The 115,343-nt window shown below is 65.3% G+C and carries 94 protein-coding genes and 1 tRNA gene (1 of these 95 running past the window's edge); 33 read left to right on the top strand and 62 right to left on the bottom strand.

What is annotated here, in order from left to right:
• The 5 genes from IFT60_RS07795 to IFT60_RS07775 all read right to left on the bottom strand — a co-directional run.
• Nucleotides 1–2,089: the 5' portion of an ATP-binding protein gene (locus IFT60_RS07795; protein ID WP_192051354.1), read on the bottom strand. 734 nt of this gene lie to the left of the window's left edge; the window shows 2,089 of its 2,823 coding nt (coding positions 1–2,089); the start codon lies at nt 2,087–2,089; the stop codon falls past the left edge of the window.
• A gap of 6 nt (nt 2,090–2,095) precedes the next feature.
• Complete coding sequence (locus IFT60_RS07790) at nt 2,096–2,806, bottom strand: hypothetical protein (protein ID WP_192051352.1); 711 nt, start codon at nt 2,804–2,806, stop codon at nt 2,096–2,098.
• Nucleotides 2,799–4,172 (bottom strand): hypothetical protein, encoded by a 1,374-nt coding sequence (locus tag IFT60_RS07785; RefSeq protein ID WP_192051350.1) that lies wholly within the window; start codon nt 4,170–4,172, stop codon nt 2,799–2,801. Before IFT60_RS07785 ends, IFT60_RS07790 begins: the two co-directional genes overlap by 8 nt.
• 267 nt (nt 4,173–4,439) lie before the next feature.
• On the bottom strand, nt 4,440–5,180 hold the full coding sequence (locus IFT60_RS07780; RefSeq protein WP_229510728.1) for a DUF3108 domain-containing protein: 741 nt from the start codon (nt 5,178–5,180) through the stop codon (nt 4,440–4,442).
• Between the two features lie 2 nt (nt 5,181–5,182).
• The gene (locus IFT60_RS07775; protein WP_192051346.1) at nt 5,183–6,289 is read right to left on the bottom strand and encodes a DUF3108 domain-containing protein; all 1,107 of its coding nucleotides are present in this window, start codon (nt 6,287–6,289) and stop codon (nt 5,183–5,185) included.
• A 111-nt stretch (nt 6,290–6,400) separates the two neighbouring features.
• Here IFT60_RS07775 and IFT60_RS07770 point away from each other — a divergent pair, with 111 nt between their 5' ends.
• Both IFT60_RS07770 and IFT60_RS07765 read left to right on the top strand, forming a co-directional pair.
• Nucleotides 6,401–7,132 carry a PhaM family polyhydroxyalkanoate granule multifunctional regulatory protein gene (locus IFT60_RS07770; RefSeq protein ID WP_192051343.1) on the top strand — a complete coding sequence of 244 codons (732 nt, stop codon included), beginning with the start codon at nt 6,401–6,403 and terminating at the stop codon, nt 7,130–7,132.
• Nucleotides 7,133–7,263: 131 nt separating this feature from the next.
• Entirely contained in the window at nt 7,264–10,548 is a 3,285-nt protein-coding gene (locus tag IFT60_RS07765) for a patatin-like phospholipase family protein (protein ID WP_192051341.1), read from the top strand.
• Nucleotides 10,549–10,765: 217 nt separating this feature from the next.
• Here IFT60_RS07765 and IFT60_RS07760 read toward each other — a convergent pair whose 3' ends face one another.
• The 6 genes from IFT60_RS07760 to acpA all read right to left on the bottom strand — a co-directional run bounded on the left by IFT60_RS07760 (nt 10,766) and on the right by acpA (nt 18,554).
• Nucleotides 10,766–12,436, bottom strand: coding sequence for a tetratricopeptide repeat-containing response regulator (locus IFT60_RS07760; RefSeq protein ID WP_192051338.1), 1,671 nt, complete (start codon nt 12,434–12,436; stop codon nt 10,766–10,768).
• Nucleotides 12,433–13,140: a sensor histidine kinase gene (locus tag IFT60_RS07755; RefSeq protein ID WP_192051336.1), complete on the bottom strand. Its 708-nt coding sequence runs from the start codon at nt 13,138–13,140 to the stop codon at nt 12,433–12,435. The genes IFT60_RS07760 and IFT60_RS07755 overlap by 4 nt, the downstream gene beginning before the upstream one ends.
• Nucleotides 13,141–13,248: 108 nt before the next feature.
• Nucleotides 13,249–14,904, bottom strand: a complete 1,656-nt coding sequence (mnmC1, locus tag IFT60_RS07750) for an FAD-dependent 5-carboxymethylaminomethyl-2-thiouridine(34) oxidoreductase MnmC1 (RefSeq protein ID WP_192051334.1) — start codon at nt 14,902–14,904, stop codon at nt 13,249–13,251.
• Nucleotides 14,901–15,479: a DNA-3-methyladenine glycosylase I gene (locus IFT60_RS07745; RefSeq protein WP_192051331.1), complete on the bottom strand. Its 579-nt coding sequence runs from the start codon at nt 15,477–15,479 to the stop codon at nt 14,901–14,903. The genes mnmC1 and IFT60_RS07745 overlap by 4 nt, the downstream gene beginning before the upstream one ends.
• A 303-nt stretch (nt 15,480–15,782) precedes the next feature.
• Nucleotides 15,783–16,625: a DUF4142 domain-containing protein gene (locus tag IFT60_RS07740; protein ID WP_192051329.1), complete on the bottom strand. Its 843-nt coding sequence runs from the start codon at nt 16,623–16,625 to the stop codon at nt 15,783–15,785.
• Nucleotides 16,626–16,892: 267 nt separating this feature from the next.
• Nucleotides 16,893–18,554: an acid phosphatase gene (gene acpA, locus IFT60_RS07735; RefSeq protein WP_192051326.1), complete on the bottom strand. Its 1,662-nt coding sequence runs from the start codon at nt 18,552–18,554 to the stop codon at nt 16,893–16,895.
• A gap of 211 nt (nt 18,555–18,765) precedes the next feature.
• Between acpA and IFT60_RS07730 the strand changes: the two genes are divergently transcribed.
• Nucleotides 18,766–19,989 carry an EAL and HDOD domain-containing protein gene (locus IFT60_RS07730; protein ID WP_192051324.1) on the top strand — a complete coding sequence of 408 codons (1,224 nt, stop codon included), beginning with the start codon at nt 18,766–18,768 and terminating at the stop codon, nt 19,987–19,989.
• A 206-nt stretch (nt 19,990–20,195) separates the two neighbouring features.
• On the opposite strand, the gene IFT60_RS07725 is transcribed toward IFT60_RS07730, so the two are convergent.
• Complete coding sequence (locus IFT60_RS07725; protein WP_229510740.1) at nt 20,196–22,586, bottom strand: sensor domain-containing protein; 2,391 nt, start codon at nt 22,584–22,586, stop codon at nt 20,196–20,198.
• Between the two features lie 291 nt (nt 22,587–22,877).
• On the opposite strand from IFT60_RS07725, the gene IFT60_RS07720 reads away from it, so the two are divergent.
• Nucleotides 22,878–23,276, top strand: coding sequence for a hypothetical protein (locus IFT60_RS07720; RefSeq protein WP_192051320.1), 399 nt, complete (start codon nt 22,878–22,880; stop codon nt 23,274–23,276).
• Nucleotides 23,277–23,288: 12 nt separating this feature from the next.
• Here IFT60_RS07720 and IFT60_RS07715 read toward each other — a convergent pair whose 3' ends face one another.
• Complete coding sequence (locus IFT60_RS07715) at nt 23,289–24,062, bottom strand: AraC family transcriptional regulator (protein WP_192051318.1); 774 nt, start codon at nt 24,060–24,062, stop codon at nt 23,289–23,291.
• 105 nt (nt 24,063–24,167) lie between these two features.
• Between IFT60_RS07715 and IFT60_RS07710 the strand changes: the two genes are divergently transcribed.
• The 4 genes from IFT60_RS07710 (at nt 24,168) to IFT60_RS07695 (ending at nt 31,936) form a co-directional block, all read left to right on the top strand.
• Entirely contained in the window at nt 24,168–25,406 is a 1,239-nt protein-coding gene (locus IFT60_RS07710; RefSeq protein WP_192051316.1) for an MFS transporter, read from the top strand.
• Between the two features lie 155 nt (nt 25,407–25,561).
• Nucleotides 25,562–27,586, top strand: coding sequence for an MHYT domain-containing protein (locus IFT60_RS07705; RefSeq protein WP_192051314.1), 2,025 nt, complete (start codon nt 25,562–25,564; stop codon nt 27,584–27,586).
• 237 nt (nt 27,587–27,823) lie between these two features.
• Nucleotides 27,824–29,794, top strand: coding sequence for a PKD domain-containing protein (locus IFT60_RS07700; protein ID WP_192051312.1), 1,971 nt, complete (start codon nt 27,824–27,826; stop codon nt 29,792–29,794).
• 180 nt (nt 29,795–29,974) lie between these two features.
• Entirely contained in the window at nt 29,975–31,936 is a 1,962-nt protein-coding gene (locus IFT60_RS07695; RefSeq protein ID WP_192051310.1) for a PKD domain-containing protein, read from the top strand.
• An 87-nt stretch (nt 31,937–32,023) separates the two neighbouring features.
• Here the strand turns inward: IFT60_RS07695 and IFT60_RS07690 are convergent, their stop codons facing one another.
• Entirely contained in the window at nt 32,024–34,264 is a 2,241-nt protein-coding gene (locus IFT60_RS07690) for a TonB-dependent siderophore receptor (protein WP_192051308.1), read from the bottom strand.
• Nucleotides 34,265–34,402: 138 nt separating this feature from the next.
• Here IFT60_RS07690 and IFT60_RS07685 point away from each other — a divergent pair, with 138 nt between their 5' ends.
• The 5 genes from IFT60_RS07685 (at nt 34,403) to IFT60_RS07665 (ending at nt 38,080) form a co-directional block, all read left to right on the top strand.
• A complete protein-coding gene (locus IFT60_RS07685) occupies nt 34,403–35,113 on the top strand; it encodes a DUF4198 domain-containing protein (RefSeq protein WP_192051306.1) in 711 nt (236 codons plus the stop codon).
• A 35-nt stretch (nt 35,114–35,148) separates the two neighbouring features.
• Nucleotides 35,149–35,451 carry an iron transporter gene (locus tag IFT60_RS07680; RefSeq protein ID WP_192051304.1) on the top strand — a complete coding sequence of 101 codons (303 nt, stop codon included), beginning with the start codon at nt 35,149–35,151 and terminating at the stop codon, nt 35,449–35,451.
• Complete coding sequence (locus tag IFT60_RS07675) at nt 35,448–37,085, top strand: PepSY-associated TM helix domain-containing protein (protein WP_192051302.1); 1,638 nt, start codon at nt 35,448–35,450, stop codon at nt 37,083–37,085. The genes IFT60_RS07680 and IFT60_RS07675 overlap by 4 nt, the downstream gene beginning before the upstream one ends.
• Nucleotides 37,082–37,435, top strand: a complete 354-nt coding sequence (locus IFT60_RS07670; protein WP_192051299.1) for a DUF3325 domain-containing protein — start codon at nt 37,082–37,084, stop codon at nt 37,433–37,435. Before IFT60_RS07675 ends, IFT60_RS07670 begins: the two co-directional genes overlap by 4 nt.
• Before the next feature lie 180 nt (nt 37,436–37,615).
• On the top strand, nt 37,616–38,080 hold the full coding sequence (locus IFT60_RS07665) for a hypothetical protein (RefSeq protein ID WP_192051297.1): 465 nt from the start codon (nt 37,616–37,618) through the stop codon (nt 38,078–38,080).
• A 21-nt stretch (nt 38,081–38,101) separates the two neighbouring features.
• Here the strand turns inward: IFT60_RS07665 and IFT60_RS07660 are convergent, their stop codons facing one another.
• From IFT60_RS07660 to ssuE, 14 genes are all read right to left on the bottom strand, one after another.
• Nucleotides 38,102–38,875: an enoyl-CoA hydratase gene (locus IFT60_RS07660; RefSeq protein WP_192051295.1), complete on the bottom strand. Its 774-nt coding sequence runs from the start codon at nt 38,873–38,875 to the stop codon at nt 38,102–38,104.
• 173 nt (nt 38,876–39,048) lie between these two features.
• Nucleotides 39,049–40,245, bottom strand: coding sequence for an acetyl-CoA C-acyltransferase (locus tag IFT60_RS07655; protein ID WP_192051292.1), 1,197 nt, complete (start codon nt 40,243–40,245; stop codon nt 39,049–39,051).
• A gap of 31 nt (nt 40,246–40,276) precedes the next feature.
• A complete protein-coding gene (locus IFT60_RS07650) occupies nt 40,277–42,673 on the bottom strand; it encodes a 3-hydroxyacyl-CoA dehydrogenase/enoyl-CoA hydratase family protein (protein ID WP_192051290.1) in 2,397 nt (798 codons plus the stop codon).
• 22 nt (nt 42,674–42,695) lie between these two features.
• Nucleotides 42,696–44,486, bottom strand: a complete 1,791-nt coding sequence (locus IFT60_RS07645) for an acyl-CoA dehydrogenase C-terminal domain-containing protein (RefSeq protein ID WP_192051288.1) — start codon at nt 44,484–44,486, stop codon at nt 42,696–42,698.
• A gap of 74 nt (nt 44,487–44,560) precedes the next feature.
• Nucleotides 44,561–45,163 carry a TetR/AcrR family transcriptional regulator gene (locus tag IFT60_RS07640; protein ID WP_192051286.1) on the bottom strand — a complete coding sequence of 201 codons (603 nt, stop codon included), beginning with the start codon at nt 45,161–45,163 and terminating at the stop codon, nt 44,561–44,563.
• Between the two features lie 321 nt (nt 45,164–45,484).
• Entirely contained in the window at nt 45,485–45,859 is a 375-nt protein-coding gene (gene hslR / locus IFT60_RS07635) for an Hsp15 family ribosome-associated heat shock protein (protein ID WP_192051284.1), read from the bottom strand.
• 13 nt (nt 45,860–45,872) lie between these two features.
• Entirely contained in the window at nt 45,873–47,033 is a 1,161-nt protein-coding gene (gene clsB / locus IFT60_RS07630) for a cardiolipin synthase ClsB (protein ID WP_192051282.1), read from the bottom strand.
• Between the two features lie 4 nt (nt 47,034–47,037).
• Entirely contained in the window at nt 47,038–47,856 is an 819-nt protein-coding gene (locus tag IFT60_RS07625; protein WP_192051279.1) for an endonuclease/exonuclease/phosphatase family protein, read from the bottom strand.
• 109 nt (nt 47,857–47,965) lie between these two features.
• The gene (locus IFT60_RS07620; protein ID WP_192051277.1) at nt 47,966–48,169 is read right to left on the bottom strand and encodes a hypothetical protein; all 204 of its coding nucleotides are present in this window, start codon (nt 48,167–48,169) and stop codon (nt 47,966–47,968) included.
• A gap of 491 nt (nt 48,170–48,660) precedes the next feature.
• On the bottom strand, nt 48,661–49,434 hold the full coding sequence (locus tag IFT60_RS07615) for an ATP-binding cassette domain-containing protein (protein WP_192051274.1): 774 nt from the start codon (nt 49,432–49,434) through the stop codon (nt 48,661–48,663).
• A gap of 11 nt (nt 49,435–49,445) precedes the next feature.
• On the bottom strand, nt 49,446–50,237 hold the full coding sequence (gene ssuC, locus IFT60_RS07610; protein ID WP_192051272.1) for an aliphatic sulfonate ABC transporter permease SsuC: 792 nt from the start codon (nt 50,235–50,237) through the stop codon (nt 49,446–49,448).
• A gap of 1 nt (nt 50,238) precedes the next feature.
• Nucleotides 50,239–51,390, bottom strand: coding sequence for an FMNH2-dependent alkanesulfonate monooxygenase (gene ssuD, locus IFT60_RS07605; RefSeq protein WP_192051270.1), 1,152 nt, complete (start codon nt 51,388–51,390; stop codon nt 50,239–50,241).
• Between the two features lie 22 nt (nt 51,391–51,412).
• The gene (locus tag IFT60_RS07600) at nt 51,413–52,402 is read right to left on the bottom strand and encodes a sulfonate ABC transporter substrate-binding protein (RefSeq protein ID WP_192051268.1); all 990 of its coding nucleotides are present in this window, start codon (nt 52,400–52,402) and stop codon (nt 51,413–51,415) included.
• Nucleotides 52,403–52,431: 29 nt separating this feature from the next.
• Nucleotides 52,432–53,022 carry an NADPH-dependent FMN reductase gene (gene ssuE, locus IFT60_RS07595; RefSeq protein WP_192051265.1) on the bottom strand — a complete coding sequence of 197 codons (591 nt, stop codon included), beginning with the start codon at nt 53,020–53,022 and terminating at the stop codon, nt 52,432–52,434.
• A 191-nt stretch (nt 53,023–53,213) separates the two neighbouring features.
• Between ssuE and IFT60_RS07590 the strand changes: the two genes are divergently transcribed.
• Genes IFT60_RS07590 through IFT60_RS07570 form a run of 5 tightly spaced genes read left to right on the top strand, consistent with a single transcriptional unit; the run spans nt 53,214 to nt 58,177 of the window.
• Nucleotides 53,214–54,431 (top strand): acyl-CoA dehydrogenase family protein, encoded by a 1,218-nt coding sequence (locus tag IFT60_RS07590; RefSeq protein ID WP_192051263.1) that lies wholly within the window; start codon nt 53,214–53,216, stop codon nt 54,429–54,431.
• On the top strand, nt 54,431–55,243 hold the full coding sequence (locus IFT60_RS07585) for a methionine ABC transporter ATP-binding protein (protein ID WP_192051260.1): 813 nt from the start codon (nt 54,431–54,433) through the stop codon (nt 55,241–55,243). Before IFT60_RS07590 ends, IFT60_RS07585 begins: the two co-directional genes overlap by 1 nt.
• Entirely contained in the window at nt 55,236–55,898 is a 663-nt protein-coding gene (locus tag IFT60_RS07580; RefSeq protein ID WP_192051258.1) for a methionine ABC transporter permease, read from the top strand. The genes IFT60_RS07585 and IFT60_RS07580 overlap by 8 nt, the downstream gene beginning before the upstream one ends.
• A 30-nt stretch (nt 55,899–55,928) precedes the next feature.
• On the top strand, nt 55,929–56,765 hold the full coding sequence (locus IFT60_RS07575) for a MetQ/NlpA family ABC transporter substrate-binding protein (RefSeq protein WP_192051256.1): 837 nt from the start codon (nt 55,929–55,931) through the stop codon (nt 56,763–56,765).
• The gene (locus IFT60_RS07570; protein ID WP_192051253.1) at nt 56,762–58,177 is read left to right on the top strand and encodes an LLM class flavin-dependent oxidoreductase; all 1,416 of its coding nucleotides are present in this window, start codon (nt 56,762–56,764) and stop codon (nt 58,175–58,177) included. Before IFT60_RS07575 ends, IFT60_RS07570 begins: the two co-directional genes overlap by 4 nt.
• A 69-nt stretch (nt 58,178–58,246) precedes the next feature.
• On the opposite strand, the gene epsC is transcribed toward IFT60_RS07570, so the two are convergent.
• Nucleotides 58,247–59,164, bottom strand: coding sequence for a serine O-acetyltransferase EpsC (gene epsC / locus IFT60_RS07565; RefSeq protein ID WP_192051251.1), 918 nt, complete (start codon nt 59,162–59,164; stop codon nt 58,247–58,249).
• A 508-nt stretch (nt 59,165–59,672) separates the two neighbouring features.
• Between epsC and IFT60_RS07560 the strand changes: the two genes are divergently transcribed.
• The 3 genes from IFT60_RS07560 to IFT60_RS07550 all read left to right on the top strand — a co-directional run bounded on the left by IFT60_RS07560 (nt 59,673) and on the right by IFT60_RS07550 (nt 63,702).
• Nucleotides 59,673–61,664, top strand: a complete 1,992-nt coding sequence (locus tag IFT60_RS07560) for an LTA synthase family protein (RefSeq protein WP_374000625.1) — start codon at nt 59,673–59,675, stop codon at nt 61,662–61,664.
• A gap of 146 nt (nt 61,665–61,810) precedes the next feature.
• Nucleotides 61,811–62,992: a GGDEF domain-containing protein gene (locus tag IFT60_RS07555; RefSeq protein WP_192051246.1), complete on the top strand. Its 1,182-nt coding sequence runs from the start codon at nt 61,811–61,813 to the stop codon at nt 62,990–62,992.
• A gap of 299 nt (nt 62,993–63,291) precedes the next feature.
• The gene (locus IFT60_RS07550) at nt 63,292–63,702 is read left to right on the top strand and encodes a hypothetical protein (protein ID WP_192051244.1); all 411 of its coding nucleotides are present in this window, start codon (nt 63,292–63,294) and stop codon (nt 63,700–63,702) included.
• On the opposite strand, the gene nudB is transcribed toward IFT60_RS07550, so the two are convergent.
• The 9 genes from nudB to ubiE form a co-directional block, all read right to left on the bottom strand.
• Nucleotides 63,693–64,169, bottom strand: coding sequence for a dihydroneopterin triphosphate diphosphatase (gene nudB / locus IFT60_RS07545; protein ID WP_192051242.1), 477 nt, complete (start codon nt 64,167–64,169; stop codon nt 63,693–63,695). The two genes, IFT60_RS07550 and nudB, sit on opposite strands and share 10 nt — an antisense overlap.
• Nucleotides 64,170–64,256: 87 nt before the next feature.
• On the bottom strand, nt 64,257–66,062 hold the full coding sequence (aspS, locus tag IFT60_RS07540) for an aspartate--tRNA ligase (RefSeq protein ID WP_192051240.1): 1,806 nt from the start codon (nt 66,060–66,062) through the stop codon (nt 64,257–64,259).
• Nucleotides 66,063–66,141: 79 nt separating this feature from the next.
• A complete protein-coding gene (locus IFT60_RS07535; RefSeq protein ID WP_192051238.1) occupies nt 66,142–66,729 on the bottom strand; it encodes a DUF502 domain-containing protein in 588 nt (195 codons plus the stop codon).
• Nucleotides 66,730–66,780: 51 nt separating this feature from the next.
• Nucleotides 66,781–67,098 (bottom strand): FmdB family zinc ribbon protein, encoded by a 318-nt coding sequence (locus IFT60_RS07530; RefSeq protein ID WP_192051236.1) that lies wholly within the window; start codon nt 67,096–67,098, stop codon nt 66,781–66,783.
• Nucleotides 67,099–67,642: 544 nt separating this feature from the next.
• A complete protein-coding gene (locus tag IFT60_RS07525; protein WP_192051234.1) occupies nt 67,643–68,251 on the bottom strand; it encodes a methyltransferase domain-containing protein in 609 nt (202 codons plus the stop codon).
• 1 nt (nt 68,252) lies between these two features.
• Nucleotides 68,253–69,824 carry a ubiquinone biosynthesis regulatory protein kinase UbiB gene (gene ubiB, locus IFT60_RS07520; protein WP_192051232.1) on the bottom strand — a complete coding sequence of 524 codons (1,572 nt, stop codon included), beginning with the start codon at nt 69,822–69,824 and terminating at the stop codon, nt 68,253–68,255.
• Complete coding sequence (locus IFT60_RS07515) at nt 69,824–70,555, bottom strand: ubiquinone biosynthesis accessory factor UbiJ (RefSeq protein WP_307729670.1); 732 nt, start codon at nt 70,553–70,555, stop codon at nt 69,824–69,826. The genes ubiB and IFT60_RS07515 overlap by 1 nt, the downstream gene beginning before the upstream one ends.
• A 108-nt stretch (nt 70,556–70,663) precedes the next feature.
• A complete protein-coding gene (locus IFT60_RS07510; protein ID WP_192051229.1) occupies nt 70,664–71,644 on the bottom strand; it encodes a Tim44 domain-containing protein in 981 nt (326 codons plus the stop codon).
• A 67-nt stretch (nt 71,645–71,711) separates the two neighbouring features.
• The gene (ubiE, locus tag IFT60_RS07505) at nt 71,712–72,446 is read right to left on the bottom strand and encodes a bifunctional demethylmenaquinone methyltransferase/2-methoxy-6-polyprenyl-1,4-benzoquinol methylase UbiE (RefSeq protein WP_192051227.1); all 735 of its coding nucleotides are present in this window, start codon (nt 72,444–72,446) and stop codon (nt 71,712–71,714) included.
• A gap of 195 nt (nt 72,447–72,641) precedes the next feature.
• On the opposite strand from ubiE, the gene IFT60_RS07500 reads away from it, so the two are divergent.
• Both IFT60_RS07500 and IFT60_RS07495 read left to right on the top strand, forming a co-directional pair.
• Complete coding sequence (locus IFT60_RS07500) at nt 72,642–74,888, top strand: hybrid sensor histidine kinase/response regulator (protein WP_192051224.1); 2,247 nt, start codon at nt 72,642–72,644, stop codon at nt 74,886–74,888.
• A gap of 286 nt (nt 74,889–75,174) precedes the next feature.
• On the top strand, nt 75,175–75,378 hold the full coding sequence (locus IFT60_RS07495; protein WP_192051221.1) for a cold-shock protein: 204 nt from the start codon (nt 75,175–75,177) through the stop codon (nt 75,376–75,378).
• A 251-nt stretch (nt 75,379–75,629) separates the two neighbouring features.
• On the opposite strand, the gene IFT60_RS07490 is transcribed toward IFT60_RS07495, so the two are convergent.
• The 4 genes from IFT60_RS07490 to IFT60_RS07475 all read right to left on the bottom strand — a co-directional run bounded on the left by IFT60_RS07490 (nt 75,630) and on the right by IFT60_RS07475 (nt 81,374).
• Nucleotides 75,630–76,055: a gamma-butyrobetaine hydroxylase family protein gene (locus IFT60_RS07490; protein WP_192051219.1), complete on the bottom strand. Its 426-nt coding sequence runs from the start codon at nt 76,053–76,055 to the stop codon at nt 75,630–75,632.
• 16 nt (nt 76,056–76,071) lie between these two features.
• Nucleotides 76,072–76,509 carry an HIT family protein gene (locus IFT60_RS07485; RefSeq protein ID WP_192051217.1) on the bottom strand — a complete coding sequence of 146 codons (438 nt, stop codon included), beginning with the start codon at nt 76,507–76,509 and terminating at the stop codon, nt 76,072–76,074.
• Entirely contained in the window at nt 76,506–80,516 is a 4,011-nt protein-coding gene (locus IFT60_RS07480) for a DUF3683 domain-containing protein (protein ID WP_192051215.1), read from the bottom strand. Before IFT60_RS07480 ends, IFT60_RS07485 begins: the two co-directional genes overlap by 4 nt.
• Nucleotides 80,517–80,870: 354 nt before the next feature.
• Entirely contained in the window at nt 80,871–81,374 is a 504-nt protein-coding gene (locus tag IFT60_RS07475; protein ID WP_192051212.1) for a YqaA family protein, read from the bottom strand.
• Nucleotides 81,375–81,566: 192 nt separating this feature from the next.
• Between IFT60_RS07475 and ilvA the strand changes: the two genes are divergently transcribed.
• The 5 genes from ilvA (at nt 81,567) to rapZ (ending at nt 87,223) form a co-directional block, all read left to right on the top strand.
• Entirely contained in the window at nt 81,567–83,099 is a 1,533-nt protein-coding gene (gene ilvA / locus IFT60_RS07470) for a threonine ammonia-lyase, biosynthetic (protein ID WP_192051210.1), read from the top strand.
• A gap of 488 nt (nt 83,100–83,587) precedes the next feature.
• Nucleotides 83,588–84,418, top strand: coding sequence for an NADPH-dependent 7-cyano-7-deazaguanine reductase QueF (queF, locus tag IFT60_RS07465; RefSeq protein WP_192051208.1), 831 nt, complete (start codon nt 83,588–83,590; stop codon nt 84,416–84,418).
• Nucleotides 84,419–84,764: 346 nt separating this feature from the next.
• Nucleotides 84,765–85,247 (top strand): PTS sugar transporter subunit IIA, encoded by a 483-nt coding sequence (locus IFT60_RS07460; RefSeq protein WP_192051206.1) that lies wholly within the window; start codon nt 84,765–84,767, stop codon nt 85,245–85,247.
• A gap of 36 nt (nt 85,248–85,283) precedes the next feature.
• Nucleotides 85,284–86,219 carry an HPr(Ser) kinase/phosphatase gene (gene hprK, locus IFT60_RS07455; RefSeq protein ID WP_056345175.1) on the top strand — a complete coding sequence of 312 codons (936 nt, stop codon included), beginning with the start codon at nt 85,284–85,286 and terminating at the stop codon, nt 86,217–86,219.
• A 143-nt stretch (nt 86,220–86,362) separates the two neighbouring features.
• Nucleotides 86,363–87,223 (top strand): RNase adapter RapZ, encoded by an 861-nt coding sequence (rapZ, locus tag IFT60_RS07450; RefSeq protein ID WP_192051203.1) that lies wholly within the window; start codon nt 86,363–86,365, stop codon nt 87,221–87,223.
• 170 nt (nt 87,224–87,393) lie between these two features.
• Here rapZ and IFT60_RS07445 read toward each other — a convergent pair whose 3' ends face one another.
• The 8 genes from IFT60_RS07445 to IFT60_RS07410 all read right to left on the bottom strand — a co-directional run bounded on the left by IFT60_RS07445 (nt 87,394) and on the right by IFT60_RS07410 (nt 94,093).
• Complete coding sequence (locus IFT60_RS07445; RefSeq protein WP_192051512.1) at nt 87,394–88,479, bottom strand: enoyl-CoA hydratase/isomerase family protein; 1,086 nt, start codon at nt 88,477–88,479, stop codon at nt 87,394–87,396.
• Between the two features lie 129 nt (nt 88,480–88,608).
• Nucleotides 88,609–88,965 (bottom strand): ribosome hibernation-promoting factor, HPF/YfiA family, encoded by a 357-nt coding sequence (hpf, locus tag IFT60_RS07440; RefSeq protein ID WP_192051201.1) that lies wholly within the window; start codon nt 88,963–88,965, stop codon nt 88,609–88,611.
• A 62-nt stretch (nt 88,966–89,027) separates the two neighbouring features.
• The gene (locus tag IFT60_RS07435; RefSeq protein WP_192051199.1) at nt 89,028–90,497 is read right to left on the bottom strand and encodes an RNA polymerase factor sigma-54; all 1,470 of its coding nucleotides are present in this window, start codon (nt 90,495–90,497) and stop codon (nt 89,028–89,030) included.
• A gap of 18 nt (nt 90,498–90,515) precedes the next feature.
• Entirely contained in the window at nt 90,516–91,277 is a 762-nt protein-coding gene (gene lptB, locus IFT60_RS07430; RefSeq protein WP_192051196.1) for an LPS export ABC transporter ATP-binding protein, read from the bottom strand.
• The gene (gene lptA / locus IFT60_RS07425) at nt 91,277–91,873 is read right to left on the bottom strand and encodes a lipopolysaccharide transport periplasmic protein LptA (RefSeq protein WP_192051194.1); all 597 of its coding nucleotides are present in this window, start codon (nt 91,871–91,873) and stop codon (nt 91,277–91,279) included. Before lptA ends, lptB begins: the two co-directional genes overlap by 1 nt.
• Before the next feature lie 15 nt (nt 91,874–91,888).
• Nucleotides 91,889–92,503: an LPS export ABC transporter periplasmic protein LptC gene (gene lptC / locus IFT60_RS07420; RefSeq protein WP_374000634.1), complete on the bottom strand. Its 615-nt coding sequence runs from the start codon at nt 92,501–92,503 to the stop codon at nt 91,889–91,891.
• A gap of 25 nt (nt 92,504–92,528) precedes the next feature.
• On the bottom strand, nt 92,529–93,071 hold the full coding sequence (locus IFT60_RS07415) for a KdsC family phosphatase (protein WP_192051192.1): 543 nt from the start codon (nt 93,069–93,071) through the stop codon (nt 92,529–92,531).
• Complete coding sequence (locus IFT60_RS07410) at nt 93,071–94,093, bottom strand: KpsF/GutQ family sugar-phosphate isomerase (protein ID WP_374000636.1); 1,023 nt, start codon at nt 94,091–94,093, stop codon at nt 93,071–93,073. The genes IFT60_RS07415 and IFT60_RS07410 overlap by 1 nt, the downstream gene beginning before the upstream one ends.
• An 85-nt stretch (nt 94,094–94,178) precedes the next feature.
• Between IFT60_RS07410 and IFT60_RS07405 the strand changes: the two genes are divergently transcribed.
• Nucleotides 94,179–96,158 (top strand): monovalent cation:proton antiporter family protein, encoded by a 1,980-nt coding sequence (locus IFT60_RS07405; protein WP_192051187.1) that lies wholly within the window; start codon nt 94,179–94,181, stop codon nt 96,156–96,158.
• Nucleotides 96,159–96,484: 326 nt separating this feature from the next.
• On the opposite strand, the gene IFT60_RS07400 is transcribed toward IFT60_RS07405, so the two are convergent.
• From IFT60_RS07400 to IFT60_RS07380, 5 genes are all read right to left on the bottom strand, one after another.
• A complete protein-coding gene (locus IFT60_RS07400) occupies nt 96,485–97,615 on the bottom strand; it encodes a GGDEF domain-containing protein (protein ID WP_192051184.1) in 1,131 nt (376 codons plus the stop codon).
• Nucleotides 97,616–97,713: 98 nt separating this feature from the next.
• A complete protein-coding gene (locus tag IFT60_RS07395; protein ID WP_192051182.1) occupies nt 97,714–98,556 on the bottom strand; it encodes an MOSC domain-containing protein in 843 nt (280 codons plus the stop codon).
• A 180-nt stretch (nt 98,557–98,736) separates the two neighbouring features.
• The gene (locus tag IFT60_RS07390; protein ID WP_192051179.1) at nt 98,737–100,704 is read right to left on the bottom strand and encodes a PhoX family protein; all 1,968 of its coding nucleotides are present in this window, start codon (nt 100,702–100,704) and stop codon (nt 98,737–98,739) included.
• A gap of 189 nt (nt 100,705–100,893) precedes the next feature.
• On the bottom strand, nt 100,894–101,985 hold the full coding sequence (gene ychF / locus IFT60_RS07385; protein ID WP_192051177.1) for a redox-regulated ATPase YchF: 1,092 nt from the start codon (nt 101,983–101,985) through the stop codon (nt 100,894–100,896).
• A 129-nt stretch (nt 101,986–102,114) separates the two neighbouring features.
• Nucleotides 102,115–103,212: a patatin-like phospholipase family protein gene (locus IFT60_RS07380; RefSeq protein WP_192051175.1), complete on the bottom strand. Its 1,098-nt coding sequence runs from the start codon at nt 103,210–103,212 to the stop codon at nt 102,115–102,117.
• Nucleotides 103,213–103,473: 261 nt separating this feature from the next.
• On the opposite strand from IFT60_RS07380, the gene IFT60_RS07375 reads away from it, so the two are divergent.
• The gene (locus tag IFT60_RS07375; RefSeq protein ID WP_192051174.1) at nt 103,474–105,006 is read left to right on the top strand and encodes a vanadium-dependent haloperoxidase; all 1,533 of its coding nucleotides are present in this window, start codon (nt 103,474–103,476) and stop codon (nt 105,004–105,006) included.
• Nucleotides 105,007–105,018: 12 nt separating this feature from the next.
• Here IFT60_RS07375 and pth read toward each other — a convergent pair whose 3' ends face one another.
• From pth to IFT60_RS07340, 7 genes are all read right to left on the bottom strand, one after another.
• A complete protein-coding gene (gene pth, locus IFT60_RS07370) occupies nt 105,019–105,603 on the bottom strand; it encodes an aminoacyl-tRNA hydrolase (RefSeq protein ID WP_192051172.1) in 585 nt (194 codons plus the stop codon).
• 155 nt (nt 105,604–105,758) lie between these two features.
• Nucleotides 105,759–106,352 (bottom strand): 50S ribosomal protein L25/general stress protein Ctc, encoded by a 594-nt coding sequence (locus tag IFT60_RS07365; RefSeq protein ID WP_192051169.1) that lies wholly within the window; start codon nt 106,350–106,352, stop codon nt 105,759–105,761.
• Nucleotides 106,353–106,556: 204 nt separating this feature from the next.
• Nucleotides 106,557–107,507: a ribose-phosphate pyrophosphokinase gene (locus tag IFT60_RS07360; RefSeq protein WP_056345247.1), complete on the bottom strand. Its 951-nt coding sequence runs from the start codon at nt 107,505–107,507 to the stop codon at nt 106,557–106,559.
• 148 nt (nt 107,508–107,655) lie between these two features.
• Nucleotides 107,656–107,732: transfer RNA gene (locus IFT60_RS07355), tRNA-Gln, on the bottom strand.
• Nucleotides 107,733–107,798: 66 nt separating this feature from the next.
• The gene (gene ispE, locus IFT60_RS07350) at nt 107,799–108,686 is read right to left on the bottom strand and encodes a 4-(cytidine 5'-diphospho)-2-C-methyl-D-erythritol kinase (RefSeq protein WP_192051510.1); all 888 of its coding nucleotides are present in this window, start codon (nt 108,684–108,686) and stop codon (nt 107,799–107,801) included.
• Between the two features lie 5 nt (nt 108,687–108,691).
• Entirely contained in the window at nt 108,692–109,309 is a 618-nt protein-coding gene (locus IFT60_RS07345; RefSeq protein WP_192051167.1) for an outer membrane lipoprotein LolB, read from the bottom strand.
• 67 nt (nt 109,310–109,376) lie between these two features.
• The gene (locus IFT60_RS07340) at nt 109,377–111,173 is read right to left on the bottom strand and encodes a tetratricopeptide repeat protein (RefSeq protein ID WP_192051165.1); all 1,797 of its coding nucleotides are present in this window, start codon (nt 111,171–111,173) and stop codon (nt 109,377–109,379) included.
• 98 nt (nt 111,174–111,271) lie between these two features.
• Here IFT60_RS07340 and mutM point away from each other — a divergent pair, with 98 nt between their 5' ends.
• Genes mutM through mutY form a run of 3 tightly spaced genes read left to right on the top strand, consistent with a single transcriptional unit; the run spans nt 111,272 to nt 115,150 of the window.
• On the top strand, nt 111,272–112,105 hold the full coding sequence (gene mutM, locus IFT60_RS07335) for a bifunctional DNA-formamidopyrimidine glycosylase/DNA-(apurinic or apyrimidinic site) lyase (protein ID WP_192051163.1): 834 nt from the start codon (nt 111,272–111,274) through the stop codon (nt 112,103–112,105).
• Nucleotides 112,106–112,130: 25 nt separating this feature from the next.
• A complete protein-coding gene (locus tag IFT60_RS07330) occupies nt 112,131–114,050 on the top strand; it encodes a dynamin family protein (RefSeq protein WP_192051160.1) in 1,920 nt (639 codons plus the stop codon).
• Nucleotides 114,047–115,150 carry an A/G-specific adenine glycosylase gene (gene mutY, locus IFT60_RS07325; protein WP_192051158.1) on the top strand — a complete coding sequence of 368 codons (1,104 nt, stop codon included), beginning with the start codon at nt 114,047–114,049 and terminating at the stop codon, nt 115,148–115,150. The genes IFT60_RS07330 and mutY overlap by 4 nt, the downstream gene beginning before the upstream one ends.
• Nucleotides 115,151–115,343: the final 193 nt, after the last annotated feature.

The raw sequence follows: 115,343 nt of genomic DNA, 5'->3' as shown, positions 1-115,343 counted from the left end.
CCGCACGCTTCCACGCCGCCGGGATGTTCTTCCAGCCGCCGCGCAGCGCCAGCAGCGCTTTCGCATGCTCGCCGCGTTGCTCGATCTGGCGCCGGCTGTTCAGGCGCAGGCCCGCTTCCGCTTCCGACAGCGCCATGCGCGCGTTTTGCCAGACGGTGTCGGCGCGGGTGCGCGCGACCGTCGCGTTCTTGGTCAGCGCCTGCAGTTCGCCCAGGCGCGCGCCCACTTCCAGGCGCTCGGCCTTGATCGGGGCGATGCTGCGCGCCGCTTCCTCGAACTCGGCCTGGCGCGCCGCCAGTTCCTTGGCGGCGTCGACGCCGGCGATACGCGCCTTCAGCGCCCCGACTTCGGCGGCCAGCTTGCTGATGGCGAGCGTCAGCGCATCTTCCTTCGCTTCCAACGCCGGCAGGGACTTCTGGATCGCCTCGAGACGCTGGGTTTTGCCGGCGGCGCCGAAGCGGTAGCGCGACGGTTCGACGAACAGCGAGCGGCCGCCGCGGCGTTCGCGGTGGTAGGCGTCCGGCGTGATCCATTCGTCGCTACCGGATTTGAAGCCGGCATCGACCGAATCGACGCGGTCGATGCGCGCCAACTGGTCGATCAGCCAGCTTGGGGCCAGCGCCGAGAAATTCACCACCGACAGCAGGCTGTCGTCCTTCATCTTCGGTGCTTCGACGCAGTCGGGGACGATGAAGTGGCGATAGCGCTCCTTCTCGGCCAACCGGTACGCCGCCGGCGCATCCTTGGCGCGCTCGAGCAGCACCACCGAGGCGTAACCGCCCAGCACACCCTCGACCGCGCCCTGCCATTTCGGATCGGTCACTTCGACGATATCCGACAGCATCGCATGCGGAATACCCTCGTCGCGCAGCGCGCGGCGCATCAATCTCTGGGCTTCCGGCTCCGGCATCGCGCTCTTGCCCTGCAGCGCGGAGATGGTCGCCATCTCGGCGGCGATCTTCGTACCCAGCGCTTCGCGCGCGGCGCGCTGGCGCGCCAGCTCGGCTTCCTTTTCTTCCAGCTGCGAAGCCACTTCCGCCATGTCGGCGCCGGCTTCGGCCGCCAGCTTTTGCAGGCGTTCCTTTTGCTCGAGCAGGTTCTCGATCGGCTTGATGCGGCTGTTGATCTGCGTAAGCCGGCTGGCCAGCGCCGTGCCTTCCTGCTCCAGCAGGGTTTCCTGCTGCTGCGCTTCGGTCAGCGCGCGCTGCTGGGCCGCCAGCGACTGGCGCTTTTCGGCCAGCACGCTGTCGACCTGCGCCAGCGGCTTGCGTTGCTCGTGCAGCGCGCGGCTGATGTTGGCCGCCTTTTCGCGTGCCTCGTGGTATTCGAGGCTGGGCAGCACTTCTTCTTTCAGCTCGCGCCGTTCCTTGTGCAGACCTTCCCACTGATGGTAATTCGCCACGCGCAGGCGCAAGCCCTCGAGATTGACGCGCGAGGTTTCCAGTTCGGCTTCGAAGCGTTTCAACTCCGTCTCGGTGTCGCGCTGGTGGCGCTTGGCTTCGTCGTAGGCGTCCAGCACCTCCTTGTCGCCGAAAACCTGGAATACCAGATCCAGCAGCTGACGCGGCGCGTATTCGCACAGTTTATCGGTCTCGCCCTGCTCCAGCGCCAGCACCTTGGACATCGCCGGCGACAGCCCCGCCGACGCCAGCCGCTTGCGATAGTTCTCGACGCCGAGCCAGTCGGTCGCTTCGGTCACTTCTTCGATGTTGACGTTCCCGGGACGCATCAGGTACTGGCGCTTCCAGTCGCCGCCGTTTTTCTGCACCTGGCAGAACAGCGTGACTTCGTCGTCGGCGAAGAAGCCGGAATGGCGGAACGGCCGGTTCGACAGCTGCTTGCCGACCGCCTTGTTGTCGACCACGGCGCGAATCCAGGCGCTTTGCTGGCCCGAGTGGCGCGCATAGTGCTTATACGTGCGGCCCATCGAGCAGTCGAGGCCGAACAGGGTGCGCAAGGCGTCGAGCAGGGTCGTCTTGCCGGAACCGTTCTGGCCGGCGATGGTGATGATCTTGGCGTCGAGCGGGATGTTTTTAATCCGCTGCCAGTAATCCCAGTGGACCAGCTCGAGTGATTTGATGTGGAACATAGTGTCTCAGTTCGATGGTTCGAGAGGTTCTACGGCATCCGCGTCGTTCGCGGAGTCGTTGGCAGCTGCGACCTTGCGCGGCACCGCGGCCAGCGGTGCGCGCTTGAACACGTCGGACAGGGCGCCATTGATGATGCGCTCCTTGAGCACGTCGGTATCCATCATCAGGTCGAGCAGCGGGCCTTCCAGGATCACGTCGCCGCGCCGTTCGATGAAGCCGAGCTTCGACAGCTGGCCCAGGTTCATGTCCATGCGCGTTTTCTTGCCGAGCTTGTCGCCGAAGTCCGACAGCAGCGCCGTATAGGAGATGCCGATCGAGGTGTCTTCCGCGCGCGGGATCGGGTTGTCCTTGTCGAACAGGTCGTTCTGGTCGTCCGCCACCGTGACGTGGGTTTCCTGGCGCTCGCGCTTGGGCAGGATGATCTGCGCCCACAGCACCACCAACAAGGCCACGCCGTCGCGCGTCAGGCCGAAATTATTGTTTTGCCAGATGTCCTTGGCCCCGAAGATCTTCGGCTCGACATTGCGGTGCAGCGCGATCGTCACATGGTCGGCATACACGTTGTCGAGCAGTTTCAGGCCAGCGTCAAGCAGGCGCTTGTCGACTTCGATGCGGAACTGTTCGTCCGACAGCGCGCGCTTGACCATCTTGTCGTCGCGGCGCAGCGTCTGGTGCGTCAGCAGGCGCGCGATCAGGATTTGTGCGTCGTCATTCATCGGGGGTACCGTTTTCGAGGTCGAGTGAAAGGGTTGCAAAGGACATGGCGGCCACTTCCGGATCGTCCAGCTGGACCATCTCGTCGGTTGGCTCGAAGCGGATCGGCAGGCGCGCCAGTTCCGCCGTGGCGCCCTGCAGGCTCGCTTCGCTGGCGTCGCCCAGCAGCGGCAGCAGAGAAGCGCGGTACGACGCCAGCGCGAAGCCGGCCGGCAGCAGCGATTCGTGCAGCTGCACCTTCTTCGGCCCGGTCTCCGAGAATTCCGGGAAGTTGCCGAGGTTGGCGAAGTCGGCCAGTTTATTGATCCAGTCGTTCAGTTCGGCCTGCATCGCCGGATTGTCGTTGATCGTCAGCGGCGCATCTTCGCCGTTCGGCAAGCCTTTCGGACCGCTAACGATGGTGCGTTCGGCCAGCAGTTCGGTTTCGGCGACGTCGATCATCTCGGCCGGCGTGCCGAACAACGGCACCACCGGGCGGTCGATCGCATCTGCCGCCAGGCTGGCCAGGTCGTCGTGCGCCAGCAGCCAGCGTTTCACATCCGTCGTCGACAGCCCGGACTGGCCCAGGTGCACGCGCTGGCGTTCGATCTGGTTCAGCGCGCGCGAGAACATGCCCTGCATGTTGAGCAAGGCGCTTTGCGCGCGGCCGATCGCCTGCGCCGCCTTGTGGGTAGCCGAATCGGCGCGTTCGTCGGACGTGATCGCGCGCAGGATCACGGAACCCTTCTCGACCCAGTCGCAGGCCATGTGCCACTTCGCCTGCGAATTGCGCAGCTTGAATTCGGAACCCGAGGCGATGGCGTCGCGGAACTCCTCGGTGAGTTCGATCAGGCGCCCCAGCAAATGCCGCAGCTGCTCGACCGTGACGCCGCCCACGGCTTGCGCGCCGGCCACCTGCGACAGCAGGAAGCCCATCTCGGCGTCGTCTTCGTCCGGCTTGGCCAATGCGATGAGGGTGTCCAGCGCGGACAGGACATTCCTTGCCAGCGGCGTGATGCGGTAGACGGCGGCGGGCGCATCCCAGGCCAGCAAGCCGTGGGTGCGCAGGCGGTTCAGCACCGTTTCCAGGCTTTCCGGGATCAGGTAAGCGAGCTTCTGGTTGATGTCGGCGCGCGAAAACGCCGCACTGCCGGTGTCGGCCGCCAGTTCGCGCAGCACCAGGAGGCGCACCAGGACGCCGTCCTGGGTGCCGTGGAACAGCGCCGTGAACGCGGACAGCATCGGCTGCGCGCGTTTCAGGTGGAAGACCTGCTCGATTTCGTCGGGTGCGATGCCTTCCTGGAAGTGGGCGGCGAGCGGGTCGGGCTCGTCCTGCGCCAATCCATGGGGTTCCGCGGCGAGGGCCGCGCCTGCCTGTATGTCGATCATGTGGGATACCAGTTTTGCGAGCGCGGAACGTCGGACAGCCGGTCAGCAGCCAATTTTCCGCGGGGGGAACAGTATAACAGTTAAGGTCGGGCAACTAGGAGGGGAAAGCGGCGCGGATGTTGCCTGTTGGCAGGAATGACACACTCGATTGGCCGATGTCGCGTATCGACGCGTGGACGGCAGAGCCGCCTTTCGCGGCCCGGTTCACCCTACAGCCGACGCTACCGTAGGTGGACGGCTCTGCCGTCCACGCGGTGACCGTTACATTTACTTCTTCGTGATCTTGGTGACGGTCTGCTCGATCGTCTCGCGGTCGCTGTCACGGAAGCGCAATTTGACCGGATACCACTCCTGCCCCGGCGCCAGCCAGACGTCGACGCCCTCGCTCTTGCCGGCGCGCGGCTCGCGCGTCACCAGTACCGTATCGAGTTCGCCCATGGCGGTCTGGATCTTTTCGCGCTTGACCACCTTGAAAGTCCAGGGTTCGGTATCGCGCCGGGAGGCGACAACAAAACTCCACTCGCTGCCCGGCTTGAACTTCGCCTCGCCGGCGGCGCGTGCGACCGAGGCCAGTTGCCAGGTGACCGAGGCGCGGTCCTGCTCGCCGCCCTGCATCGCATAGGGTGTTTTCGCCTCGGTCAGGTTGATGGCCTTGGCGGCGCGATCGAATACCGTCGTGGTGGCATCCTTGCGGTAGCGCTTTTCATAAAACTCCGCGGGCGCCAGGCCGAAGCTGTCGACCGTGCCGTGGCTGCGGTATTCGGTCAGCTTGCCGAGCAACTGGACCCGCGCTTCGACGTTCACATCGTAGTTGCCGGCGCCGGCGCGCCAGGCGATGGTCGCATCGCCCTTCAGGGCGATACCGCGCTGCTGGGCGTGCAGTTCGTAGGCCAGGTCGGCCGATGGCGGCAGATCGACCGCGCGTTTCAGGGGCGCCGCAGCCTGCGCGGCGCCAGCCAGGGCCAGCGCCATGGCAAGAACAGTGCCCTTCAAAAGATTGCTTCGCATTATCATTTTCCTGTATCGGTAAGGGCTATATTATTCACGGTTTGCGTGGTCACTGCACCGTTGGCTTCCGTATTGCGAATCTGCACCGGATACCAGCCCCGGCCCGGGGCCAGCCAGACGTCCAGGCGCGAACGGTACGACCCTTCTTTTGGCGGACGCGACAGGTGAATCGCCTGCAGCTTGCCGAGCTTGGTGTCGATCTCTTCCTGCCCGACCACGACGAAGCGGAACACGACGGCGTCGCGGTCTTCGCCGACCTGCAGGTCGATGTCGCCACTCAGCTGATCCGGGTCGCCGCGCGCGATCGCCGCCAGTTGCAGCGGCACGCTGGCCTTGTCCTGGGCGCCGGCCATCAGCGGTACTGCTTTTTGCGAGGCAGAAAAGGTAATCCGGTCGTGCTGCCAGTCGAAATGGGTGGCGGTCAGCGCGCGCCCGCGCCGCTTTTCCGTCATTTTGACGGGGGCGAAACCGGTGGCCGCCCATGCCCCTTCGCTGGTCAGCACGGCCAGGTTCACGCGCGTCACCAGGATGCGGATGCCGGCCTCGAAGTCGATGCGGTAGCTGTCGTCGCGAAAGGACCAGGCCAGCTGCGCTTCGCCGCTCCAGCGCGTGCCGTCGGCATCGACCCGGGCCACGTCCATCATGATCGTTGCCGGCGGCGGCATGGCGACCTTGTAGCGGCGCGCTTCGGGCGCGGGCGGCGGAACGGGTTCGGCCGGCACAGGCGCGGGCGGTTCGACAGCGGCCAGCGCGGCCGGCACCGGCGCAGGCGGCGCCGGGTCCTCGCCGCTGCCGCCGCTGCCCGGCGTGACCGTGGGCCCGACCGCTTCCTCGTCCAGGAAGGGCGCACTCTCCTGCGCCAGTGTCGGCAGCGGTGGCAGCGGCAAGGACGCGAGTGTGGGCGGTGGCAGGGGAACGGGTTCGCTCACGGTTGGCGCTGGCGCGGGCAGCAACTGCGCCTGCATGACATCCACGCCGCCGGACGTCGGCAGGCGCGGCAGCGCCACCGAGCCGGAGATGAAGGAGAACAGCACGGCGTGCAGCAAAACGACCAGGGCGCCGAGCAACACGGCGCGGCGCTGCCGGTAGATAGCGGAGACGATAGCCATCGCGCTAGTGTACCTGTCGATGTCCGCCCCCGCTGTCCGGCTGGCCCGACTTCGATTGATCCGTGTGTTATTTATCTGCTACGCTAGGCCGACCACTTCACGGAGACGACCATGCATAAACCACCCTCGCAGAATATGCCCGGCATGACGGATACGCTCGAGTTCGTAAAGAACCTCTGGGGCGGCATGGGCGTGCCCGGCATGGGCGCGCTGAATACGCCCGGCCTGGGCACCCCGGCGCTCTCGACCGAGGACCTCGACAAGCGGATCACCGACCTGAAGGCCGTCGAAAGCTGGCTCAACCTGAACCTGTCGATGCTGCGCACCTCGATCCAGGCGCTGGAGGTGCAGCGCGGCACCATCGCCGCCCTGAAATCGATGAGCGATAGCATGGCCCAGGCCATGGGCCAGCAGGGCGAGCAAACGTCCTCGCTGCCGCCCTTCTCCGCCTTCTTCAATGCCGCGGGTACGCAGCAAGCCGGCACGCCGACGCCATCACCGCAGGCGACTGCCCAGGCCGCCCTAGGCGGCGCGACGGCGGATGCCGCGATGCAGCCTGCCGTCGCCTGGTGGAATTTGTTGCAGGATCAGTTCCGCCAGGCGGTCGCCAGCACCATGCCGGCCGATGGCGGGATGGCTGCCAAGCAGGCCGGCGACAAGGCGAACCCTGACCAGGGGTCCGCCGCCAAGGGGGCCGGTGACAACCGGTCCGGCAACACGGCCGACGCGAAACCGGGCGACGTGCCCGATCCTGCGCAACGCGCGACCACCGGCGGCGACGTCGGCGGCACGCCCGGCACTTCCTCGCAGAAACCTTCCCGGACAAAATCCGATAAAGCCTGATTCCCGCGCAAACAAGTTGCGCTGGCAAGCCCATGTATTGATTTGACGGGCATCACAGCCGCCCCTGTCGTGTTGAACTTGACAACACGGCCGGGGCCTCCGGCCGCCGTATTCCCCTGTTGGAGAACGGCATGCCCACTATCAATTTCTCGCGTTTGACTGCCGAACAGGTCGCCGACGTGCGGCGCAAGCTCGAGAGCGCCGGCTGCCCGGTGCCGCCGAGCGCCCACCGCCTCGAAGAACTGGCCGCGGCGATCGCTGCATTCCGCAAGCAGCACAACCTGCCCGGCGCCGGCGGCCCGCTCGACGAAGCCACCTGGCGCCGCCTGAACGCCAGCAGCGGCAGCGTCTTCAGCGAGGTGTTCCAGAACGAACTCGGTTTGCTGCGCCCCGGGCCGAACGCCCCCAGCGGCGGCCCGGAAGACGTGCAGCCGGCCGCCGCCTGCGCCCTGCTTACCCAGGCCCACGAGGCGCAGCTGGCCGGCCTGGCCCTGTCCGGCGGCGGCGTGCGCAGCGCCACCTTCAATCTCGGCGCCCTGCAGGCGATCGCCGAACTGCGCCTGCTGCGCGATGTCGATTACCTGTCGACCGTCTCGGGCGGCGGTTTCATTGGCGGCTGGCTGTCGAAATGCATCCGCGAACGGCGTGGCGACGTGGCCGCCGTCGAAGCCCTGCTCACGCCCGGCGCGGCCGGCCAGGCGGTCGCCAGCGAACCGGTCGAGATCCAGTTCCTGCGCCAGTACAGCAATTACCTGTCGCCGCGCAGCGGCACCTTCAGCGCCGATACCTGGACCCTGATCGGCACCTATGTGCGCAACACCTGCCTGAATTTGACCATGCTGGTGGCCTGGCTGTGCGCATTGCTGATCTTGCCGCGCTTCGCCGTCTGGGCCGTGCACCGCGTGATTGGCCCGGGCGCGCCCTGGGCGGCCTGGTCGGACGCGATCTGGCTGGCGGGCACGGTGCTGTTTTTATTCGCCGTCTTCTGCATAGCACTGAGTATCTCGAGCAAGCCGGAAAGTTCGACCGGCCTGCGCCGCTTTCCGCTGGAGCAAGGCGCGGTCCTGCGCTGCATCAATCTGCCGCTGCTGCTGGCGGGCTTCCTGGTCAGCATCGGCCTGTGGCGCCACGGCGGCGCCTTGCCGATCCTGTGGGAAGAAGGATTACCGGTACGCTTTCACGGCTGGGGTGCGGCCTGGCTGCTGGTGCCGGGGCTGGTGTATTTCATCGTCTGGGCCAGCGGCTGGTACCTGGCGCACGACCGCACCAGCCCCTACCGCGGCGCCGGCTATGTGCTGTGCGGCGCCGGCGCGGCGTTTGTTGCCAGCCTGACGCTGTCGGCGGCGCTCGAATTCGCACCGGGCGCGGTCGCCCACCTGGCCTCGATCGAACTCGCGCAATTGCTGGCCTGGCGCGTCTGCCCGGCCGTGACAGGCTTGCTGATCCTGTACGGCGCCGCGCTCGCGCTCGAACAGCGCCTGCGCCGCCACCGCCCGATCCCGGACATCTCGCGCAGCGAACTGAAAGAAGGCATGAGCCACTTCGTCTGTGCGATCGGCGCGCTGGCGGCCGGCACCCTGCTGCTGCTGACCGGCCTGGCGCTGCTGCCCAATCCAAAGGAACACCCGATCCTGAACAATGCGATCGCGCTGGGCATCTTCGGCATGCCGCTGATGATGACGCTGTTCTCGGTGACGATGACGCTGATGATCGGCCTGATCGGCCCCCTGTACAGCGACGCCAGCCGCGAATGGTGGAGCCGGCAAGGCGCCTGGTCGTCGATCTTTTCGCTGGCCTGGCTGATCATGTTCGGGGTCGCCTTCTTTTGTGCGCCACTGCTGCACTGGGCCTGGCTGACCTATGAGCCGATCGCCAACGCCGGCACCGCGCTCGGCTGGCTGGTGATGACCGTGATCGGGTTAAAAGCCGGCAGCGGCAGCGCCACCGGCTCGCGCGAAGGCAACTGCGCCAAGCGCGAAATCGCCGCGCGCCTGGCGCCGTATTTTTTCACGGTCGGCATCTTCGCGCTGCTGTCGAGCCTGGTGCAAGCGGTGGTCGCCATGCCAAACGTCGCCTGTCCGTCGCCGGTCTCGCTGCCCTGCGTGTATGCCGCCCACGCCAACGCCACCCTGGCCAGCGACGGCAGCACCCTGGTCATCGCCTTTTGCTGCTTCCTGGGCGCCGCCCTGCTGCTCGGCTGGCGCGTCGACATCAACAAGTTCTCGCTCTACATGCTGTACCGCAACCGCCTGGTGCGCGCCTACTTCGGCGCCAGCAGCACGCGCCGCAAGCCGCACCCGTTTACCGGCTTCGACCCCGGCGACGACCCGCAACTGGCCGACATGGAAAACCAGCGCCCCTACCACATCGTCAACACGGCACTGAACCTGGTCAGCGGCGAGGAACTGGCCTGGCAGACCAGGAAAGCCGCCTCGTTCGCCTTCACGCCGCGCTTTTGCGGCTTCGAGATGCCGCTGACGCCAACGCCCGGCGCCAACGGCGGCCTGCGCGACGCCCAGCGCGGCGTCTACCGGCCCACGCGCGAATACGCCTCGGGGCCCGGCAGCGGCGACGACGACGCCACCGTGCGCCTCGGCATGGCCGTCGCCCTGTCGGGCGCGGCGGCCAGCCCGAACATGGGCACCCACTCGTCGCCGCCGCTGAATTTCTTGATGACGATGTTTAACGTGCGCCTGGGACGCTGGTGCCCCAACCCGCTGAAGTCGAGCTGGACCCGCTCCTCGCCCGGCATCGGCCTGTTCAGCCTCATCGCCGAACTGTTCGGCATGACCAATGCCGACGCCAACTACGTCTACCTGTCCGATGGCGGCCACTTCGAAAACCTCGGCATCTACGAACTGGTGCGACGGCGCTGCCGCCTGGTCATCGCGGTGGACGTCGCCAGCGACAAGGCGATGTCTTTCGAGGACCTGGGCAACGCGATTCGCAAATGCGCCACCGACCTGCACATCGGCATCGACCTCGACGTCTCGAAAATGGCGGTCTCTCCCGACACCGGCCTGTGCGGCTGCAGCTGCGCCGTGGGCGCGATCCGCTACAGCCACGTCGACGCCGACGGCGTCGACGGCACGCTGCTGTACATCAAGCCGGCCATTGTCGGCTCGGAAAACGCGGACGTGCTCAACTACCGCAAGGCGAATCCCGCCTACCCGCATCAAAGCACGGCCGACCAGTGGTTCGACGAAGCCCAGTTCGAAAGCTACCGGGCGCTCGGCTACCACATCACCAAGGCGGCGCTGGCCAGGGCGGCGGCGCTGTCGGCCAGGGCGACCGGCGGGCACGACGTGGTCAAGCTGTGCGAAGCTTTACGGGGTGGGCACGAGACAGTACCGGCGCCGGCAACGCCGCCGGCGGCCGTGCGCGGCGCGCCCGAAGTACGCAACGAGTTTCGTTAGGGACGTAGGGTGGGCGCGGGAAAACAGTCCGGGGGACTGTTTTCCCGCCCACGCGTTCAACAAGCGCGAGATCACCCGTTCGACTTGCTGCATACACTGCGCGAGCTCTGGCGCTTGTTGAACGCGTGGGCAAGGAACTTGCCCACCCTACGTCGACTCGCGGAGCCGTACCTCAACCCGGAATAACGCACCGGCACCAACGCAAGATAGATACGATTCAAGCCGTTGTATCGACTGCAGGTGTCTCCGCCTTCAGAGCCAGCGCCGCCAGCTGCTCCATCAACTGCGCAAAGCGTTGCTGCCCCGGCTGCAGGCGGTCGACGTGGGCGAGTACGGCGTGCGCTTCCAGCGCCAGGGCTTCGTCGTGGCCGCGCTCGCGCATGTGCGACACCAGCACCTGGGCGGCGTTGAACAGGATGCGCTGGTTGTTCGGCAGGCGGGCGCGCGCTTCGCGCATCCAGTCGACGGCTTCCTGCAGCTTGCCGGTCTTCCAGAGCAGCACGCCCTGGTTCATCAGATCGGCCGCTTCCTTTTTCGAGGAGCGGATCAACGCTTCGCCCTCGTCGGTCAATCGCGCCTTGTCGAAGATCGCCTGCACCTCGTCCAGCAGCAGCGCGTTGTCGTGGTTGTTGCGGATGACGTAGCACAGCAGCTCGACGGGCGCTTCCTTGACGCCGACCGCGAACAGCAGGGTCGCCATCTCGAGGCAAGTGGCCGTATCGGGACGTTCCTCGCGGGCGCCCAGCAAGGCTTCCAGCTCGTCGCCGGCCTTGCGCGCACGGCGGTAGTCGCCGCTCTCGTGGTACACCAGGCCCTCGGTGATCTTGGCGCGCAGTTCGATGTCCGGGTGCGTTTCGCCGAACTCGCGTTGCGCCGCCAGCAGCAAGACCTGCGCTTCCTTCGGATCGTTTTTCAGGCCGCACACGCGCGCCAGCCCGAGGTAGGCGTCGGGGGTGCGCCGCACCGAATATTCGCCGATGGCGATGCACTTCCTGAACGCCTTTTCGGCCATGCCGACATTGCCCAGCTTGAGGCAGATCTGCCCCAGGTTGCGCTGGCGCGGCACCGAGTTCGGCGACAGCTTGGCGGCGCGTTCGAGGATCGAGCAGGCTTCTTCGAGCTTGCCCATGCCCTGGTAGGCCAGCGCCAGCTGGTCGTAGGCGTCGATGTAGTAGCGGTTCTCGGCGATCACGCCCTGGAACATCTGGCGCGCCTGCTCGAATTCGCCGTTGGCGAGGCGGATCTTGGCCAGGCCCGCGCGCGCCCACTGGTATTCGCGCCCGTTCAACACGCGCTCGTAGGCTTCCCGCGCCTTGTCCGGCTCGCCGCTCTTTTCCATCAGGCGCGCCTTCATGCGCAGCAGTTCGACTTCATGCACCGGACTGGCTTCGATCCGCTCGTCGCACAGGCGCGCCGCGCGCAGGTAATCCTTTTCGGCATAGGCCTGGTCGATCGGGCGGAACACCTGCTTGCGGTGCCAGGCGCGGTTCAGGCGCGTGAGCAGCACCCCCTCGGTGATCGGTTTGACCAGGTAGGCGTCGGGCTGGTGCTCGGCCGCGCCCATCACCGATTCGACGCTCTTTTCGGCCGAGACCATCATCCACACGCTCGACGGCAGCAGGAAGTTGCGCACGCGCGCTTCTTCCAGCACCTGCTGGCCGTTCTTGCCGTCGCCGAGATTGAAATCGCACAGCACCACGTCGTAGCGCAGCTTGGCCAGCAGGGCGATCGCTTCGCCGCCGCTGGCCGCCTGGTCAATGCTCTTCGCGCCCAGGCTGCGCAGGCTTTCGCGCAACAGCTGGCGCACGCCGATGAAATCGTCGACCACCAGGTAATTTTTACTGGCCCAGTCGATCGGCTCGGCTTTCGTTGGGATGACGGCGTTCATGGCAGGCTCAAAACGAAGCAGCCGCCACCCAGCAGCCCGCCATTCTCCAGGCGCACGCTCCCCTCACGCCCGCGGTGGCGGTGCATGCGCGCCACTTCGCGCGAAAAATACAGGCCCAGGCCGGCGCTGTTGCTGCGAAAGTCGATGCCGCTGGCGACCTGCGACAGGCCCGCCGCGCCGGCGGCGAGCAGCGCCTGCGGATAGCCGGCGCCGTTGTCCTCGACGCGGATCTCGAGCAGGCCGTCGACCGTACGCAACGACAGGCGGATGCGGTCGCGCGTGTAGTGGACGGCGTTGTTGACGGCGTGAGAAACGACGCCGACGATCAGGTCTTCGTCGAGGTGCCAGATCAGGCCAGGCTCGAGCGCGACGTCGAGCACGATCCTCCTGGCGTCGAGCAGCACGCGGCCAAGGGCGACCACCTGCTCGACCAGCTGGCCCGCCTCGATCGGCTGCACGTCCAACGGATAGTCGAGCGTGCCGACCCGTTTATATAAAGCCAGCAGCTGCATCAGGTTGTCGTTCAGGCGCCGTGTCTGGTACAGCATCTGCACCATCTGCGGATACGCTGCGTCGGTCTGCGGCGCACCATCGACCAGCAGCCGCTCCAGGGTTCCGGAGAGCACGCTGATCGAATTTTTCATGTCGTGGGCGGTCGAGGCCAGGAACAGGAGCAAGTCCTGGGAAGGGGATGTGTCGTCCATACGCGGGATCGCTGCGGGGCGCCATGGAAAATAGCGCAGGAAAGTTGCCGTACGTTAATTATACGCAGGTCCGGCGCGGCGGCTTGGCTTGCGCCAGCATGAAGGCGTTTAATCCGGCGCAAATGGCGCCGGGCCCCGTCCGGTGCGGCGTGCACGCAACACGAAGCGCGCCGGATCGAGGGCATCGACCAAGGCTGCTTCGAGCGGCAGCGGTGCGTTTTCCAGGCGCGAGACCAGGAGTTCGGCGCACAGCGGCGCCCAGATCAGCCCGCGCGAGGCATAACCGAGCAGGCCATATAGCCCCGGATGGCGCGGCACGTCGCGCAGGCGTTCGGTGGCGCCGGCGGTCTCGAAGTCGGGCAGCGCGCCGACCAGCGGCAGGCGGTCGGGCGCGACGCTGCGGAAACCGACGCGCCCGGCCAGCGGCGCACCCGCGCCCGCTTCCGGCCGGGCGACCAGCGCGCGCAGGCGTTCCAGGTTTTCCTGCTGGCTGGCCGCGCGCAGCTGCGGATCGGCGTCGAGGTCGTAGGTGGCGCCGGCGCAGGCGACGCCACCGGCGGCCGGCGTCAGGTAGGCTTCGCGGCACAGCACGAACGGCAGTTGCGGCAGCGTGGCGGCGTCGAGGTGGGTCACCTGGCCGCGCAGCTGCGACAGCGGCAGGCGCGCCGCCTGCGCGAACCGGGTCGAGCCGGCGCCGCCCGCCAGCACCACGGTGGCCGCGCGCGCGATCGTGCCGCCCGCTCCTCGCACTTCCCATTCGTCCCCGGCACGCACCAGGGTCACGCTGCCGGCGCCGAAACGCCGCGTCAGGCGCGCGCCGCACGCGGCCAGCATCGCCTCGCACACGCTTCCCGGGCGCGCCCAACCACCCTGGCGGAACAGCCAGGCGCCATCGTCTACCGGCAAGCCGAGCAGTTCGCTCGCCTTCTCCGCTTCCAGCCATTCGGCGAACGCGCGCGGCAGCGTGCCGCCGGAGGCGATCGCGCGCGACGCCGCCGCGTGGCCGGCGTCGCGCGCCAGCTGCATCACACCGCAGGCGGCGCCCTCGATGGTGTTGCCGATGCCGCCCAGCGTGTCCCAATAGCGCAGCGCATACAGGTAGGCGGCGCGCGTCAGGCGGGTCGGGATGTTGTCGTCCTTCGACAGCAGCGGCATGAAGATGCCGGCCAGGTTGCCCGACGCCTCGCCAGCCGGCCCCGCATGGCGTTCGACCAATGTCACCTCCCAGCCGCGTGCGCACAGGCGCTCGGCCGCCGCGCAGCCGGCCAGGCCGGCGCCGATGACGATCGCATGGCGTTGCGGCACCGCCGGCAAGGGCTGGCGCGGCTTGAGGCTGGCGAAGCGCGCCCCGCCCTTGTCGAACACGAAACCCTGCGCCATCAGCGCGGCCACCTGCTCCTGCTCGAGCCAGTCGAAGGCAAGACGGGCGTCGCCGGCGGCGAGGCGCGCCAGCGCGCGCGCAAAGCCGGTGTTCGGTCCGCGCAGGCCGTGCAGCTGCACGAAGTCGATGCGCGCGGCCAGCTGGGCCAGCGCCGCGTCCAACGGCGCGCTCACCAGGTCGAGCGTGACGGCGTCGTCGGCCTGCGGGATGCGGTGAAAGCCCGGCAGCATGCCATCAGCCAGGGCCACGATGTGCAGCCGCGCGGGTCGCTCCGGGTCATGGCGCCAGGACTCGATCAGGGCGGCGGCGCGCGCGCCATTGCCGTAAGCGGTGTCGAACACCGTATAGCGTTTGCGGCCCTGCCAGAAGCGCGCCGGGTTCACACCGCACCTGCGCCGCCGCAACCGTGGCGGAAGCAGTGCGGATCGTGGTCGTCGACCATGCCGATACCCTGCATGTAGGCATACACGATGGTCGAGCCGACGAACTTGAAGCCGCGCTTGGCCAGGTCTTTCGAGAGGCGGTCCGACAGTGCGGTCTTCGTCGGCCGGGCGCCGTCCGGCCACTGCGCCACCAGCGGCTGGCCGTCGACGTAGGCCCACAGATAAGCGTCGAGCGTCTGGCCTTCCGCACGCAGCGCCAGGTAGGCGCGCGCATTCGTGATCGCCGCCGCCACTTTCAGGCGGTTGCGCACGATACCGGGATTGGCCAGCAATTGCGCCACTTTGGCATCGTCGTAGCGCGCGATCTTTTCCGCGTCCCAGTCGTCGAAGGCGGCGCGATAGGATTCCCGCTTGTTGAGGATGGTTTCCCAGGACAGGCCGGCCTGGGCGCCCTCGAGGTTGAGCATTTCGAACAGGCGCCGCTCGTCATGGCAAGGAACGCCCCATTCGTGGTCGTGGTAGTCGAGGTAGCGGGGATTGGCCGGGTTGGCCCAGCTGCAGCGGTGGATCGTCATGGAGACAAGTATACGTCAGCGCGCCGGCTTGCGGCGTAGGGTGGTCGGCTTCACCCGGGCGAATGATTGAAACGCGGCTTGAACGCCGCCCACGCGTAACGCATGAACGGCCTGCAGCCCAGCAGCTGAGATGCATGCGTTACGCGTGGGCGGCGCAGAAGCCGCGTCCGTGCACAGTGCAGGGTGGAGCCGACCACCCTACGCGCGCCATGGCCAATAAACAAAAGCGCGCCCCGGGATCGCTCCCGGGACGCGCTTCACTGTCATCGGCGCCGTCTGTCAGCGCCCGCGATCAAGCGATCATTACTGGCCCGACTTGGTGCCCGACTTTGCGTTCGCCGGCATCTGCTGGGCCGCCTTCAGGTGCTGTTCCACCGTCGGCTTCATCTTCGTTGCCAGGCCCTTGACGTCGGCATCCTTGGCGTTCTTTTCATTCTTGTTCAGCATGGCCAGCGCTTCCTTGTGGCCGCCGGTACCGCCCGTCTTCATGTACTCGCGGTCGAACTTTTCGCCTTCCAGCTTGGCCAGCTTGGCCGCCATAGCCTTGTGCTTGGCGTCGAGTTCGGTCGGCAGGGTGACGCCCTTGGCTTGTGCCACGGCTTGCACTTCGGCCAGGCCCTTGGTGTGGTCGTCGATCATCTGCTGGGCGAAGGTTTTCACTTCCGCATTCTGGCTCTTGCTTTGCGCCATCTTGCCCATTTCGACTTCGGCCATGTTCACCATTGCCATGTCCATGATGGCCTTGTTGTCGGCCTTGCTCATCTTGGCGCCGCCGGCGGCGGTAGCGCCTGCAGTGCCCGACTGGCCGGAGGTGGCGTCCGACATGCCGGTGGCGCCGGTGCCGGTGCTGCCGCTCATGCCGGCGCCGCTCTGGCCGTGGCCGGTATGGCCTGCCATTGCGGAACCAGTGCCGGAACCGGTGGTGGTGGAGCCGGCGGTGCTGGCGCCGACCTGGCCGCTGCGGTCTTCCATGCCCTGGCTGTTGGTGTTGTTGACGGTGCCGTCATGCGCGGTCTTGCCGGTCATGTTCGGCTGGCCTTGCGCACTCTGGGTGGTGGCGGATTGTGCTTGCACGCCGAAGCTGGCGAACATGGCGGCTGCGGCCGAAACGGCGAGCAGTCCTTTCAAGGCTTTATTTTTTTGCATAATGCTCTCCTGGGGGTTGGATAAGGGCGCGCATGTCTCCCATGCGCCACGCCTGTTCAAGTGGTTTCGATCGTCCTGCGCCCCAGCCGCGCCGCGTTTTACGGCAGCAGCGAGCTGCGCATTCCTGATCCAATGCCCAGTGTATCGCCGCGTTCCGAAACCCCGCGCGCGGTAGCCTTTTAGCAACACTTCAGTATGAAGACGGGCTTTGCAGACGCAAAAAAGCCGGCATGCAAGCCGGCTTCGCAGGACGGATGGAGACTGAAATCAGCGGAAGCCGAGCGTCGCCGTCAGGTCGCCGGGACTGCGCGCGCCGCGTGCGGCAAAGGCGGCGTCGCGGGTGGCCAGGCCTTCCAGGCGCGGCAAGCCGTGCAGGCGCGTGATGAAGCGCAGGATCGAGGTCGTGTCGTAGAAATTGTGGTCGACCGCGCCCCGCTTCGCATGCGGCGAGACGACGAGCGCCGGAATGCGCGAACCCGGCCCCCAGCGGTCGCCCTCGGGCGGCGCCACGTGGTCCCACCAGCCGCCGTTTTCATCGAAGGTAATCACGACCACCATATCCTTCCACTGCGGCGACTTTTTCAGGTGCTCGATTACGTTGGCGATGTGGGCGTCGCCCGATTCGATGTCGGAATAGCCGGCATGCAGGTTCAGGTTGCCCTGCGGCTTGTAGAAGGCAACGGCCGGCAGCTTGCCGGCAACGACGTCGGCAATGAAGCGGTTCGAGATCGGGCTGTCGCCCAGGCCGCCGTCGCGCAGGTGCGCGGCGCGCGCCGCCGTGCCGGGCGCGAACTGGGTGAAATAGTTAAACGGCTGATGGTGATGCTGGAAGTTCGGGCGCTGGCCGGCGCCACGTCCATCCAGCGCCGCCTGCCAGGCGCCGCCATACCAGGCCCAGCTCACGTTGGCGCGCGACAGCAGGTCGCCGATGGTGTCGTAGCTTTGCGGCGGCAGCACCGAAGCGTCCTGCGGGTCGGCGGCGTTGGCGTCGCCGCCGGCCGCCGGACGCACCCAGCTTGGCTGGAACGGCGGCGCCATCGTGTTCACCGCATAACCATCGGGCGTGATGGCGCCGGCATTGACGAATTTCGGTTTGCCGTCCAGGGCCGACTGCGGCGAGTCCGGCGCCACCGCCAGGCGCCGCCCGAGCGGACCGTCTTCCAGCACGGCGATCTTTTTCTTCGCGGGGGTTTGCGGTGCATGGAAGTATTCGGGCGTGCGGCCGCTGATCAGGAACTGGTGGTTCAGGTAAGAACCGCCAAAAGCGCCCATGAAAAAATTGTCGCACAGGGTGAATTCGCGCGCGATCTGCCACAGGCCCAGGTTCTTGCCCGTCTCGCCGTAATGCCCCATCACCAGCGCGCCGGAATCGCCCCAGGCGACGAAGCCGTCGTTCTTGCCGCCGTTGATCTGCATCTGGTTGTGATAAAAATTGTGCACCAGGTCGCGCGTGACCAGCGCTTCCGGCAAGGGCTTGCCCTCGATATCCTTCAGTGCGAACGGGCCGTTCGGCAGGTTGGCGATCTTGTCTTCGCCGATCAGGTATTCCTTGCCGCCGACGTCCTGGCGCCCGGGCACCATGCCGCCCCAGATCTTCGGCAGCACGGGTAATACCGAGCCGTCGCGGTCCAGTTGCGGCGCGCTGGCCGGCAGCGGGCTCGCCAGGCCGGGGAAATTGGCGAACAGGTTATTGAAACTGCGGTTTTCGAGATAGATCACGACCACGTTTTTCACGTGCGCCTTGAGCTTGGCATCGAGCGAGGATGCCGGCTTGTTCGCCGGACGCGGCGCCGCCTGACGCGGCCCGGCCTGGCTAGCGGCGGGCAGGCTGGCGCCGAGGCCGACGGCTGCGGCAGCCTGGAAGATGCGGCGGCGTGACGGGCTTTCAGGCGCTGGCGCCAGGGGCGCATGGGGATCGTGGTCGTGCATGGTGGGTTCGTTGCCGGATGAGGAAACGATGATTATCGCTGGTTTCTTGCTCAGTGAAAATGCCAAGCCAGCGGCAATTTCCTGCCATGAAGAAACTTGCGTTACCATCCAGTCAAGCTACATCCGATCCACCATCTCGTTACGCTTCCTCATGGGCTTGTTTTCGTTCCTGACCCGGCGCTGGTCACGCGCGCAGGAGACACCGGCGCCAATGCCGCTGCCTCCGCCTCCGCTTCCGACAGCACCGCCCGCGCCCGCGCCGGCGCCGCTGCGCCGCGAAGAAGTGGTCGACCGCCATAACCGCCTGTACGGCTATCGTTTCAGCCTGGCGCGCGGGGGCGACGAGACGCTGTTGTTCGAAGCGCTGGCGGCGGAAGATGTCGCCGGGTTCGCCACGCGCCGCATGGCGGTCGTTCCCGTCACGCCGGCAGGGGCCGGCTCGCCATTGCTGCGTAAATGCGCAGGCGCGCACACGGTGTTCGTGCTGGATGCCGCCGCGCTGGCGGGACAGGATGGCGTGGCGCACCTGCGCGCGCTCAAGCGTGACGGCGCCCGTTGCGGCTTGCGCGGCTTGTCGGCCCAGGCTAACCGGGCCGCCCTGCTCGCCGCCTGCGACGTCCTGTTCCTCGACCTTGCCGGCATCGACCTGGCCGATGTTCATGACCTGGTAGAAAAATTACGGTCCAACCATCCGCACCTGGAACTGGCGGTCGAGTCCGTAACCGGCTGGGAAGAGCAGCGCATGTGCCTCACCTGGGGCGTCGACTATTGCCTCGGCAGTTTCCTGTTCAAGCCCGACCTGGCCGACGAAGACGGCAGCCTCGACCAGAGCCGGGTGACGGCGCTCAAGCTGCTCAACCTGCTGCGCTCGGATGCCGACCTGGCGCAGCTGGCGGAAGTGGCCAAGCAGGACCCCGCCATTACCCTGCAATTATTGAAATGGGCGAATGCCTCCGCCCACGCCCGGGCGACGGCGGTGACCGGCCTGGGCCAGGCTATTTTGGTCCTGGGCCGCAACGTGGTGTACCGCTGGCTGGCGGTCGCCATCTTCAAGCTCGGCCGCCAGCGCGAGCGCGACGCGGCCTTGCTCGAAGTGGCCTTGCGCCGCGCCCGCTTTATGGAACTGGTCGATCCGGCGCTGACGACGGTAGAACGCGACGAGCTGTTCCTGGCCGGGATCCTGTCCCTGTTCGACGTCATGCTGGGCATGCCGATGGCGCGCCTGCTCGATCACATGCACCTGTCGCAGGACATCCACGACGTGCTGCTGCGCAGCGCGGGCAAGTATGGCCCTTACCTGAGGCTGGCGCTGGTGGTCGAGGGCGGAGACAGCCTCCGTGCCGCGGCGCTGGCGGCCGCCATCGGCATCGATCCGGACGACATCGGCCCCGCGCAGGCGGCGGCGTTTGCGTGGATGCGGGAATCGTTGCGGTAATACGGCGCGGTGATACTGCTCCCGTAGCCGCTACTGTTGTGTACCGTAGGGTGGGCACTCGTGCCCACGCGGTCGAACCGTTGCGTTTCGCGCGGGCGAATGGAAACGAATACGCATGCGTTCCGGGGCTTTGCATGCGTCTCGACATGCTTGTGCCGTACCGCGTGGGCACAAGTGCCCACCCTACGTTGCCCCGCCATTGCAGGTTACTCGGACGCCAGCCGCGCGCGCAAGTCGGCCAGCGGCAAGGGACGCGCAAAGTGATAGCCTTGCGCCTCGTCGCACGCGGCCGAGCGCAGGAAGTCGACCACCTCGGCGGTCTCGACGCCTTCGGCCACCACCGCCAGTTTCAGGGCGTGCGCCATGTCGACGAAGGCCTTGACGAAATCGAAGGCGCTGATGCGCTCGTCTTCCTGCAGCACGAAGGAGCGGTCGAGTTTCAGGACGTCGATCGGAAACTTGCGCAGGTAGGCCAGGCCCGAATAACCGGTGCCGAAATCGTCGACCGCCAGTTTCACGCCGAGTTCGTGCAGTTCGCGCAGCATCTGCGCGGTGCGCTCGACGTCGGCGATCAGCGCGCTTTCCGTCAGTTCCAGTTCCAGGCAGTGCGGCGGGATGCCGGACTCGGCCAGGGCTTGCCGCACCTCGCCGACAAAGGTCTGGTGCGCCAGCTGGCGCGCCGAGACGTTCACCGATACGCAGATCTCGCGCCCGAATTCGCTCATCAGGCGGCGCGTCTGGCGGCAGGCCTCGAACAGCACCCAGCGCCCGATCGGCACGATCAGGCCGGTCTCTTCGGCGATTGGAATGAACTGGCAGGGCGAGACCATGCCGCGCTCGGGATGGTTCCAGCGGATCAGCGCTTCCATGCCGACCATGGCCATGCTGCGCAGGTCGATGCGCGGCTGGTAGTGCAGTTCGAACTCGGCGCGCGCCAGCGCCGGGCGCAGCGAGGTTTCCAGCGCCATGCGTTCGCGCGTGGCGACGGCCATCTCGGGCTCGAAGAAGCGGTAGCGATTGCGCCCGGCGGCCTTGGCGCGGTACATCGCCGTGTCGGCGGCCTGGAACAGCTGCTCCTTGGTCTGGCCGTCGCAGGGGAACAGGCTGATGCCGATCGAGGCGCCGATGATCACGTCCTGCCCGGCGATCGTGATCGGCGCGGTCAGCACGTCGAGCAGTTTCTCGCCGATGCGTTCGGCCGCACCCTTGCCGCTCGTGCAATGAGCGGCGATCACGAATTCGTCGCCGCCGAGACGGGCGATGACGTCGCTTGGGCGCAGCACGCGGCGCAGGCGCGCCGCCACGTCGCACAGCAGCACGTCGCCGAATTCGTGCCCGAAGGAGTCGTTGATTTCCTTGAAGCGGTCGAGGTCGAGGAACATGGTCGCCACCGTCCCCTCGTGCGGGCAGGTATCGAGTAGGCGCTGCACCCGGTCGTTCAGCAGCGCGCGGTTCGGCAAACCGGTGAGCGTGTCGTGGGTGGCCAGCTCGCGCAGGCGGTTCTGCGTCTCTTCGCGCTCTGTAACGTCGCGGATGATGGCCTGGTAGTACTCGCCGCCGTTGTCTTCGAAGCGCGAGATGTGCACGTCGGCCGGGAAGGTGCTGCCGTCCTTGCGCCGCTTCTGGATGCGCAGCAGCCGCGTGTGCCCATCTTGCAGCGCCAGCGCCAGCTCCGCCGTGTAGGCGTAGCCGCTGTCGATGTCGGGCACGCGCAGGCGCAAGAATTCTTCTTCGGTGTAGCGGAAGTTACTGCAGGCGCGGCCGTTGGCGGCGACGATGAACAGCTCGCGGTCGGCGATGACGATGCTGTCGGCCGCCTGCTGGAACAGGCTGCGGTAGCGCTGCTCGCTCTTCTTCAGCGCCTGCTCGGCCTGGCGTTTAAAACTGATGTCGTGGAAATACACGGACAGGCCATCCTCGCTCGGATAGGCGCGCACTTCCAGCCAGACGCCCGAGGGTTCCCAGTAAGTCTCGAAGGTGCAGGCTTCGCCGCTTGCCATGGCGCGCTGGTAGCAGGCGAGCGTCGGAGAACCGTGCAGGTCGGGCGCGACCTCGAGCAGGTTGCGGCCGATGGCCAAGGTGGCGTCGATATTGACAAAGGCGCCGGCCTTGCGATTCGCATAGGTCACGCACCAGTTGCGATCGACGGCAAAAAAGGCGTCGCCGATACTTTCCAGCATCAGCTGCTGCTGTTGCTGCAGCTTGGCCAGCGCTTCGCGCGCGGTATGCTGCTCGGTCACGTCGCGCGCGGTGGCATAGGTCACCCGGCTGAGCGCGCACCAGCGCACCGAGATCGACACGATCACCTCCCTGCCGTCCTTGCGCAACCAGCGGTGGCGCAGGTCGCGCCGCACCGACACGCCATTGCGCAGTTCGGCGCGCAGGGAGCGGAAGCGCGCGATCTCTTCTGCGCCTACCAGTTCCCAGTAATGCCGCCCCACCAGCTCGTCGGGCCGGTAGCCGAGGAGATCGAAGGTCGCCGCGTTCAGGCGCAGGAAGCGGCCGTCGTCATCGATCAGGGCGATCAGGTCGAGCGAATTTTCGATGAGGGCGGTATTTTGCTCGGCCAGCCGCGCCAGGTCCGCCGTATTTGTCATGTCGTTCAAATCAGTTTCCATGTGCCGCTGCGCGCGCAGGCAATGCCTGTGTTTCGCCTGCCAACCGGTGCGCTCAATGCGATGCGCTGCTCAGGTTATCGTACCTGGCGGCGCAAACTAAATGGCGTTCTAACAATCATATGGAAATATATTTTGCCTTGTAGAAATTTTGAGACGCTTCCCGAGGCGCTTGTTGTCAGTTTGATTCCGCCACCGGAGCCAAGTGTGTTGGCAAACGGCCGCACAGGGGCGTAGACTGCCTGTCAGATGCAATGCCAAGAGAGACCGCAAGTGCAAGCCGACAGACGAAGCGTTGAACGACCCAGGATCGCGCTGGCCGCCATCACGCGCGAGAGCGTGCGCGAACTGGTCGAGACCGAAGCCGAGCACCTGCGCAAGGCGGTGGCCGCCGGACGCAACCGTTACCAGGTGCGGCTCGACCAGCACGACCAGATCGTCGCCTACATGGCCACGCTCAATCCGCTCGACCTCGAACGCTTCTCCACCTTCTACGAACAGGAAGCGGCCGCCGCGCGCGCCGCGGCCGCCAGGCGCGACGAATGGCGCCCGATTTCCGGGCCGCTTGCCGTGCAGGCCGGACACTCCGGAGAGATCATGCGCATCGGCCCCTGGGCACTAGCGGCGGCCGGCGCCGTCGCGGCCATGGCCACCTTCATCCTGCGCCGCTAGCCGCCTCCGATTTCAGCGGTAAAAGCTTGACGGCGTGACCCCGAAATGGCGCTTGAACATGGCGGCGAACGCGCTCGGACTGGCATAGCCGCAGTCGAGCGCGACTTCGATGACCTTGTCGCCATTGCCGATCCGCTGCAGTGCGTACAGCAGGCGCGCCTGCTCGCGCCACTTGGCGAAGGTCATCCCGGTTTCCCTGACGAATAAACGGTGCAGGGTGCGTTCGGCCACGCCGATCGACGCCGCCCAGGCCGCCGCGCTCGCCGACGCCGCCGGCCGTGCATTCAAGGCAGCACACATCGACCTGAGCCGTTCATCCTGCGGCAGCGGCAGGTGCAGCGGCAATGCCACCGCCAGCCGGATTTCGTCGATCAGCAGCGCGATCAGGCGCGCATCGCGCCCTGCCGGTTCTACGACCGGCGAGATGCGCGCCGCCTCGATCAACAGTTCCCGCAGCAGCGGCGAAATGTTGATGACACAGCTTTCGGCCGGCAGCGCCGCCACCCGCGCGACGTCGATATAGGCGGTGCGCAGCACTACCTCGCCGGACATGGTGACGTTGTGGCGCAGGCCGGTGGTCATCCAGAGCGCCCGGTTGGGCGTGACGACCCAGGCGCCGGCCTCGGTGTGCACGGCCATGACGCCCGCGGTGGCGTACAGGAGCTGCCCTTTCGGATGGGAATGCCAGCCGGTCGCGCTGCCGGCCGGCCAGCGGTTTTCCATCACCACGAGCGGGCGCGGCAGGTTATCGAACAGCTGGTGCTTGTGGGAGGGATGCGACGCCATGGCAGGAATTCTACAGTCGCTGGCAGGCTAGCGCGAGACCGTCACCGGCAGGTACGTTATGCTCGGCGGTCCAGCGCCGCTTTCGCTCCCACCTTTCGCCTTCCCATGACCACACCTGCCGCCTCCCCTACTGTAGCGAACACCTCAGCGGACACCGCGGCGCCCTCCGCTCCTGTAGCGCAGAAATTCCTGCTGCCCATCGTCGGCGGCGCCGCGGTCGCGCACCTGCTCAACGACATGATCCAGGCGATGGTGCCGGCGATCTTCCCGCTGCTGAAGACGAATTTTTCGCTGAACTTCGGCCAGATCGGCATCATCGCCCTGGTCTACCAGGTGACCGCTTCGCTGCTGCAGCCCTGGATCGGCATGTACACCGATAAACATCCGAAACCCTGGCTGCTGCCGATGGGGATGGTAATGACCCTGATCGGCGTGGCGCTGCTGGCCACGGCCGGCAGCTACAACATGCTATTGGTGGCGGCGGCCGTCATCGGCGTCGGTTCCGCCGCCTTCCACCCGGAGGCGTCGCGCATCGCGCGCCTGGCCTCGGGCGGCCGCTTCGGCACCGCGCAATCGACCTTCCAGGTCGGCGGCAACAGCGGCAGCGCCATCGGCCCGCTGCTGACGGCCGCGATCGTCATTCCGTACGGCCAGGGCGCCGTGGCCTGGTTCATCGTGGTCGCCCTGGCCGCCATCTTCGTGCTGTACCGGCTGACGCTGTGGGTCACGCACAACGGCAGCGCCAAGGCGAAAAGCCTCATGAGCGGCCATCGCGAAGGGCTCGACCGCGCCGGCGTGATCCGCGCGGTGATCGTCATCTGCATCCTGATGTTCGCCAAATTCGTCTACATCGCCTCGTTCACCAATTACTTCACGTTCTACCTGATGGAACGCTTCGGCCTGGGCGTCCAGCACAGCCAGATGTTTCTCTTCATGTTCCTGGCGGCGGTGGCGGCCGGCACCTTTGCCGGCGGACCCGTCGGCGACCGCATCGGACGCAAGGCCGTCATCTGGATTTCCTTCCTCGGCGTGGCGCCGTTCGCGCTCGCTTTGCCGTACGCGAACCTGTGGTGGACGGGCGTGCTGGCGATTGCCATCGGCCTGATCATGTCGTCGGCTTTTTCCGCGCTCGTGGTCTATGCCCAGGAAGCCGTGCCGGGACGGGTCGGCATGGTCTCGGGCCTGATGTTCGGCCTCATGTTCGGCATCGGCGGCATCGGCGCGGCCTGCCTCGGCAAGCTGGCCGACAGCCACGGCATCGTCCAGGTCTACAGCGTGATTTCCTTCTTGCCGCTGCTGGGCCTGGCAACCGCCTTTTTGCCGAATACGCGCAAGGCCATATAAGCGCTTATCCGCATGGCACTGTTGCTTCGCCGTGTCATGCCGAAATTGCCATACGGAAAATTTAATGCAGGCTGGACCAGTGCCGTGTAGACTGGTTCACCTGCATTTTTTTCCAACCTGCCCGGGAGGCTTCCCGGCAAGCTAGCGGATTTGCCATGTCGATCGGCCATTACGAACCGTCCCTTGTCGTGGTCTCGATCCTGGTCGCGGTCTATGCTTCCCATACCGCGCTGAGCCTGGCCGAACGCGTGCGCCACTCGCATGGCCGCGCCACCTGGTGGTGGATGGGCGGCGGCGCCTTTGCCATGGGCAGCGGCATCTGGGCCATGCATTTCATCGGCATGCAGGCCTTCCGCCTGCCCTTCGCGGTCGGCTACGACACCGCGATCACCCTCGTCTCCTGGTTGTTGCCGGTGCTGGCCTCGGCGCTGGCGCTGTCGCAGATCAGCCGGCCGACGCCGCGCGCCAGCCATTTCGCCGTCAGCGCGCTGCTGATGGGGCTCGGCATCAATGCCATGCACTACACCGGCATGGCGGCCATGCGCATGCGTCCCGGGATCGACTACGATCCGCTGCTGTTCGCGCTGTCGGTGCTGATCGCGATCGGCGCCTCGGCCGGCGCCCTGTGGCTGGCGTTTCACCTGCGCCACCGCATGCAGCACGGCAAGTTGACGCAGCTCGCGGCCGCCGTCGTCATGGGTGGCGCCATCGTCGGCATGCACTACACCGGCATGGAGGCGGCCCACTTCGATCCGGGCAGCATCTGCCTGGAAGCGAACGTCGGCATCAGCCAGGATTTATTGGCGGGCATGGTGACGGTCACCGCCCTGCTGCTGCTGACGATTGCCACCCTGGTCGCCGTCTACGATTCGCGCCTGGAAGAGCGCGCGCGCATCCTGGCCGAACGGCAAGCCCTGTACCTGGACGAACAAAAGGCGCGCGTCGAGGCCGAGCGCCTGTCCGACATGAAGGACGAATTCCTCTCCACCCTGTCGCACGAACTGCGCACCCCGCTCAACGCCATGCTTGGCTGGGCGCAGTTGCTGATGGATGGCGGCAAGGATGAAAAAATGCTCAAACGCGGCTTGCAGACGATCGAACGCAACGCGCGCGCGCAGTCGCAACTGATCGAAGACATGCTCGACATGAGCCGCCTGATCGCCGGCCAACTACGCATCGAGGTCGACCGCACCTGGCCGGCGGATTTCATTGCCGCCGCCGTCGAAACGGTGCGCCCTGGCGCCATGGCGAAGAACGTGCGCCTCGAGATGCTGATCGACAGCCACGCCGGACCGCTGGCGGCGGATGCCGCCCGCCTGCAGCAGGTGATGACTAACCTGCTGTCGAACGCCATCAAATTCACGCCTGCCGGCGGCAGCGTGCGCGTCAGCGCGCAGCGCGTCGGCGACGCCATCGCGATCGCCGTGAGCGACACCGGCATCGGCATCGCGCCGGAATTCCTGCCCCATGTGTTCGACCGCTTCCGCCAGGCCGATGCCTCGTCGACGCGGCGCCATGGCGGCCTGGGCCTCGGCCTGTCGATCGCGCGCCAGCTGGTCGAACTGCAGGGCGGCCAGCTCACGGTGGCGAGCGCCGGCGCCGGCGCCGGGTCGACGTTTACGCTGACCATGCCGCTGCCGAACCTGGAGGGCGATGTTCCCGCCGCCCCCGACTGCCTGCTCAAAGCAGACGACCCTGACCCGGTGCGCGCCGGCAGCGGCGCGCTGGCGGGCCGCACGATCCTGGTGGTCGACGACGAACGCGATTCGCTCGACATCGTCCATTACGTGCTGGCCGACATGGCCGCCACCATCGTCACCGCCGCCACCGCCTACGAGGCGCTGCATCTGATCGACCAGCTGAAACCCGACCTGATGGTGAGCGACATCGGCATGCCGGGCATGGACGGGCTGGAACTGATGCGCCGCGTGCGCGCCTCCGGCAATGCGCAGGTTGCCGGCGTGCGCGCCCTCGCCCTGACCGCCTTTTCGCGCCACGAGGACCGCCTGCGTTCGCTGGAAGCGGGTTTCGACGAATACCTGTCGAAACCGGTGGCGCCGGTGGAGCTGGCGCGCGCGGTGCTGACCTTGTGCGAGGGCGCCCCGCACACGCTGCCGGCACCAGCCCCGTCCCTCAGCGGGGGTAAGTCAACAAGCTGTCACAATCCCGAGCGAAGATAGTCCTGTTCGAACGAACACGGCAGCTTCGCTGCCCTACCGGCGCCAGCGGTCGGGAAACATACTGGCACCAATTCCTCATCGCACGCGGCGCCCGGGTTCCCGGCGCGCGTGCGCATTCCTTGACCTGTCCCAGTATTTGGCTCAGCACTGCTGCATAAGCTGAGTCAGTGTGCCCGCCTACCACGCATTCCCGTGTGGCATGTTGACCGAGCGCACAAACTGGATCAGGAGGAATAAATGCAAACGAGAAATGTGACCGGTACGACGGCTCATGGCCCCGCGCGCGCTCCCCAACGCTGGCGGCTCGCTTCCCTCGTCGCCGTAGCCTGTGCCTCGATGACGCTGGGCGGCGCCTCGACCGCTGCCCCGGCCGCGCCACCCGTGGCTACCACCTACCGGGTCGTCCCACTGGCGCCCAACGGCTTTCCGGCGGGCATCAACAGCAAGGGCCAGGTGGCGTTTACGTCGTTCGACGGCGACGCGCCGCGCGCCTGGTTCTACGACGGATCGACCGTGCGCAACCTGGGCACCTTCGGCGGCTCGGCCGCCGTCGCCAACGCGCTGAACGAACTCGGGCAGGTGGCCGGTACCGCCGCGACGACGGATGGAACCTTCCACGCCTTCCGCTGGAGCCGGCCGACCGGGCTGGTCGACCTGAACCCGCCCGGCGTCGGCAACGCGACCGGTCTCGACATCAACAACAAGGGCCAGGTCGCCGGCACGGCCCGCTTCACCCCGCCATCGCCGCTGTCCCGCGCCTTCCGCTGGAGTCCCTCCACCGGCATGGTCGATCTCGGCGCCCTGGGGCCCCAGTCGACCTCGGTCGCCACTGCGATCAACGATGCGGGAACGGCGGTCGGCTGGTCGGACGAGGCTTCAGGTCCCAGGCTGACCCAGGTCACCAAGTGGCCGGACGGGGGCGGCGGGCCGATTCCGCTCAACGATTTCCCCAGCATCGCGTCGGTCGCGGAAGACATCAACAATGCCGGTCAGATCGTCGGCAGCGCCGCCTTCGACACCAGGCTCAGCGACCAGGCTTTCATCTGGACGCAGGCAGGCGGCTTGCAGGGCCTCGGTACCGAGCCTTCCTACCTGTCCTGGGCCGACCAGGTCAACGAAAAGGGACTCGTGATCGGTCAGCTGTATTCCACCCCGGGCGACAGGAACGGCTTCATCTGGAGCCGCGACGACGGCCTGCTCACGGTCGGGACGCCGCTCACGGACTTCTCGGATACGGCCGACGTCAACAACCGCGGGCAAGTGGTCGGCTCCCTGAACGGCCGCGGCTACATCTGGACGCGCACTAGCGGCTTCGTCGACCTCACCTCCCGCGTCGTCGGCGCGCCGGCCGGTCTGACGCTGTTCGGCGGCCTGGTCCTGAACGACAGCGGCACCATCGTCGCCAACACCAATGCCGGCACCCTGGTGCTGCTGGTGCCGTCGGCCTGCCATGCCCTGCCGCCGGTGGCGGGCCCGGTCAAGTACACAGGCGCGGCGCACGCGGGGGCCCTGCTCTCGTTCTCGGCGGGCTTCCAGGACGTCGATGTACGCGACACGCACAAGGCCGTCTGGTCCTGGGGCGACGGCAGCAAGACGACTGGCACCGTCAACGAGAAGAGCGGCAGCGGTAGCGTCAGCGGCCAGCATGCCTACCGCACCGCCGGCATCTATACGTTACGGCTCACGATCACCGACAGCAGCGCCAAGGACAGCGCGGTCGAACGCAAGGTGGTCGTCGGCGGCAGGACGGCCACCACCGGCGTCGGCGCCTTTGCGTCGCCGGCCAATGCAGCGAGCGCCGGCGCGCATCGGGCGTCGATTGGCAGCTTCGCCTTCCTGTCCGAGGGTGACGCCGGCACGGCCGCCGTCGAGGTCAACGTAGCCGGCCTGGCGCTGCGCAGCAGCCGGGTCGAATCAGTGGCCCTCGACGGCGCCCGCGTCCAGTACAGCGGACAGGGCACCGTCAACGGCAAGGGCGGCTACCGGTTCGCACTCACCGCAACGGCTGGCGCAGGAACGGGTAGCAACGCTGGCGGCAAGGACCGCGTCCGTGTGCGCATCACGCACACCGACGCGGTATCGAAGGCGGAAGTGGTCGATTACGACAACGGTGCCCGCGCGGGGGTGAATGCCGCTGCGAAAGGAGCGACGGCAGCCGGCGCCGAGGGTAGCGTAGTGCTCGGTGAAGGAGCGATTGTGCTCCGCTAGGCGTTGGTAAAAAGCCGCTGCCTCGCCGGCTCACCGGCAACGCAGCGGTTCGACCCGCAGCACCGTTGACCTGCACCAGTACTCCACGCATGGGCCCTGCCTAATCTGGACTGCGTGCCGACTACCACGTATTCCTGCGTGGCATGTTGATCGGGCGCATAACTGGATCAGGAGGAACTCATGCAAACAAGAACTGCAAGGGGTGCGGGGCGTGGACAACAGCGCCGGCGGCTGGTGTCCCTTATCGCCGCGGCATGTGCCACGGTGACACTCGGCGCTGCCTCGGCCGCCGCTCCCCTGGCTTCGCCCGCCAGGGCGCCGGCCACCACCTTCCGCGTCATTCCGCTGGCGCCGAACGGGTTCACGGCCGGCATCAATGCGCGAGGCCAGGTGGCGTTCACGGAATTCCTCGGCCCCGCCACCCGCGCCCGCTTCTACGATGGCACGGGCGTGCGCGACCTCGGCACCTTCGGCGGGCCGAGCGCCAGCGCCAGGGGGATCAACGATGCCGGGCAGGTGGTCGGCGATGCGACGCTCGATGCCGCCGGCACGGTGTTTCACGCCTTCCGCTGGAGCAGGCACAGCGGGCTGGTCGACCTGAACCGGCCGGGCGGCGGGAACTCGAGCGCCAACGACATCAACGCCAGGGGCCAGGTGGCCGGCGCCGCCGTTTTTCCGGGCGAGCAAGTGAGCTACCACGCGTTCCGCTGGAGCCCGCGCACCGGCATGGTCGATCTCGGCACGCTGGGCGGCGGATCGGTCGCCATTGCGCTCAACGACGCGGGAACAGCCGTCGGCTACACCGAGGGCATCGACACCGGCACCCTGATCCTGGCAGCCAAGTGGCGCGTCGGCGGCGCCACGACGGCGCTGAATGCTTTCCCGAGCCTGGCATCGGTCGCCACCGACATCAACAATGCCGGCCAGATCGTCGGCGGCGCCGCATTCGACGAAGGGCTCAGCAACCAGGCTTTCCTGTGGACGCGCAGCGGCGGACTGCAGGGCCTGGGCACCGCGCCCTCGTATCATGCCTTCGGCAAGGCGATCAACGACAAGGGCCTGGGGATCGGCGAACTGGACATCGCTCCAGGCGAGAGAAACGGGTTTGTCTGGAGCCGCGAAAACGGTTTGCTCGTGGTCGGGACGCCCTTCGTGGACATCTCCGACACCAACGGTGTCAACCAGCGCGGACAAGTCGTCGGCAGCCTGAACGACCGGGCCATCATGTGGACACGGGGCGCGGGTTTTACCGACCTGAATACGCGTGTCGTGGGCGCACCGCCGGAACTGGAACTGTTCCGGGCCGAGGCCATTTCCGACAACGGAGCGATCGTCGCCTTCGGCAACACTGGCCTGGTGCTGCTGGTACCGCAAGCGGCCCACAGCCAGCCGCCCGTCACCGGCCCGGTCAAGTTCCCGGGTGCGGCGCGCGTCGGTGCCTTGTTGTCCTTCGCGGCCGGCTTCACCGACGTCGACCCGAATGACACGCACAAGGCTGCCTGGTCATGGGGTGACGGCAGCACGAGCGCCGGCGCCGTGAGCGGGTCCAGGGGCAAGGGCACGGTCAGCGGCCAGCACGCCTGGCGCAGCCCCGGCATCTACCCGGTGCGGCTGACGGTCACCGACAGCAGCAGCCGGCGCAGCACGGTGGAGCGGTCGGTCGTCGTCTCCGCCACGGGCGCCGCCCTGCGCGGCGAAGGCCTGTTCGCCGCGCCGGCCAGCGCCGCCAGGTCGGTCGCTGCGCGCGGCGCGATCGGCAGTTTCGCCTTCCTGTCCGAAGGCGCGGACGCACGCGGTGCCGCCGTGCAGGTCAACGTGGCCGGCATGGCGCTGCGCAGCAGCCAGGTCGATGCCGTGGCGCTTGATGCCACGCGTGTCCAGTACAGCGGACAAGGCACCGTCAACGGCAAGGGCGGTTACCGCTTCACGGTGACGGCCGCCAGCGGCGCCAAGACGGGCGGCAAGGACCGCATCCATGTGCGCATCGCGCACACCGATCCAGTGTCGAAAGCCGAGGTCGTGGACTACGACAATGGCGCGCCGGCGGGAGGGGCCGCCGGAGGAATCGCGCAAAAGGCGGCAGCGGATACCCAGGGCAGCGTGGTCATCGGCGAAGGGACGTTCGCGTTCGGCTCCCGCTAAGTGAGTCCGTGAAAGCTTGCCGAATGAAGGAAGTCGCAGCCGCGCTGCCGGGTGCCCGGCAGCGCGGCCTTCTGCCAACTGTCACATTTACAAGTTGCCGCGCAGGGTCAGCGCCACATTGCGCGGGTCGCCATAGTAATAGCTGACACCGGTCGGCCCGAATTTCTTGTAGTAGTTTTTATCGAACAGATTGTTGGCGTTCAGTTGCAAGGCCAGCCCATCGGTGAGGCGGTAGGACAGCATCGCATTCGCCACCGTATAGCCGCCCTGGCGCGACGTGACCGCGCCGGAACGCACCCAGGAATCGCTCTGCACCTGTACACCGCCGCCCACGGTAAGGCCTGGCGCCAGGGCTTCCAGCGCATAGGTCGTGAACAGGCGCAGCTGGTGCTTGGGGTCGATGCTGCGCAGCGGCTGGCCGGTATTCGCGGCCGTGTCGCGCAGGTATTTCGTGCGCGTGTTCGTGTAGCCGCCCATTACCTGCCAGCCCGGCAGCAGCTGGCCCGATACTTCCGCTTCCCAGCCTTCGCTGCGCTGCTTGCCGCCGGCGATGCGGCAATAGCCGCTCGTGAAATACGGCAGGCAGGGATTGATCGACGATGCATCTTCAACCGCGCGCCCTTCGTTATCGATGCGGAACAGGCCGGCCGAGGCGTTCAAACGCCGGCCAAAGAATTCGCCTTTCAGCCCCAGTTCGTAGTCCGCGCCGTGGATCGGTTCCAGGATGGCGCCAGATGCGCCGCGCACATTCTGCGGCGTGAAGATCTCGGTGTAGCTGGCATAGGCGCTGAGCGCATCCGACAGGTCGTACACCAGGCCGGCGTAGGGCGTGACTTCGCGCGTCACCTTGTAATTGCTGGCCGGGCTTGCCGTCGACGCATAGTCCCACCAGCTCAGGCGCGTGCCGAGGATGGCGTTCAACGCACCCGTCAGCGAGAAGCGCGCCGTCGCGAATGCGCCCTGCTGGGTGGTGACGTTGGGGGTGTTCGGCACGGCCGGCATCGGCACCGCTTGCTCGGGGTAGCTGGTTGCCGGGTTCCAGTTGCGAATATCGACCGTGAGCGGATACAGGTTGCCCAGGCCCCAGCTCTCGGTCGCGCTGTTGCGTACGCGCTCGATGCCCACGACCAGTTCGTGCTTGCGCCCGAACAGGGTGAACGGACCATCGGCGGTGGCGGCCAGGGCGCCCTGTTTGCCGCCGGCGCCCGTGTACTGGGCGGTGGTGACCGTCATCAGGTAGGGATTGGTGGCGCCTGCCGGGCGCGCGAAATAGGTCTGCTTGAAGCCGTCGTCGTCGAGCTGCAGGCGGGTATGCGCCGCGCTCAGTTTCACCGACCAGCCATTCTCGAAGCGGTGCGCCAGCTCGGCGAAGCCCTGGCGATTGGAGCGGTTCCAGCGGTTCCAGTCCGATCCGAGATAGGTATTGCGCGGCAGGCCCAGCGGCGTCCCGTCGAGATTGCCGGGCAGGCCGCCCCAGGCGCCGGTGGCATCCAGGTCGGTCTGCTGCAGGCTGGCGGTGAACAGCGTGCGCGCGCCCAGGTCCGCTTCCAGTACACCGTACAGCACTTGCCGGTCTTCCTGCTTGGCATCCTGGAAGAATTCCTTCTTGTCCTTGACCGCCACCAGGCGAGCGCGCAGCGAGCCGCTGGCGTTGAGCGCACCGGCCACGTCGGCCTCGATGCGGCGCCGGTCCCAGGAACCGAGGGTCAGCGCTGCCGCTGCCTGGAAAGCGCGCGTCGGCCGCTTCCTCACCATGTTGACGGTGGCCGAGGGATTGCCGGCGCCGCGCAGCATGCCCGAGGCGCCGCGCAGCACTTCCACCCGCTCCAGCACGGCGGTATCGGGCTGGATGAAGGCCGAGCCGCTCTGGTTGATGGTCAGCCCGTCGATCTGCAGCGCGTCGATGCCGAAGCCGCGCGCGTTGTACGACACGCGTTCGCTGTCGGTGTAGTCGACCGCGATGCCGGGCGTGTTCTGCAGCACGTCGTGCAGGTCGAGCAGCTTGCGGGCGTCGAGGAACTCGCGCGTCAGCACGGTGACCGGCTGCGGAATGTCGCGCAAGTCGCTCTCGCCCTTGAACAGCGTGGCCGAGCGGGCGGCAAACGAGCCCTTCAGCGGTTCAGTGCGGCCGACCACCGTCACCACTGCCGGCGCCGTTTCCGCTGTTTCCGCTGCCTCGGCGACTACCGCGGCGTCGGCCCCGGGGGCAGCGGGCTCGGCCGCCAGCACGGTGGCCGGCGCCAGCAGCAGTGCGCTTGCGCACAGGGCACCGGCGCGGCGCATGCCGGGAATGGAAGAAGAAGAACGGCGAGGCTGGGTACGTGACATGCGGTGAATCCTTGAACGGTTTGTAAATGAGAATGATTCGCATTATAATTCTCATTATCGAATTGCCGCAATGACCATTTTTGCAGCGCCGCCGTTCGTCCCGACTCGTTCCCGCCACGCCACCCATCGAAAGCCACCATGAAAAAACTGCTGCTCCCCGCCCTTCTTGCCCTGTTCGCAGCGGGCGCCCAGGCCCATCAGGTATGGATCGAGCAGACCGGTACCCGCGCCATCCTCCGCTTCGGCGAGTTCGGCGACAACCTGCGCGAAACCTCGCCCGGCCTGCTCGACAAGTTCGTCACACCCACGGCAACCCTGGTCACGCGGACCGGCAAGCAGCCGCTGCAACTCGACAAAACAGCGGATGGCTTCGTCCTGTCGCGCGGCGCCGGCGCCGGCGAAGCGATCGTGGTCGAGGAAGCGAGCTATCCGTATTTCGAGAACCAGGAAAACGGCGCGACCCGGCGCCTGGCCTGGACCCCGGCGGCGCGCTTCGTGACGGATTTCGCCGCGCAGTCTCCGCTGCTGACCTTCGACATCGTGCCCACTGGGGAAGCGGGCCGGTTCAAGGTGTTCTACAAGGGCCAGCCCGCGCCGAAAGTCACCGTCAAGGCCGTGATTCCGAACGGCTGGTCGAAGGAAGTGGTGTCCGACGCCGCCGGCCTGGTGCGTTTCGACCTGCCGTGGCGCGGCGCCTATGTGCTCGAAGCCCATCACAGCGACAAGGCGGCGGGCGAGCGCAATGGCCGGCCCTACGACAGCGCCAGCTTCGTGACCTCGCTCTCGTTCGTGCAGGCGCAAGGCAGCCCCGCCCTGCCGCCCGGTCCGGCGGCAACGCCCGGCAAATAAACCACCTTCGTCCACATAAAAAGAAAGAGCGCACCATGTCCTCAACCCTGGAGCGCCGCGCTAGCGCCGGCTACCGCGTCGGCATCGCGGCGCGCGCCGTGGCTGCCATCGGCGGCGGCTACCTGCTGGCGGCCCTGGCCTCGACCCTGCTCGCGCTGGTGCTGCCGCTGGCGCGCGCCGACGCCGTCATCATCGCCACCATGCTCGCCTTCGTGGTGTACACCTGCGCCATCCTGTGGGTGTTCGCCACGGCGAGCGCGGCGCGTGCCTGGACCGGCCTGCTGGCCGCCTGCGGCCTGTGCACCGTGCTGCTGTGGCTTGCGCGAGGTGCGGCATGAAGGAGGGATTTCGCCAGTCGATGGCCTGGCTGCACACCTGGTCGGGCCTGCTCGTGTGCTGGCTGCTGCTGCTGATCTTCATGGCCGGCACCTCGGCCTATTACCGCGACGAGATCACGCTCTGGATGAAACCCGAGCTGCATGCGGCGGCGCCCACGTCCACGCCCGCCGTCGCCGCCACGCACGCGGTGGCCGCGCTGCAGGCGCGCGCGCCGCAGGCCACGCGCTGGTTCATCAACCTGCCCGACGGGCGCACCCCCCTGATCAACGCCAGCTGGACCATGCCGCCCAAGAAGGGCATGAGCATGGCCGAACGGCGCGCGGCCTTCCGCAAGCAGATGCTCGCGCTCGACCCGGCCGGCGGCGCGGTGGTGACGCCACGCGACACCCGCGGCGGCGAATTCCTGTACCGCATGCACTTCGATCTGTACTACATGTCGGCCATCTGGGGCCGCTGGATCGTCGGCATCTGCGCGATGGCGATGCTGGTGGCGATCGTCAGCGGCGTGATCACCCATAAACGCATCTTCAAGGATTTCTTTACCTTCAGGCCGAAGAAGGGCCAGCGCTCCTGGCTCGACGCGCACAACGCGGCCGCCGTGCTGGCGCTGCCCTTCCACCTGATGATCACCTACACCGGCATCGTCACGCTGATGTTCATGTACATGCAGGCGCCGACCCAGGCGCTGTACAAGGGCGACCAGCAAGCCATGTTCGCCGAGGTTTTCCCCGGCAACGAGCGCAGCAAGCCGGCGCGGTCGGCGGCGCCGCTGGCCGACATCGGGCCGATGCTGGCGCAGGCCGAGGCGCGCTGGGGCGTGGCGCCCACGCGCATCGTGGTGGCGCATCCGAACGACGCCAACGCGACGGTGCAGCTGGTGCGGCAATCGGGCGCGCAGCTGTCGAACATCGAACCCTCGCTCACCTTCAGCGGCGTGAGCGGCGCCCTGATCGCCGCGAGTACCGAACCGGGCGGCGTATCTGCGATGCGGCGCGCCGTGTATGGGCTGCACGTGGCGCATTTCGCCGACGGCGTGCTGCGCGCGCTGTTCTTCATGTGCGGCCTGGCCGGCTGCGCGATGGTCGCCACCGGCGCCCTGCTGTGGGGCGTCAAGGAGCGCCAGAAAGCAGCCAAGGCGCTTGCCAGGGGCGGCAAGGCGGGCTTCGGCGTGCGCCTGGTCGACGCGCTGAACATCGGCACCATTGCCGGCCTGCCGATCGCGTTCGGCGCCTACTTCTGGAGCAACCGCCTGCTGCCGCCCGGACTGGAAGAACGCGCGGCAGCGGAAGCGCACTGCTTCTTCATCGCCTGGGGCCTCGCGCTGCTGCTGGCGCAGTGCCGTCCGACGCGCGCCATGTGGCGCCTGCAGTTGCTGGCCGGCGCCGCCCTGCTGGCCGGCCTGCCGCTCTTGAACGCATTGACGACAGCGACGCACCTGGGCGCCACCCTGTTTGGCGCACCCGGCCTGCGTCCGGTGGCCGCGTTCGACCTGGTGACGCTGGCGCTGGGCGCACTGCTGGCCTATGCAGCCTGGTGGCTCAAGCGCAGGGATGCACGCGTCGCGGCAGGGCCGCGCGCGCTGCCCGCCGCGGCGGCCGGCACGGAAGACGCCACGCGCAAGGAGGCCGCATGACGCTGCTGCTCCTGATTGGCGCGACCCTGGCCTACGGCGGCCTGGCCGCCAACAGCCAGGCGATGGAGCGCCATTACGCCGACATCCACGGTCGCGGCAAGGAACCGGGCGTCATCGTGCGCCGCCTGTGCCGTACCTGCGGCTGGTTCGGCATCCTGGCCGCGCTGGCCGCCTGCGTGGCCGCCAGCGGCTGGCACACCGGCCCGGTGCTGTGGTGCGGCATGCTGACGGCAGCGGCCATTGCCCTGACCTTGCTGCTGCAGTACACGCCGCGCAGCGCGGTCCGCGCCGGGTGGATCGCCCTGGCCATGGCGCCGCTGCTGGCAGTGGCGAGCCGGCTGCCGGTTTGAGGGAGGCACACCCTGCATGGCCCGCCCTGCTCCTGTTTTGCCCTTGCGCCGCACTCCGTACGATATCGAACCGAAGCGAACCCTGCAGAGGCGTAATGTCAGCGGATCGGCGGCGCCAGGCAGAACGGGGTTATCAAGCGCATGTCTGGCGCCGATTCATTATTTTGACAGGGAGGTTTCATGCAACGACAACAAGCGGCAGTGATCGGCGGACTGGTTGCTGGGGTGGTGACGAGCGCGGTCATGTGGGCAGGACGCAAGAGCGGCCTGATGACCAAGACGCTCGACCGGGATGCGGTCGACTGGATCGACGATGTGACGGGTTCGCGCGCGGTGATCGGCGACACCGGCACCAGCATGGTCGAATTCACCAATCACCTCGGCGCCTCGGCCGCATTCGCGTCGGCGCTGCCGACACTCAGGCAGCTTGCACCCTCACTGTCGCCGGTCGTGCTCGGTACGCTCTACGGCACCGCGCTGTACGCCGTCAACATCGGCGCCATCGCGCCGGTACTCGGCATCACCAAGGGCGAAATCGCGGCCGGCCCCCGTAAAGCCGGCGAGCGCTGGGCGATCCACGTGCTGCAGGCGGTGGTGACGGCAGTCGTCGCCGAGCGCCTGACCTCCCCCGTCGCGAAGCGCTGACCGCGACAGAAGAAAAGCCGCTCAGTCGAACTTCGAGAAGTCGGGTTTACGCTTCTGGAAGAAGGCCGTAAACGCTTCCTTGGCTTCGGCGCCGGTCAGCATGGCGCTGAACTGCTTGTTCTCGACGCCCATCGTCTCGGCGACGATCGCCGCGCGCGGGCGGCGCATCAGGGCCTTGGTGGCGCGGATCGAGGCGGCCGGCAGGGCGACCAGTTTGGCGGCCTGGCCTTGGGCGAATTCGAGCAGCTCGACGCTTGGGACCACGCGCGCGACGATGCCCATCTCGAAGGCTTCCTGGGCATTGAACGATTCGCCCAGCATCAGCTTTTCGGCGGCGCGGGTGTAGCCGGCGCTTTGCGCGACCAGCAGCGAAGAGGCGAATTCCGGGCACAGGCCAAGTTGGGTAAACGGCATCGAGAATTTCGCATTGTCGGCGGCATACACCAGGTCGCAGTGCATCAGCATCGTGGTGCCGATGCCGACCGCGGCGCCGGCGACCGCCGCGACCACCGGCTTGGTGCAGCCTTCCAGGGCTTTCATGAACTGGAACACGGGACGGTCTTCGGTCATGGCGCCTTCGCCGGCGTTGTTCAGGAAGTCGTCGAGGTCGTTACCGGCGGTGAAGATTTCGGGTTTGCCGGTGATGAGGACGGCGCGCACTTGCGGGTCCTGTTCGGCATCCAGAAGCGCATCGGCCATGGTCTGGTACATGACGCCGGTGATGGCGTTCTTGCGCTCGAGGCGGTTGAATTCGATGCTGAGGATGCCGTTTTGTTTGTTGGTCTGGATCGTCATGTCAGGTTTCCCGGATATTCTGAAGCTGGTTGGACGCGTGGGCGGGGGACCCGCCCACGCTACGGGTCAACCGCACAATATGCAGCAACTCGTAGGGTGGGCGGGTCCCCCGCCCACGCGGTGATAGGTACAAGCCGCATCAACGCACACGTTGGCACGGCCGCTATCCAAAATTAAACGCGCTCGATGATACCGGCCGCGCCCATGCCGGCGCCGACGCACATCGTCACCATGCCGTACTTCAGGTTGTTACGGCGCAGTGCGTGCACGACGGTCGCGGCGCGGATGGCGCCGGTGGCGCCCAGCGGGTGGCCCAGCGCGATCGCGCCGCCCATCGGGTTAACCTTGCTGGTGTCCAGGCCCAGGTCGCGGATCACGGCCAGCGCCTGCGCTGCAAACGCTTCGTTCAGCTCGATCCAGTCGAGCTGGTCCTGGGTGATGCCGACTGCCTTCAAGGCGGCAGGAATCGCCTCTTTCGGGCCGATGCCCATGATTTCCGGCGGCACGCCGCGCACGGCGAACGAGGAGAATTTCGCCAGCGGGGTCAGGTTGTGCTCGCGCAGGATCTTTTCGCTGACGACGATCAGGGCGCCGGCGCCGTCCGACATCTGCGACGAGGTCGCGGCGGTGACGGTGCCTTTTGCCGCGAAGACCGGCTTCAGCTTGGCCATGCCCTCAGGGCTGGCGTCGGCGCGCGGGCCTTCGTCCAGGTCCACGGTGCGGCGCTTGACCGAGATTTCACCAGTCGCCAGGTTCGGCGTGCGGGTAACGATCTCGACCGGGGTAATCTCGTCCTTGAAGTAGCCCGCCTGCTGGGCGGCAATCGCCCGGCGGTGCGATTCCAGGCCAAAGGCGTCCTGGTCTTCGCGCGATACTTTCCACTGCTGCGCGACCTTCTCGGCGGTCAAACCCATGCCGTAGGCCAGGCCGACGTTTTCGTCTTTAAACGTCTCCATGTTGATGGAGGGGTGGTGGCCCATCATCGGCACCATCGACATCGATTCGACGCCGCCGGCGATCATGACGTCGGCTTCGCCGACGCGGATGCGGTCGGCCGCCATCGCCAGGGCCGTGATGCCCGAGGCGCAGTAACGGTTGACGGTCACGCCGCCGACCGTGTGCGGCAGGCCGGCCAGCACCACCGCGTTACGAGCGATATTAAAACCCTGCTCCGCTTCCGGGAACGAGCAGCCGACGATGGCGTCGACGATCAGTGCCGGATCCAGGTTGGGCACGGCGGCCATGGCGCCGCGGATCGCGTGCACCAGCAGGTCGTCCGGGCGGGTCGTCTTGAACATGCCGCGTGGTGCCTTGCCGATCGGGGTGCGGGTCGCTGCGACGATGTATGCGTCTTGAAGTTGTTTGCTCATGTCATTCGTCCTGTTATATGTTCCGCGCGGCTTAGTTACGGACTGGCTTGCCGGTCTGCATCATGCCCATGATCCGCTCTTGCGTCTTCGGGTTGTTCAGCAGTTCGATGAAGGCCTTGCGTTCCATGTCGAGCAGCCACTGCTCGGACACCACGCTGCCCTGGTCGACGTCGCCGCCGGTCACGATCTCGGCGATCATGTCGCCCAGTTTGTAGTCGTGGGCCGAGATGAAGCCGCCGTCACGCATGTTGACCAGCTGGCCGCGGATCGTCGCCCAGCCGTAGCGGCCGGTAACGGTCACCGGGCGCTGCGCTGGCGCGCGGTAGCCGGCGTCGAACATCGCGCGCGCCTGCACCTTGGCCACGTGCAGCAGCTCGTAGGCGTTGAAGACGATGATGTCGTCTTCTTTCAGGTAACCCATCGCCTTGGCTTCGAGCGCCGACTTCGACACTTGCGCGGTGGCGGCATTGGTGAAACCGGTCTTCAGGAATTGCAGGATGTCGTTGCCCTTGGCTTCCGTGAAGGCGCGCACCGCCGCTTCCTTCAGGCCGCCACCGGCCGGCACCAGGCCGACGCCGACTTCGACCAGGCCGATGTACGATTCGATCGAGGCCACGCGCTTCGACGCGTGCAGCGCCAGCTCGCAGCCGCCGCCCAGCGCCAGGCCGGCCACCGCGGCGACGACCGGCACGTTCGAATACTTCATCTGCATGAAGGTGTCTTGCAGTTCCTTGACGATCGGGTCCATCGCCTTGGCGCCGCCGGCCATGAAGGCAGGCAGGGCCGATTGCAGGTCGGCGCCGGCCGAGAAGGCGCCGCCTTCGGTGGCGTCGGTATTCCAGATCACCAGGCCCTTGAAGTTCTTCTCGGCTTCCGCCAGGCCGCGCTTCAGGCCCTGGATCACGCCGTCGCCGATGACGTGCATCTTGGTCTTCAGCGAGATGACGAGCACCTCGTCGCCCGAGTGCCACAGGCGTACCGAGTCGTCTTCGAACACGGTGGTGCCGAAGGTCTTGGCGTCATTGCCGCCGGCGCCTGCTACCTGCGCGCGGAAGGCCTGGCGTTCATACACGGCCAGGGTCGAGCGCGGCACGTAGCTGTTCGAGCTCGCCGAGTACGAACCCTCAGGAGTGTGCACGCCCTTCTCGGCGACTTGTCCCTCGAACACCCATGCTGGCAGCGGGGTGTCGGTCAGCGCCTTGCCGGCCTCGATGTCTTCCTTGACCCACTGGGCGATCTGGGTCCAGCCTGCGGCTTGCCAGGTCTCGAACGGGCCAACGCTCCATCCAAAACCCCAGCGCATGGCGAAGTCGATGTCGCGCGCGTTGTCGGCGATGGTGTCGAGGTGCACGGCGATGTAGTGGAAGGCATCGCGGTAGATCGCCCACAGGAACTGCGCCTGCGGGTTGGTCGAATCGCGCAGGGCCTTGAACTTCTTGACCGGATCCTTTTCCTTCAGGATGCGCGCAATGATGTCGGCCGCCTTGCCGCCGCCGGCCACATACTCGCCGGTGGCGAAGTCGAGGCGCTGGATGTCCTTGCCGACCTTTTTGTAGAAGCCGCCGCCGGTCTTCTGGCCCAGTGCGCCCTTCTCGATCAGCTTGGCCAGCACGTCCGGCGTCTTGTACAGGGCGAAGAATGGATCGTCCTGCAGGGTGTCCTGCATGGTCTTGATGACGTGGCCCATCGTGTCCAGGCCGACGACGTCGGCGGTACGGAAGGTACCGGATTTGGCGCGACCCAGCTTGGCGCCGGTCAGGTCGTCGACCACGTCCACCGACAGGCCGAACTTCTCGGCTTCGTGGATGGTGGCCAGCATGCCGAAGATGCCGACGCGGTTGGCGATGAAGTTCGGCGTGTCTTTCGCGCGCACGACGCCCTTGCCCAGCACGGAGGTCAGGAAGGTCTCGAGCTGGTCGAGGATCTCCGGATTGGTGCTGGTGGTCGGGATCAGCTCTACCAGGTGCATGTAGCGCGGCGGGTTGAAGAAGTGGACGCCGCAGAAGCGCGCCTTCAGGTTGTCATCAAAACCTTCGGCCAACGTATTGATCGACAGACCCGAAGTGTTCGACGCAAAAATCGCGTTCGGCGCGATGTGCGGCGCGACCTTGGCGTACAGGTCGTGCTTCCAGTCCATGCGCTCGGCGATCGCTTCGATGATCAGGTCGCAGCCGGCCAGTACGTCGAGGTTGTCTTCGTAGTTGGCGACTTCGATCAGCGCTGCGTCGTCCTTGTTGCCGAGCGGCGCAGGCGACAGTTTTTTCAGGTTCTCGATGGCGCGCAGGACGATGCCGTTCTTTGGACCTTCCTTTGCAGGCAGGTCGAACAGCACGACAGGCACCTTGGCGTTGACGCAGTGCGCAGCGATCTGCGCGCCCATCACGCCCGCGCCCAGCACGGCGACTTTCTTGACGGTGAAATTGGTCATGGTTATATATCCCTGGAAGCGGTTAGAACAGGTCGGCGTCGAGCGCCATCAGGTTGGCGGAACCCGAACGAGCCTGGCGGATCAGCATCGCGGTTTCCGGGTACAGGCGTGCAAAGTAGAAGCGTGCGGTGGCCAGCTTCGACTCGTAGAACTTGTCGTCCGAGTCCTTCTTCTCCAGCGCGATCTTCGCCATCTGCGCGAAGAAGTACGAGAACACCAGGTGGCCCACCACGCGCAGGTAAGGCACGGCGGCGGCGCCGACTTCGTCCTGGTTGGTGAAGGCCTTCATGCCGATTTCCATGGTCATCTTGCCGACCTTCTCGCCGAGTTCGCCCAGCGGGGTCACGAATTCGGACATCGATTCATCCAGGCCGTTCTCTTCCACGAAGGCCTTGATCTTCTCGCCGAAGGCGCGCAGCTTGGCGCCGTTGTCCATCAAAATCTTGCGGCCCAACAGATCCAGCGACTGGATGGTATTGGTGCCTTCGTAGATCATGTTGATGCGCGCATCGCGCACGTACTGCTCCATGCCCCACTCGCTGATGTAGCCGTGGCCGCCGTAGACCTGCATCGCTTCCGAGGTCGCGATCCAGCCGTTGTCGGTGATGAAGGCCTTGACGATCGGGGTGAGCAGCGCGACTTCGCCGGCGGCTTCCTTGCGCACGTCTTCGTCCGGGTGGTTCAGTTCGCGGTCGATCTGCAGCGCGACGTACGAGCAGACGGCGCGCGCGCCTTCGGCATAGGCTTTAGCAGTGAGCAGCATGCGCCGCACGTCCGGGTGCACGATGATCGGGTCGGCTGGCTTGTCCGGCGCCTTCGGGCCCGACAGGCTGCGCATCTGGATGCGGTCTTTCGCGTACACCAGCGCGTTCTGGTACGCCACTTCGGTCAGGCCGAGCGACTGCATGCCGACGCCCAGGCGGGCCGCGTTCATGAACACGAACATCGCATTCAGACCTTTGTGCGGCTGGCCGATCAGGGTGCCGACGGCGCCGTCCAGGTTCATCTGGCAGGTGGCGTTACCGTGGATGCCCATCTTTTCTTCGATGGCGCCGCAGAAGATCGGGTTGCGTTCGCCCAGCGAGCCATCCGCGTTCGGCAGGAATTTCGGCACCAGGAACAGCGAGATGCCTTTCGAGCCTTCCGGTGCATCCGGCAAGCGCGCCAGCACCAGGTGGATGATGTTTTCGGCCACGTCGTGTTCGCCGGCCGAGATGAAGATCTTCGAGCCGGAAATTTTATAGGTGCCGTCGCCCTGCGGCTCGGCCTTCGAGCGCAGCAGGCCCAGGTCGGTGCCGCAATGCGCTTCGGTCAGGCACATGGTGCCGGTCCACTCGCCCGAGACCAGCTTCGGCAGGTATTGCGCCTTCTGCTCGTCGCTGCCGTGTTCCTTCAAGCACTCGTAGGCGCCGTGCGACAGGCCCGGGTACATGGTCCAGGCCTGGTTGGCCGAGTTCAGCATCTCGTAGAACGAATTGTTCAGCGAGACCGGCAAGCCCTGGCCGCCATATTCCGGATCGCAGCCCAGCGCCGCCCAGCCGCCGTCGACATACTGTTTATACGCTTCCTTGAAACCCTTTGGCGTGGTCACGGTCTTGGTGGCGGCGTCGAAGTGGCAGCCTTCGCGGTCGCCCGAATGGTTCAGCGGGAACAGCACTTCCTGGGTGAACTTCGCACCTTCTTCCAGCACCTGGTTGATGATGTCGGCGTCGATTTCCTGATAGGCAGGCAGGTTCTTGAACTCTTCGGTGACGTTGAGGAATTCGTGCAGCACAAACTGCATATCCCGGATTGGCGCGACGTACTGACCCATGGTTTTCTCCTGACGAAGGTAAAGTATTTTTGAAACTGAGTTTTTAAAGCTGACGAGCGGGCGATAGGGCCGGCTCAGGTGTTTTGAACGGGATTGCGGTAATTCTCGATCAGCCGCGCGAAGCCGCGGTTGGCGCGGTCGATCGCGCCCGGGACGCGCAGGAAACGTGCGTCGTGGTGCAAGGCCAGGATCAGCCCGTACATCTCGTAGACCAGCTGCTGCGGGTCGGTGCCCGCTTTCAGCGCGCCGCAATCGATGCTCTGCTGCACGGCGCGCAGCAGCGCGCCCTGCCAGGCACGCACCATCGCCACCAGCGATTCGCGGATCGGGCCCGGCCGGTCATCGTACTCCACCGCGCCGCTGATATAGATGCAGCCCGACGCAATTTCAACCGATACCCGCTTGACCCAGCGCGCAAACATCGACTCCAGGCGCGGCAAACCGCGTGGCTCTTTTACGCTGGGAAAGAACACTTCCTGCTCGAAACGGTGGTGGTAGAGCTTCAAGACTTCCATCTGCAAATCTTCGCGCGAGCCGAAGTGGGCGAACACACCCGATTTGCTCATGTTCATGCGGTCCGCGAGCAAGCCGATGGTCAAGCCTTCCAGCCCGTTACGGCTGGCCAGTTCGAGCGCGACGTCGAGAATCGCCGCCCGCGTCTGTTCGCCCTTGCGCATGAATTTTGCTGAAGTATTGATACGTTTCCCCTGCGTGAATCGAAAAATCCGAACGAGCGTACTATTATCTATCGGACGGTGAATGTCAAACGGGAATCTAGAGGTGCAGTTCTAGTGTGTGGGGCTGTGCTGACGCTAGTTGAACGCGTGGGCAGGAAACCGCCGGGGCCGCCGAGGCCACCCTACGTTGGCTCGCGGAACGACACCTTGATTCGGAGGGCCGTAGGGTGGGTGGCTATACCCGACGGCAAGCGCCTATGAGGCCGATGCGCCGCCCACGCGTTCAACCAGCCCCAGCACAGCCGCGACGCACGAACGACCTCACCCCGCCGCCTTCGCTATCGCGCGCCGGTCGCGCTTGGTCGGCCGCCCCTTGATGTCCAGGCTCGGCTCCGGGAACAGCCGGCGTGCCGTCTTGTCGTTCTCGCGCTTGGCGATGCTCTCGTCGGTTTCAAAGTAAAGCTCGCGCGCCACTGGCGCCGGGCCGCGCTTGTCCGAGATCGCGGCAACGATCACTTCCCAGCGATCCGAGCCATTGTCGATCACGATCTGGTCGTTCACCTTCACCGCGCGCGCCGGTTTTACTGGCTCGCCGGCAATGCGCACCCGCCCGCGCTCGACCGCATCGGCCGCCATCGAACGGGTTTTGAAAAAGCGCGCCGCCCACAGCCACTTGTCGATCCGTACGTTGTCCATGTTTTACTCTTCCTTATGCATAACCTATGGCGAAAATGCGCATGGTCAGTTTATAGAGAAGGTAAGCCATTTCATAGCGCACGCGGCGCACCCAACCGATGCCCTCGAAATCCTCCATGCGCACGACTTCGCCATCGGCAATGCCGCGCTCGATGTGGGCGCGCACGGCGCGTGCAAAAGCGGTGTTGCGCACGACGATATTCGCTTCCTGGTTGAGGAACAGCGACAGGCCGTCGCAATTGCTCGAGCCCACCGTCGACCAGTCGTCGTCGACCACGGCGATCTTCGCATGTAGCTGGGTTTTGCGGTATTCGACGACCTGGATCCCGGCCGCCAGCAGCTTCGGATAGAAGGAACGGGCGACCGCATCCTGCATGCGGAATTCGCCGACGCCGATCAGGAGCGTAACCTGCACGCCGCGCCGCGCCGCACGCGCCAGCGCTTCGCGGAATTTGCGGCCGGGCGCAAAATATGGATTGGCCAGCAGCACGCTTTTGCGGGCCTGGCCGATCGCCTGCAGGTAGGCACGCTGGATCGTCCTGCGGTTGCGCAGGTTGTCGCGCACGACAAAGGCGGCGCGCATCGGGCGGGCGCCTTCGGTCGGCGGCGGGCGCCGCGTTTCGCGGTACAGGCCGATGCGGCTGAGCAGGTCGAGGCGCCCGGCGCGCATCCATTGCGCCCTTGCCTCGAAGTGGATGTGGGCGACCAGCGGTCCGCGCACGCGCACGGCGAAATCCCAGCGCGGCGCCGGCAGCGGCAGGTAGGGTTCGTAATCGTGCTTCATGTCGTCGTTGATGTTGATGCCGCCGACAAAGGCGACCTCGGCATCGACGACCGTGATCTTGCGGTGGGTGCGGGCAATGCCGCGCTTGAACCAGGGATTGAATACGCGGTAATGCACCCCGGCCGTGGCGAAGGCTTCGGCGCGGCGGCAGCAGGTGCGGTGGCCGGTGCCGAACCAGTCAACCAGCACCCGCACCTTGACGCCGCGCCCGGCCGCACGGATCAGCGCCGCCTCGATGCCGCGGGCGACCTCGTCCTCGGCAAAGATATAGGTTTCGAACAGCACCTCATGCTGCGCAGCGTCGATGGCGGCGATCATCGCCGGGAACAGTTGCTGCCCGGTTTCGAGCAAGACGATGTCGTTGTTCGCTACATACGTCACGCTGCGCATGGCGTCAGGCCAGCTGCAATTCGGCGACGATGGGCGCGTGGTCGGACAGCTTGGCCCAGATCGGACCGGCCATCACCTGGGCGTTGTCGATCTTGAAACCACGCACATAAATGCGGTCGAGGCGGAACCACGGCAGCGCGGCCGGGAAGGTGCGTGCCGGCGCCAGGCGCGGCTGGCGCCCGGCCCAGCTGCGCACCATGTCGCCCAGCGCCGATTTCGGTCCTAGCTCATCGAAGACCTCGGTCACGCCGAGGGCATTGCGCAGGCGGTCGCTGAGGGTATTGCGCCAGTCGTTGAAGTCGCCGGCGATGATCACCGGCTCGCCGTTCGGCGCCGACTTGTTGACGGCCTCGATCAATTGCTCGGTCTGGCGCCCGCGCCCGCCCTCGAACAGGCCCAGGTGCACAACGTAGCAATGGATCTTGCCGGCGGGCGTTTCCAGTACGCAGTGCAGGATGCCGCGCTGCTCATAGGCGTGGTCCGAGACGTCGTGGTTATGGCTGTTTTCGATCGGGAAGCAGCTGAGCAAGGCGTTGCCGTGGTGGCCGTGGTCGTAGACCGCGTTCATGCCATAGGCGGAATGGTGGTAGTGCGATTCGCCGGCAAAGTACTCGTACTGCGCCGTTTCCGGCCAGATGCGGGTCTCGCGCTTGTGCTGGCCATAGCGCGCGTGATGGCGGTCATGCCTCCCCTGCACTTCCTGCAGGAAGACGATATCGGCATGGAACTCGGCAATCGCCTTTTTGAGCGCCAGCACCCGCGGGGTACTGCGCAAAGAGGTGACACCCTTGTGGATATTGTAGGTCGCGACACGAATCTTCATGGGAATATTCTAACCCCATCAGTCCGTGTTCATTTTTATAAGGTTTCCAATCGTGCGGTACGGGGTGCCGCTTTCTGGGAGCCGCGACCCCGTACACGTTATGTACCGCTTATTCGAACGCAGGGGCCGCTTCCCAATGCTGACGCAATGCCGCATTGCGGGGCGACGCCAGGTTCTCTGCCTCGGACAAGGGAACGGAAATCAGGCGCGGGCCAGACAGGCGCAGGCCGCAGAGCAGGTCGATATAAAAACAATCATCGTCCACGCTCACTGCTTTCACTTTTTCCTCATGCTTCGGTTCGAATTGTTCCATGCTTGTATTCCCCCAGAATCCGTTGGTTGGACTGTTGCAGTTCAAAAATTCGCTCGACGCGAACTGCTGACAATAGGGGACCGGTTTCCGATTGTCAAACGCAGTTTCTACTGTGCGCTAGCTAACATAACGAATTTCCTCAAGTAATTTTGCCGCAAAGAACTTGTTTCAAGTTGTTACAACGAAAGTTGCCGTAGATAATTTGTTTGAGGTTTCATAGATTTGTATCAAATTGTATGCAAGTTAGCCGGTTTTTAACGGCAATCCGCCGAACTTTCACCAAGACATTAATGAACATGCGTGCGAAAACTGCCAAATTTATGCTTGACGCGTGGCATTTGTACGCCTTGGAGAGATGAGCTTGTAGGACAAAAGGAAGGTCTGCGTTGTATCTACGCCTACAAATAAATTTTATTTGACATTTCACATATCTTTATTCACAGCTTTTCAATATGTCATATAAAGCGGTTCATGATCAAACCGACATGATCTCAAGCGGTGTAGCCGTCGAGCACGGTCGCCAGCAATTCACGCTCGAGGGCCGCAAAGGCCGCGCTGCCACGCTGGCGTGGCCGCGCCAGGTCCACGCGCAAATCGCAAGCAATCTTTCCGTCTTCGATCACCAGCACCCGGTCCGCCAGCACCAGCGCTTCCTGCACGTCATGGGTGACCAGCACGGCACTGAACCCCTGGCGCCGCCACAGCGATTCGATCAATTGCTGCATGCCGATCCGGGTCAGCGCGTCGAGCGCGCCGAGCGGCTCGTCGAGCAGCAGCAGGCCGGGCGCATGCACCAGCGCCCGCGCCAGGGCCACGCGCTGGCGTTGTCCGCCGGAGAGCACCGCCGGCCATTCGCCGGCCCGTTCGGCCAGGCCCACCTGCGCCAGCGCCGCACGCGCCGCATGGAGGTCGACACGGCCGAGCGCCACGTTCTCGAGCACCGTTTTCCATGGCAGCAGGCGCGCTTCCTGGAACATCAGCCGCAGCGCATCGCTGCGGCCGGCGCCGTCGATGGCGATGGTGCCGCCATCGGCCTGTTCCAACCCGGCGACCAGGCGCAGCAAGGTACTCTTGCCGCAGCCGCTGCGCCCGACCAGCGCCACGAACTCGCCCGGCGCGATCCGCAAGTCGATGCCGTCGAGCACGACCCGCGCGCCATAGGTCTTGGTCAGCGTGCGCAGTTCGACGGCGGGCAACTGTGGGGCGGCAGACTGTGCGCTATCGACGGCGGCGACGCGGTGGGTTGCTTCAAAAGCGATCTGCATTGCGGTCTTTCTCAACGGTAGGCGGGATTCCAGCGCAGGAAGCGCCGTTCCAGCAGGCGAGCAGCCAGGTCGGCAGCCTTGCCCAGCAGGGCGTACAGCAGGATGCCGACCAGTACCACGTCGGTCTGCAGGAATTCGCGCGCATTCATGGTCATGTAGCCGATGCCCGACTGCGCGGAAATGGTTTCGGCGACGATCAGCAGCACCCAGACCAGGCCCAGCGAAAAGCGGATGCCGACCAGGATCGAGGGCGTGGCCGCCGGCAGGATCACGTCGCGGTGCAGCGCCCAGCCGGACAAGCCGTAGCTGCGCGCCATCTCGATCAGGCCCTGGTCGGCCGAGCGGATGCCGTGGAAGGTATTCAGGTAGACCGGGAAGAACACACCGACGGCAAGCAGGAACAGTTTCGCCGTTTCGTCGATGCCGAACCAGAGGATCACCAGCGGAATCAGGGCCAGCGCCGGGATATTCCGGATCATCTGCAGGGTCGTGTCGAGCAGCGTCTCGGCGCGGCGTGAACTGCCGTTCAGCAAACCGAGCAGCAGACCGGCGCCGGCGCCGATGGCAAACCCGACCCCGGCACGCCACAGGCTGGTGCGCAGGTGCGACCAGAGTTCGCCCGACACCGCCAGCGCCCAAAAGGCTTTCAAGACCGCCAATGGCTCGGGCAGGATGCGGCTCGACAGCCAGCCGGCCTGGGCCGCTACTTGCCAACCGAGCACCAGCAGCGCCGGCAAGGCCCAGGGCGCCAGCAGCGCTTTTGCACGCTGCGGCCCTTGCGCCGGGAGGGTGCCGGCCGCCATCTCAGGCCGCCTTCTTCGGCACGATGTCGCTGGCCATCATTTCGCCGAAGGGTCCGGTGATCGACTGTTCGCCGCCTTCTTTCCCCTTCCCGAGCAGCGGAAACACCAGTTCGGCGAAGCGGTAGGACTCTTCCAGGTGCGGGTAGCCGGACAAGATAAACGTCTCGATGCCGAGGTCCTGGTACTCGCGCATGCGCGCCGCCACCGTTTCCGGGTCGCCCACCAGCGCCGTGCCGGCGCCGCCGCGCACCAGGCCGACGCCGGCCCACAGGTTCGGCGACACCTCGAGCTTGTCGCGGCGGCCGCCGTGCAATGCCGCCATGCGCTGCTGGCCGACCGAATCCATCTTGGCGAAGGCCGCCTGCGCCTTGGCGATGACGTCGTCGTCCAGGTGGCTGATCAGTTCATCAGCCGCGCGCCAGGCTTCTTCGCTGGTCTCGCGCACGATCACGTGCAGGCGGATGCCGAAGCGCAGCGTGCGCCCGTGTTGCGCGGCGCGGGCGCGGATGTCGGCCAGCTTTTCCGCCACCGCCGCCGGCGGTTCGCCCCAGGTCAGGTAGACGTCCATCTGCCCGGCCGCCAGCTCGTGCGCCGGTTCCGAGGAGCCGCCGAAGTACAGCGGCGGATGCGGTTTCTGGATCGGCGGGTACAGCGTCTTCGCCCCTTTGACCTGGATATGCTTGCCCTCGAAATCATAGCCGGCCGCCCCGCCCTCCCCGGCCAGGCTGGCGCGCCAGACGCGGATGAATTCATCCGAGATCTCGTAGCGCTTGGCGTGGTCGGCGAACAGGCCGTCGGCCTCCAGTTCTCCCTGGTCGCCGCCGGTGACGACGTTGATCAACAGGCGCCCGTTCGACAGCCGGTCGAAGGTAGCCGCCTGGCGCACGGCCATGCCGGGCGTGGACAGGCCGGGGCGGATCGCGACTAAAAACTTCAGCTGGCGCGTGGCGCCGATCAGCGACGCGGCCGTGATCCATGGGTCTTCGCAGGAGCGGCCGGTGGGCAGCAGGACGCCGTCGTAGCCGAGGGTGTCCGCTGCGACCGCGATCTGGCGCAGGTAATCGGCATCGACCGAGCGCGCGCCCTTGGTGGTGCCAAGGTAGCGGCTGTCGCCGTGGGTGGGGAGGAACCAGAAGACGTTCGGGGTAGTCATGATAGGGCTTCTTTCAGGGCGTTCAGAGCGACGCGGTCAGCAAGGCGTCGGCCACGATGATCGGTTTCGGGATCAGTTTCAGGTTGTGGAAAGCGTCGGCAATGCGCTGCTGCTCGCGCAGCACTTCGTGCGACATCGGCTTGACGCCATAGGCATAGCGGCTCCCCGCCAGCTCGACCACGTTGCGCGGCAGGCCGGTCTGCACCGCCAGGATTTGCGCGACTTCGGCCGGATTGGCGCGGCCCCAGTCGTCGACCTTGGCGATCTCGTCGAGCAGGATGCGCGTGATATCCGCGTGCTGTTCGGCGAAGCTGCGCGCGGCCAGATAAAACTGGTGGTTCGACACCAGGCCGCGGCCGTCGGCCAGCACGCGCGCACCCAGCTGCTGTTCGGCGGCGGCCAGGAACGGGTCCCAGATCACCCAGGCGTCGACGCTGCCACGCTCGAAGGCGGCCCTGGCGTCGGCCGGCGGCAAATAAATCGGCTGGATCGCGTTCCAGGGCACGCCGGCCTTTTCCAGCGCCCGCACCAGCAGAAAGTGCACGTTCGAGCCCTTGTTCAGCGCGACCTTCTTGCCGCGCAACTCGGCCACCGTGCGCAAGGTGGACCCTTTTGGCACCACGATCGCTTCGCTCGACGGCGAGGCCGGCTCGTGGCCGACATACACCAGGCGCGCGCCGGCGGCCTGGGCGAAGATCGGCGGTGCCTCGCCGACGGTGCCGAAGTCGATGCTGCCGACGTTCAGGCCTTCGAGCAGCACCGGCCCGGCCGGGAACTCGGTCCATTTGACGGCGATGTTGTGCGCCGCCAGGCGTTTTTCCAGCGTGCCGCGCCCCTTGAGCAGGGTCAGGGTGCCGTATTTCTGATAGCCGATGCGCACTTCTTTTAATGGGGTACGCGGCTGCGCAGCAGCGACGCCGTGCAGGCCTGCAGCTGCGCTTGCAACTGCGCCGGCGGCCAGCAGGCCGAGGTTGCGGCGGCGGCCGGGGCGCGATGGATGGTCGGAATGCATGTGCTCTCTCTTCTCGATATGGATGGGTGTCAGGCGGCCAGTGCCGCTTCGGCGCCGTGGGCCGTGGCGCGCAGCTCAGAGGTGCGCAATTCGAGGGCGCGCAGTTCAAAGGCCAGCTGTTCGACGCCCTGCGCCACGCGCGCGGCAATCGCCGGCGCCGGCGCCAGGCTGCCGTCGGCATTGCGGCCGAGCTGGTCGGCGGTGGCGTAGATGCTCGGCAAGATCGAGCGCGGCGCCATCGACGCCAGCACCGGGTGCAGCGCGTAGTCGAGCGCGAGCATGTGCGACTGGCTGCCGCCGCTGGCCAGCGGCAGCACCAGCTTGCCCGCCAGGCCGTCCTGCGGCAGCAGGTCGAGCACGGCTTTCAGCAAGCCGCTGTAGGCCGCCTTGTAGACCGGCGTGGCGATCACCAGCGCATCGGCCGCGGCAATCTGCGCCAGCATGCGCGCAATGCCGGGCTCACCGCAGTCGGCTGCCAGCAGGGCCTGGGGATCGAGTTCGCGCGCTTCGATGCGGATCAATCGCTGGCCGTGCAGCGCCAGCTTGTCGCCGACGTGCAGCAGCAGGCGCGTGGTCGACGCATTCGGGGATGGGCTTCCGCCCAGCAAGATGACACTCATGTTGTTGTCCAATCGTTCACAGATGAGTACAGCCTAGAGCCGCCCCGGACAAAAGAACACGAATCGTTTTGCACATCCATATGCGCCCGGCGTTTTAAGGTTTGGCGCATATCGATGGCCGGATTTCTTCGTTCACGCGCGCCAAACGGCGTTGCACACTAGTTGCCACTTACTCATCAAGGCCAGTCCCGATGTCTTCTTCCGTGCAAGCTTTACGCGTTCCAGAATCCGGCGCAGAATCCAGCGCCGACGCCGGTGCGCTGGCCATCGCCACCCGGCTGGCCGCGCAATTCGCCGCCACCGCCGTCGAACGCGACCGCGCCGGCGGCCATGCCGCTCACGAACGCGCGCTGATCCGCGACAGCGGCTTGCTGACGCTGTCGATTCCAACCGAATTCGGCGGCCAGGGCGCGCCCTGGTCGACCGTCTATCAAGTCATCCGCATCCTGGCGCGCGCCGACAGCGCGCTGGCCCACCTGTTCGGCTTCCACCACCTGCAACTGGCCGGCCTGGCGCTGTACGGTTCCGCCGTCCAGCAGCGCAACCTGTACAGCGCCAGCGTGCAGCAGCGCCTGTTCTGGGGTAATGCCCTGAACCCGCTCGACCGGCGCACCACGGCGCGCGCCACGCCCGGCGGCTATGTCCTCGACGGCGTCAAAAGTTTCGCTTCGGGCTCGGTCGGTTCGGACTGGCTGACGGTATCGGCCTGGGATGCGGCGGCCGGCGCCGCCCTGATCGGGGTGCTGCCGACGCGCCAGCCGGGCGTGCGGGTCGAGGCCGACTGGGATGCCTTCGGCCAGCGCCAGACCGACAGCGGCAACGTCAGTTTCGACAAGGTGTACCTGCCCTCGGCGCTGGTGCTGCAGGCGCCCGGCCAGGTGCCGACCGCGCAATCCACGCTGCGTTCGCAGGTGGCGCAACTGGTGATGACCAACCTGTATCTCGGCATCGCCGAGGGCGCCTTCGAGGCGGCGCGCGACTACACGCTGGAACAGGCGCGGCCCTGGTTCGCTTCCGGCGTCAACGAGGCGACTGCCGACCCTTTCGTGCAGCACCGCTATGGTGAATTGTGGCTGAAAGTGCGTCCGGCGACGCTGCTGGCCGACCACGCCGCGCAGCTGCTCGACGCCGCCTATGCCCGAGGGGCGGCCCTGAGCGCGCGCGAACGCGGTGAAGTCGCCGTGGCCGGCGCCGAAGCCAAGGTGCTGGCGCACCGCGCGGCCATCGACATCGGCAACGAGATGTTCGAACTGACCGGCGCCCGTTCGACCTCGGCGCGCTTCGGTTTCGACCGCTACTGGCGCAACGCCCGCGTGCACACGCTGCACGACCCGGTCGACTACAAGCTGCGCGACCTCGGGCGCTATGCGCTCGAAGGCCGCCTGCCCGATCCGACCCCGTATTCGTGATGAACGCGCCCTCTTCCACCGCGGACATCGCGATCCGCCTCGACGACGTGGCGCGCAGCTTCGTCCTGCCCGACGGCAGCCGCTTCGAGGCCGTGCGCGGCGTGACGCTGGCGATCCGCGCCGGCGAAATCTATGGCCTGGTCGGCCGCAGCGGCGCCGGCAAGTCGACCCTGCTGCGCCTGATGAATCTATTGGAGCGCCCCGAGCGCGGCCGCGTGCTGGTCGACGGCGCCGAACTGACCCGCCTCGACAAGCGCGCGCTGCGCAATGCGCGGCGCCGCATCGGCATGATCTTCCAGCAGTTCAACCTGCTGCAGAACGCGACCGTGTTCGACAACGTCGCCTTCCCGCTGCGCATCCACGATGCGATGAATGCGCCGCGCCTGAAAGCGCGGGTCGAGGAATGCCTGGCGCTGGTCGGCCTGGGCGACCGCGCGGCCAGCTATCCGGCCCAGCTCTCGGGCGGCCAGAAGCAGCGCGTGGCGATCGCGCGCGCACTGGCCAGCCAGCCGGCGGTGCTGCTGTGCGACGAACCCACCTCTGCGCTTGACCCGGAAACCACGCGCGGCCTGCTCGAGACCCTGCGCGACATCAACCGCCAGCTGGGCGTGACGATCGTGATCGTCAGCCACGAATTGCAGGTGCTCGGCACCTTGTGCGACCGCGTCGCCGTCATCGAACATGGCCTGGTGGCCGAGGAATTCGCGCTGGCCGACCACAGCGCGCCGCGCAAGACCGCCCTTGGGCGCGAACTGGCGTATTACGGTACCGAGGTCTTCGCCGCGGCCGCATGGGGAGATGCACATGCCTGAATCGATTCTCGTCGTTCTTCCGGACCTATGGACGGCCTTTCTGCAGACCGCGCTGATGCTCGGCATCGGCTTGACGAGCGCATTGCTGATCGGCGGCCCGCTCGGGATCCTGCTGTTCCTGGTCGCCGACGGCCAGGCGCTGCAGAACCGCACGCTGGCGCTGGTGCTGGGCTGGATCGTGAACACGGTGCGCTCCTTCCCCTTCATCATCCTGATGGTGGCGCTGGTACCGGTTACGCGCAGCCTGGCCGGCACCTCGATCGGGCCGCTGGCGGCCGCCGTCCCCCTGTCGTTCGCCGCGATTCCGTATTTCGCGCGGCTGGTCGAGCAGAACCTGCGCGAGGTGCCGCGCGGCGTGATCGAGGCGGCGCAGTCGATGGGCGCCTCCGAACTGCAGATCGTCCTGCGCGTGCTGCTGCCCGAAGCGCGCGCCGCCCTCGTGCTCTCGCTCACCGTGCTGGCGATCAGCTTCCTCTCGTATTCGGCGGTGGCCGGCGTGGTCGGCGGCGGCGGCATCGGCGACCTCGCCATCCGCTACGGCTACTACCGCTTCGAGACCGACGTCATGGTGTTCACGGTCGTGATCCTGGTCGCCCTGGTGCAGCTGATCCAGCTGAGCGGCAGCCGCCTCGCGCGCCGCCTCGACAAACGCTGACATTGTATTTATCCCTGAAAGGACTGCCGCATGCGCCACCCCCGCCGTTCCCTGCTCGCCGCCCTGCTCGGCCTGACCCTTGCCTCGACCATGATCGGCAGCGCCCAGGCGCGCGACCCGAAAGAACTCGTCATCGGCACCAGCGCCGGCCCGTATGCCGACCAGGTCCGCCTCGGCATCAAGCCGATCCTCGAACGCCAGGGTTATAAGGTCAAACTGGTCGAATTCAACGACTACATCCAGCCCAATTTCGTCCTGGCGGAAGGCGCGCTCGATGCCAACGTCTTCCAGCACATCATCTACCTGACGCGCTTCGCCGAGCAGCACAAGCTGGCCCTGGCGGAACTGGTCAAGATTCCGACGGCGCCGATCGCCATCTACAGCCACAAACATACATCGCTCGACGCGGTGCGTCCCGGCACCACGGTGGCGCTGCCGAACGACCCCACCAACCAGGCGCGCGCGCTGGTGATGCTCGACCAGCTTGGCTGGATCAAACTAAAACCCGGCATCGACCCGATCAAGGCCTCGGAAAAGGATGTCGCCGCCAACCTGCGCCAGATAAAACTGCTGCCTCTGGAAGCGGCCCAGCTGCCACGCTCGCTGCAGGACGCCGACTATGCTTTCGTGAACGGCAATTTCACGCTCGCCTCGGGCCTGAAACTGCGCGACGCGCTGCGCCGCGAAACCATCTCGCCGAGCTATGCCAACCTGGTTGCCGTGCGCAGCGCCGACCGCGAGAAACCGTTTGCGCGTGATATCGCCGCCGCCTACCGCTCGCGCGAATTTTTGGAGGTGACGAACCGCCTGTTCGCCGACTACGCCAAGACCGACTACCAGCTGGCGTTGGTGAAGAGCGCCAAATGAGTGTCTTCAAGCCGATCCGCTTCAACGCCTTCCAGATGAACACGGCGAGCCACCAGTCGCCTGGATTGTGGCGCCATCCGCGCAACACGGCGCTGTACCTGGACGCCGCCTACTGGGTCGAACTGGCGCAGGTGCTCGATGCGGGCGGCTTCGATGCGATCTTCCTGGCCGACGTGCTGGGCGCCTACGACGTGTATGGCGGCAGCGCGGATGCGGCGTTACGACACGGCGTGCAGCTGCCGCTGAACGATCCGCTGGCGCTGGTGCCACTGATCGCCCAGGCCACCACGCGCCTCGGCATCGGCGTCACCGCCGCCGTCAGCTACGAGCATCCTTACACGTTCGCGCGGCGCATGTCGACGCTCGACCACCTGAGCAGCGGGCGCGTCGGCTGGAATATCGTCACCGGCTATCTCGACAGCGCCGCGCGCAACCTCGGCCAGGAGCGCCAGCTCGGGCATGATGCGCGCTACGACCTGGCCGACGAATTCCTGGAAGTCGTCTACAAGCTGTGGGAGAAGAGCTGGGAAGACGGCGCCGTGCTGCGCGACCGCGCGCGCGGCATCTACACCGACCCGGCCCGCGTCCATCCGATCAATCACCGCGGCACGCACTACACGGTGCCCGGCATCCACCTGTGCGAACCGTCGCCGCAGCGCACGCCCTTCCTGTACCAGGCCGGCGCCTCGCCGCGCGGGCTGGCCTTCGCGGCGCGCCATGCGGAAGCGACCTTCGTCAGCGGCCCGACGCCGGGCATCGTCAAACGCTATGTCGACGGCGCGCGCGCCGCCACCCGTGCGGCCGGGCGCGACGGCGACGCCCTGCTGGTGTATGCGCAGGCGCTGATCGTTACTGGCGCCACCAACGATGCAGCGCAGGCACGCCTGCGCGACTACCAGCAGCACATCGACATCGACGCATCCTTGGCCCTGCTCTCCGGCTGGACCGGGGTCGACTTCGCGCGCTACCGGCTCGACGACACCATCGACTACATCGACACCGACGCCGGCCGTTCGGCGCTGGCCTCGCTCAGCGTGGCCGATCCGAACAAGCGCTGGACGGTGCGCGAAGCGGCGCAGTTCATCGGCCTGGGCGGGCGCGGGCCGGTGCTGGTGGGCGATCCGGCGCAGGTGGCCGACCAGCTCGAAGCGTGGATGGAGTCGACCGGCATCGACGGATTCAACCTCGCGTACGCGCTGCCGCACGACGACATGGGCGCCGTCGTGGAGTTAATTGTGCCGGAATTGCAGCGGCGCGGCCGCTACCGGCACGCTGCAGCCGCCGATGCCGGCGCTGTCACGCTGCGCGAAGGCCTGCTTGGCGCCGGGCCGCGCCTGGTCAGCAATCACCCCGGCAGCCAGGTACGGATCGCCGCGTCCGGCGCGCATTCTCCGCTCCGTCCTGCAGCCTGATCCTGCGGCATCCTCGACCGCCCGCACGCGGCGCACGCGCTCCGAGGCTTAGTCAGTCCTTAAGCGACCTTACGCGCCGCGCATCTGCGCCTGGGTGACGTTGCTGCCCGGCGCGACGCTCTGCGTCAGCCAGACATTGCCGCCGATGGTCGACCCCGCCCCCACCGTGATGCGCCCGAGGATGGTGGCGCCGGCATAGATGACGACGTCGTCCTCGACGATCGGATGGCGCGGCGCCCCTTTGACCAGGGCCCCGCTCTCGTCCGTCGGGAAGCGGCGCGCGCCCAGGGTGACGGCCTGGTACAGGCGCACGTGGCGGCCGATGACGGCCGTTTCGCCGATGACGACACCGGTGCCGTGGTCGATGAAGAAGCTGGCGCCGATCTGCGCCGCCGGGTGGATGTCGATGCCGGTCAGCGTGTGCGCGATGTCGGCGCCCAGCCGTGCCAGGAAGGGCACGCCGAGGCGGTGCAGGCGGTGCGCGATGCGGTGGTACAGCACCGCGATCGTGCCGGGGTAGCACAGCATGATTTCGGCGACCGAACTGGCGGCCGGGTCGCCGGCGAGCGCTGCCTGCACGTCGGAGACGATCAGGGCGCGGATCTCGGGCAGGCTGGCGGCAAACGAGCGCGTGATCGCCCGCGCGCGCTCGGCCAGCTCCGGCTCGGCGATGTTTTCCAGCTCCGGATTGAAGCGCAAGCCGCGCCGTACCTGCTCGACCAGCTGGTCGAGGGTCACGTTCAAGGTATCGCCGACGAAATAATCGATGCTCTCGTCGTTCAGGTCGGGACGGCCGTAATGCGTGGGAAACAGCGCCGCGCAAACGCCTTCGATCACCTGCCTCAGCACCGTGCGCGACGGCAGTTCGCGTACGCGTCCCTGGTGGCGGATGTTATGGGTCGATTCGCGCGACGTACGCAGCGCGTCGATAATGGGGCCGAGGTGCCAGTGATTGGCGCCGCCCTGGTCGTGGAAGTTGTCGTTCATGCACCCAGCCTACTCCAAGGCGAGTCAAAAATGAACGATTTAGATCACACTTCTTTATTCATCAACAATGCCGTTAGTACCTCTTGAGAGTAAGAAATTTCTCTCCAACATTGATTGCTAGCGCCAACACCGCAGCCGTGACGGATGCATAGACCCGTAAGGTGGGCGGCTATACCTAAGCGCGCGCCTGCCCGCTGCCTGAACGCCGCCCACGCGTTCACCACACTCAGAACCGTCGCGACGCATCACCGGCTGGTTGAACGCGTGGGCGGCGCACGCACCGCTGATCCGCAAGCCGAAGAGATGGAGCCGCCCACCTTACGGGTCCAAGCATTCTTCCTCAAAAAAATCGGCTCAGTTGACTGCATTGCTGCCAGGGCGATTTAACGCCTTCTTAACGCCCACTTCACATTGCAACGATACCGCCTCCCGTAAGCTGGCCCATGGCCATGTTCGGATCAACCGCATCGCCAGTCCCGATACACAAAGTAAAAACAGGAACATGACGGTGATTCGAGCATCAGGCCTTGGCATCAAACTGCATTCAATCGGAAACAAGCTGGCACGCAGTACCCAGTGGGCCGGACCGTATGCTCCACTGTTCCAGATCCTGCTCATCGGCCTGGCCCTGCTGTCGTTCTCGCGCGCCGCGCTGGTGGCCTGGCAGTGGGAGCGGGTCCAGCCCACCGGCAGGCTGCTGCCGATTCTGGTCCAGGGCGTGCGCGCCGACTTGATCCTGCTCGGCTACTTCCTGGCCATTCCCCTGCTGCTGGCGCCGCTCCTGGCGCACCGGCGTTTCTCCCGCTTCTGGAAAAGCGCGATGGCCAGCTGGGGCACCTTCGCGCTCGTCTTCATCCTGTTCATGGAACTGTCGTCGCCACAGTTCATCATGCAATACGATATTCGCCCGAACCGGCTGTTCGTCGAGTACCTGGCCTATCCGCGCGAAGTGTTCGCCACCCTCTGGAACGGCTTTCGTATTGCGCTCGTCGCCGGCCTGGCCGCCACCCTGCTGATCGGCACGGTGCTGTATCGCCTGCTGCGCCATGCGTCCGCCGCCAGCGTCATGTGGCCGTCGCGCAAGCTGCTGTTGCTCTGGCCGCTGTGCTGCGTGCTCGTGTTCATGCAGGTGCGCTCGACGACGGCGCATCGGCCCGCGAACCCGGCCATGTTCGCCCTCACCGCCGACGCCATGGTCAATTCCCTGATCATCAATTCGGGATGGTCGGTGCTGACGGCCCTCGGTTCGATGCGCAACGAGAGCGTCTCGTCCGAAATCTACGGCGCCATCCCGCGCAGCCGGGTGCTGGCCGAAGTACGCTCCGCGCCCTGGCTGCGCGACGCCCGTTTCGACACCCCCGCCTTGCCGACGCTGCACCACCAGCAAGCCGCGATCGCCCGCGCCAGGCCGCTCAACCTGGTGATCGTCCTGCAGGAAAGCCTGGGCGCGACGTTCGTCGAATCGCTCGGCGGCTTGCCGGTGACGCCCGAGCTGGAAAAGCTCAAGGGCGAAGGATGGTGGTTCGAGCAGATGTATGCCACCGGCACTCGCTCGGTGCGTGGCATCGAGGCCGTGGTCGCCGGCTATGCGCCGACGCCGGCGCGCAGCGTCGTCAAACTGTCGCTGGCCCAGCAAAATTTCTACACGCTGGCAGCCGGTCTCGGCCAGCAGGGTTATCACACCGAATTCGTGTATGGCGGCGAAGCCCATTTCGACAACATGCGCAGTTTCTTTTCCGGTAACGGTTTCAAGAAGATCGTCGACCGGGCGCAAATGCAGCCGGCTTTTGTCGGCAGCTGGGGCGCATCGGACGAAGACCTGTTCGACAAATCGCTGCAACGCCTGGCTTCCCTGCACGCGCAAGATAAACCGTTCTTCAGCCTGATTTTTACCTCATCGAACCACGAACCCTTCGAATTCCCGGACGGGAAAATCAAGCTGCACGACCCGGCCAAGCAGACCGTCAACAACGCCGTCAAGTACGCCGATTTCGCGCTCGGCAAGTTCATCCGCGCAGCGAAACAGCAGGCCTACTGGAAGGACACGGTGTTCCTGATCGTAGCCGACCACGACAACCGGGTATACGGCAACAGCCTGGTGCCGATCAAGAAATTCCATATCCCGGCACTGATCCTCGGCGCCGACATCGAACCGAAGCGCATCGCCACCATCGCCAGCCAGATCGACCTCGGCCCGACCTTGCTGTCGCTGCTCGGCGTCTCCAGCACCCACCCGATGATCGGACGCGATTTCGCGCGCGACAGCACCAGCCCGGGCCGCGCCATGATGCAGTTCGATAATTATTTTGCCTGGCTCGAAGGCAGTTCGGCCACCATCCTGCGCCCTGGCCAAACGCCGCTGAACGCGCGCTACGATGCCGCCACCGGCACGCTCGACCTCAAGGCCGGCCTGCCCGACGATGCGCGCGTGTCGAAAGCCATGGCCCACGTGATGCTGCCGTCGCTGCTGTATCGCGAGCAACGTTATCGGGCATTCTAAGCGCGAAGGCTTGTCTTGCATCCAGCGCATGCAATTGTGACATTCGTGAACTGGAAACACCGCGGTACTAGTGCCTGGACTGCTGGGCTATACTGGCACTGCTCGACGCCCCCCCCCTCGCCCACCGCCCTCAGGCCTCGCCTTCAATGTCCTTTGATATTGCCTCACTGCTCGTTGCCATGACGCTTAGCGTGTCGACGATGGCGCTGGCATTGACGACGATCATGGGCAAGGTCAATCGCGCAGCCCGGCTGGCTCAGGCGGGCGCCGTGCTGCAGGCGGTCGGCTGGAGCCTGCTGCTGGCATCAGGCGCGATGTTCCCGGGCGGCGCCGCCGACTTCGCGCTGTCGGTCTTGTCGATGGCCTGCCTCTCCAGCAGTTTTGCCTGCAACGCGGCCGCCTTCGAATTGTGGTGCGGGCGTACGGCTCCCGCCCGCGCCCCCGCCATCGCTGCCTTCCTGATGACAGCCGGCTATGCCGCCGGCTTTTCCCATTACGCGTTTCGGGTCGGCTGGGCCAATGGCTGGCTGGCGGTACAGATGGCGCTGACGATCGCAACGCTCGCATGCAGGCCATCCGTGCCGGTTGGGCGCTGGCGCTGGCTGCTGGTGGCCGGCCTGACGGCGCAGATGATCGTCACGGTCTGGCGTGGCGTGCTGGGCGCCTTTTTCACCGAGCAGTTTCCAGCCTTCCTTACCCCGCATCCGGTGAACCTTGCCTTCGCCATGGTGACCAACGTGACGGCGGTGCTGAGCATGGTGAGCATCCTGCTGGCACACCGCGACGAAGCGGCCCGCGCGCTCGAGCGGCTGGCCACCACCGACAGCCTGACCGGTGCGCTGAACCGGCGCGCCTGGCTACTGCAAGCCGACGTCGAACTGGCCAACAGCATACGTTATCAAAGGCCGATCGGCGTGCTGATGATCGACCTCGACCACTTCAAGCACATCAACGACACGCGTGGCCATGAAGCCGGCGACCATGCCCTGCAGTTCTTCGCGCAAGCGCTGCGCGCGACCTGCCGCACGGGCGATTCGGTCTGCCGCTACGGCGGCGAAGAATTTTGCGTGCTCTTGATGAGCGCCGAAGCGGATGCGGCGCGCGCCTTCGACCAGCCCCTGCGCGCCTACCTGCTCGATGCCTCCCTCCTCGAACTGGGCCATCGGCTCGACTACAGCGCCGGCGTCGCGCTGCGTGGCCTTGGAGAAGCGCGCATTGCCGACATCCTGCGCCGTGCCGACCAGGCCCTGTACCGCGCCAAGGCACTGGGCCGGGGCTGCACGGTCGATGCCATCGATATGCCGACGCAATCGGCAGTGATTGCTTAGAGCCTATCCCAGTGGCCCGGAGTCGCCGCGAGCGCGCCTGACAAGCGGGTGCTGCGTTGCTCGTCAGTTGCATGGCCCGCCATGCGCCATCCTCGCGCCTTGCCCACGCTTGCCATGCATCGCCTACGCGCATGTCACTCGCAGCTTCCCCCGGTCTACTGGGATAGGCTCTGAATACCTTCCAAAAGGCGCGCAGCTTACAGATTGACACTTTTCTTACAGTGCAACCGACAAATTTGTCCGTATTTACTGACAAAATGGAGGCGTGCATTTATCAATATCTGAATTCGGAGACCATCATGCGATTTGCTAACCACACCATCCTGCGCCTTGCCGCCGTCCTGGCCCTGACCGCCGCTTCCACATCCGCGTTTGCCCAGAGTGCCGAGTATCGCCGCGGCTACGACGCCGGTTTTGCCGCCGGCCAGCGCGCCGCCCAGGACGACCGCCGTGGTGGCCCGGGCCGGGATCGCCTGCGGATCGAAGAAGCGAGCTACGGTGCGCGCGGCGCCATGTGCGATGCGCGCCAGGCGGTGCGCCAGGAAGCCGAGCGCAATGGCGGCGTCGTCGTCGCCGGCAATCACCTGTGCGGCGATCCGGCACGCAACGTCGAGAAACGCCTGAACATCGTCTACCGTTGCGGCGACAGCCAGCCGCAGCGCATCGTCGCGCGCGAAGACGACACCCTGCGCCTGAGCTGCTACCGCTGAACGCGGCCCTGGGCTTGTTCGACGTCGACGTGCCGCGGCAATTGCAACACCGCCTCCGCATTCGACGACGAAAAGCATCTATCCGCCGCTTCCAGCAGCGGCAGCCAGGCGTACTGCAGGTGCTCGCGCGGACTCAAAGTGATCGGGATATCGCGCGGCACGCACACCGAGAACACGTGCTCGGTGTTGTGGGTCACGCCGGGCGCGTAGCGGTGGCGCCAGGTCGGATAGATTTCGTAGACATTCGACAAGTTCCAGTCGCGCAGTCGGATGCGTTCGCCGTCGGCGACGATCCCCGTTTCCTCGAACAGTTCGCGCGTGGCCGTCGCCAGCAGCGGTTCGTCCGGCGCGTCGAGCGAGCCCGTCACCGATTGCCAGAACCCGGGCCGGTCGGCGCGCTCGATCAGCAGCACCTGCAACTCCACAGTGTGGATGACGACCAGGACCGACTCAGGAATCTTGTGCACGCGCGCTTCTCCGAAACAAAATAAAAAGGCCGGCGCATCGTTGGATGCGCCGGCCCCTATTCTACCCAGCCCTAAGGCCGAGCGCTTTTAAGCAACTTTCGGCGCTTCATTGCGCAGGCGGATGTGCAGTTCCTTGAGTTGCTTCTCGTCGACTTCCGACGGTGCATTGGTCAGCAGATCTTGTGCGCGCTGGGTTTTCGGGAAGGCGATCACGTCGCGGATCGATTCCGAGCCGGTCATCAGCGTGACCAGGCGGTCCAAACCAAACGCCAGGCCACCGTGCGGCGGCGCGCCGTATTGCAGGGCGTCGAGCAGGAAGCCGAATTTCAGCTGCGCTTCTTCGGCGTCGATTTTGAGGGCACGGAACACTTTGCTCTGTACGTCTTCGCGGTGGATACGGATCGAACCGCCGCCCATTTCCCAGCCGTTCAAGACCATGTCGTAAGCCTTGGCGATGCAGGCGCCTGGATTGGTTTCCAGCATGTCTTCGTGGCCGTCTTTCGGGGCCGTGAACGGGTGGTGGGTCGCGGTCCAGCGGTCGTTTTCTTCGTCGTGCTCGAACATCGGGAAGTCGATGACCCACAGCGGCGACCAGGTGTCGTCGAACAGGCCGGCCTTCTTGCCGAATTCCGAGTGGCCGATTTTCACGCGCAGCGCGCCGATGGCGTCGTTGACGACCTTGGCTTTGTCCGCACCGAAGAAGATCAGGTCGCCGTCCTGCGCGCCGGTCAGTTCCAGGATCTGGGCCAGGACCTCGTCCGAGATGTTCTTCACGATCGGCGACTGTAAGCCTTCGCGGCCCTTGGCCTTTTCGTTGACCTTGATGTAGGCCAGGCCCTTGGCGCCGTAGATGGCGACGAACTGGGTGTAGGCATCGATTTCCGAACGCGGCATCGAGGCGCCCTGCGGCACGCGCAGGCCGACCACACGGCCGCCCGTCATGTTGGCGGCGCTGTTGAAGACCTTGAATTCGACCGACTTCATCAGCTCGGTGAGTTCGGTGAATTCCAGCTTGACGCGCATGTCCGGCTTGTCCGAACCGTAGGAACCCATGGCGGTAGCAAAATCCATCACCGGGAACGGGTTCGGCAGGTCGATGCCGGCGGCGTTCTTGAAGACGACGCGCATCATGTCTTCGAACAGGTCGCGGATTTCCTGTTCGGTCAGGAACGAGGTTTCGCAGTCGATCTGGGTGAACTCAGGCTGGCGGTCGGCGCGCAGGTCTTCGTCGCGGAAGCACTTGGTGATCTGGTAGTAACGGTCGAAGTTGGCGACCATCAGCAGCTGCTTGAACAGCTGTGGCGATTGCGGCAGCGCGAAGAAGTTGCCTGGATTGACGCGCGATGGGACCAGGTAATCACGTGCGCCTTCCGGGGTCGACTTGGTCAGCATCGGGGTTTCGATGTCGATGAAGCCGAGGTTGTCGAGGTACTTGCGCACTTCCATCGACACTTTGTAGCGCAGGCGCAGGTTGCGCTGCATCTGGCCGCGGCGCAGGTCGAGCACGCGGTGCGTCAGGCGGGTGGTTTCCGACAGGTTGTCGTCGTCCAGCTGGAACGGCACCGGCACCGATGCGTTCAGCACTTCGACCGCGCTGGCGTTGATTTCGATCTTGCCCGACTTCAGGTTGGCGTTGGCCGTGCCTTCCAGGCGGTTGGTCACGGTGCCGGTGATGCGCAGGCAGTACTCGTTACGCACGTGCTCGGCGGCCTTGAACACATCCGCATTGTCCGGATGGCAGACGACCTGCACCAGGCCTTCGCGGTCGCGCAGGTCGATGAAGATGACCCCGCCGTGGTCGCGGCGGCGATGCACCCAGCCGCACAGGCTGACGGTTTGGCCCAGCAATTCTTCGGTCACGAGGCCGCAGTAGTGAGTACGCATGGAGGACATATTTTCTCTATTCCAGGTTGGTGTATCGGTGCCGCCTGCAGCGGCTTTGATGCTTGCTATTGTAGTCCGCTCGGGGAGCTTATTCCGGTGCCACGACGCCCATCGACACGATGTACTTCAGGGCCGCATCGACCGTCATGTCCAGCTCGACGACCTTGCTGCGCTCCATCATCAGGAAAAAGCCCGAGGTCGGGTTCGGGGTGGTCGGCACGTACACGCTGACGTATTCGCCGACCAGGTGATTCTTCACGTCGCCGCCGGGTACGCCGGTCAGGAAGGCGATGGTATAGGAATCGGCATGCGGGTAAGGAATCAGCACCGCCTGGCGAAAGGCATTGCCGGACGACGAAAACAGCGTGTCGGACACTTGCTTGACGCTGCCGTACAGCGAGCTGACGACCGGGATGCGTTTCAGCAGCCGTTCACCGACGCGCACGATGTAGCCGCCGACCAGGTTGTTGGTCAGCAGGCCGGTGATGAAGACGATGGCGATCGTCAGGATCGCGCCGATGCCCGGGATGTCGACGCCGATCAGCCGGCGCGGCTGCCAGCGTTCGGGCACGAACAGCAGCGACTGGTCGAGCGTGCCGATGATCATGCTCAGCACCCAGGCCGTGATGGCCAGCGGTACGAGGATCAGCAAGCCGGTCAGGAAGTATTTGCGCATCAAGTTCTCATTGTTCTTATTGCTGCGGCCTGGAGGCCGCAGGGAGCAGCATCAGGATGCGCTCGTGTCGCTCTTGGCCGCCGGCGCCGGGCTGGCGGCCGTGCTGCTCTCGCTGCTACTGCTGGCTTCAGCCGCGGCAGGCGCCGCCGCACTGGTGGCAGACGCGGTCCCCGTTGCCGGCGCTTTGCCGCCACGGAAATCGGTGACGTACCAGCCCGAACCCTTGAGCTGGAAGCCGGCGGCGGTGACCTGTTTCTTGAACGCGTCTTTGCCGCACGACAGGCAGGTCGTCAAGACCGGGTCGGAAATTTTTTGCAGTACATCTTTGGAAAAACCGCATTCATCGCAGCGGTAAGCGTAAATCGGCATTGTGATACTCCGCAAAAATCTTCAAAACCCTGAATTATAAAGGTTTTAGCGGGCTCTGACGGACTGATGGACCGGGCGGTGCCGGCAGCGATTGCCTGCGAAAGCGGCAGCGCCGGGAAGTGTTGTTTTTAATCAGCATTTCAACCGTACCATTTGCCGAAAATCAACTTAGCTGCTTAAATAGCATTCTCGACAGCAGATGCTGCCGGCAGGTTCCGGCTTGCTGGAACCAGGTCAAAGAAACAGAAGTTGGCGCGATGTCTCATCGCCGCATGGCCGTACAAGAATGCTGCAGTTAAAAGCCCGCGATGCGGGCTTTTTTTTGGCTGAGTACAGGGAAGCACTAACCTGTAAGGCGGGCGGCTACACCCTTAGGCATGCTGACCACCGGCATGTGAGCCGCCCACGCGTTCAACAGGCAGATGCGTCGTCGCGAGGTTTCAGGTTGCGGTTGAACGCGTGGGCGGCATTCAAGCAGCGGACAGGCAGATGCCTCGGTTTAGCCGCCCACCTTACGGGTCTGTGCGTTCGTTCCCGGAAGAACTCAGTTTGCGTCGCCCAGCCTTTCCCACACCATCCAGCGTTCCTGGCCAGCAAAGACAGGCAGCGAATCGACCACATCCCCCTCTTCCACCAGCGCGAAATGCGGCGTCAGCAACGCCTCCAGTTCCGCCCGCGCAATGCCGAACGGCGGCCCCTTGGGCGTACTGCCAAAGAAAAAGAAGCCGGCCAGCAGTGCGCCGGGCGGCAGCAGCGCGGCATAGCGCGCCGCCACCTGCGGGCGCATGGCAGGCGGCAAGGCGCACAGGAAGGCGCGTTCGTAAATCAGGCCCAGGGCTTGATCCGGTTGCCAGCTGAAAAAGTCCGCCTCGACTACACGCGCTGCCCACGGCCCGACCAGCGCCCGCGCACGGCTGACGGCCGCAGTCGAAAAATCGATGGCGGTGGCATCCCATCCGGCGTCGGACAAAAACTGCAATTCGTAGCCGTTGCCGCATCCCGGAATCAGCACCGTGCGCGGGGCGCTGTCGCGTGCAACGAAATCGCGCAACGCCTGCGGCACGCCGCCCAGGTCCCAGGGCGTAAAGTCCTGCTCGAAGCGCTCGTCCCAGAATTGCGGGGTATTCGGATCGCGGCGGCTGAATTCAGGCATGTCAGAAGGTCGTGCCATAACGCGCCAGCACGGCCGCGAAGATGATGCCCGAGGCGATGCCGCCGGCCAGCCAGGCAACGAAACCGATCAGGCGATTGGTGCGGCGCTGTTCGACCACCAGCAGGGCCAGCAAATCCTGCGTCGCCGCATGTGGTTGCGCCTGCTGCTCGAGCGCGCGATGCGCCAGGCGCGGCAGTTGCGGGAAAATATGGGCGTAGCGCGGCGCCTCGGCTTTCAATCGCTCGACCAGGCCGCGCCAGCCGACCTGCTCGCCCATCCAGCGCTCGAGGTACGGCTTCGCCGTTTTCCACAGATCGAGGTCAGGATCGAGCTGGCGTCCGAGTCCCTCGATATTCAGCAGGGTCTTTTGCAGCAGCACCAGTTGCGGCTGCACCTCGACATTGAAACGGCGCGAAGTCTGGAACAGGCGCAGCAGGATCTGGCCGAAGGAAATGTCTTTCAATGGACGATCGAAAATCGGCTCGCAGCAGGCGCGCACCGCCGATTCGAGTTCGTCGACGCGGGTAGTGCTCGGCGCCCAGCCCGATTCGATGTGGGCTTCGGCCACGCGCTTGTAGTCGCGCCGGAAAAAGGCGAGGAAGTTCTGCGACAGGTAATCCTTGTCGAAGTCGTTGAGGGTACCGACGATGCCGAAATCGAGGGCGATGTAGCGGCCAAAGGTTTCCGGCTCGACCGAGACCAGGATGTTACCGGGGTGCATATCGGCATGGAAAAAGCCGTCGCGGAAGACCTGGGTAAAGAAGATTTCGACGCCGTCGCTGGAGAGCTTTTTCAGGTCGACGCCTTCGGCCGCCAGGCGGTCGATCTGCGAGACTGGAATGCCGTTCATGCGTTCCATGACGATCACGCTGTTGGAGCAATAGTCCCAATACATTTCCGGAACCATCAGCAATTCAGAGTCCGCAAAATTCCGGCGCAGCTGGCTCGCATTCGCCGCCTCGCGCATCAGGTCGAGTTCGTCGTGCAGGTATTTGTCGAACTCGGCCACGACTTCGCGCGGCTTCAGGCGCCGGCTTTCGGCCCAGACGCGTTCGAGCAGGCCGGTCGCCAGGTGCATCAGGGCGACGTCTTCGTCGATCGTTTTCTTCATGCCAGGACGCAGCACCTTGACGGCAACCTGCTTGCCGTTTTTCAGCGTCGCGAAGTGCACTTGCGCGATCGAGGCCGACGCCACCGGCACCGGATCGAAACTGGCGAACAATTCGTCGGGATGGGCGCCGAGCGCGGCCGTGATCTGGGCAATCGCCTGGTCGGACGGAAATGGCGGCACGCGGTCTTGCAGCAGCGCCAGTTCGTCGGCGATGTCGGGCGGCATCAGGTCGCGCCGGGTCGACAGCACCTGGCCGAATTTGATGAAGATCGGCCCCAGTTCTTCCAGGGCCAGGCGCAGGCGGATCGCGCGCGGAGTGGTGATGTGGCCACGCCAGAAAAACATGCCGCTGACAAAACGTGCCGTACGAGGGGCATTGAAGCCGGACATTGCGATTTCATCGAGGCCGTACTTGGTTGCGACCGTGAAGATTTTAAGCAGGCGCAGGAATTTCAATATCATCAGCTATCCAGGGTGGAATCCCCGCTCGGGCGGGTTGTCGGAATGAGGGCGCTGGGCGGCGCCACTTGCACGCTAAGTTGCTGCACCGGTTGCTGTGCCGGTTGCTGCGCCGGCTTTTGCGCGGCCAGCTGTTCCAGCCGGGCGATGCGCTTGGCGGTGCGTTCGACGTCGTCGCGCAGGCGCACCACGTCGGCGCCGAACGCGTCGACGTCGGTCGGTCGCGTCAGCACCGGGCGCTCCTCGACCAGGAATTCGGCCAGGTTCTCGGCCAGGCGCCGGCCGCCGGCATTCACATTGGCAAAGACACTGCGCGCGCCGCCGGCCAGGCGGCTGGCGCCGATCGGCCCGAACAGGCGCTCGAGGTCGTGCTCGGGTTCCCAGCGCAGGCCGCGGCTCAGCTGCGAGATCGTGTTGGCAAATTCGGCGTCGCCTTCGATGCGCACATAGGAAAACGCTCGCTCGCGGTTTTGCGCGATCAGCGGCAGGTCGGTCAGCTTGACGTGGATGGTGACGCTGGCAATCGCCTCGGGCGCCGCCGCTTCCAGCAAGCCGTCGGCCCCTACGCGCAGGCGCAGCGCCAGGTGGCCGGTATCGATGACGGCGATCTTGCCGGCGTGACGCTGCAGAGAAGCGCGCGCCCAGGACTCGTCCGCCAGCAAGTGGTTGATCGTGGCAACGGCAGACACCGTCAGGGCGCGTTGCGGCGCCAGGAATAGAGGGCTCGGGAACATGGAATGGGTCGCGAAAAAAACAAAACCGCCCGGGTTGAGGCGGGCGGTTTTGATCTTACCAGTTTGCCGGGCACAAACCCGGGCGCACAGGAAAGTTTGTAAAAAACATTAAGCCAGTTGCTGAATACCCGCGAGTACCCAACCCGTATTGCCCGACAACGGCTTTTCCATGTTCCAGACTTCGGTAAATGGCTCGGCCGGTGCATTCTGGGCGGTACGGATCATGCCATTGAACTGGACGCTGGCGAGGTAATCGCTGGCGGTGGTTTCGATGCCGAGCAGCTGGGCGTCGATCGAGACGACGTCGGTGAAATCGGCATTCGCGCCGCGTTCGGCGATCTGCATTTTCAGTTCAGCAAACACTTCCGGCGTCGTGAATTCGCGCAGGTCGGCCACGTCGCCTTTATCCCAGGCAGCCTGCATGCGGATGAACGAGGATTTCGCATGACGCAGGAAGGCCTCGTCGTCGAAGTCGGCCGGCACGCCCCATTGCACGTGCTGCGCCGGTGCAGCTGCACCCTTGTTCAGCGACACGCCAGCAGCGGTTCCCTGGAACGATTGCGGTTGCTGCAGGCCCGAACCGATTTCAGGCGTACCAACGGGAACTGCACCAGCCGGCAGCGGCTGCTGATTGAAACCGCCCTTGAACTGGGCATTCGCCGGGGTATCCTTGCGGCGGAACATGCGCACGATGAACATGACGGCCAACGCCAGCAGCGCGATCATCAGGACCGAGGACAGGAACGACGCCATGGCGCCGCCGATGCCCAGGTGCGAGAACAGGGCGCCCAGGCCCAGGCCGAGCAGTGCGCCACCCAACAAGCCTTTCCACATGCTCGGCTTGGCCGCCTGCGCGGCACGGGCGCCGGCGGCGCCGGCAGCAGCGCCGGCAACCGGCGCGGCCGGGCCTGGCGTCGCCGCCTGGCGGTTAATCGGCGCGGCCGGGGCCGGTGCGGGGGCAGGCATCTGGCGCACCGTCTGCGACTGGCGCCCGAAGGAGCGCTTGCCGCCCATTGGACGGGCGAAAGCTTCGGCAACCATTGCCGTGGTGCTCAAGGCCAGTACCATCGTAACCAGGAATTTTTTCATTTCACATGCCCCCTTAAAATTTGAGCTTAGCTTAATGCCTAAAGCTTAACGCTCCCTTAGCGCGTGTTTAGAGCTTGATGCCGGTATGCAGCGCCGCCACGCCCGCCGTCAGGTTGAAATACTGGACGCGTTCCAAACCCGCCGTTTCCATCATGCCTTTCAGCGTTTCCTGGTCCGGGTGCATGCGGATCGATTCGGCCAGGTAACGGTAGCTCTCTGAATCGTTGGCGATGCGCTGGCCCAGCCATGGCAGCACCGAGAACGAATACACGTCGTACGGCTTTTGCAGCGGCGCCGCGACTTTCGAAAACTCCAGCACCAGCAGCTTGCCGCCCGGTTTCAGCACGCGGCGCATTTCCGCCAGCGCCTGGTCCTTGTGCGTCATGTTGCGCAAACCAAAGGCGACGCTGACCCGGTCAAAATAATTGTCCGGAAATGGTAACTTTTCGGCATCACAAAGCAAGGTGGGGGTCACCAGACCCTTATTCAATAGCCGATCGCGGCCGACGCGCAGCATCGACTCGTTGATGTCGGTCAGCCAGACTTCCCCGCTCGGCCCCGCCTGTTTGGCAAAGGCTTTCGACAGGTCGCCGGTACCACCGGCAATGTCGAGCACCTTGAAGCCTGGACGGACACCGGCCTGGGCAATGGTAAAAGTCTTCCAGATGCGGTGCAGGCCGCCGGACATGAGGTCGTTCATGACGTCGTACTTGGCGGCGACGGAATGGAAAACCTTGGCGACCTCGTGGACCTTCTCGTCCTCGGAAACGGTTTTATAGCCGAAATGGGTGGTGTTGGTCATAGTGCTCTGCCGGTTGATCTTGCCGCATTATACAAGCGACATGCATGCGGGGCGCGTGGCAGCGCCTGTGCGGCCGGGCAAGCCCGCAACGCACTTGCCGCCGCCGGGGAAAGCCCGTCGCTGCAGCACCAGATTGTTAACTCTTGTATAATTTCTGGTCACCCTTCATTTCCTTCTTTGCAATATTCAATCTGCATGCGAACGAGGACCCGTTTCCTGCTGCTGGTGCTGTCCGTGCTGGTGCCTTCGTTCATCGCAGCGGCGCTGGCGGTCGCTTTTGTCTACCGCGATGCCCAGCAGGCGCAGGATCGCAGCATGGCCGAGACGGCGCGGGCCATCGCGCTGCTCGTCGATAACGAGCTCGAAAAAAAGGAAGAACTGCTGCGCGCGCTGGCCGGCGCCCCTTCGCTCGAGCGCGGCGACCTGGTCGAGTTCTACCAGCACGCCCGCCGCGCCGCGCCGCCGCCGGAATCGGTCATTGTCCTGTTCGACCTGGATGGCCGCCCCCTGCTCAATACCCGGCGCGCCTACGGCAGCGACCTGCCGCCGCGCGGCAGTTCGAATATCGCGCAGCTGATGCAGCATCAGAGCCCGACCGATACCTTCGTGTCCGACCTGTTCGTCTCGCGCACGACCGGGGGCCACGACATTGCGCTGCAGGTGCCGGTGTACGGCGCGACCGGCGATGGCACTCCCGGCGGCAGGCCGGTGCGTTACCTGCTGTCCCTGGGCATAAACGTCGGTTCCCTGCAGCAGTTGCTGGAACGCCAGCGCCTGCCCGCCGCCTGGCTGGCGACGCTGATGGACCGCAACGGGCTGGTCGTGGCGCGCACCCGGGCGCCGGAACTGTACTTGGGCAAACCCGTGCGCGACACCACTCGCGCCATGGTGCGCGGCGTGCAGGAAACGATGGTTGAATCGCGCACCCTGGACGGCATCGATTCGCGCGTGTATGCCAGCACGGTGCCCGGCGCCGACTGGAAGATCCTGCTCAGCATTCCGCGCAGCGAATTGCGCCAGGCGCCGCTGCGCGCCGCCGCCCTGCTCGGCGGCATGATGACGCTGCTGCTGGTCATCGGCCTGGTGGCGGCGCGTCGCTTCGCCAACCGCGCCATCGCGCCGATCGACGCGCTCGGCCGCAGCGCCGTGGCGCTCGGCACCGGCGCCGAAGTGCGCTACCAACCCGCCGGCTGGGCCGAACTCGACAGCGTGGCGCATCACCTGGCCGATGCCAGCACCCGCATCCGCCAGGGCCGGGCCGAGATGGAGGCGCGTGTCGCCGCCGCGATCGCCGCCACCGAACGCGCCCAGAGCGCGCTGCTGAAGAACCAGAAACTCGAATCCCTGGGGCGCCTTACCGGCGGCATCGCCCACGAATACAACAACCTGCTGCAGACGCTGACCACGGCGCTGCAACTGGCGGCCTTCACCACGCGCGACGACAAGGTCAAAAGCCTGATCCAGACTTGCCAGCGCACGGTGGCGCGCGCCACCACCCTCACCGGCCAGCTCGGCGCATTTGGGCGCATGCAGGAAGCGCGCCGCACCACGGTTGACCTGTGTGCGCAGCTGCGCAGCGCCGTGCAGCTGATGAAAGGTTCGCTGGGCGGCAAGGTCGCGGTCGAGGTGCATTGCACGGACGAGGTCTGGCCGGTCACGCTCGAGCCGCTGCAGTTCGACGTGGCGCTGCTGAACCTGGCCATGAATGCGCACGATGCCATGCCGGATGGCGGCGTGCTGCGCCTGGAAGCGAGGAATATCACGATCGACGCTGGCGACGCCGGCTCCGGCCCCGCCCTGGCGCGCGGCGACTACGTGCTGGTAAGCATGGTCGACAGTGGCAGCGGCATGACGCCCGAGGTCATGGCACGCGCACTCGACCCATTCTTCACCACGAAGCCGCCGGGCCAGGGCACGGGCCTGGGCTTGCCGCAAGCCTATGCCTTCGCGACCCAGGCCGGCGGCACGCTGGTGCTCGACAGCATTCCCGGCATCGGCACCCGGGTCGACCTGTACCTGGCGCGCGCCCGCGACGCCGTCACGGCTACCCCCGGGATCGCCGATGGCGCCGCGCCGGCGCACGGCAGCGGCACCGTCCTGTTCGTCGAAGACGACGCCCTGGTACGCGAAGCCGTGCTGCGCGCGCTGCAGGAAAGCGGCTTCGAGGTAATGGTTGCCGAAGACGGCGAAGCCGCCTTGCGCCTGCTGGAAAGCGATGCGCGCCGGCCCGACGTCGTGTTTTCCGACGTCGTCATGCCGGGCCAGGTGAGCGGCATCGACCTGGCCGGCATCCTGCGCGAGCGCTATCCCGGCTTGCCGGTGATCCTGGCGACCGGCTATACCGAACAGCAAGTCGCCGTGCCCGACGTGCAGGTACTGGCCAAGCCGTATGCGATCGAGCAGCTGGTGGCGGTGCTGTCGCAGGCGGTGGTGCAGGACTAGCTGTTCAATACCCCATCCGAAAAAGAGGCTTCTGAGCGGCATTCTTGCAGGACATGCTTAGCGCTCAACAACGTTCATTGCAACCGAGAACGAGATAAGGCGATAAGGCGGCTCAGCTGTCGTTTCGCCCCAACTCGGCAATAAATACGTCGCCAAATTTTCCTTCACGAACGCAAATTTCTGCCTATAATAATTTCGCTTTGTTAAGACAGTCGCTGGCGTCATTCGTTTTCTTCACCGACAGGCCGAAACAAGGCACATTAAAATAAACTTTTGGGGAATTAAAATGACGACTGGCACTGTTAAGTGGTTCAACGATGCAAAAGGTTTTGGTTTCATCACGCCTGACGGCGGCGGTGAAGACCTGTTCGCGCACTTCTCGGCAATCAACGCACCGGGCTTCAAATCCCTGTCGGAGAATCAGCGCGTGAGCTTCGAGATCACCACTGGCCCGAAGGGCAAACAGGCTGCCAATATCCAGCCGCAGTGATATTTGGATCGCGTGGCCGCTGCGGTGGCTGACGCGGTTTGAATAAATGAAAAAGCGCCTTTCGGGGCGCTTTTTTTATGGGTAATTGATTGGGCAGGTTGCCGGATGCGGTGGTGGATCAGGCGCTGCCGTACCGCGTGGGCTCGAGAGCCCACCCTACATTATGCGACTGTTCCATGAACTTGCTATAGGCGGTGGTGCACCGTAGGGTGGGCACTTGTGCCCACGCGGATCACCGTATGCGACCCAGCTCAGTGGTTATGGCCACTCCCGCAAACACCCCCACGCACCAGTGCTCCCGGCAACACCGTGCCCGGCTCGCGTCCGCTATCGCCTTCGAACCCCGCCGCCTGCAAGCGTCCGAGATACTCCTGCCACAGCGCCGCATGCTCGCTGCCCAGTTTATAAAGATAATCCCAGGTAAAGATCCCGCTATCGTGCCCATCGGTAAACAGCGGTTTCACCGCGTAATTCCCCACCGGCTCGACGCCGCTGATGCCAACCTCGCGCTTGCCTACTTGCAGGGTTTCCTGGCCCGGCCCGTGGCCTTTCACTTCGGCCGAAGGCGAATACACGCGCAGCAGCTCGAAAGGAATGGAAAAGGCGCGGCCGTCGTTGAAAGCGATGTCGAGCAGGCGGGATTTCTGGTGGACGGTCAGTTCGGTTGGAATCGGCATGGTCAGTTTTTACTATTTACTTGTCTGTTCGGTTCATGCGGCGCGCGATGGCGTCGGCAAGGTGCGGCAACATGGCGCGGCGTGCATCGAGCACGGCGGCGTCCGTTTCGCGTACCGCTGCGGCCCACACGGGCGCCGGGAAGTGCGCGTCGTCAGTGTAGCGCGGGATGACGTGCCAGTGCAGGTGCGGCACGACGTTGCCCAGGCTCGCCACGTTGATTTTAACCGGCGCCATGGTCTCGCGAATCGCCTGCTCGACCTCGTACACCGCTTCGTTCAGCAGCAAGCGATCCGCAAGCGCGAGGTCGCTCATTTCGCGCACGTGGTCGCGCCAGATGACGCGGCAAAAGCCGGGATAATTCGTATCGTCGACCAGGATCACCGAAAATTTTTCGTTGGCGTGCACCGTCGATGCGGCGAACTGGCACAGCTCGCAGTTCGGGAGACTCGTCATACCAGTACCCGCTCGATCCCGCCATTGTTGGCGCGCGCCACGTAATCGGGCAGCCAGTTCTCGCCCAGCAGGTGTTTGGCGATCTCGACGACGATGTAGTCGGCCGAGGTGTTCGCGTCGCCGTTGTAGCGCGACAGGCCTTGCAGGCAGGATGGGCAGCTGGTCAGCACCTTGACTTCGCCCTCGAAACCATCCGCGCGCAGCTTGGCCGCGCCCTTCTCCATCTCGGCTTCCTTGCGGTAGCGTACCTGGGTCGCGATGTCCGGACGCGTCACGGCAAAGGTGCCGGACTCGCCGCAGCAGCGGTCGTTCTTTTCGATTTTCACGTTGTCGAACGTGCTCACCAATTCGTTCACGGTCTTGATCGAATCCTGCATCTTCATCGGCGTGTGGCAAGGGTCGTGGTACATGTAGCGCGTGCCTTCCACGCCTTCGAGCTTCACCCCTTTTTCAAGCAGGTATTCATGGATGTCCATGATGCGGCAGCCAGGGAAGATCTTTTCGAATTCATAGGTCGCCAGCTGGTCGTAGCAGGTGCCGCACGAAACCAGCACCGTCTTGATGTCGAGGTAGTTCAGGGTATTTGCCATGCGGTGGAACAGCACGCGGTTATCCGTCATCATCTTGTCGGCCTTGTCGTACTGGCCGGCGCCGCGTTGCGGATAGCCGCAGCACAGGTAACCCGGCGGCAGCACGGTTTGCACACCGACTTCCCACAGCATCGCTTGCGTGGCCAGGCCGACCTGCGAGAACAGGCGCTCGGAACCGCAGCCGGGGAAGTAGAACACCGCTTCGCTGTCGGCATTGGTCGCCTTCGGGTTGCGGATGATCGGGATCACCTTGTCGTCCTCGATGTCGAGCAGCGCGCGCGCCGTCTTCTTCGGCAGATTACCCGGCATTTTCTTGTTAATAAAATGGATCACCTGCTCGCGCACCGGCGCTTTACCCGTGGTCGGTGGCGGTGCGGCGGTCTGCTCTTTCGCGAACTTGCGCAGCAGCTGGTTGCCGAGCCGCTGCGCCTTGAAACCGACGCCGACCATCGCCTTGCGGGTGGCGTTGATGGTGGTCGGGTCGGTCGCGTTCAGGAAGAACATGGCCGCGCGGTTCGCCGGTTTGAAGCTGCGCTTGTCCATCTTGCGCAGCAAATTCCGCATGTTCATCGAGACATCGCCGAAGTCGATGTTGACCGGGCATGGCGTGACGCACTTGTGGCACACGGTGCAGTGGTCGGAGACGTCTTCGAATTCTTCCCAGTGGCGGATCGAGACGCCGCGGCGGGTCTGCTCTTCGTAGAGGAAAGCTTCGATCAGGGCCGAGGTGGCCAGGATCTTGTCGCGCGGCGAATACAGCAAATTCGATTGCGGCACGTGGGTGGTGCAGACCGGCTTGCATTTACCACAGCGCAGGCAATCCTTGATCGAATTGGCGATTTCGCCGATATCGCTTTGCTGCATGATCAGCGATTCGTGGCCCATCAGGCCGAACGACGGCGTATAGGCATTGCGCAGGTCGGCGTGGGCTTCCTTCAGGTTCAGCAGCTTGCCCTTGTTGAAGCGCCCTTCCGGATCGACGCGCAGCTTGTAGTCGCGGAAGTCCTGGATTTCGGAATCAAGCAAAAATTCGAGTTTCGTGATGCCGATGCCGTGTTCGCCCGAGATCACGCCGTCGAGCGAGCGCGCCAGCTTCATGATGCGCTCGACCGCCTTATGCGCATCCTGCAGCATCGCGTAATCGTCCGAGTTCACCGGCAGATTCGTGTGGACGTTGCCGTCGCCGGCGTGCATGTGCAGCGCGACAAAGACGCGCGAGCGCAAGACGCGCTTGTGGATCGCGACGGTCTCGTCGAGGATGCATTTGTAGGCGGCGCCATTGAAAATCTGGCGCAGCGGCGCGCGCAGGTCGTGCTTCCACGAGATGCGCAGGGTATGGTCCTGCACCACGTCGAACAGGGTCGCCTCCCGCTGGTTGCCGATGCGCAGATCGAAGGTGCTGGAAAGGTGCCCCAGGCCGAGTTCGTCGAGCTGGTGGTGGACGTCGACCAGCTTGCGGTCCAGGTTCGCCAGCACATAAGTCCAGCGCGCCTGCACGGCCTCGACCAGGGCCACGGCCTGCTCCGGCCGGTCTCCCATGATCTCGTCGCGCGCGACCGTGTCGCCGCTGGCGTCGTCGCTCTTTTCCAGCGGCAGGTGGCCGCCCGACAGATAGGTGTGCAGTTCGCCGGCCAGCTGCAGTTTATTTTTGATCGACAGCTCGACGTTGATGCGCTCGATACCGTCGGTGTACTCGCCCATCCGGTTCAGCGGAATGACGACGTCTTCGTTGATTTTAAAGGCATTGGTATGGCGCGCGATGGCCGCGGTACGGGCGCGGTCCAGCCAGAATTTCTTGCGCGCTTCGGCGCTGACGGCCACAAACCCTTCGCCGACGCGCGTGTTCGCGATGCGCACCACTTCCGAGGCGGCCATGGCGACGGCATTTTCGTCGTCGCCGACGATGTCGCCGAACAGCGCCATTTTCGGCAGCGAGCCGCGCTTGGATTTAGTGGCGTAGCCGACCGCGCGCAGGTAGCGTTCATCGAGGTGTTCGAGGCCGGCGAGACGCAGTGTCTCGAATTCGGGCTTGCCGTTTTTCGGCAGCGAATCGAGGTAATCCTTGATCTCGACGATCGACGGAATCGCATCGCGCGCCTGGCCGAAGAATTCCAGCGCCACGGTGCGCGTAAACTTCGGCATTTTATGGAGGATCCAGCGGCCCGAGGTGATCAAGCCATCGGTGCCCTCTTTCTGGATGCCCGGCAGGCCGGAGAGGAATTTGTCGGTGACGTCTTTACCGAGCCCCTCCTTGCGGAACTTGCGGCCCTCGATGGTCAGCGTCTCGGTGCGGAAGGGCGCGCCTTTGGGGGCGCCTTTCACGGCCGGGTGTGTCCATTCGAGTTTGAAAACAGCGGTCGGCGCGTCGTGGATCTTGCCGAGATTGTGCTCGAGGCGCGTGACTTCGAGCCAGTCGCCGTTCGGGTCGACCATGCGCCAGGAAGCGAGGTTGTCGAGCGCCGTGCCCCACAAGACCGCCTTCTTGCCGCCCGCGTTCATGGCGATGTTCCCGCCGATGCAGGAAGCGTGCGCCGAGGTCGGGTCGACCGCGAACACGAAGCCGGCCTTTTCCGCCGCTTGCGAGACACGCTGGGTGACGACGCCGGCGCCGGTGTGGATGGTGGCGTAGTCGCGGTCGACACCTGGCAGGCGCGTCATTTCGACTTCGCCCAGGCCGATCAGTTTCTCGGTGTTGATCACGGCCGACATCGCGGTCAGCGGAATCGCGCCGCCCGTGTAGCCGGTGCCGCCGCCGCGCGGGATGATGGTCAGCCCGAGTTCGATGCAGCCTTTGACCAGACCGGCCATCTCTTCTTCGCTGTCGGGCACTAGCACCAGGAACGGGTATTCGACGCGCCAGTCGGTGGCGTCGGTCACGTGCGAGACGCGGTGCATGCCGTCGAAGCGGATGTTGCGTTTATCGGTATAGGCGCCGAGCACGGCGCGCGCCTTTTTGCGCAGGTCGTACATGTCGCGGAATTCGCGGCCGAAGTCGTCGACGGCCTGGGTTGCTGCGGCCAGCAGCTGCTCCACCGCGCTGCTGCGTGCGGCCACGGTGTCGGCGTCGCCACCGTCGGCGGTGTCCACGGTCAGGCGGCGCTTGTCAACTTCGGCCAGGCGATGATGCAAGGCGTCGATCAGTTTCTGGCGCCGCTTCGGGTTGTCCAGCATGTCGTCCTGCAGGTACGGGTTCCTGCGCACCACCCAGATATCGCCCAGCACCTCGTACAGCATGCGCGCCGACCGCCCGGTCTGGCGCGCGCCGCGCAGCTGGTCGAGCAGCTGCCAGGACGACTCGCCGAGCAGGCGGATCACGATTTCGCGGTCCGAGAACGAGGTGTAGTTATAGGGAATTTCGCGCAGGCGCGCCGGTGCGTTATCGGCGAGCAGGGTCTGGATGTGTACTGGGGCGTTCATGGATGATCGACGTTTGGACTGGCCCGAAGGACAACCATTCTAGCTTATTGCGCCGCACAACGCAGAGCCGGGACGTTTTCATGCAGAGCTGGTAAGCAAGAAAATGTGCAACAACGGCCCGCCGTGCAAATTAGATTTGCAAAAAACAGCCTGCAGGCATCAAAAATATGACTGAGATCTCGTTAACCCAAATCGCAGGGACGTAGGGTGGGCGGGGCAATTCACGGCAATGCCGTGAATTGCCCCACGCGGTGATACGCGGCGGCGAGATCATCGTGCACGGAAGCGGAGCCGTCGCGTATCACCGCGTGGACTCAAGAGTCCACCCTACGAGTCCACCCTACCACACCAAAATCAGCCTGTGATTCGCGTGATCATTGTGCCCAGATTCCTCCAGAAATCATCCGGCACATAAAGCAGCACCAGCGTCATGGTCAGATACCGCCCGAACTTCCCGATCGCCATGTACATCACGCTCGGCCAGAACGGCAAGTGCAGCCACCCCGCCAGCGTGCACAGCGGATCGCCGATTCCCGGCAGCCAGGACAGCAGCATGGTCTTGGCGCCGTACTTCGCCAGCCAGCCGAACCAGCGGCTCTGGCGCTCGCGCGCGAAGGCGATCTTGGCGCGGTAGCCGAGCAGGTAGTCGACCGCGCCGCCGAGCGTGTTGCCGAGGGTGGCGACCAGGATCGCCGGCCAGAACATGGCCTCGTTGGCCTTGATGACGGCGAACACGGCCGGCTCGGAGCCGAGCGGGACCAGGGTGGCGGAGACGAATGCGATGACGAAGACCGACGTGAGCCCGACTGTGGGAGCGGCGAGAACCTTGAGCAGCCAGAGGACAGCGGTTTCGATCATCGGTTGAGGTTCGGCAGTGGGAGGCGTCCATTATAATGAGGAAAACACATCGCCCCGACACGATACGACGCGCCCGCTACCCGGGCCTTCGTCTCGCACTGCAGCCAGGTCACCCGCCACGGTAAACAGTCTCGCGTCACAGGAACCAGGACACTGGCCAACCATCCTCCTTTCCACGCTTTCAAGCTGACCATGACCACCGACTACCTGAAAAAAATCCTCACCGCGCGCGTCTACGACGTCGCCGAGGAAACGCCGCTCGAACTCGCGCCCACCCTCTCGCAGCGCTTCAATAACCGCATCTATTTCAAGCGCGAAGACATGCAGAGCGTGTTCAGTTTCAAACTGCGCGGCGCCTACAACAAGATGGCGCACCTGTCGCCCGAAGCGTTAAAACGCGGCGTGATCTGCGCCTCGGCCGGCAACCATGCGCAAGGCGTGGCGCTGTCGGCCGCGAAGCTCGGCTGCCGCGCGCTGATCGTGATGCCGACCACGACCCCGCAAGTGAAAATCGACGCGGTCAAGGCGCGTGGCGGCAATGCGGTCGAGGTCGTGCTGCATGGCGACTCCTACACCGACGCCTACAACCACGCGATCCTGCTCGAGCGCGAACAGAAGCTGACCTTCGTCCATCCGTTCGACGACCCCGACGTGATCGCCGGCCAAGGCACGATCGGCATGGAGATCCTGCGCCAGCACTCGGGACCGATCCACGCGATCTTTGTCGCCATCGGCGGCGGCGGCCTGGTCTCGGGCATCGGCGCCTATGTGAAAGCGGTGCGGCCGGACATCCGCATCATCGGCGTGCAGTCGATCGACTCGGATGCGATGGCCAGGAGCCTCAAGGCGGGCGAGCGCGTCACGCTGGCGGACGTCGGCCTGTTCGCCGACGGCATCGCCGTGCGCCTGGTCGGAGAAGAGACCTTCCGTGTGGCGAAGGAGGTGGTCGACGAGATCATCCTGGTCGATACCGATGCCATCTGCGCGGCGATCCAGGACGTGTTCCAGGACACGCGCAGCATCCTCGAGCCGGCCGGCGCGCTGGCGGTCGCTGGCGCCAAGGCGTATGTGGAACGCTCGCAGATGGCGCGCCAGCCGATCAAGAACGAAACCCTGGTGGCGGTCGCCTGCGGCGCCAACATGAATTTCGACCGCCTGCGTTTTGTGGCCGAACGCGCCGAACTGGGCGAGGCGCGCGAAGCCGTGTTCGCGGTGACGATTCCCGAGCAGCGCGGCAGTTTCAAACGTTTCTGTGCGCTGGTCGGCGCGCGCAACGTCACCGAGTTCACGTACCGCATCAGCGACGCGCGCCAGGCGCACGTGTTCGTCGGCGTGCAGGTGAGCAGCCGCGGCGAATCGGGCCTGCTGGCCCACACGTTCGAGCAGCACGATTTCGCCACCCTCGACCTCACCCACGACGAACTGGCCAAGCTGCACATCCGCCACCTGGTCGGCGGCAAAAGCGCGCTGGCGCGCGACGAGCTGCTGTACCGCTTCGAATTCCCCGAACGTCCCGGCGCGCTGATGCGCTTCCTGGACAGCATGGCGCCGAACTGGAATATCTCGCTGTTCCACTATCGGAACCAGGGCGGCGACGTCGGCCGGATCCTGGTGGGGCTGCAGGTGCCGGGCGGGGAGATGGACGACTTCCGGCAGTTCCTGGCGACGCTGGGGTACCGGTATTGGGATGAGACGGCGAATCCGGTCTATAAACTGTTTTTGTGATTCGTTCGGGTGGAGCCGACCACCTTGCATGTGTATGCAGCAGAACGTAGGGGTCATTGATGCCAATGGCATCAATGACGGATTCACCGGACGGCTCCACCCGGCTGACCGAACATTGTTGACGCTGGCGCCGCCCACGCGTTCAACCGGCTCCAGAAACCTCGCGTCGTATCGACTGTGCGTTGAACGCGTGGGCGGCGCACATGCAGCGTTTGTTCATATTGCTGGGTGGAGCCGCCCACCCTACGGCTTGCTGCACGCTGCTCGGCTAAGCAAGCGTCAGGCATACGCGTAAGGTGGGCGGCTCTACCCAGCTGCTTGATCATTGTTGACGCTGACGCCGCCCACGCGTTCAACTGCCGCCAAGCGGACACGGCGCGCAAGCCACCCCGGAAAGGTGTACGATACGCCGCTTTGCCGCCGCCGGGCCGGCATGGATTGCGATAGTTACCCGCTGTCGCGCAGCGCCGGCGCTTCCAGACGAGATCATGAACAATACCCCCGATCAATCGCCACTTGGCAAATCCTCCGCCTACCAGACCCAGTACGCGCCCGAGTTGCTGTTCCCGATTCCGCGCCAGCAAAAGCGCGACGAACTGGCCATCCAGGGCACGATGCCGTTCTTCGGCCTCGACATCTGGAATGCCTACGAATTGTCGTGGCTGAACATGCGCGGCAAGCCGCAGGTGGCGATCGCGACCATCAGCGCGCCGGCCGATTCGCCGAACATCGTCGAATCGAAATCGTTCAAGCTGTACCTGAATTCCTTCAACCAGACCCGCGTGGCCGGCGTCGAGGCGCTGGTGGCGCTGCTGCGCGAGGACCTGTCGAACGCTTTCGGCGCGCCGGTGCACATCACGATTACCGAACCGGAAAACTTCGGCAAGCTGAAAATGGGCGAACTCGAGGGCTTGTCGCTGGACCGCATGGACATCGAGGTCGACGATTATTCGCCGGCGCCGCACCTGCTGACGGCCAATTTCAACGAGGCGCCGGTCGAAGAAACCCTGGTGTCGAACTTGCTGAAATCGAATTGCCTGGTCACCGGCCAGCCGGACTGGGGCAGCGTGCAGATCGACTACGTCGGTCCGCAAATCGACCAGGAAGGGCTGTTGCGCTACCTGATCGGTTTCCGCGAGCACAACGAATTTCACGAACAATGTGTCGAGCGCATCTTCATGGACATCCTGCGTCAGTGCAAGCCGACCAAGCTGGCGGTCTACGCGCGCTATACGCGCCGAGGTGGCCTCGACATCAATCCATGGCGCGCCAATTTCAGTACCGGACGACCGCACAACCTGCGCGGCGCGCGCCAGTAGGATGCTGCGTCTTCGGCCTGTACCTTTCCAGCCACAGAAACTGACGGAAAAACAACAGCCGGCACGGTGCGTCCGCTTAAACACTTTTTAAGCAAATACGGGGAAACTACGGTCGATGCGGCCTGTCTCTGCCGTTTCATTCGGTACGTATCAATTTTCGATACGGAAATTGCGTGGACCTTGTGGAAGCGCAAACAGCGCTCATCGCACTGCTGGCTAAAAGCCTGAAATCGGTGGGCGACAGGCGTACGATACCGACGCGAAATCGAATTACATGGTCGAAAAACCGGCCTATAATTCTGCTCCGCAAGTCTGCTATTGTGCGCCGCAACATGAAAAGCGTGAAATGACCAATCTGAGCAAAATCCTTTCTCTCGAAAACGTCCAGCTCGACATCGAGGTATCCAGCAAGAAGCGCGCCTTTGAACAGGCCGGACTGATTTTCGAGAACAACTGCGGGATTGCCCGCTCGACCGTGTCGGAAAACCTGTTCGCGCGCGAGCGCCTCGGTTCCACCGGCCTTGGCCATGGCGTGGCCGTGCCGCACGGACGCATTAAGGGCAGCAAGAGCTTGAAGCAACCGATCGCCGCCTTCGTGCGCCTGGCGGCGCCGATTCCGTTCGAGTCGCCCGACGGCCAGCCGGTCAGCCTGCTGTTTTTCCTGCTGATTCCGGACCACGTGACCCAGCAGCACCTGGAAATCCTGTCCGAGATCGCCGAACTGTTCTCGGACGAAGCGATCCGCACGGCGCTGGCCACCGAGTCCGATCCGCGCGCGATCCACGAACGTATTATCAACTGGCAACCTAGCTTGCAGGCCTTGGGTTAAACTCGGGGGAGTTCCCTCCCCTTATTTTCTCTCGCCATGCTGCAGACTCCGCTCACCATCCAACGGCTGTACGACGACAACCGCGACAGCCTGCAACTGGGCTGGTTCGCCGGCTTTCCCGGCGGCGAGCGACTCATTTCCGGCGACGTCGCCTCGGCCGCCGACCAGGTCGGCCACCTGAACCTGATCCACCCGGGCCGCATCCAGGTCTTCGGGCACCAGGAACTGAATTACTACCACCGCCTGAAATCGAGTTCGCGCAGCCACGTCATCGGCGAACTGATCGGCGGCGGACCGCCGGCGCTGATCATCGCGCAAGGCCTGGAAACCCCGCCCGACATCCTTGCCATTTGCGACGAGCAGAACATTCCCCTGTTCTCGACGCCGCTGCCGGCCGCCCAGGTGATCGACTTCCTGCGGGTCTACCTGTCGAAGAAGCTGGCCCAGCGCGTGATCATGCACGGCGTCTTCATGGACGTGCTCGGCGTGGGCGTGCTGATCACCGGCGACTCGGGCCTCGGTAAAAGCGAGCTCGGCCTGGAACTGATCTCGCGCTCGCACGGCCTGGTCGCCGACGACGCCGTCGAATTCTCGCGCATCGCGCCCAACATGATCGAGGGCCGCTGCCCGCCGCTGCTGCAGAACCTGCTGGAAGTGCGCGGCCTTGGCCTGCTCGACATCAAGGCGATCTTCGGCGAGACCGCCGTGCGCCGCAAGATGCGCCTGAAACTGATCGTGCACCTCGTGAAACGCGGCGTGCTCGACGAAGAAGTCGAGCGCCTGCCCTTCCACTTTCCGACCGAAGAAGTGCTGGGTCTGCCGATCCGCAAGGTCGTCATCCCGGTCGCGGCCGGCCGCAACATCGCGGTGCTGCTCGAGGCCGCGGTGCGCAATACGATCCTGCAGCTGCGCGGGATCGATACGCTGCAGGAGTTCATGGAGCGGCAACGTCAAGCCATGAGCGGGGATTGAGTGTTGCCAAGGAGTCTGCCCTTGCAAGGGCAGACCGTTGCGCAGGCGCGGGACATGTCCCGCGAAACCCCTGCTCCACCAACGTCAAGCCATGAGCGGGGATTGAGACGACAAATGGGGGGCGCTTGCGGTATCATCGCGCCATGCACATCGTTCTCATCACCGGTATTTCCGGCTCGGGCAAATCGGTTGCCCTGAATGTCCTGGAAGACGCGGGTTATTACTGCGTCGACAACCTGCCGCCGCCCCTGCTGCCGCAGCTGGTCGATTCTGTCTCGACGAGCACGATCAAACTGGCGGTGGCGGTCGATGCCCGCAGCGCCGAATCGCTGGCCGGCTTGCCCCTCACGGTGCGCACGCTCAAGGAAGAAGGACACCAGGTCAAGGTGCTGTTCCTGACCGCGAGCACCCATTCGCTGGTCGCGCGCTTTTCCGAAACGCGGCGCAGCCACCCGCTGTCGCATACCCTGATGCCGGGCCAGAACCCGGCCGCGCGCCGTACCCTGATCGAGTGCATCGCCGAAGAGCGCGAGCGCCTGGGCGCCATCGAGCAGCTCGGCCACGTGATCGATACGTCGGAGGCCTCGGCCAATAAACTGCGCGCCTGGATCAAGGAGCTGGCCGAGGTCCAGCATGCGCCGCTGACGCTGTTCTTCGAATCCTTCGCCTTCAAGGTCGGCGTGCCGCTCGACGCCGACTTCGTGTTCGACGTGCGCGCCGTCCCGAATCCGTATTACGACCTGGCGCTGCGCCCGCTGACCGGCAAGGACGCCCCCGTGATCGCCTTCCTCGACGCCCAGCCCAGCGCCACCGAGATGTTGCACGACATCTGCAAATTCGTGGAAAAGTGGCTGCCCTCGTTCAAGACGGATAACCGCAGCTACCTGACGGTGGCGGTGGGCTGCACGGGCGGGCAGCATCGCTCGGTGTACATGGCGGAGCGGCTGGCGGCCTACTTCAACGAGACCGAGCGCGTGGTGGTGAGGCACCGCGAGCAGTCGTAAACCGGTTGTCGATTCTCGTAGGGTGGGCACTTGTGCCCACGCGGACGCACCGGTTGATCAGCGGTAAAAATCGCTTAAGATGCCTCGGTCGCGTTATGTCTCACACGGTACGGCCCGCGAAAGTACGACCGCGTGGGCTCGAGAGCCCACCCTACGGTGCATCACCGATATCAGCTTAAATGGCGCAACGGATGCGCGTGATCCGGCCACACCGGCGCGAAGAACTGGTCCACCATCTCCGGCGTCACGGCGTCGAGCGTCGGCGGATTCCATTGCGGCGCATTGTCCTTGTCGATCACCAGCGCGCGCACGCCTTCCAGCACTTCGCCGTGCTCGAAATTGCGGCGCACCAGCGAACGCTCCATGCGCAGGCAGTCGGCCACCGACAGCGTCGCGCCGCGCACCAGCATCTGGTGCGTTACGCACATCATCAGCGGCGAGCGCTGGCGCATCGCAGCCAATGCTTTTTGCGCGAACGGCTCCTCGTCTCCTGCCAGCGAATTCATGATCGCGGTTACCGAACCGGCGCCGAAGTGGCGGTCGATGGCGCTGCGCTGCGTTTCCAGCGTGCTGGCCCCGGCATCATCGGTAAAGCGCGCAGCGAAAGTGCGGATCGCCTCGGCCAGCTGCGCCCCCGGCGTCGCGGAGATCAGCGCGTTCAATTCACCCAGCTGCGCGCCTGGCACGAACACGTCGGCCAGGCCGACGTAGAGCGCGTCGGCCGCGCCGATCGTCAGTCCCGTCAAGCCGAGGTAATTGCCCAGCTGCCCGGGTGCATGCGACAGGAAATGGCTGCCGCCGACGTCCGGGAACAGGCCGATGTTCACTTCCGGCATGGCCATCTTGGTGCGCTCGGTCACGATGCGCAGGCCGCTGTCCGGACCGCCCTGGGCGATGCCCATGCCGCCGCCCATCACCACGCCATCCATGATCGCAATGTACGGCTTCGGATAAAAATGGATCAGGTGGTTCAGCGCGTATTCTTCGGTAAAAAAATCTTCCAGCAGCGCGCTGTTGGCGGTCGGGGTGGCGTGGCCGGCTTCGTGGAAAAAGCGGATGTCGCCGCCGGCGCACAGGGCTTTTTCGCTGCTGCTGGCGAGTACCACCGCGTCGACTGCGGCGTCGTCGCGCCAGGCCAGCAGGATGTCGGTCAGGCGCCGCACCATGGCCAGCGACAGGGAGTTCAGGGCTTTCGGACGGTCGAGCGTGATGATGCCGGTGCCGTTGGCAACGCGGGTCAGGACATGGTCGGTCATGGTCAGCAGGATGATGGGAGAGACGTGCATTTTACCCAAGACACGCTCACGCTCCCACACATTGAGGATGTGAAAAAACTGAAAAGGGCGCCTCGCGGCGCCCTCGTTCAGACGGTGCTCGGTGCGCGATTACGTCGCAGCAGCGGCCTCTCCGCCTTCAGGCAGGCGCTTGAGCGCCTCGCGACTATGGTCCTTCATCATGGTCTTGTACTTCAACACCTGGCGGTCCAGCCTGTCCATCAACAGGTCGATCGCGGCATACAGGTCTTGCGCCACACTCTCCACGTGCACTGTCTTGCCCGACAGGCGCAGGTTGATCTCGGCTTTCTGTCTTTTGTCTTTTTCGGTGAGATTGTCGATCGCGAGGATGACATGGGAATCGATCACTTGATCGAAATGGCGGGTGATGCGTTCGAGCTTGTTCTGTACGTATTCACGGATGGCGGGGGTGACATCGAGGTGGTGGCCACTGATGGTGAGATTCATACACACTCCTTTGATAAATGCGCGGCACCGCTCGGCGCTTGGGTCGCACGCGGGAGCCGCTGTTACAAGGATTTGCGGAGACTGACGGGAGGTATCTTGAGCGCCTCGCGGTATTTTGCTACCGTGCGACGCGCAATGACCATGCCTTGTTCACCGAGCATTTCCGCGATCTTGCTATCGGATAATGGGTTCTTTGGGTCCTCTGCTCCTGTCAGCTGCGCAATGAGCGCCCGTATCGCCGTCGACGATGCTTCGCCCCCCGCTTCGGTGGCAACATGGCTTCCGAAGAAATACTTCAACTCAAACATGCCGTGCGGGGTCAGCATGAATTTCTGAGTTGTTACGCGAGAAATGGTGCTCTCGTGCAGACCCAGTGTATCAGCAATCTCGCGAAGCACAAGGGGACGCATGGCAACCGCGCCATGGCTGAAAAAGTTCTTCTGGCGCTCCACAATTGCCTGTGACACACGCAGGATCGTATCGAAGCGCTGGCGCATGTTCTTGATGAGCCACTTCGCTTCCTGCAGCTGCGCGCTCATCTGCCCCTCGCCCTTGCCGCCCTTGAGCAGGTTGGCGTAGACGTTGTTCACGCGCAGGCGCGGCATCACTTCATTGTTCAGCGCGACGCTCCAGCCGGATGCCGTCTTGCGGACAATAACGTCCGGAACGACATAGTCCGAGGTGCTCGACGCAAAGGCCGCGCCGGGGTGCGGATTGCACTGGCGGATCACGGCTTGCGCTTCGCGCAGGTCTTCGTCGTCGCAGTCGAGCGCCTTTTTCAGCTTGTTGAATTCGCGCTGCGCGAACCAGGTCAGGTAGCCCTCGACGATTTTCAGCGCCATGCGCCGCGTCACCAGCGGCACGCCGGGCATGCTGCGAATTTGCAGCGCCAGGCATTCGGCCGCGCTGCGCGCACCGACGCCGACCGGGTCGAGGCTTTGCACCAGCGCCAGCGCGCAGCGCAGTTCGTCGATCTCGACTTCGAGCTCTTCCGGCAAGCGCGCGTGGATCTCGTCGAGCTGCTCTTCCAGGTAGCCGTTGTCGTCGATGGCGTCGATCACCAGTTCGGCCAGGGCGCGGTCGCGCGCCGTCACGCCGGTGACGCGGATCTGTTCCGTCAGGTGTTCGCGCAAGGTGACGCCGATGGCGCCCAGCTGCGGACGGCCGTCGTCGTCGTTCTCGCCGCTGGAGGTGCGTGCGCCTTCTCCCCAGTCGGCATCGGGTTCGCCGCGTTCGACGTCGCCGCCTTCGCCGCCATCGCCCGCCTCAAGAGGCGCGGGCGCGTCTTCGCCGTTTGGCGCCGGCGCGTCGGGCGCCTGTGCCGGCGCATCGTTGATGGCGCCGTCCGCCAGCAGACGCACCGAGTGGTCGAGCGGATCGTCGAGCCGTTCGAGCAGGGGATTGTCGGACAGGATCTGCTCGATCTCCTGGTGCAGTTCGAGCGTGGACAGCTGCAGCAGGCGGATCGACTGCTGCAGCTGCGGCGTGAGCGCCAGGTGCTGCGAGGTCCGGAGTTGCAGGGATTGTTTCATGGCGCGGTGTGGTTCTTCTTACATGCGGAAGTGTTCGCCCAGGTAGACGCGCCGTACCGACTCGTCGGCGATGATGTCGTCGGGGCGTCCCGACGCCAGCACGGCGCCCTGGTTGATGATGTAGGCGCGGTCGCAGATGCCGAGCGTCTCGCGCACATTGTGGTCGGTGATCAGGACGCCGATGCCGCGCTCCTTCAGGAAGCGCACGATGCGCTGGATCTCGATCACCGCGATCGGGTCGACGCCGGCAAACGGTTCGTCGAGCAGCACGAAGCGCGGATTGGTCGCCAGTGCGCGCGCGATCTCGACGCGGCGCCGTTCGCCGCCCGACAGCGACAGCGCAGGGTTTTCGCGCAGCTTCTCGATCTGCAGTTCGGCCAGCAGGGAGTCCAGGCGCTCGTTGATCGCCGCCTTGGTGAGCGACTTGCCGTTCTCGTCGTGCTGCAGCTCGAGCACGGCGCGGATATTGTCTTCCACCGTCAGCTTGCGGAAGACCGAGGCTTCCTGCGGCAGGTACGACAGGCCCATCACCGCGCGGCGGTGGATCGGCAAGCTCGAAATGTCGGCACCGTTGATCTCGATGGTGCCGGCGTCGGACGGCACCAGGCCGACGATCATGTAGAACGAGGTGGTCTTGCCGGCGCCGTTGGGCCCGAGCAGGCCGACGACTTCGCCGCAGCCCACCTGGAGCGAGACGTCGCGCACGACCAGGCGCTTGCCGTAGCTTTTCTGCAGGCCCCGGACGACGAGGGTGCTGCGGCTGTCAGGTGCATCTTTCATTATTTCTTTCCTGCTGCCGGCGTCGCCGGGGTAGAACCAGCGGCCGCTGCCGGTGCGCGCCGCGGCGCGATGATCAGGGTGCCGCGCCCGCCGCCCACCTTGCTCTCGCCGCTGGCGTCGTTGCGCACGGTCGCCACTTCGCGGCGGCTGTCGTAGGAGATGTAGGCGCCATCGAGTTCGTTGGTCAGGCGGCCGTTTTCGAGCTGGCGCACGATCGCTTTCGAGAACAGTTTTACTACTTCCTGGCGCTCGTCGTATTCGATGCGCTCGCCCTGCCCTTCCATCCACAGGTCGGGGCCGCCGTCGCGCTTCTGGCGGAAGGTGGCGACCCGGCCCGCACCCGAGGTCAGGGTCACATTCATGTACCCTTCCGGCGTTTCCTTGACCAGCGCACGGTCCGACTTCAGGGTCAGCGTGCCGCGCGTGAGGATCACGTTGCCGGTCAGGATGCGCGTCTGCGTGACTTCGTCGACGTCGAGCGAATCGAAATTGATGACGGCCTGCTTGAGCGAATCCGCGCGCTCGGCATGGGCCGGCACCAGCGACAGCAGCGCAACGAAGGCGGCGGCAAGCATGTTGTGAATGCGTTTTTTCATAGGTGCTCGTTCCTGTTATTGGTTGGGTGCGCGGTTGGGTGCGCGCGCCTGGCGCGGCGGATAGACGATCTGGCCGCGTCCGCCGAGGTGCAGCTTCTGGGTTGGATTCTCCGCCACCAGGCCGACCCCGTGCGCCGTGGCGGCGCCCAGCGTCATCTGGACCGGACGGCTGGTCTTGACGATCTCGTCGTCGACCAGCACGGTCAGTGCTTCGGTGCGCGCGTGCAGCGCCTCGCTCTTCGGCGTGGCCGGGCGCTTGATGTCGACCTTGCCCATCAGCTCGACGCGATTTTCGCCATGGTAGACCTGGCCGCGGTCGGCATGCATGGTCATGCGCGGACGCTCCGGCGCCATGCTCTCGACGACCGGCCGCGTGACTTCCGAGACGTCGGTGTCCGGATGGTGCGCCAGGCGTGCGCCGGACATGACGTAGCGCGGCACGCCGTTTTCCGTCATGCGCACGAAACTGAAGTTCTCGACGATGTAGTCCGGCTCGCTCAGGTTGGCTGCCACACCCGGCCCGTCGTCGGAATCGAATGCCTGCAGCAGCCAGAAGCTGCCGAAGGCGAAGAACACCGCCGTCAGCATCAGCGCCAGCGTACGCCAGCGGTGCGCGGTGCGTTTGTTCACGTAGGTCGCCATGCCCTTGCTCGCTTCAAGCAAAATACGGCGCAAGCGCCTGCTCGTAGGTACCCTGGGCACGCATCACCAGGTCGCATACTTCGCGCACCGCGCCGCGCCCGCCGCCAGCTTTGGTCACGTAGTGCGCGCGGTGCTGCACTTCCGGATGCCCGCTCGGCACCGTCACGGCAAAGCCGACTTTACTGAGCAGCGGCATGTCGATCACGTCGTCGCCGATGTAGCCGCACTGCTCGGCCGTGAGGTTCAGCTGCGCCAGCAACTCGGCGAACGCGATGCGCTTGTCGTGGAAGCCCTGCCACACATGGGTGATGCCCAGGTCTTTCGCACGCGCGAGCACGATCGGCGACTTACGGGCGCTGATGATGGCGGTTTCCACGCCGGTCTTTTGCAGCAGCTGAATGCCGAGGCCATCGAGGACGTGGAAGGTCTTGGTAATCTCGCCGTCCGGACCGTAGGTCAGGCTGCCGTCGGTAAGGATGCCGTCGACGTCGAAGATCATGACCTTGACGCGCGCGGCGCGTTCGACGTGGGCCAGTGGGGTAAGTGAAGGGTTCATCAGATCACCTTTGCCCGGGTCAGGTCATGGATGTGCAGGGCGCCGACCAGCACGCCTTTCTCGTCGATCGCGAGCATCTGGTTGATGCGGAATTCTTCCATGATCGCCACCGCGTCGACCGCCAGCTGCTCGGGGTGGACGGTGCGCGCGCCGACGTGCATGACGTCGCGGATGGTGAGATTGGAAAAATCCTGCACGCGCTCGATCAGGCGGCGCAAGTCGCCGTCGGTGAACACGCCGAGCGGCTTGAAGTCCGGGTCGACCACGGCGGTCATGCCCATGCCTTTCTGGCTGATCTCCAGCAGCGCGCGCGTCAGCGGGGTGTCCGGGGTCACGGCGGGAATCGCGTCGCCGCTACGCATCACGTCGCGCACGTGGGTCAGCAGGCGCCGTCCCAGCGCGCCGCCCGGATGCGAACGCGCGAAGTCTTCTTCGCGAAAACCGCGCGCATCGAGCAGGGCCACGGCCAGGGCGTCGCCCATGGCGAGCGTCACGGTGGTGCTGGCGGTCGGCGCCAGGTTCATCGGGCAGGCTTCCTTGGCAACCGAGATGTCGAGGTGGACGTCGGCCAGCAGCGCCAGGCGCGATTGCGGCTTGCCGGTCATGGCGATCAGCGGCGCGCCCATGCGCTTCACCACAGGCAGGATGTCCATCAGCTCCGACGATTCGCCCGAATTCGAGATGGCGATGAAAACGTCCTGCGCGGTCACCATGCCGAGGTCGCCGTGCGCGGCTTCGCCCGGGTGCACGAACATCGCCGGCGTGCCGGTCGAGGCCAGCGTGGCCGCGATCTTGCGCGCGATATGGCCCGACTTGCCCATGCCCGACACGACCACGCGGCCGGTACAGGCGTACAGCACGGCCACTGCCCGCACCAGGCTGTCGTCGGCATCGAGCCGTGCGTGCAGCGCTTGAATGGCCTCGGCTTCGATCGCGAGGGTCTCGCGGGCCAGCGTCAATATGCGCCCCGCCTGGTTCTCGTCAAAACTGTTCAGCATTGTTTTTTCATCGGTTACACTCATTCCAGAAGTATAAACGAATTGCGAAAGCAAAAAACTTGCCAGACGTATCGAACAACGCTCCGTTCGTAGAAAGTACCTTCATCGTATGGCATCCGGCCTCGAACTGACCCTTTTGTTGCTCGGCAGCGCCGTTCTCGGCGTGGTCGTATTCCGCAGCCTGCACCTGCCGCCGATGCTGGGCTACCTCGCCGTCGGCGTGCTGATCGGCCCGCACGCGCTGGGCCTGGCGGCCGAAACCCATTCGACCCACGCGCTGGCCGAATTCGGCGTGGTGTTCCTGATGTTCTCGATCGGCCTCGAGTTCTCGCTGGCGCAATTGCGCGCGATGCGGCGCATCGTGTTCGGCCTGGGGCTGGCGCAGGTGGTGCTGACAATCGTCGCGACAGTCATCGGCGGCCTGGTGCTCGCCATGTGGGCGCCGCAGTTGCACATCGGCTGGCAGGCTGCCTTTGCGCTGGGCGGCGCGCTGGCCATGTCGTCCACGGCGATTGTCGTCAAATTGCTGACCGAACGGCTGGAACTGGAAAGCGAACACGGACGGCGCATCATCGGCATCCTGCTGTTCCAGGACCTGGCCGTGGTGCCGCTGCTGATCCTGATTCCGGCGCTGGCGAAAGACCCGGAAAACCTGGTCAAGACACTGGCCTGGGCCGGCGTCAAAGCGGCGGCGGTGCTGGCGCTGCTGCTGTTCTTCGGCCAGAAGCTGATGCGCAGCTGGTTCACGCTGGTGGCCAAGCGGCGCTCGCAAGAGCTGTTCATGCTGAACCTGCTGCTGGTGACGCTGGGCGCGGCCTGGATCACCGAGCGCGCCGGCCTGTCGCTGGCGCTGGGCGCCTTTGTCGCCGGCATGCTGATCTCGGAAACCCAGTTCAAGCACCAGGTCGAGGAAGACATCAAGCCCTTCCGCGACGTGCTGCTCGGGCTGTTCTTCATCACCATCGGCATGCTGCTCAACATGCGGCTGGTGCTGCAGAACTGGTGGCTGGTGCTCCTGCTGCTGGCCGTGCCGGTGCTGCTGAAGTTCGCGCTGATCGCTGCGCTGGCGAAGATGTTCGGATCAAGCGACGGCGTGGCGATGCGCACCGGCCTGGCCCTGGCGCAGGCGGGCGAATTCGGCTTCGTGCTGCTGAACATGGCCTCGGGTTCGAACCTGATCGATCCGTTCCTGATGCAGCTGGTACTGGCGTCGATGGTGCTGTCGATGCTGGTGGCGCCTTTCGTCATCGCCAAGTCGGACCAGATCGTGATGAAGATCGCGGCCAACGAATGGATGATGCAGTCGCTGCAATTGACGCAACTGGCGAGCCGCACGATGGCGGCGCAAAAGCACGTGATCATCGCCGGCTTCGGGCGCAGCGGGCAAAGCGTGGCCACCCTGCTCTCCGACGAAAAGCTGCCCTGGTACGCGCTCGACCTGGACCCGGAGCGGGTGCAGGAAGCGCAGGCGGCCGGATCGAGCGTGAGTTACGGCGACGCCGGCCGCCGCGAAGCGCTGATCGCGGCCGGCATCAACCGCGCCAGTGCCCTGGTCATTACGTTTGCCGACACACGCGCGGCCTTGAAAGTGCTGCACCTGGTGCACGAGCTGGCGCCTTCGCTGCCGGTGATCGTGCGCAGCCACGACGACAGCGACCTGGAACTGCTGCGCCAGGCCGGGGCAACGGAGGTGGTGCCGGAAGCGCTCGAGAGCAGCCTGATGCTGGCCTCGCACGCGCTGGTCGTGGTCGGGGTGCCGCTGCGGCGCGTGGTGCACCGCGTGCAGAGCGCACGCGACGAACGCTATGCATCGCTACGCGGCTATTTTCACGGCGCCAGCGACGTCGTCGACGACCCCGAGCACATGTACGTGCGCCTGCATTCGGTGGTGCTCAACGAAGAAGCGCAGGCAGTCGGCCGCCGCATCGACGAACTCGGGCTGGACGAACTGGAAGCGGAAGTGAGCGGCATCCGGCGCGCGCGGGTGCGTATCGAGCCGGTGCCGGGGACGGTGCTGCAGGCGGGGGACGTGGTGGTGCTGCGCGGGTCGGGTGATGCGGTGACGCGGGCGGAGGGACGGTTGTTGTGATAGGTGCGGTGATGTGAAATGTGCCGGAGGGCCGTAGGGTGGACGGCTCCACCTGCGAGCTGGCGACGACGCCGCCCACGCGTTCAACGTGCGCCAGAACAGCTGCACGGTATGCCCCTGCCGCTTGAACGCGTGGGCGGCGTCACAGTTAGCGCTATTCAGGTATCCGGGTGGAGCCGTCCGCCCTACGGGTCTGCGCGAACGGTGTTGTAGGGTGGGCGCCCCTGTGCCCACGCGAATGCATGATCTGTGTTGGCCGCCGCCGATGACACGACGTTCCTACATGAAAGAATATTTCACTAGCGTGTAAAGAATGAAATTTTATTTCACTCTGCCGTCACGACCCGGTTCCGTCCCGTTTCCTTCGCCTGGTACAGCGCCGCATCCGCCGACGCCACCAGCTGCTGTGCCACACCTTCGATCGCATGGTCACGCGCATAGTCATCGAGCACGGCGACACCGATCGACACCGACACGTCCAGGCACTGCCCGCCCGCCAGGTCGAACGGCTTATCGGCCACGCCCGCGCGGATGCGGTCGGCGACGATGGCCGCCGCCGCCAGGTCGGCGTCGATCAGCAGCACCACGAATTCTTCGCCACCAAAACGCGCCAGGGCATCGGACAGGCGCAATTCCATCTTGATGCGCGCCGCCACTTCGCGCAGCACGTCGTCGCCGGCCTGGTGTCCGATGCTGTCGTTGACCTGCTTGAAGTGGTCGACGTCGATGAACATGAAGGAGATGCGGTAGTCCTGGCGCCGCGCCCGTGCGATCTCCTCGACCAGGCGGCGGTCGATGTAGCGGCGGTTATAGATGCCGGTCAGCGGATCGGTCAGCCCGATGTATTTCAGCATCTCGTTGCTGATCACGTTTTCCAGGCAGATTGCGATGATCGAGGCCATGTGCTCGACGAAGTCGGTGCCCAGCGCCGGCGTGAAGCGCTCGATGTCGCGGCTGCCCAGGTTCAGGCTGCCGATCAGGCGTTTATTACGCAGCAGCGGCACCAGAGCCACGCTTTGCAGCCCCGCGGGCGGGTGCGGGAACATCGAGCGGTGTTCGGCATGCGCGTAGGGTTCCAGGCGCGGCCGCGCGCGCTCGAGGTCGAAGCCGAGTTCCACCGCATGCTCGCAGAACAGCAGGTCGGGCAGCGTCTCGAAGTCGATGCCCAGCTTGTGCATGACGGTATAGATGTCGGCGTCGGTGTCGACCAGCACCAGGGTCACGCTGTCGAGGTCGGAAATGACGGGCAGCAGGCGGAAGATGGTGCCGACCAGTTGCGGAAAGTTCGATGCCCCGACGATTTCCAGGTCGAAGGCCTGGTGGCGGCACATGATCTCGTGGTTGCGCTGCGCCTGCTCCATGACATAGCCGACCTGCGCACGCAGGGCTTCGTTCTCGGCGACGAGGTCGCGCTGGTCATAGGTATGGGGCGACACAGCGGCATCCGGCGGGTGCATGGGAATTCCTTTCAGCAATACCCGTTACATTACGTGACTTTCCCACGCTTGAGAACGGGATTGCCGATTTTTTCGCCAGCGCCGCCCTCGGCGCTGCCTTAAAACGACAGGCTGACGGCGAGTTGCTGCCCGCGGCGCAAGCGGCGCCCTGCCCCATCCGCCACGATGCAGTTCATGCCGACGCACACGGCGCCGTCGAGCACGGCCTTGGTGCGCCAGCTTTGCAGGATGTCGAGCGGGTCCGGGCCGGGAATACCTGTCGCCTGGTCGATCGCCGGAATCGGACAGCGCGCGCAGGGTTTGACGGGTTGGATGACGATGCCGTCCGCCGCGAAGGATTCGGTGTAATCCTCCTCGAACGGATCGGTGCCGTCGACCACCAGGTTCGGGCGGAAGCGGTCCATCGGCAGCGCGTCACGGCCGGCGGCAAACATGCGCGCGTTGATGTCGTCGAGCGCGGCCTGGCCGATCAGCAGCAGCGGGTAGGCATCGGCGAAACGGGCCGCCGATGGCGCGCCGCCGGTCCACTTTTCGCTGGTCGGACGCGCCGCATCGGGGCGGAAGCGTACCAGGCGGCAGGTGGTGTGCAACACTTGCCCGAACCAGGCGGACGCTGCATCGCCGCAGTCGATGGCGTCGATTAGGTCGTCCCAGATCTGCACGCGCAGCGTGCGGTTTGCAGCCTGCGCCAGCGGCAGGCGCAGCGGCGCCATGGCGGGCGCGCTGACGACGAGGGCATCGCCGTCGACGCGCGGCACAATCGTCGCCATGCGCGGGAATTCGCGCTGGGTCAGGAACTGGCCGTCAGGTGTGACCAGCATCCATTCGCGGTCGTGTACGCCCAGCGCGGACAGGCCGGAGACGGTGGCGATGGCCTCGTCGACCGGCATGGCGGCGCAGGATTTGATCGGGTAGAGGATGAGGTGGGTGAGCGTGGGCATGAGGGCGACAGTATCGCATGGGCCGCGTGGATGCCACTCTTAAAACACGTGGAGTCAGGAGGCTCGGCGCCCCCCTCCACCCTACGAACTCAGGTATACGTAGGGTGGAGTCCCGACTCCACGCGTTACACCATCAATGACCACGCGCCCTCGCCGACAACGATGACGCGTGGTCGGACATCACGCTTTGGCCAACTTCGTCTGGCTCAACTCCGCCGTCAGATACCCGACGGCCGCCCCGAACTTGTCCTTGTAATTCGCCCGCACCAGCGGATCGAGCGTGCCCTTGACCACGTTGTGGATCCCGCCCCAATCGCCCGCATGCTGGAAGTTGCTCATGATGTAGGTCCAGCCATTGAGCTCATCGACCGCATGCAGCCCGGTCGATTCGCCGCCGGCCGGAATCGACATCACGCGCGCCAGCACCTTGGTGTCGACGTTATAGGCCCACAGGAAGTTGTTGACGTGCTGGCCGCTGTCTTCGCCGATGAACAGCGTGCGCATCTTTTCCGAGAATTTCAGGTTGTCCGGATTGCCGATGCGGTCCGGGTTCGCCGTGTTGCCGAGGGCGTCGGCCGTGATGTCCTCACCGGTCAGGAGGGCCTTCAAATCGACCGGCATCCACTCGCTGTTGATCGCCGCACCCGCCAGATCCTTCTGGCCGCCGGCCAGTTTCAGGGCCATCACCGCGCCGGCATTCAGCGCCTTCGGAATCGAGACGCCGTTGCCGGCCACGTTCAGCGCATTCCCCGCCACCATCGAGCTCTGGCAGTTCTGCAGCGCCGAGTAGGCGATCTTGTCCTTGGCGTTGACGGTCGTGCCTTCCATCTTGGTAAAGCCCATCGACGCGCCTACCAGGACTGCGTAGCGGTGGGTTTCGAGGAAGGCGGCCGCCTTTTCCATGCCCGGTTTCAGCTTGATCCATTCGATGGCGCCATTTGCCGCCACTTTGGTAAAAGTCGGGTCTTGCGGGTCGGTGGTGCGCACGTCCATGATGTCGAGCGGTTTGATCGACACGGCCAGCGCGCGGATCTCGGCGCTGGTGGCGGAACCGAGCTTGATCCAGGTGAGCGGCGCGGCCGTGGCTGCCGGATCAAGCGAGAAGCCGGCGCCGACCTTGGCCACGTACAGGGTGCCGCTCGACAGGTCCTTTTCCCGGTCGGCGACAAACACGAAATAGCCGCTGTTGGTGGCGTCATCGCCCATCAGCACCGTGCGCTGGTCCGGCATCACCTGCACCAGCTCGTGCGAGATGCGGCCCAGGCAGTAGTGCTTCTTGATCGAGGCGGTACCGTCCGGGTTGACCGTCACTTCCGGCAGGTGGCCGTAGTGGTAGGGGTTGGCCGTCGTCTCGCTGCCATACAAATTCTTGCTGAAGGCCTTGAACTGGGCATCACTGGCGGCGGTGAACGCGTTCGGCTCGTATTCCTCGCTCGACAGGTGCGTGCCCCACGGCGAAAGGCTGGCGCCGCAGGTGATCCACAGGCCCTCGACGCTCGAGGTGTCGACGTTATGGTATTTCACCAAGGTGAGCTTGCCGGTGGCCTGGTCCTGGTCGAGCGTGAGTACGCCGATCGGCGACGGCAGGCGGCCGTACATGCCGGTCTTGCCGTCCTGGGCGAAGGTCGTGTACTCGAACTGGACCACCGCGAACACCGGCTTGCCCTTCACGCCCGCCACGCTGGCGTTCGGCACGGTGAGCAGCGAGGTGCCGTCCGGCGCGTCCGAGAAGAAGTGGCGTTCCTTGCCCGGCACGGTAGTGTCGACGATCGGCTGGTTGCGGATGTCGTAGTAGCCGCCGGCCAGGGTCGTGCCGCCGCTGCCGTTGGGGACCATGTCACCGGTGATGAAGAAGGGTTGGTAGGCGAGCTTGAAATCGAGCTTGCTGCTGTCGCTGAAATTCACGCTCATCGTCGAGCCGACCGTGTTGGTCGCCATCGCGGCGGCATTCGCCAGGTTCGGTGCGGCCATCGAGCTGAAGGTGACCGAGCCGAGGGTGGCGACTGGCGCCGCCGGGGCTGGATCGTCGTTGCCGCCGCCGCAGGCGGTCAACAGCGAGGCGGCAGCCACGCTTCCCAATGGCAGCATCGGGGCGGCGCCGAGCATGCGCAGCAGGCGGCGGCGGGACAGTTCGGGGGTCGGGGTCATGTATTTCTCCATGGTTGCAAGTTCGTGCCGCGGCAAATGCCGCGTTCATGGAGGCGCAGAATAGCGGGGCAGTATGTCACCTTGATGACGCACGGTGTTCGCGCCACCGCCACTACAGACGCAAAAAAAGCCCGCACGCGGCGGGCTTTGTCGATGCTGGCGCGGAACAACGGCGCCGGCGGAATGCGATTAGACGTTGAACAAGAAATTCAACACATCCCCATCCTTGACGACGTATTCCTTGCCCTCAGCCCGCATCTTGCCCGCTTCCTTCGCACCCGCCTCGCCCTTGTACGCGATGTAATCGTCATACGAAATGGTCTGCGCGCGAATGAAGCCGCGTTCAAAGTCGGTGTGGATCACGCCGGCCGCTTGCGGGGCAGTGGCGCCGACTTTTACCGTCCAGGCGCGTACTTCCTTGACGCCGGCGGTGAAATAGGTCTGCAGGCCGAGCAGCTTGTAGGCGGCGCGGATCAGGCGGTCGAGGCCCGGTTCTTCCATGCCCATGTCGCCCAGGAAGGCGGCCTTGTCGGCGTCGTCGAGGTCGGCGATTTCCGACTCGATCGAGGCGCTGATCGCGACGATCGGGGCGTTCTGCTTCTTCGCGAACTCGGTCAGCTGGTCGAGCATCGGGTTGTTGGTAAAACCCGTGTCCGAGACGTTGGCCACGTACATCGCCGGCTTGGCCGTGATCAGGTACAGTTGTTTGATCAGTGCCATCTCGTCGGCGTCCAGGCCCATCGTGCGCACTGGCTGGCCTTCGTTCAGATGCGGCAGCAGGCGTTCGCAGATGGCGACCAGTTTCGCTGCATCCTTGTCGCCCGAACGCGCCTTCTTGTTTTCGCGGTGGATCGCCTTTTCGACGGCGCCCATGTCGGCCAAGGCGAGCTCGGTCTGGATGACTTCGATGTCGTCGATCGGGCTGACCTTGCCGGCCACGTGGATCACGTTGTCGTCTTCAAAGCAGCGCACCACGTTGACGATGGCGTCGGTTTCGCGGATGTGCGACAGGAACTGGTTGCCCAGGCCCTCGCCTTTCGAGGCGCCGGCCACCAGGCCCGCGATGTCGACGAATTCGACGATCGCCGGCACCACGCGCTCCGGCTTGACGATGTCGGCCAGCGCCTGCATGCGCGGGTCCGGTACTTCGACCACGCCGACGTTCGGTTCGATGGTGCAGAACGGATAGTTTTCGGCCGGAATGCCGGCCTTGGTCAGCGCATTGAACAGGGTGGACTTACCGACGTTGGGCAGGCCGACGATGCCGCATTGGAGACTCATGGGAATTCTTTCATTCGATGGTGGTGAGCGCGGTAGCGCAGCTCGTAACCCCGTATTGTAACCGCGGATGCCGCCGCATGCCGCAAAAACAGGCGCAGCGCAACAGTCGCGGCGCCGTCCCGCTCGGCCTCAGATCGCGCGCAGGCGCGCCAGGTCCGGCTTCGCAATAAACGCCGCCAGCTCGTCGCGCAGGCGCTGCCCCTCCCCCATCGCCTGCGACCAGGCGCGGATGCGCGCATCGTGGTCGAGCCCATAAAATTTAAAGTCGCTACGGTCCGGCAGCTTGGCGCGCGGCAGCGTTTTAATGAAGGCGGGCGTGGGCGCGACGATCAGTACGTTGTCGAGCCAGCCGCGGTTCGGTCCGCGCGCGCAGCGGCGCCACGGCATCGCCTTGTCGAGCCAGCCCGGCACGATGTGCTCGTTAAAATGCGGATACAGCACGATCGCGTCCGGCTCGTCTTGCTCGAGACGGGCGTAGGGCAGCGCCAGGTGGTAGTCGATGATGCCGCCATCCCAGTAGTGTCCGGGCGGCACGCCCGTGATGCCGGTGACGGGCTGCATGATCAGCGGCAGCGTGCCCGAGGCGAGCAGGCTGGCGGCCAGGTTATTTCTCGTGAGCGTGGAGAAGTGCGTGGTAAAACCGTCGAATTCCTCGCGCAACCAAGCAGCGGGCGCACGGGCGTCGCCGATCACGACCCGTTCCAGCAGGCGCCCCAGGCGCGCGCGTGATGCAAAATTGGTCAGCGCCGCCGCCGCGAAACCGCGCATCTCGGCGCGCCGGTGCGCGGGTTCGGCAAGCGCTCCCTTGCCGCGCACGGCCAGCAGGTGCAGGCGGTGCTGCGGGTGGCTCAAAATATCGTCCTCGTGGCCGCTCACGAAAGCGTGCAGCAAGCCCTGCACCACCTCGTTGATCTGCTGGGTGCTTGGCTTGGTGCTGGTGTAGCGCTGGCCAGCGTACAGCTCGCCCAGGCGGGCGAAAGCGCGCACCGGGTCGCGCTGGCACGCGGCCGCCATGCGCCAGGCGCCGATCGAGGAACCGATCAGGGTGCGCTCGCGTGGACTCTGGGGCAGCCATTCGCCGAACACGTATTGGTCGAGCGCCTGGAAGATCAGGCCCTTGGGACCGCCGGCGGCGGCGGGAATGACGGCGACGTCGGCGGCGCGCAAGCCGTGCGCGCGGATCCGGGCCAGCGCGCGCGGGCCGGCGTGAAAGGAAAGTGCACTCATGCGTTCCATTATCGCAGGAGGCTTGGGGGCGTGCAGGGGCTATCCGTCCGCAAGTAGTAACCCAGCAGAAAGAATGGCGCCGAGCACTTTAATGCAGCACAGAATCCAGGCTGGGCGATATCAAACCTTGGCGCCGTCGTGCTTGTCTTTTTACTCAGCCATTCTTACGCTGGATGAGATGGCTGCTGCACTGCAGTGTAGGCGCCGCTTCGAGCCGGGCGCAGCAATATCGAACCTGCATTCGTCGACTGGAGGATCACCATGAAGCCCCGCATTGCGCTGTTGTTCTGCAGTCTGTTCGTTCCCTTGTTCATGAGTATCGCCGCAGCCCAGCCGTATCGCCCGGGCCCGCGCCCGCCTGCAGGCATGGCTGAATACCTCACCCAGCCGGGCACGCGTGAACTCCCGCCGCGCTATCAGCCGCCGGCGGGGCCGAACGCCAAGGCGCGGCTGGCCTACTGGAACGAGGTGGCCCTGCGCGCGATTGCCGTCGACCACACGCCGCCCTACGCCGGCGCCGGCCCTGCCCTCATGCCGGAACAGCTTGGTCCAACGCGCACCAGCCGCGTCCTCGCCATCGTCCAGCTCGCCGTCTACGACGCGCTCAACGCCATCGTGAAACGTTACCCGGGCTACAGCGGCGCCTTGCCCGCATTCGGGAGCAGCTCGCAAGACGCCGCCATCGCGCAGGCGGCGCACGACACGCTCGTTGCGCTCTATCCGCGCCAGGCCGCCCGGTTCAGCGCCTGGCTGCAGGCCGACCTGGCGCGCCTGCCGGACGACCGGGCCAGGCGCGACGGCATCGACATCGGGCGCCGTGCCGCGGCGGCCATCCTGGCATTGCGCGCCGCGGACGGCGTTTATTATGGCGAGCCGGTGGTGGGGGTCGACTACCAGGTCTCGAATGCACCAGGCGCCTGGCGTCCCGATCCGGTCAGCCGGGTTCCGATCGCGCTCGGCGCCTACTGGGGCGACGCCAGGCCGTTCGTCCTGCCCTCGCCGATCCGCTACCAGGCACCCCCGCCACCCGCACTGGCCAGCGAGGCCTATGCGCGCGCCTTCGCCGAAGTAAAAGCGCTCGGCGGCGACGGCGTGCGCACGCCGACCAGGCGTACGCGCGAGCAAACTGTCGCCGGCATTTATTGGGGCTACGACGGCACTGCCTGGGTCGGTACGCGGCCGCGCCTGTACAACCAGATCGCCATGCAACTGGCGCTGGCGCGCTGCGCCGATCCGCTCGAGCTGGCGCGCGTGCTGGCGCTGGTGAACGTGGCGATCGCCGACACCACCATCGCCGTCTGGCAGAGCAAGTACACCTACGATTTCTGGCGCCCGGTCACGGCGATCCGCGAAGCCGATCCCGGCACCGGCCCGACCGGGCTCGGGGACGGCAATCCCGCCACGCTGGGCGACCCGCACTGGACGCCGCTGGGTTCACCGGCCAGCAACCTCACCGGGCCGGATTTCACGCCGCCCTTCCCCGCCTATGTATCAGGTCATGCCGCCCTGGGCAGTGCAACCTTCCACATGCTGCGCCGGCTGTACGGCGACGCCGTCCCGTTTACGTTTGTATCCGACGAATTCAGCGGCATCACGCGCGACAGCAGCGGACACGTACGGCCACGCCTGCCGCGCAGCTTCGCGTCGCTCTCGCAGGCGGAAGAGGAAAACGGACAAAGCCGCATCTATCTCGGCGTGCACTGGCGCTTCGACAAGGAAGAAGGCACTGCGCTGGCACGCCGGATCGCCGATGACGTGTTCGCGCGCGGGCTGGTGCGTCCGGGCGCGCGGTAAGGCTGCAAATGCTCAGGCGGTATGCAGCTGCATCGTCGCCGTGTCGAGCTTGCCGTCGACGGCGAGCGGAATGATGCGCAGGGCCTTGTCGATCGATTCCTCGATCAGGCTTTGTTCGTCCTTGCGCGGGCGGTGCAGCACGAAGTCGGCCACGCCCTGGTTCAGGCCCAGGGTGCGCGGGTGGCCGATGCCGAGGCGCAGGCGCCAGTATTCCTGGGTGCCCAGCGCCGCGGTGATGTCCTTCAGCCCGTTGTGACCGCCCGAGGAACCGCCCTTTTTGAGTTTGGCCACGCCCGGCATCAGGTCGAGTTCGTCGTGCACGACCAGCACTTCGTCCGAATTGATTTTATAAAAGCGCGCCAGCGCGCCGACCGACTGGCCGGAACGGTTCATGAAGGTCAGCGGCTCGAGCAGCCAGACTTCGTTGCCGGCGATGCTCGTCTTCGCCATCATGGCGTTGAAACGGCTTTCGCGCTGCAGGCGGCACCCCGGCAGACTGTTGGCGAGGTTGTCGACCAGCCAGAAGCCGGCATTGTGGCGGGTTTGTTCGTAGTCGGGGCCAGGGTTGCCGAGGCCGACGATGAGGCGGATGGACATAGCGGTCGCGTCAGGAAAAGGAGGATTATCGCTTATACGGAAATGCGCGGGCGGCGGAAATGAAAAAACCCGCCGGCTTGCGCGCGGCGGGTTCTGGACAGGCGGTCTCTCAGCAACCGCGCGAGCGGGGGCTGAGATACTTTTCCTCATCCAAATTACTTCTTCTCTTCGGTCGCTTCAGCGGCAACGGCGCCGCGTGGGATCGACGAGGTGACGATGGTCAGGTTCTGGCCATGGGTCAGTGCGGTCACGCCGGCTGGCAGCTGCAGGTCGTTGACGTGGATCGAGCCACCGGCTTCCAGGTTGCCCAGGTCGACTTCGATGAACTCTGGCAGCTGGCCTGGCAGGCAGGACACGTCCAACTCGTTCAGCACGTGCGAGATGACAGCGCTGCTCAGCTTGACGGCTGGCGAGGTCTCGGCGTTGATGAAGTGCAGGGCGACCTTGGTGTGGATCGGCTGCGATGCATCGACGCGCTGGAAGTCAGCGTGCAGAACCAGTTGCTTGTATGCGTGCATCTGGAAGTCGCGCAGCAGGACTTGCTGGGTCTGGCCTTCGATTTCGAGGTCCAGCACGGAACCGTGGAAAGCTTCTTTCTTGAGCGCGTGCCACAGGGCGTTGCCGTCCAGGGCGATCAGGACCGGGGCAGCGGCGCCACCGTAGATGATGCCTGGGGTCTGGCCAGCCTTGCGCAGGCGGCGGCTCGCTCCGGTGCCCTGCAGGGTGCGGTTGAATGCAACTACTTTCATGTGAAACTCCATAAGTTTGGGATCGCATGCGGAAGATATCCGCCCGATTTCCCGGTTTGTGCCGCCCCCGCGACCAGGGGCTGGCTTGGCTGAGCGCTGATTACGCACTCAAGAAAAATCCATTTACAGCTAAAAACGGCTTGAAACGGCACAACGGCGCGTCGGGCTGAGAGCCCCACGCGCCGTTGTCAGGACAGCTTCTGATCAGTCGACGAACAGCGACATGACCGAGTCGCCCTTGACGATACGCTTAAAGGTTTCGGCCAGCAGCGGCGCACAGGTCAGCTGGCGGATCTTGCCGCAGGCACGGCCGGCTTCGCTCAGCGGAATCGTGTCGGTCACGACCAGCTCGTCCAGCGGAGAATTCGAAATGCGCTCGATCGCAGGACCCGACAACACCGGGTGCGTGCAATACGCGACCACTTTCTTGGCGCCGCGCTCCTTGAGCACTTCGGCAGCCTTGGTCAGGGTGCCGGCGGTGTCGACCATGTCATCCATGATGACGCAGTTACGGCCTTCGACTTCGCCGATGATGTTCATGACTTCCGACACGTTCGCCTTTGGGCGGCGCTTGTCGATGATCGCCAGGTCGCAGCCGAGGCGCTTGGCCAGCGCACGGGCACGCACCACGCCGCCGACGTCCGGCGAGACGACCAGCAGGTCGTCGTAGTTGCGCTTTTGCAGGTCACCCAGCAGCAGCGGCGACGCGTAGATGTTGTCGACCGGGATGTCGAAGAAACCCTGGATCTGGTCGGCGTGCAAGTCCATGATCAGGACTCGCTCGACGCCGGCTTCTTCGAGCATGTTGGCAACGACCTTGGCCGAGATCGCGACACGCGCCGAGCGTGGGCGGCGGTCCTGGCGGGCGTAACCGAAATAAGGAATGGCGGCGGTGATGCGGCCTGCCGATGCGCGCTTGAGGGCGTCGACCATCAGCATGATTTCCATCAGGCTGTCGTTGGTCGGAGCACAGGTCGACTGCAGGACGAAGACATCCTTGCCGCGCACGTTCTCGTTGATTTCGACCATGACTTCGCCGTCCGAGAATTTCGAGACGACTGCTTTACCGAGGGGAATACCGAGGCTTTTTGCGACCCCTTCTGCCAGCGCCGGATTAGCGTTGCCGGTAAAAACCATCAGGTTTTCGTAAGCCATGGGAGTCCTGAGAGAAGAGCGTTGATACTTTGAAAAACAATCAGCCGGGTGTACCGGCTGATTATGCGCTTAAAAGGCTCGACCGCGAGAGCGGTTCGCCCGGATTATCCGCTGGACGCACTGGCATCGACAGACCGGACAAAACGAATGGCAGGGGAACAAGGATTCGAACCTTGGTATGCCGGAATCAAAATCCGGTGCCTTAACCAGCTTGGCGATTCCCCTACGCAACTTACAGCTTGCTGAAGCATTCAACTCATCGTCAAATCCTGCAACAGGCAAAATTTTATTCTACAACTCAGTGTTTTGCAAGAGCGATTTCATCGGATGTCGCTGCAGGGACCGGGCTTTCCACGCGCGCCAGATTGAAGGAACTTGTCCAACCACCCGATCCGCCTGCGCTTCATCCGGTACCGCGCAAAATACGCACGCTCCCGAACCAGTCATCCTTGCCGCTCCGTATTGCCCCAGCCATTCGATCGCCTGTGCTACCGGCGGAAACAAACGGGACGCCACTGCTTGCAAATCATTTTTCCCGAACTCATTTATTAAATGTGCTGCAGGAAAGTCCGCTATTGTAATGGGCTTCGTGTCGCGCGTCAAATCCTCAGCAGTAAAAATTGCAGGCGTCGGTACCGAGACGCCCGGTTCGATCACGACGTACCAGCAATCGGGCCCGGCAATCGGCTGCATCGCCTCCCCCACGCCCTCGACGAAGGCCGTCTGGCCATAAATAAAAAAGGGAATGTCGGCCCCCAGCGGCAGGCCGATTTCCATCAGCTCGGCATCGCTGAAGCCGGCTTGCCACAAATGATTCGCCGCCATCAGGGCGGTGGCCGCATCCGACGAACCGCCGCCGAGCCCGCCTCCCATCGGCAGGATTTTGTCGATCGTAACGTCGATGCCGGGAGCGGCGCGGCCGTGGCGCCTTTGATACGCATCGGCCAGGCGCCCCAGCGCGCGCACGATCAGGTCGGATGCTTCCGGCACGCCGGGCACGTCGTTGGTGCGGCGGATGCGGCCGTCGTCGCGCAGGTCGAAATGCAGCGTATCGCCGCGCTCGATCAGTTGAAAGACGCTTTGCAGCAAGTGATAGCCATCGGCGCGGCGGCCGACCACGTGCAGGAACAGGTTCAGCTTGGCCGGGGCCGGGCAATTGTGGAGCGACGCAGTGCTCATTGTGCTCATGCTGCAGGATCGAGGATGATGCGGATCGCCAGCTCGTCGGCCGCGGCCGTGGCGCTGCGCTCGGCGGCGATTTCGCGCGGCATTTGCCCGCCCTCCTTCGCGTTCTGCCAGGAGACGAAGCGCAGGCGCCAGCCATCCTGCGTGAAGATGCTGTTGTTGGCGGACGAGGCGGCGACGCGCTGGCCGGAGGCGTCGGTAGCGTAACCCTGCAGCCAGTCGCGCAGGCCGGAGACGGGCAGCGACCAGCCGAGCGTCTGCTTGGTGAGCGACTCGAGGTCGGCGGCGCTGCGCGGTGCGCGTCCGGCTTCGGTAAAGGTCGCCTGTTGCGGCGTCACATTGATCGTGGCGGCGATCTGCTTCAGCGGATTCAGGAAGACGACGTCGAGCTGGCCCGGGCGCTGCGACCATTCGAAGGGGCCGTTCATGCTGCCCGGCTGGCCATCCTTCTGGTACGTCACTTGCAGGCGGCCGCTCAGTTCGATGGTCTCGCGGTAGGGAACACTCGCCACCGGCGAAGCGGCGCCAGGGGCGCTGCCCGGTTGCGTGGCGGTGGTGGCGCAGCCGGAAAGCGCGGCGGCGAGAACGATGAGGGAAAGACGGCGGATTATCGGCATCGGTTGGTCAGCTTTGAAAAATGAAAACAGCGGGCAGCATCGCCCGCCGTGTGAATCCTGCATTATTTCACAGCGACAGTCGCAGGCGCGCCAGCGTGCTGCGCAGCGTGTCGTTCTGCGGATCCTTGGCGCGCGCTTCGCGCCAGAGCTTCTGGGCATCGGCCTGCTTGCCCTTCTGCCACAGCACCTCGCCCAGGTGGACGGCGATCTCGGGATCGCGGCGCAAGCCATACGCGCGGCGCAGGTGGGCTTCGGCGGCATCGAGGTTACCGAGGCGATACTGCACCCAGCCCATGCTGTCCATGATGAATGGGTCTTCCGGCGCCATGGACAATGCCTTTTCGATCAGCGCGCGCGCTTCTTCCAGGCGCACGTTGCGCTCGGCCAGCGAATAACCGAGAGCGTTGTAGGCGTGATGGTTATCCGGCGCCAGGCGCATCACGTCGCGCAGGGTTTGCTCCATTACCTCCATGTGGCCGGTCTTTTCGGCCAGCAGCGCGAAGTCGTACAGCAAATCCGGATTGGTCGGGAAGCGCTTGGCGGCGTCCTGCATCAGGATGAATGCCTGCTCGGCCTGGCCGGCGTCGCGCAGCACTTGTGCTTCGGCGGCGGCCACTTGCGCCTGGGCAGCCGGCTCGCCCGGCTTCAGCGAAGCGAGCAGGCGCCGCGCGGCGGGCACGTCGCCGCCCTTTCCCAGCAATTGGGCGCGGCGCAGCTGGGTGCCGAACAGCGCCTTTTCGTCGCCCTCAGGCAGTTTATCCAGCCAGCCGACGGCGGCCTTGATGTCGCCGCGCTCCTCGGCCAGTTGCGACAGGATTAATAAAGCTTTCGAGGGATCGCGTTCGTCTTCCGGGTTGCGTCCGAGCACGTCGATAAAGCGCGTGAAATAGGTTTCGGCGCCGCCCGGGTCGTTCAGCTGGGTCGAGAGCACGCCGAGCGCGTACAGGGTGGTCACGTTGTCCGGCTGCTGCTTGTCGAGCAGCAGGAATTCGCTGCGCGCGGCTTCGAACTGCTTGTCGTTGACCAGCAGGCGCGCGTGGGCGGCGCGCACTTCGCGCGCGTTCGGATTGGCGGCCACGAATGTCGCCAGCAGTTCGCGTACCTGCCCTTCGTTTTCGCCGGCCTGGGCCAGCGTGAGGACGGCAATTTCCGAGTCGGGTTTCAGGGCCAGTGCGGCACGTGCCTCGCGGGAGGCACCGGCCTTGTCGCCACGCGCCAGCGCGCCCTGGGCCAGCACCACGTGGCCCTCGAGCGTGCCGCGGTAGGGCGCCACCAGGCGCTCCAGCATGGCAGCGGCCGCTTCCTTGTCCTTGGCCCGCGCGAGCAATTGCTGCACTTGGTACAGGACGATGCCGCGCACCCCCGCCGGCGCGCCTTCGAGGCGCTTGCGGAAAATTTCTTCTGCGTCCGAGATATTGTCGGACAGGATAACCATCCCCAGGTAGTACTGCGTCGCTTCGTCCGATTGCGGGTCGAGCTGGCGCCATTGGCGCACAGCGGCCAGGGTGTCTTCCGGCTGGCGCGCGGCCAGCGCCATCTCGGCGGCGCGGCGTGCCAGGCGCGGGTCGCGCGTCTGCTGCGCCAGGCTGAGCATGGTGAGATACGGCCCTTGCCAGTCGCCGCCGCGGAAGGCGAATTCGGCTTTGAGCAACTGGTTCAGCAAGGTGCTCGTCAGTTCGACCTTCGGCAGGCGTGCCTGTTCGGCGCCGGCCTCGGCTTTCGCATCGAGTTCGGCCTTGGCTTGCGCCTGCTCTCGTGCCTCAGCCGACAGCTGCGCCGATTCTGCAACAGGCTGCGCCGGCGGCGCCACGGCGCACGCCGACAGCAAGCCGGAGAGGGTTACAATGACGAAAGCGTTTTTCAAGGCAAGTCCATGTGTGGAATGATGTTCGATTCTACGCCCAAGCCCCGTTGCGCGTGCGCGAGCCCAACACGAATTTACAAGAATTTTGTCAGATTTTCATGCCTGAACTCCCCGAAGTAGAAGTGACCCGGCGCGGTGTCGCGCCGCACCTCGAAGGCCGCGTGGTCGAACAGGTGGTGTTCCGCCGCGAGGGTCTGCGCTGGCCGTTTCCGGCCCATCTCGCCACCGACCTCGTCGGCCAGCGCATCACGCAGGTCGGCCGGCGCGGCAAGTATCTGCTCATCGGTTTCGAGAGCGGCACCCTCATCGTCCACCTCGGCATGTCGGGCCATTTGCGCGTACTGCCGCCGGGTATCGAGTTGAAGAAGCACGACCACTTCGACCTCGTCGTCAATGACGGCGTCCAGTCGCAGGTGCTGCGCCTGCACGACCCACGCCGCTTCGGCGCCGTGCTCTGGCATGCCGTCGACGCTGGCGAGATCGACGGCCACGTCCTGCTGCGCGGCCTCGGCGTCGAGCCGCTCGAAGACAAATTCTCGGCCGAGCTGCTGTACAAGGCAACGCGCAAGCGCAGCGCGCCGATCAAGCAGGTGCTGCTCTCGGGCGATATCGTCGTTGGCGTCGGCAATATCTACGCCTGCGAAAGCCTGTTCAAGGCCGGCATCAGCCCGACGACGCCGGCCGGCCGCATCAGCCGCGCCCGCTACGAAAAGCTGGCGGCGGCGATCCGCGAGATCCTGGCGGCGGCCATCGTGCAGGGCGGCAGCACCTTGAAAGACTTTATTGCCGTGAATGGTCAATCCGGCTATTTCCAGCAGACGTATTTCGTCTATGATCGTGCGGGAGTGCCTTGCAGAAACTGTGGCGCGCCGGTGCGCCAGATCAAGCAGGGGCAGCGGTCGACGTTTTACTGCGCCACCTGCCAGCGCTAGGCAAACTAACCGTCAGGCGGACCCAATGCAAGACATTCAAGACTACGGCGCCTGGCGCGCATCGATTGCTGCCGCGCTGGAGAGCTACCGCGCCGCACTCGCCGGCGCCGACGTGTCCGATGCCGCAACGCTGCAGCGCATGGCGCAGGCTGCCACGCGCGTACGCGATGACCGCCTCTCGGTCGCCTTCGTCGCCGAATTCTCGCGCGGTAAATCCGAGCTGATCAACGCGATTTTCTTCGCCGATTACGGCCAGCGCATCCTCCCCTCCGCGGCCGGCCGCACCACCATGTGCCCGACCGAGCTGCTGTATGACGCCGCCTGGGCACCCTGCATCCGCCTGCTGCCGATCGAAACGCGCGCGGGCCAGCTGTCGACCAGCGATTACCGCGACGATGCAGCCGCCTGGACCGTGCTGCCGCTCGACCTCGATGCGCCGGACCGCATGGTGGACAGCTTCCGGCAAGTCAGCATGACGCGCCGCGTGCCTCCCGAGGAAGCGCAGCGCTACGGCCTGTACGATCCGGAAGACGCCGCGCTGGCGGACGCGCTCGGCCCCGACGGTTTGATCGAGATTTCGCAGTGGCGCCACGCGATCATCAACCTGCCGCACCCGCTGCTGAAACAGGGCCTGGTGATCCTCGATACACCCGGCCTGAACGCGATCGGCACCGAGCCCGAACTGACGCTGAACCTGATCCCGAACGCGCACGCGGTGCTGTTCGTGCTGGCCGCCGAAACCGGGGTCACGCGCAGCGACATCGAGGTCTGGCGCACCCATATCGGCGCCGGTCCCGGCCGCATCGTGGTCCTCAACAAGATCGATGCGATGTGGGATGCGCTCAAAAGCGATGCCGAGAACGACGCCGAGATCGCGCGCCAGCAGGCCGGCGTGGCGCAGCAGCTCGGGCTCGCTCCGGAGCAGGTGTATCCGGTATCGGCGCACAAGGCGCTGGTCGGGCGCATCCAGGGCGACATGGCCCTGTTCGAGCGCAGCCGCCTGGGAGCGTTGGAAGCGGCGCTGCTGCATGGCCTGATCCCGCAAAAAAAGGCGATCCTCGGCAGCGCCCTGCGCGACGACCTGGCGGCCCTCGATGCGGCGCAGGCGAGCGCACTGGCGGCGCGCGCACGCGGCCTGGTCGAGCAGATGCAGGAACTCAAAAGCCTGCGCGGCAAGAACCAGAACGTGCTGGCGCACATGATGCGCCGCATCGAGGCCGAACGGAAGGATTTCGACGCCGGCCTGCTGCGCCTGCAGGATGCGCGCATGCGCTTTGCCGGCCTGTCGACCGAACTGTATTCGACGCTCGACATGGATGCGGTCGCGCGCCAGGCCGAGACCGTGCGCCTGGCGCTGCAGGCCTCGCGTTTTGCGACCGGCATGCGCGCGCCGGTGCGGGCGTTTTTCGAGAATGCCCGCGTCAGCCTGGAATCCGCGGGCGAGCAGGTAGCGGAGATCGGCACGCTGATGGAGACGCTGCTGCGCGGCTTCGCGGCCGAACACGGCCTGACGCTGCCGCCGCCCGTGCCGCTTTCGCTGGACCGCTACGTCGATGAGATCGCGGCGGTCGAGGCGCTGTACGTCAAACAGTTCGGCACCGCGATCCTGTTCATGACCAGCCGCAACACCCTGCTCGAGCGCTTTTTCGATTCCATCGTCTCCAGCGTGCGCCGCACCTTCCGCGCCGCGAATGCCGATGTCGAGGCCTGGCTGAAGGTGCTGATGGTGCCGTTGGAGACGCAGATCCGCCAGCACAAGGAGCAACTGCGCCACCGCCTGTCGTCGATCCAGCGCATCCACGACGCCACCGACAGCCTGGAGCAGAAGATCGCCGCCTTCGAATCGAACCAGCAAGAACTCGAACGCCAGCGCCAGCGCCTGCTGGCGCTGAACAGCGCCGTCGTGGCGGCGCTGGACGACACATCCCTGAAGGAAGCCGCTTGAAACGCCTGACCGAATTCGACGAACTGGTTGACCCTACCTTTTCGCACGCCGTCATCACCTGGCAGCGCGTGCATGGACGCCACGCCCTGCCCTGGCAAAACACGCGCGACGCCTACCGCGTCTGGCTGTCCGAAATCATGCTGCAACAGACGCAGGTGGCCGCGGTGCTCGGCTACTACGCGCGCTTCCTGGAGCGCTTCCCGACCGTGCACGACCTCGCCGCCGCGCCGATCGAAGACGTGATGGCGCACTGGAGCGGACTCGGTTACTACACGCGCGCACGCAACCTGCACGCCTGCGCGGTGCGCGTGGTGCGCGAGTATGGCGGCGAATTCCCGGCCGACCCGGCGCTGCTGGCCGACCTGCCCGGCATCGGCCGCTCGACCGCCGCCGCCATCACCGCGTTTTCGAACGGCACCCGCGCCGCCATCCTCGACGGTAACGTCAAACGCGTGTTCGCGCGCGTGTTCGGGGTCGACGGCTATCCGGGCGAAAAACGTATCGAAGACGCCTTGTGGCGCCGCGCCGATGCGCTGCTGCCGGACGACGGTATGGAGGCATACACGCAAGGCTTGATGGACCTGGGCGCGACGCTGTGCACGCGCTCGAAACCCGATTGCCCGCGCTGCCCGCTGCAGGCGCGCTGCGTGGCCTACGCCACCAATCGCACCGAGGAACTGCCGGTGCGCAAACCGAAAAAGACCACGCCGGAAAAACGCGCCGAGATGCTGGTGGTCGTGCACGACGGTGACGTGCTGCTCGAACAGCGGCCCGGCAGCGGCATCTGGGGCGGTTTGCTGTCGCTGCCGGAAGTCGACGGCCACGTCGCCATCGAGACCGCGCGCGACGGCGGCATCGCGCTGGCCGCTGCCCTGGGACGCTTCGGCGCAGTCGAGGAAGTGCAGGCGCTGCTGCCGCTGGTGCACGTGTTCACGCACTACAAGCTGCACGTCTATCCGCACAAGGTGACGCTGGCCGGGCGTGGCGCGACACCGGAAGGGCATGTGTGGGTTGCGCTCGATGCGATCGGGGATGCGGCGCTGCCGGCGCCGGTGAAGAAGCTGTTACTGCAGCTGGCGCGGCCGAGCCTGTTCGGGTGATTTCCCCGCAGCGGCGGCGTAACGTAGGGTGGACTCCCGAGTCCACGCGTTCGGCGCTTGCACATTGCTTCGGCATCGTTAGGACGTTTCGACAATCACCCGTGGTACCGCGTGGGCACGAGTGCCCACCCTGTAAAGGCAAATTAGAAATGTCCGCTTTTGGCAAAGTTAAAATGTCCGCTTTCTAAAAGTC

This window comes from Massilia sp. CFBP 13721 (genome assembly GCF_014842025.1).
Lineage (GTDB): Bacteria > Pseudomonadota > Gammaproteobacteria > Burkholderiales > Burkholderiaceae_D > Telluria.
The sequence above is the reverse complement of the archived record's forward strand: the minus strand, read 5'-3'. Positions and strand labels throughout refer to the sequence as shown.

Excerpts from the sequence above, each read along its gene's own strand:
- hprK (WP_056345175.1), top strand. The coding sequence starts at position 85,284 with ATGCTGCAGACTCCGCTCACCATCCAACGGCTGTACGACGACAACCGC.
- ssuE (WP_192051265.1), bottom strand. The coding sequence starts at position 53,022 with ATGAGTGTCATCTTGCTGGGCGGAAGCCCATCCCCGAATGCGTCGACC.
- IFT60_RS07580 (WP_192051258.1), top strand. The coding sequence starts at position 55,236 with ATGCCTGAATCGATTCTCGTCGTTCTTCCGGACCTATGGACGGCCTTT.
- ubiB (WP_192051232.1), bottom strand. The coding sequence starts at position 69,824 with ATGATATTGAAATTCCTGCGCCTGCTTAAAATCTTCACGGTCGCAACC.
- IFT60_RS07620 (WP_192051277.1), bottom strand. The coding sequence starts at position 48,169 with ATGGAACAATTCGAACCGAAGCATGAGGAAAAAGTGAAAGCAGTGAGC.
- IFT60_RS07415 (WP_192051192.1), bottom strand. The coding sequence starts at position 93,071 with ATGAACCCTTCACTTACCCCACTGGCCCACGTCGAACGCGCCGCGCGC.
- IFT60_RS07435 (WP_192051199.1), bottom strand. The coding sequence starts at position 90,497 with ATGAAACAATCCCTGCAACTCCGGACCTCGCAGCACCTGGCGCTCACG.
- IFT60_RS07790 (WP_192051352.1), bottom strand. The coding sequence starts at position 2,806 with ATGAATGACGACGCACAAATCCTGATCGCGCGCCTGCTGACGCACCAG.
- IFT60_RS07550 (WP_192051244.1), top strand. The coding sequence starts at position 63,292 with ATGCGATTTGCTAACCACACCATCCTGCGCCTTGCCGCCGTCCTGGCC.
- IFT60_RS07365 (WP_192051169.1), bottom strand. The coding sequence starts at position 106,352 with ATGAAAGTAGTTGCATTCAACCGCACCCTGCAGGGCACCGGAGCGAGC.
- IFT60_RS07685 (WP_192051306.1), top strand. The coding sequence starts at position 34,403 with ATGAAAAAACTGCTGCTCCCCGCCCTTCTTGCCCTGTTCGCAGCGGGC.
- IFT60_RS07675 (WP_192051302.1), top strand. The coding sequence starts at position 35,448 with ATGAAGGAGGGATTTCGCCAGTCGATGGCCTGGCTGCACACCTGGTCG.
- IFT60_RS07400 (WP_192051184.1), bottom strand. The coding sequence starts at position 97,615 with ATGCACCCGCCGGATGCCGCTGTGTCGCCCCATACCTATGACCAGCGC.
- IFT60_RS07765 (WP_192051341.1), top strand. The coding sequence starts at position 7,264 with ATGCCCACTATCAATTTCTCGCGTTTGACTGCCGAACAGGTCGCCGAC.
- IFT60_RS07700 (WP_192051312.1), top strand. The coding sequence starts at position 27,824 with ATGCAAACGAGAAATGTGACCGGTACGACGGCTCATGGCCCCGCGCGC.
- IFT60_RS07360 (WP_056345247.1), bottom strand. The coding sequence starts at position 107,507 with ATGGCTTACGAAAACCTGATGGTTTTTACCGGCAACGCTAATCCGGCG.
- IFT60_RS07665 (WP_192051297.1), top strand. The coding sequence starts at position 37,616 with ATGCAACGACAACAAGCGGCAGTGATCGGCGGACTGGTTGCTGGGGTG.
- IFT60_RS07345 (WP_192051167.1), bottom strand. The coding sequence starts at position 109,309 with ATGCCGATAATCCGCCGTCTTTCCCTCATCGTTCTCGCCGCCGCGCTT.
- IFT60_RS07555 (WP_192051246.1), top strand. The coding sequence starts at position 61,811 with ATGTCCTTTGATATTGCCTCACTGCTCGTTGCCATGACGCTTAGCGTG.
- IFT60_RS07775 (WP_192051346.1), bottom strand. The coding sequence starts at position 6,289 with ATGGCTATCGTCTCCGCTATCTACCGGCAGCGCCGCGCCGTGTTGCTC.
- IFT60_RS07575 (WP_192051256.1), top strand. The coding sequence starts at position 55,929 with ATGCGCCACCCCCGCCGTTCCCTGCTCGCCGCCCTGCTCGGCCTGACC.
- aspS (WP_192051240.1), bottom strand. The coding sequence starts at position 66,062 with ATGTCCTCCATGCGTACTCACTACTGCGGCCTCGTGACCGAAGAATTG.
- IFT60_RS07480 (WP_192051215.1), bottom strand. The coding sequence starts at position 80,516 with ATGAACGCCCCAGTACACATCCAGACCCTGCTCGCCGATAACGCACCG.
- ilvA (WP_192051210.1), top strand. The coding sequence starts at position 81,567 with ATGACCACCGACTACCTGAAAAAAATCCTCACCGCGCGCGTCTACGAC.
- ychF (WP_192051177.1), bottom strand. The coding sequence starts at position 101,985 with ATGAGTCTCCAATGCGGCATCGTCGGCCTGCCCAACGTCGGTAAGTCC.
- IFT60_RS07380 (WP_192051175.1), bottom strand. The coding sequence starts at position 103,212 with ATGAGTGCACTTTCCTTTCACGCCGGCCCGCGCGCGCTGGCCCGGATC.
- IFT60_RS07640 (WP_192051286.1), bottom strand. The coding sequence starts at position 45,163 with ATGCGCAAGGGCGAACAGACGCGGGCGGCGATTCTCGACGTCGCGCTC.
- IFT60_RS07390 (WP_192051179.1), bottom strand. The coding sequence starts at position 100,704 with ATGACCCCGACCCCCGAACTGTCCCGCCGCCGCCTGCTGCGCATGCTC.
- IFT60_RS07495 (WP_192051221.1), top strand. The coding sequence starts at position 75,175 with ATGACGACTGGCACTGTTAAGTGGTTCAACGATGCAAAAGGTTTTGGT.
- IFT60_RS07655 (WP_192051292.1), bottom strand. The coding sequence starts at position 40,245 with ATGAGCAAACAACTTCAAGACGCATACATCGTCGCAGCGACCCGCACC.
- IFT60_RS07625 (WP_192051279.1), bottom strand. The coding sequence starts at position 47,856 with ATGAAGATTCGTGTCGCGACCTACAATATCCACAAGGGTGTCACCTCT.
- IFT60_RS07530 (WP_192051236.1), bottom strand. The coding sequence starts at position 67,098 with ATGCCGATTTACGCTTACCGCTGCGATGAATGCGGTTTTTCCAAAGAT.
- IFT60_RS07745 (WP_192051331.1), bottom strand. The coding sequence starts at position 15,479 with ATGACGATCCACCGCTGCAGCTGGGCCAACCCGGCCAATCCCCGCTAC.
- IFT60_RS07330 (WP_192051160.1), top strand. The coding sequence starts at position 112,131 with ATGCAAGACATTCAAGACTACGGCGCCTGGCGCGCATCGATTGCTGCC.
- IFT60_RS07485 (WP_192051217.1), bottom strand. The coding sequence starts at position 76,509 with ATGACGAGTCTCCCGAACTGCGAGCTGTGCCAGTTCGCCGCATCGACG.
- lptB (WP_192051196.1), bottom strand. The coding sequence starts at position 91,277 with ATGAAAGATGCACCTGACAGCCGCAGCACCCTCGTCGTCCGGGGCCTG.
- IFT60_RS07405 (WP_192051187.1), top strand. The coding sequence starts at position 94,179 with ATGGCATCCGGCCTCGAACTGACCCTTTTGTTGCTCGGCAGCGCCGTT.
- IFT60_RS07650 (WP_192051290.1), bottom strand. The coding sequence starts at position 42,673 with ATGACCAATTTCACCGTCAAGAAAGTCGCCGTGCTGGGCGCGGGCGTG.
- ssuD (WP_192051270.1), bottom strand. The coding sequence starts at position 51,390 with ATGACTACCCCGAACGTCTTCTGGTTCCTCCCCACCCACGGCGACAGC.
- lptA (WP_192051194.1), bottom strand. The coding sequence starts at position 91,873 with ATGAAAAAACGCATTCACAACATGCTTGCCGCCGCCTTCGTTGCGCTG.
- IFT60_RS07460 (WP_192051206.1), top strand. The coding sequence starts at position 84,765 with ATGACCAATCTGAGCAAAATCCTTTCTCTCGAAAACGTCCAGCTCGAC.
- ispE (WP_192051510.1), bottom strand. The coding sequence starts at position 108,686 with ATGAGCACTGCGTCGCTCCACAATTGCCCGGCCCCGGCCAAGCTGAAC.
- IFT60_RS07535 (WP_192051238.1), bottom strand. The coding sequence starts at position 66,729 with ATGCGCAAATACTTCCTGACCGGCTTGCTGATCCTCGTACCGCTGGCC.
- IFT60_RS07780 (WP_229510728.1), bottom strand. The coding sequence starts at position 5,180 with ATGCGAAGCAATCTTTTGAAGGGCACTGTTCTTGCCATGGCGCTGGCC.
- IFT60_RS07615 (WP_192051274.1), bottom strand. The coding sequence starts at position 49,434 with ATGCAGATCGCTTTTGAAGCAACCCACCGCGTCGCCGCCGTCGATAGC.
- IFT60_RS07525 (WP_192051234.1), bottom strand. The coding sequence starts at position 68,251 with ATGCCTGAATTCAGCCGCCGCGATCCGAATACCCCGCAATTCTGGGAC.
- IFT60_RS07785 (WP_192051350.1), bottom strand. The coding sequence starts at position 4,172 with ATGATCGACATACAGGCAGGCGCGGCCCTCGCCGCGGAACCCCATGGA.
- IFT60_RS07730 (WP_192051324.1), top strand. The coding sequence starts at position 18,766 with ATGCCGCTGCCTCCGCCTCCGCTTCCGACAGCACCGCCCGCGCCCGCG.
- pth (WP_192051172.1), bottom strand. The coding sequence starts at position 105,603 with ATGTCCATCCGCCTCATCGTCGGCCTCGGCAACCCTGGCCCCGACTAC.
- IFT60_RS07570 (WP_192051253.1), top strand. The coding sequence starts at position 56,762 with ATGAGTGTCTTCAAGCCGATCCGCTTCAACGCCTTCCAGATGAACACG.
- IFT60_RS07760 (WP_192051338.1), bottom strand. The coding sequence starts at position 12,436 with ATGAACGCCGTCATCCCAACGAAAGCCGAGCCGATCGACTGGGCCAGT.
- IFT60_RS07375 (WP_192051174.1), top strand. The coding sequence starts at position 103,474 with ATGAAGCCCCGCATTGCGCTGTTGTTCTGCAGTCTGTTCGTTCCCTTG.
- IFT60_RS07705 (WP_192051314.1), top strand. The coding sequence starts at position 25,562 with ATGTCGATCGGCCATTACGAACCGTCCCTTGTCGTGGTCTCGATCCTG.
- clsB (WP_192051282.1), bottom strand. The coding sequence starts at position 47,033 with ATGCGCAGCGTGACGTATGTAGCGAACAACGACATCGTCTTGCTCGAA.
- IFT60_RS07475 (WP_192051212.1), bottom strand. The coding sequence starts at position 81,374 with ATGATCGAAACCGCTGTCCTCTGGCTGCTCAAGGTTCTCGCCGCTCCC.
- IFT60_RS07600 (WP_192051268.1), bottom strand. The coding sequence starts at position 52,402 with ATGCATTCCGACCATCCATCGCGCCCCGGCCGCCGCCGCAACCTCGGC.
- hslR (WP_192051284.1), bottom strand. The coding sequence starts at position 45,859 with ATGGACAACGTACGGATCGACAAGTGGCTGTGGGCGGCGCGCTTTTTC.
- epsC (WP_192051251.1), bottom strand. The coding sequence starts at position 59,164 with ATGAACGACAACTTCCACGACCAGGGCGGCGCCAATCACTGGCACCTC.
- ubiE (WP_192051227.1), bottom strand. The coding sequence starts at position 72,446 with ATGACCAACACCACCCATTTCGGCTATAAAACCGTTTCCGAGGACGAG.
- IFT60_RS07645 (WP_192051288.1), bottom strand. The coding sequence starts at position 44,486 with ATGGGTCAGTACGTCGCGCCAATCCGGGATATGCAGTTTGTGCTGCAC.
- IFT60_RS07515 (WP_307729670.1), bottom strand. The coding sequence starts at position 70,555 with ATGTTCCCGAGCCCTCTATTCCTGGCGCCGCAACGCGCCCTGACGGTG.
- IFT60_RS07755 (WP_192051336.1), bottom strand. The coding sequence starts at position 13,140 with ATGGACGACACATCCCCTTCCCAGGACTTGCTCCTGTTCCTGGCCTCG.
- IFT60_RS07395 (WP_192051182.1), bottom strand. The coding sequence starts at position 98,556 with ATGCCCACGCTCACCCACCTCATCCTCTACCCGATCAAATCCTGCGCC.
- IFT60_RS07445 (WP_192051512.1), bottom strand. The coding sequence starts at position 88,479 with ATGACCGACCATGTCCTGACCCGCGTTGCCAACGGCACCGGCATCATC.
- IFT60_RS07490 (WP_192051219.1), bottom strand. The coding sequence starts at position 76,055 with ATGCCGATTCCAACCGAACTGACCGTCCACCAGAAATCCCGCCTGCTC.
- IFT60_RS07725 (WP_229510740.1), bottom strand. The coding sequence starts at position 22,586 with ATGACAAATACGGCGGACCTGGCGCGGCTGGCCGAGCAAAATACCGCC.
- IFT60_RS07670 (WP_192051299.1), top strand. The coding sequence starts at position 37,082 with ATGACGCTGCTGCTCCTGATTGGCGCGACCCTGGCCTACGGCGGCCTG.
- IFT60_RS07715 (WP_192051318.1), bottom strand. The coding sequence starts at position 24,062 with ATGGCGTCGCATCCCTCCCACAAGCACCAGCTGTTCGATAACCTGCCG.
- IFT60_RS07710 (WP_192051316.1), top strand. The coding sequence starts at position 24,168 with ATGACCACACCTGCCGCCTCCCCTACTGTAGCGAACACCTCAGCGGAC.
- acpA (WP_192051326.1), bottom strand. The coding sequence starts at position 18,554 with ATGCACGACCACGATCCCCATGCGCCCCTGGCGCCAGCGCCTGAAAGC.
- IFT60_RS07690 (WP_192051308.1), bottom strand. The coding sequence starts at position 34,264 with ATGTCACGTACCCAGCCTCGCCGTTCTTCTTCTTCCATTCCCGGCATG.
- IFT60_RS07500 (WP_192051224.1), top strand. The coding sequence starts at position 72,642 with ATGCGAACGAGGACCCGTTTCCTGCTGCTGGTGCTGTCCGTGCTGGTG.
- IFT60_RS07695 (WP_192051310.1), top strand. The coding sequence starts at position 29,975 with ATGCAAACAAGAACTGCAAGGGGTGCGGGGCGTGGACAACAGCGCCGG.
- IFT60_RS07590 (WP_192051263.1), top strand. The coding sequence starts at position 53,214 with ATGTCTTCTTCCGTGCAAGCTTTACGCGTTCCAGAATCCGGCGCAGAA.
- IFT60_RS07740 (WP_192051329.1), bottom strand. The coding sequence starts at position 16,625 with ATGCAAAAAAATAAAGCCTTGAAAGGACTGCTCGCCGTTTCGGCCGCA.
- IFT60_RS07660 (WP_192051295.1), bottom strand. The coding sequence starts at position 38,875 with ATGACGATCCAGACCAACAAACAAAACGGCATCCTCAGCATCGAATTC.
- queF (WP_192051208.1), top strand. The coding sequence starts at position 83,588 with ATGAACAATACCCCCGATCAATCGCCACTTGGCAAATCCTCCGCCTAC.
- ssuC (WP_192051272.1), bottom strand. The coding sequence starts at position 50,237 with ATGGCGGCCGGCACCCTCCCGGCGCAAGGGCCGCAGCGTGCAAAAGCG.
- IFT60_RS07410 (WP_374000636.1), bottom strand. The coding sequence starts at position 94,093 with ATGAGTGTAACCGATGAAAAAACAATGCTGAACAGTTTTGACGAGAAC.
- rapZ (WP_192051203.1), top strand. The coding sequence starts at position 86,363 with ATGCACATCGTTCTCATCACCGGTATTTCCGGCTCGGGCAAATCGGTT.
- IFT60_RS07680 (WP_192051304.1), top strand. The coding sequence starts at position 35,149 with ATGTCCTCAACCCTGGAGCGCCGCGCTAGCGCCGGCTACCGCGTCGGC.
- IFT60_RS07770 (WP_192051343.1), top strand. The coding sequence starts at position 6,401 with ATGCATAAACCACCCTCGCAGAATATGCCCGGCATGACGGATACGCTC.
- IFT60_RS07510 (WP_192051229.1), bottom strand. The coding sequence starts at position 71,644 with ATGAAAAAATTCCTGGTTACGATGGTACTGGCCTTGAGCACCACGGCA.
- mutM (WP_192051163.1), top strand. The coding sequence starts at position 111,272 with ATGCCTGAACTCCCCGAAGTAGAAGTGACCCGGCGCGGTGTCGCGCCG.
- IFT60_RS07585 (WP_192051260.1), top strand. The coding sequence starts at position 54,431 with ATGAACGCGCCCTCTTCCACCGCGGACATCGCGATCCGCCTCGACGAC.
- hpf (WP_192051201.1), bottom strand. The coding sequence starts at position 88,965 with ATGAATCTCACCATCAGTGGCCACCACCTCGATGTCACCCCCGCCATC.